Origin of the sequence: Amycolatopsis sp. NBC_01286, assembly GCF_035982555.1 — a bacterium.
Classification (GTDB): Bacteria; Actinomycetota; Actinomycetes; order Mycobacteriales; family Pseudonocardiaceae; genus Amycolatopsis.
Window position 1 is genome coordinate 1588746 of record NZ_CP108428.1, and the last position, 112430, is coordinate 1701175.

General features: G+C 69.5%; 118 protein-coding genes and 4 tRNA genes (2 of these 122 cut by a window edge). 30 read left to right on the top strand and 92 right to left on the bottom strand.

Going from position 1 to position 112430, the window contains the following annotated elements:
* Positions 1-1348, bottom strand: the 5' end (the start) of a protein-coding gene (eccCa, locus tag OG570_RS07515; RefSeq protein WP_326946030.1) for a type VII secretion protein EccCa. 2669 nt of this gene lie to the left of the window's left edge; only the first 1348 of its 4017 coding nucleotides appear in the window; the start codon lies at positions 1346-1348; its stop codon lies beyond the left edge, outside the window.
* A gap of 260 nt (positions 1349-1608) precedes the next feature.
* On the opposite strand from eccCa, the gene OG570_RS07520 reads away from it, so the two are divergent.
* From OG570_RS07520 to OG570_RS07530, 3 genes are all read left to right on the top strand, one after another.
* Complete coding sequence (locus OG570_RS07520; protein ID WP_326956067.1) at positions 1609-2028, top strand: hypothetical protein; 420 nt, start codon at positions 1609-1611, stop codon at positions 2026-2028.
* 143 nt (positions 2029-2171) lie between these two features.
* Positions 2172-3536 carry a type VII secretion integral membrane protein EccD gene (gene eccD, locus OG570_RS07525; protein WP_326946028.1) on the top strand — a complete coding sequence of 455 codons (1365 nt, stop codon included), beginning with the start codon at positions 2172-2174 and terminating at the stop codon, positions 3534-3536.
* A gap of 20 nt (positions 3537-3556) precedes the next feature.
* Positions 3557-5185 carry a S8 family serine peptidase gene (locus OG570_RS07530; protein ID WP_326956068.1) on the top strand — a complete coding sequence of 543 codons (1629 nt, stop codon included), beginning with the start codon at positions 3557-3559 and terminating at the stop codon, positions 5183-5185.
* Between the two features lie 9 nt (positions 5186-5194).
* Here the strand turns inward: OG570_RS07530 and OG570_RS07535 are convergent, their stop codons facing one another.
* The 3 genes from OG570_RS07535 to eccB all read right to left on the bottom strand — a co-directional run bounded on the left by OG570_RS07535 (position 5195) and on the right by eccB (position 8313).
* Positions 5195-6292: a WXG100 family type VII secretion target gene (locus tag OG570_RS07535; protein WP_326959922.1), complete on the bottom strand. Its 1098-nt coding sequence runs from the start codon at positions 6290-6292 to the stop codon at positions 5195-5197.
* Positions 6292-6609, bottom strand: coding sequence for a hypothetical protein (locus tag OG570_RS07540; RefSeq protein WP_326956069.1), 318 nt, complete (start codon positions 6607-6609; stop codon positions 6292-6294). The genes OG570_RS07535 and OG570_RS07540 overlap by 1 nt, the downstream gene beginning before the upstream one ends.
* 66 nt (positions 6610-6675) lie before the next feature.
* Positions 6676-8313 carry a type VII secretion protein EccB gene (eccB, locus tag OG570_RS07545; RefSeq protein ID WP_326956070.1) on the bottom strand — a complete coding sequence of 546 codons (1638 nt, stop codon included), beginning with the start codon at positions 8311-8313 and terminating at the stop codon, positions 6676-6678.
* A 591-nt stretch (positions 8314-8904) separates the two neighbouring features.
* Between eccB and eccE the strand changes: the two genes are divergently transcribed.
* Together eccE and OG570_RS07555 are read left to right on the top strand one after the other, a co-directional pair.
* Positions 8905-10140 (top strand): type VII secretion protein EccE, encoded by a 1236-nt coding sequence (gene eccE, locus OG570_RS07550; RefSeq protein WP_326946024.1) that lies wholly within the window; start codon positions 8905-8907, stop codon positions 10138-10140.
* Positions 10137-10856 carry a hypothetical protein gene (locus OG570_RS07555; RefSeq protein WP_247060552.1) on the top strand — a complete coding sequence of 240 codons (720 nt, stop codon included), beginning with the start codon at positions 10137-10139 and terminating at the stop codon, positions 10854-10856. The genes eccE and OG570_RS07555 overlap by 4 nt, the downstream gene beginning before the upstream one ends.
* A gap of 152 nt (positions 10857-11008) precedes the next feature.
* On the opposite strand, the gene truA is transcribed toward OG570_RS07555, so the two are convergent.
* The 41 genes from truA to OG570_RS07760 all read right to left on the bottom strand — a co-directional run bounded on the left by truA (position 11009) and on the right by OG570_RS07760 (position 36714).
* Positions 11009-11839 (bottom strand): tRNA pseudouridine(38-40) synthase TruA, encoded by an 831-nt coding sequence (truA, locus tag OG570_RS07560; protein ID WP_326959924.1) that lies wholly within the window; start codon positions 11837-11839, stop codon positions 11009-11011.
* A gap of 65 nt (positions 11840-11904) precedes the next feature.
* Positions 11905-12582, bottom strand: a complete 678-nt coding sequence (gene rplQ / locus OG570_RS07565; RefSeq protein WP_442788253.1) for a 50S ribosomal protein L17, sunset domain variant — start codon at positions 12580-12582, stop codon at positions 11905-11907.
* Between the two features lie 44 nt (positions 12583-12626).
* On the bottom strand, positions 12627-13697 hold the full coding sequence (locus OG570_RS07570; RefSeq protein WP_004558887.1) for a DNA-directed RNA polymerase subunit alpha: 1071 nt from the start codon (positions 13695-13697) through the stop codon (positions 12627-12629).
* A gap of 106 nt (positions 13698-13803) precedes the next feature.
* Positions 13804-14409: a 30S ribosomal protein S4 gene (gene rpsD / locus OG570_RS07575; RefSeq protein ID WP_247060548.1), complete on the bottom strand. Its 606-nt coding sequence runs from the start codon at positions 14407-14409 to the stop codon at positions 13804-13806.
* A 23-nt stretch (positions 14410-14432) separates the two neighbouring features.
* Positions 14433-14840: a 30S ribosomal protein S11 gene (gene rpsK, locus OG570_RS07580; protein ID WP_247060546.1), complete on the bottom strand. Its 408-nt coding sequence runs from the start codon at positions 14838-14840 to the stop codon at positions 14433-14435.
* Between the two features lie 18 nt (positions 14841-14858).
* A complete protein-coding gene (locus tag OG570_RS07585) occupies positions 14859-15044 on the bottom strand; it encodes a hypothetical protein (protein WP_020643221.1) in 186 nt (61 codons plus the stop codon).
* Positions 15041-15421, bottom strand: coding sequence for a 30S ribosomal protein S13 (gene rpsM, locus OG570_RS07590; protein WP_004558883.1), 381 nt, complete (start codon positions 15419-15421; stop codon positions 15041-15043). The genes OG570_RS07585 and rpsM overlap by 4 nt, the downstream gene beginning before the upstream one ends.
* 205 nt (positions 15422-15626) lie before the next feature.
* On the bottom strand, positions 15627-15740 hold the full coding sequence (gene rpmJ, locus OG570_RS07595) for a 50S ribosomal protein L36 (protein ID WP_004558882.1): 114 nt from the start codon (positions 15738-15740) through the stop codon (positions 15627-15629).
* A 34-nt stretch (positions 15741-15774) separates the two neighbouring features.
* Positions 15775-15996 (bottom strand): translation initiation factor IF-1, encoded by a 222-nt coding sequence (gene infA, locus OG570_RS07600; protein ID WP_004558881.1) that lies wholly within the window; start codon positions 15994-15996, stop codon positions 15775-15777.
* 267 nt (positions 15997-16263) lie between these two features.
* The gene (gene map / locus OG570_RS07605) at positions 16264-17040 is read right to left on the bottom strand and encodes a type I methionyl aminopeptidase (protein WP_326956071.1); all 777 of its coding nucleotides are present in this window, start codon (positions 17038-17040) and stop codon (positions 16264-16266) included.
* 44 nt (positions 17041-17084) lie between these two features.
* On the bottom strand, positions 17085-17639 hold the full coding sequence (locus OG570_RS07610; RefSeq protein WP_247060543.1) for an adenylate kinase: 555 nt from the start codon (positions 17637-17639) through the stop codon (positions 17085-17087).
* Positions 17636-18943 carry a preprotein translocase subunit SecY gene (gene secY / locus OG570_RS07615; RefSeq protein ID WP_247060542.1) on the bottom strand — a complete coding sequence of 436 codons (1308 nt, stop codon included), beginning with the start codon at positions 18941-18943 and terminating at the stop codon, positions 17636-17638. The genes OG570_RS07610 and secY overlap by 4 nt, the downstream gene beginning before the upstream one ends.
* Before the next feature lie 285 nt (positions 18944-19228).
* Positions 19229-19888, bottom strand: coding sequence for a LysE family translocator (locus OG570_RS07620; RefSeq protein WP_326956072.1), 660 nt, complete (start codon positions 19886-19888; stop codon positions 19229-19231).
* Between the two features lie 21 nt (positions 19889-19909).
* Positions 19910-20704 carry a hypothetical protein gene (locus OG570_RS07625; protein ID WP_326956073.1) on the bottom strand — a complete coding sequence of 265 codons (795 nt, stop codon included), beginning with the start codon at positions 20702-20704 and terminating at the stop codon, positions 19910-19912.
* A gap of 292 nt (positions 20705-20996) precedes the next feature.
* On the bottom strand, positions 20997-21665 hold the full coding sequence (locus OG570_RS07630; RefSeq protein ID WP_326956074.1) for a hypothetical protein: 669 nt from the start codon (positions 21663-21665) through the stop codon (positions 20997-20999).
* 116 nt (positions 21666-21781) lie between these two features.
* Positions 21782-22228, bottom strand: coding sequence for a 50S ribosomal protein L15 (gene rplO, locus OG570_RS07635; RefSeq protein ID WP_326956075.1), 447 nt, complete (start codon positions 22226-22228; stop codon positions 21782-21784).
* Positions 22225-22410: a 50S ribosomal protein L30 gene (rpmD, locus tag OG570_RS07640; protein ID WP_247060536.1), complete on the bottom strand. Its 186-nt coding sequence runs from the start codon at positions 22408-22410 to the stop codon at positions 22225-22227. Before rpmD ends, rplO begins: the two co-directional genes overlap by 4 nt.
* Position 22411: 1 nt before the next feature.
* Positions 22412-23059: a 30S ribosomal protein S5 gene (gene rpsE / locus OG570_RS07645; protein WP_247060534.1), complete on the bottom strand. Its 648-nt coding sequence runs from the start codon at positions 23057-23059 to the stop codon at positions 22412-22414.
* A gap of 37 nt (positions 23060-23096) precedes the next feature.
* Positions 23097-23495: a 50S ribosomal protein L18 gene (gene rplR, locus OG570_RS07650; protein WP_247060532.1), complete on the bottom strand. Its 399-nt coding sequence runs from the start codon at positions 23493-23495 to the stop codon at positions 23097-23099.
* 2 nt (positions 23496-23497) lie between these two features.
* Entirely contained in the window at positions 23498-24037 is a 540-nt protein-coding gene (rplF, locus tag OG570_RS07655; RefSeq protein WP_247060530.1) for a 50S ribosomal protein L6, read from the bottom strand.
* Positions 24038-24053: 16 nt separating this feature from the next.
* Entirely contained in the window at positions 24054-24452 is a 399-nt protein-coding gene (rpsH, locus tag OG570_RS07660) for a 30S ribosomal protein S8 (protein ID WP_247060528.1), read from the bottom strand.
* A gap of 98 nt (positions 24453-24550) precedes the next feature.
* On the bottom strand, positions 24551-24736 hold the full coding sequence (locus OG570_RS07665) for a type Z 30S ribosomal protein S14 (protein WP_020643210.1): 186 nt from the start codon (positions 24734-24736) through the stop codon (positions 24551-24553).
* 4 nt (positions 24737-24740) lie between these two features.
* Positions 24741-25304 carry a 50S ribosomal protein L5 gene (gene rplE / locus OG570_RS07670; protein ID WP_247060525.1) on the bottom strand — a complete coding sequence of 188 codons (564 nt, stop codon included), beginning with the start codon at positions 25302-25304 and terminating at the stop codon, positions 24741-24743.
* Positions 25304-25618: a 50S ribosomal protein L24 gene (rplX, locus tag OG570_RS07675; RefSeq protein WP_326946017.1), complete on the bottom strand. Its 315-nt coding sequence runs from the start codon at positions 25616-25618 to the stop codon at positions 25304-25306. The genes rplE and rplX overlap by 1 nt, the downstream gene beginning before the upstream one ends.
* Before the next feature lie 3 nt (positions 25619-25621).
* On the bottom strand, positions 25622-25990 hold the full coding sequence (gene rplN, locus OG570_RS07680) for a 50S ribosomal protein L14 (protein ID WP_004558867.1): 369 nt from the start codon (positions 25988-25990) through the stop codon (positions 25622-25624).
* 94 nt (positions 25991-26084) lie between these two features.
* Positions 26085-26363, bottom strand: a complete 279-nt coding sequence (gene rpsQ / locus OG570_RS07685; RefSeq protein WP_013222609.1) for a 30S ribosomal protein S17 — start codon at positions 26361-26363, stop codon at positions 26085-26087.
* The gene (rpmC, locus tag OG570_RS07690; RefSeq protein WP_247060522.1) at positions 26360-26608 is read right to left on the bottom strand and encodes a 50S ribosomal protein L29; all 249 of its coding nucleotides are present in this window, start codon (positions 26606-26608) and stop codon (positions 26360-26362) included. Before rpmC ends, rpsQ begins: the two co-directional genes overlap by 4 nt.
* Positions 26608-27027 (bottom strand): 50S ribosomal protein L16, encoded by a 420-nt coding sequence (rplP, locus tag OG570_RS07695; RefSeq protein ID WP_004558864.1) that lies wholly within the window; start codon positions 27025-27027, stop codon positions 26608-26610. Before rplP ends, rpmC begins: the two co-directional genes overlap by 1 nt.
* 3 nt (positions 27028-27030) lie before the next feature.
* Positions 27031-27852, bottom strand: a complete 822-nt coding sequence (gene rpsC, locus OG570_RS07700) for a 30S ribosomal protein S3 (RefSeq protein ID WP_247060521.1) — start codon at positions 27850-27852, stop codon at positions 27031-27033.
* On the bottom strand, positions 27852-28265 hold the full coding sequence (rplV, locus tag OG570_RS07705; protein ID WP_247060520.1) for a 50S ribosomal protein L22: 414 nt from the start codon (positions 28263-28265) through the stop codon (positions 27852-27854). Before rplV ends, rpsC begins: the two co-directional genes overlap by 1 nt.
* Before the next feature lie 28 nt (positions 28266-28293).
* Positions 28294-28575, bottom strand: coding sequence for a 30S ribosomal protein S19 (gene rpsS, locus OG570_RS07710; RefSeq protein ID WP_026468892.1), 282 nt, complete (start codon positions 28573-28575; stop codon positions 28294-28296).
* 18 nt (positions 28576-28593) lie between these two features.
* Positions 28594-29430, bottom strand: coding sequence for a 50S ribosomal protein L2 (gene rplB / locus OG570_RS07715; protein ID WP_247060519.1), 837 nt, complete (start codon positions 29428-29430; stop codon positions 28594-28596).
* A gap of 14 nt (positions 29431-29444) precedes the next feature.
* A complete protein-coding gene (gene rplW / locus OG570_RS07720) occupies positions 29445-29756 on the bottom strand; it encodes a 50S ribosomal protein L23 (protein WP_091618496.1) in 312 nt (103 codons plus the stop codon).
* Positions 29753-30442, bottom strand: coding sequence for a 50S ribosomal protein L4 (rplD, locus tag OG570_RS07725; protein WP_247060518.1), 690 nt, complete (start codon positions 30440-30442; stop codon positions 29753-29755). The genes rplW and rplD overlap by 4 nt, the downstream gene beginning before the upstream one ends.
* Entirely contained in the window at positions 30439-31095 is a 657-nt protein-coding gene (gene rplC, locus OG570_RS07730; protein ID WP_247060517.1) for a 50S ribosomal protein L3, read from the bottom strand. Before rplC ends, rplD begins: the two co-directional genes overlap by 4 nt.
* Positions 31096-31126: 31 nt before the next feature.
* Positions 31127-31432 (bottom strand): 30S ribosomal protein S10, encoded by a 306-nt coding sequence (gene rpsJ, locus OG570_RS07735; RefSeq protein ID WP_003102098.1) that lies wholly within the window; start codon positions 31430-31432, stop codon positions 31127-31129.
* 409 nt (positions 31433-31841) lie between these two features.
* Positions 31842-33035, bottom strand: a complete 1194-nt coding sequence (gene tuf, locus OG570_RS07740) for an elongation factor Tu (protein WP_326946016.1) — start codon at positions 33033-33035, stop codon at positions 31842-31844.
* A 129-nt stretch (positions 33036-33164) separates the two neighbouring features.
* Positions 33165-35264, bottom strand: a complete 2100-nt coding sequence (fusA, locus tag OG570_RS07745) for an elongation factor G (protein WP_326946015.1) — start codon at positions 35262-35264, stop codon at positions 33165-33167.
* A gap of 63 nt (positions 35265-35327) precedes the next feature.
* Positions 35328-35798 carry a 30S ribosomal protein S7 gene (rpsG, locus tag OG570_RS07750; RefSeq protein WP_247060514.1) on the bottom strand — a complete coding sequence of 157 codons (471 nt, stop codon included), beginning with the start codon at positions 35796-35798 and terminating at the stop codon, positions 35328-35330.
* The gene (gene rpsL / locus OG570_RS07755; protein WP_003102113.1) at positions 35798-36172 is read right to left on the bottom strand and encodes a 30S ribosomal protein S12; all 375 of its coding nucleotides are present in this window, start codon (positions 36170-36172) and stop codon (positions 35798-35800) included. The genes rpsG and rpsL overlap by 1 nt, the downstream gene beginning before the upstream one ends.
* 383 nt (positions 36173-36555) lie before the next feature.
* Positions 36556-36714, bottom strand: coding sequence for a hypothetical protein (locus OG570_RS07760; protein ID WP_247060512.1), 159 nt, complete (start codon positions 36712-36714; stop codon positions 36556-36558).
* Positions 36715-36879: 165 nt separating this feature from the next.
* Here OG570_RS07760 and OG570_RS07765 point away from each other — a divergent pair, with 165 nt between their 5' ends.
* Genes OG570_RS07765 through OG570_RS07780 form a run of 4 tightly spaced genes read left to right on the top strand, consistent with a single transcriptional unit; the run spans position 36880 to position 39689 of the window.
* Positions 36880-37434, top strand: coding sequence for a YbaB/EbfC family nucleoid-associated protein (locus OG570_RS07765; RefSeq protein WP_326956076.1), 555 nt, complete (start codon positions 36880-36882; stop codon positions 37432-37434).
* Positions 37434-37775: a hypothetical protein gene (locus OG570_RS07770; protein ID WP_247060508.1), complete on the top strand. Its 342-nt coding sequence runs from the start codon at positions 37434-37436 to the stop codon at positions 37773-37775. The genes OG570_RS07765 and OG570_RS07770 overlap by 1 nt, the downstream gene beginning before the upstream one ends.
* Positions 37776-37785: 10 nt before the next feature.
* Complete coding sequence (locus tag OG570_RS07775; protein ID WP_326956078.1) at positions 37786-39039, top strand: hypothetical protein; 1254 nt, start codon at positions 37786-37788, stop codon at positions 39037-39039.
* Between the two features lie 2 nt (positions 39040-39041).
* Positions 39042-39689, top strand: a complete 648-nt coding sequence (locus OG570_RS07780; RefSeq protein ID WP_326956079.1) for a hypothetical protein — start codon at positions 39042-39044, stop codon at positions 39687-39689.
* 3 nt (positions 39690-39692) lie between these two features.
* Here OG570_RS07780 and OG570_RS07785 read toward each other — a convergent pair whose 3' ends face one another.
* The gene (locus OG570_RS07785) at positions 39693-39917 is read right to left on the bottom strand and encodes a hypothetical protein (protein WP_247060505.1); all 225 of its coding nucleotides are present in this window, start codon (positions 39915-39917) and stop codon (positions 39693-39695) included.
* Between the two features lie 67 nt (positions 39918-39984).
* Here OG570_RS07785 and OG570_RS07790 point away from each other — a divergent pair, with 67 nt between their 5' ends.
* A complete protein-coding gene (locus OG570_RS07790; protein ID WP_326956080.1) occupies positions 39985-40464 on the top strand; it encodes a GNAT family N-acetyltransferase in 480 nt (159 codons plus the stop codon).
* A gap of 248 nt (positions 40465-40712) precedes the next feature.
* Here the strand turns inward: OG570_RS07790 and OG570_RS07795 are convergent, their stop codons facing one another.
* From OG570_RS07795 to OG570_RS07840, 10 genes are all read right to left on the bottom strand, one after another.
* Positions 40713-40946 carry a hypothetical protein gene (locus OG570_RS07795; RefSeq protein WP_326956082.1) on the bottom strand — a complete coding sequence of 78 codons (234 nt, stop codon included), beginning with the start codon at positions 40944-40946 and terminating at the stop codon, positions 40713-40715.
* 25 nt (positions 40947-40971) lie between these two features.
* The gene (locus tag OG570_RS07800; protein WP_326956083.1) at positions 40972-41178 is read right to left on the bottom strand and encodes a hypothetical protein; all 207 of its coding nucleotides are present in this window, start codon (positions 41176-41178) and stop codon (positions 40972-40974) included.
* A gap of 26 nt (positions 41179-41204) precedes the next feature.
* Positions 41205-42890, bottom strand: coding sequence for a hypothetical protein (locus OG570_RS07805; protein ID WP_326956084.1), 1686 nt, complete (start codon positions 42888-42890; stop codon positions 41205-41207).
* Positions 42891-42958: 68 nt separating this feature from the next.
* Positions 42959-44806, bottom strand: coding sequence for a hypothetical protein (locus OG570_RS07810; RefSeq protein WP_326956085.1), 1848 nt, complete (start codon positions 44804-44806; stop codon positions 42959-42961).
* A 365-nt stretch (positions 44807-45171) separates the two neighbouring features.
* Positions 45172-46509, bottom strand: a complete 1338-nt coding sequence (locus tag OG570_RS07815; RefSeq protein WP_326956086.1) for a DUF4407 domain-containing protein — start codon at positions 46507-46509, stop codon at positions 45172-45174.
* Positions 46499-47890 carry a hypothetical protein gene (locus OG570_RS07820; RefSeq protein ID WP_326956087.1) on the bottom strand — a complete coding sequence of 464 codons (1392 nt, stop codon included), beginning with the start codon at positions 47888-47890 and terminating at the stop codon, positions 46499-46501. Before OG570_RS07820 ends, OG570_RS07815 begins: the two co-directional genes overlap by 11 nt.
* Positions 47887-49908: a hypothetical protein gene (locus OG570_RS07825; RefSeq protein ID WP_326956088.1), complete on the bottom strand. Its 2022-nt coding sequence runs from the start codon at positions 49906-49908 to the stop codon at positions 47887-47889. Before OG570_RS07825 ends, OG570_RS07820 begins: the two co-directional genes overlap by 4 nt.
* Complete coding sequence (locus tag OG570_RS07830; protein ID WP_326956089.1) at positions 49908-50600, bottom strand: hypothetical protein; 693 nt, start codon at positions 50598-50600, stop codon at positions 49908-49910. Before OG570_RS07830 ends, OG570_RS07825 begins: the two co-directional genes overlap by 1 nt.
* 139 nt (positions 50601-50739) lie before the next feature.
* Positions 50740-51462: a Crp/Fnr family transcriptional regulator gene (locus OG570_RS07835; protein WP_326956090.1), complete on the bottom strand. Its 723-nt coding sequence runs from the start codon at positions 51460-51462 to the stop codon at positions 50740-50742.
* A gap of 207 nt (positions 51463-51669) precedes the next feature.
* Positions 51670-52311 carry a zinc ribbon domain-containing protein gene (locus OG570_RS07840; RefSeq protein ID WP_247060500.1) on the bottom strand — a complete coding sequence of 214 codons (642 nt, stop codon included), beginning with the start codon at positions 52309-52311 and terminating at the stop codon, positions 51670-51672.
* A 183-nt stretch (positions 52312-52494) separates the two neighbouring features.
* Between OG570_RS07840 and OG570_RS07845 the strand changes: the two genes are divergently transcribed.
* Positions 52495-53280 carry a M15 family metallopeptidase gene (locus OG570_RS07845; RefSeq protein ID WP_326956091.1) on the top strand — a complete coding sequence of 262 codons (786 nt, stop codon included), beginning with the start codon at positions 52495-52497 and terminating at the stop codon, positions 53278-53280.
* 192 nt (positions 53281-53472) lie between these two features.
* Here OG570_RS07845 and OG570_RS07850 read toward each other — a convergent pair whose 3' ends face one another.
* The 16 genes from OG570_RS07850 to rplJ all read right to left on the bottom strand — a co-directional run bounded on the left by OG570_RS07850 (position 53473) and on the right by rplJ (position 75667).
* Positions 53473-57384, bottom strand: coding sequence for a DNA-directed RNA polymerase subunit beta' (locus OG570_RS07850; RefSeq protein WP_326946007.1), 3912 nt, complete (start codon positions 57382-57384; stop codon positions 53473-53475).
* Between the two features lie 89 nt (positions 57385-57473).
* The gene (gene rpoB, locus OG570_RS07855) at positions 57474-60977 is read right to left on the bottom strand and encodes a DNA-directed RNA polymerase subunit beta (RefSeq protein ID WP_247060497.1); all 3504 of its coding nucleotides are present in this window, start codon (positions 60975-60977) and stop codon (positions 57474-57476) included.
* Between the two features lie 850 nt (positions 60978-61827).
* A complete protein-coding gene (locus OG570_RS07860) occupies positions 61828-62694 on the bottom strand; it encodes an ADP-ribosylglycohydrolase family protein (protein ID WP_326946006.1) in 867 nt (288 codons plus the stop codon).
* An 88-nt stretch (positions 62695-62782) separates the two neighbouring features.
* Complete coding sequence (locus OG570_RS07865) at positions 62783-63796, bottom strand: hypothetical protein (protein ID WP_326959926.1); 1014 nt, start codon at positions 63794-63796, stop codon at positions 62783-62785.
* 80 nt (positions 63797-63876) lie between these two features.
* Entirely contained in the window at positions 63877-64476 is a 600-nt protein-coding gene (locus tag OG570_RS07870; protein WP_247060493.1) for a hypothetical protein, read from the bottom strand.
* Between the two features lie 36 nt (positions 64477-64512).
* Positions 64513-65778 (bottom strand): MlaD family protein, encoded by a 1266-nt coding sequence (locus OG570_RS07875; RefSeq protein WP_326946005.1) that lies wholly within the window; start codon positions 65776-65778, stop codon positions 64513-64515.
* Complete coding sequence (locus OG570_RS07880; protein WP_326956092.1) at positions 65778-66962, bottom strand: MCE family protein; 1185 nt, start codon at positions 66960-66962, stop codon at positions 65778-65780. The genes OG570_RS07875 and OG570_RS07880 overlap by 1 nt, the downstream gene beginning before the upstream one ends.
* Positions 66959-68143: an MCE family protein gene (locus OG570_RS07885; RefSeq protein ID WP_326946003.1), complete on the bottom strand. Its 1185-nt coding sequence runs from the start codon at positions 68141-68143 to the stop codon at positions 66959-66961. The genes OG570_RS07880 and OG570_RS07885 overlap by 4 nt, the downstream gene beginning before the upstream one ends.
* On the bottom strand, positions 68140-69126 hold the full coding sequence (locus OG570_RS07890; protein WP_247060485.1) for an MCE family protein: 987 nt from the start codon (positions 69124-69126) through the stop codon (positions 68140-68142). Before OG570_RS07890 ends, OG570_RS07885 begins: the two co-directional genes overlap by 4 nt.
* Positions 69123-70151, bottom strand: a complete 1029-nt coding sequence (locus OG570_RS07895; protein WP_326946001.1) for an MCE family protein — start codon at positions 70149-70151, stop codon at positions 69123-69125. The genes OG570_RS07890 and OG570_RS07895 overlap by 4 nt, the downstream gene beginning before the upstream one ends.
* Positions 70148-71473, bottom strand: a complete 1326-nt coding sequence (locus OG570_RS07900) for an MCE family protein (RefSeq protein ID WP_326956094.1) — start codon at positions 71471-71473, stop codon at positions 70148-70150. The genes OG570_RS07895 and OG570_RS07900 overlap by 4 nt, the downstream gene beginning before the upstream one ends.
* On the bottom strand, positions 71470-72306 hold the full coding sequence (locus OG570_RS07905) for an MlaE family ABC transporter permease (protein ID WP_003060266.1): 837 nt from the start codon (positions 72304-72306) through the stop codon (positions 71470-71472). The genes OG570_RS07900 and OG570_RS07905 overlap by 4 nt, the downstream gene beginning before the upstream one ends.
* Positions 72307-72310: 4 nt before the next feature.
* Positions 72311-73105 carry an MlaE family ABC transporter permease gene (locus tag OG570_RS07910; protein WP_247060481.1) on the bottom strand — a complete coding sequence of 265 codons (795 nt, stop codon included), beginning with the start codon at positions 73103-73105 and terminating at the stop codon, positions 72311-72313.
* Positions 73102-74301 carry an ABC transporter ATP-binding protein gene (locus tag OG570_RS07915; RefSeq protein ID WP_326945999.1) on the bottom strand — a complete coding sequence of 400 codons (1200 nt, stop codon included), beginning with the start codon at positions 74299-74301 and terminating at the stop codon, positions 73102-73104. Before OG570_RS07915 ends, OG570_RS07910 begins: the two co-directional genes overlap by 4 nt.
* Before the next feature lie 376 nt (positions 74302-74677).
* Positions 74678-75058: a 50S ribosomal protein L7/L12 gene (gene rplL / locus OG570_RS07920; protein WP_326945998.1), complete on the bottom strand. Its 381-nt coding sequence runs from the start codon at positions 75056-75058 to the stop codon at positions 74678-74680.
* A 54-nt stretch (positions 75059-75112) separates the two neighbouring features.
* Positions 75113-75667, bottom strand: coding sequence for a 50S ribosomal protein L10 (rplJ, locus tag OG570_RS07925; RefSeq protein WP_247060478.1), 555 nt, complete (start codon positions 75665-75667; stop codon positions 75113-75115).
* A gap of 316 nt (positions 75668-75983) precedes the next feature.
* Between rplJ and OG570_RS07930 the strand changes: the two genes are divergently transcribed.
* Positions 75984-76907 (top strand): hypothetical protein, encoded by a 924-nt coding sequence (locus tag OG570_RS07930; RefSeq protein ID WP_326956096.1) that lies wholly within the window; start codon positions 75984-75986, stop codon positions 76905-76907.
* A gap of 12 nt (positions 76908-76919) precedes the next feature.
* On the opposite strand, the gene OG570_RS07935 is transcribed toward OG570_RS07930, so the two are convergent.
* The 6 genes from OG570_RS07935 to OG570_RS07960 all read right to left on the bottom strand — a co-directional run bounded on the left by OG570_RS07935 (position 76920) and on the right by OG570_RS07960 (position 80646).
* Positions 76920-77693: an alpha/beta fold hydrolase gene (locus OG570_RS07935; RefSeq protein ID WP_326956097.1), complete on the bottom strand. Its 774-nt coding sequence runs from the start codon at positions 77691-77693 to the stop codon at positions 76920-76922.
* A gap of 70 nt (positions 77694-77763) precedes the next feature.
* Positions 77764-78483 (bottom strand): 50S ribosomal protein L1, encoded by a 720-nt coding sequence (gene rplA, locus OG570_RS07940; RefSeq protein WP_326945995.1) that lies wholly within the window; start codon positions 78481-78483, stop codon positions 77764-77766.
* A gap of 192 nt (positions 78484-78675) precedes the next feature.
* Positions 78676-79107, bottom strand: a complete 432-nt coding sequence (gene rplK, locus OG570_RS07945) for a 50S ribosomal protein L11 (RefSeq protein WP_155548843.1) — start codon at positions 79105-79107, stop codon at positions 78676-78678.
* Positions 79108-79180: 73 nt separating this feature from the next.
* Positions 79181-80035 carry a transcription termination/antitermination protein NusG gene (gene nusG, locus OG570_RS07950; RefSeq protein WP_326956098.1) on the bottom strand — a complete coding sequence of 285 codons (855 nt, stop codon included), beginning with the start codon at positions 80033-80035 and terminating at the stop codon, positions 79181-79183.
* 74 nt (positions 80036-80109) lie between these two features.
* A complete protein-coding gene (secE, locus tag OG570_RS07955) occupies positions 80110-80547 on the bottom strand; it encodes a preprotein translocase subunit SecE (protein ID WP_247060469.1) in 438 nt (145 codons plus the stop codon).
* Positions 80548-80573: 26 nt separating this feature from the next.
* Positions 80574-80646 (bottom strand) — tRNA-Trp (locus OG570_RS07960).
* Between the two features lie 207 nt (positions 80647-80853).
* Between OG570_RS07960 and OG570_RS07965 the strand changes: the two genes are divergently transcribed.
* Entirely contained in the window at positions 80854-81777 is a 924-nt protein-coding gene (locus OG570_RS07965; RefSeq protein ID WP_326956099.1) for a TIGR03619 family F420-dependent LLM class oxidoreductase, read from the top strand.
* A 12-nt stretch (positions 81778-81789) separates the two neighbouring features.
* Here OG570_RS07965 and OG570_RS07970 read toward each other — a convergent pair whose 3' ends face one another.
* Positions 81790-82005 carry a hypothetical protein gene (locus OG570_RS07970; RefSeq protein WP_326956101.1) on the bottom strand — a complete coding sequence of 72 codons (216 nt, stop codon included), beginning with the start codon at positions 82003-82005 and terminating at the stop codon, positions 81790-81792.
* A 137-nt stretch (positions 82006-82142) separates the two neighbouring features.
* Between OG570_RS07970 and OG570_RS07975 the strand changes: the two genes are divergently transcribed.
* The 3 genes from OG570_RS07975 to OG570_RS07985 are packed head-to-tail and all read left to right on the top strand — an operon-like array spanning position 82143 to position 84393.
* Positions 82143-82493 carry a GntR family transcriptional regulator gene (locus OG570_RS07975; protein ID WP_326945991.1) on the top strand — a complete coding sequence of 117 codons (351 nt, stop codon included), beginning with the start codon at positions 82143-82145 and terminating at the stop codon, positions 82491-82493.
* Positions 82490-83452 carry a hypothetical protein gene (locus OG570_RS07980; protein WP_326956102.1) on the top strand — a complete coding sequence of 321 codons (963 nt, stop codon included), beginning with the start codon at positions 82490-82492 and terminating at the stop codon, positions 83450-83452. Before OG570_RS07975 ends, OG570_RS07980 begins: the two co-directional genes overlap by 4 nt.
* Before the next feature lie 35 nt (positions 83453-83487).
* Positions 83488-84393, top strand: coding sequence for an SGNH/GDSL hydrolase family protein (locus OG570_RS07985; protein WP_326956103.1), 906 nt, complete (start codon positions 83488-83490; stop codon positions 84391-84393).
* Between the two features lie 3 nt (positions 84394-84396).
* On the opposite strand, the gene OG570_RS07990 is transcribed toward OG570_RS07985, so the two are convergent.
* From OG570_RS07990 to OG570_RS08015, 6 genes are all read right to left on the bottom strand, one after another.
* The gene (locus OG570_RS07990) at positions 84397-84795 is read right to left on the bottom strand and encodes a MaoC family dehydratase (RefSeq protein WP_247060461.1); all 399 of its coding nucleotides are present in this window, start codon (positions 84793-84795) and stop codon (positions 84397-84399) included.
* Entirely contained in the window at positions 84792-85241 is a 450-nt protein-coding gene (locus OG570_RS07995) for a MaoC family dehydratase N-terminal domain-containing protein (protein WP_326945988.1), read from the bottom strand. The genes OG570_RS07990 and OG570_RS07995 overlap by 4 nt, the downstream gene beginning before the upstream one ends.
* Positions 85242-85322: 81 nt before the next feature.
* A complete protein-coding gene (rpmG, locus tag OG570_RS08000) occupies positions 85323-85487 on the bottom strand; it encodes a 50S ribosomal protein L33 (protein ID WP_005152047.1) in 165 nt (54 codons plus the stop codon).
* Positions 85488-85537: 50 nt separating this feature from the next.
* Positions 85538-85610, bottom strand: a tRNA-Met gene (locus tag OG570_RS08005).
* A 49-nt stretch (positions 85611-85659) separates the two neighbouring features.
* Positions 85660-85732 (bottom strand) — tRNA-Thr (locus OG570_RS08010).
* A gap of 80 nt (positions 85733-85812) precedes the next feature.
* Positions 85813-88458, bottom strand: coding sequence for a putative bifunctional diguanylate cyclase/phosphodiesterase (locus OG570_RS08015; RefSeq protein ID WP_326945987.1), 2646 nt, complete (start codon positions 88456-88458; stop codon positions 85813-85815).
* A 240-nt stretch (positions 88459-88698) separates the two neighbouring features.
* Here OG570_RS08015 and OG570_RS08020 point away from each other — a divergent pair, with 240 nt between their 5' ends.
* The 4 genes from OG570_RS08020 (at position 88699) to lon (ending at position 94200) form a co-directional block, all read left to right on the top strand.
* Entirely contained in the window at positions 88699-89637 is a 939-nt protein-coding gene (locus OG570_RS08020; RefSeq protein ID WP_326945986.1) for a GNAT family N-acetyltransferase, read from the top strand.
* 72 nt (positions 89638-89709) lie between these two features.
* Positions 89710-90561: an SAM-dependent methyltransferase gene (locus tag OG570_RS08025; RefSeq protein WP_326956104.1), complete on the top strand. Its 852-nt coding sequence runs from the start codon at positions 89710-89712 to the stop codon at positions 90559-90561.
* A complete protein-coding gene (locus tag OG570_RS08030) occupies positions 90558-91406 on the top strand; it encodes an SAM-dependent methyltransferase (protein ID WP_326956105.1) in 849 nt (282 codons plus the stop codon). Before OG570_RS08025 ends, OG570_RS08030 begins: the two co-directional genes overlap by 4 nt.
* A gap of 391 nt (positions 91407-91797) precedes the next feature.
* Positions 91798-94200 carry an endopeptidase La gene (gene lon, locus OG570_RS08035; RefSeq protein WP_326956106.1) on the top strand — a complete coding sequence of 801 codons (2403 nt, stop codon included), beginning with the start codon at positions 91798-91800 and terminating at the stop codon, positions 94198-94200.
* 61 nt (positions 94201-94261) lie between these two features.
* Here lon and OG570_RS08040 read toward each other — a convergent pair whose 3' ends face one another.
* Entirely contained in the window at positions 94262-95281 is a 1020-nt protein-coding gene (locus OG570_RS08040; protein ID WP_326956107.1) for a LacI family DNA-binding transcriptional regulator, read from the bottom strand.
* 173 nt (positions 95282-95454) lie between these two features.
* Between OG570_RS08040 and OG570_RS08045 the strand changes: the two genes are divergently transcribed.
* The 5 genes from OG570_RS08045 to OG570_RS08065 are packed head-to-tail and all read left to right on the top strand — an operon-like array spanning position 95455 to position 103180.
* Positions 95455-97107: a glycoside hydrolase family 13 protein gene (locus OG570_RS08045; protein WP_326956108.1), complete on the top strand. Its 1653-nt coding sequence runs from the start codon at positions 95455-95457 to the stop codon at positions 97105-97107.
* A gap of 16 nt (positions 97108-97123) precedes the next feature.
* Complete coding sequence (locus OG570_RS08050) at positions 97124-98479, top strand: ABC transporter substrate-binding protein (protein ID WP_326956109.1); 1356 nt, start codon at positions 97124-97126, stop codon at positions 98477-98479.
* Entirely contained in the window at positions 98476-99432 is a 957-nt protein-coding gene (locus OG570_RS08055) for a carbohydrate ABC transporter permease (protein WP_326956110.1), read from the top strand. Before OG570_RS08050 ends, OG570_RS08055 begins: the two co-directional genes overlap by 4 nt.
* A complete protein-coding gene (locus tag OG570_RS08060) occupies positions 99429-100289 on the top strand; it encodes a carbohydrate ABC transporter permease (protein WP_247060447.1) in 861 nt (286 codons plus the stop codon). The genes OG570_RS08055 and OG570_RS08060 overlap by 4 nt, the downstream gene beginning before the upstream one ends.
* A 23-nt stretch (positions 100290-100312) precedes the next feature.
* Complete coding sequence (locus tag OG570_RS08065; RefSeq protein WP_326956111.1) at positions 100313-103180, top strand: carbohydrate-binding protein; 2868 nt, start codon at positions 100313-100315, stop codon at positions 103178-103180.
* A gap of 46 nt (positions 103181-103226) precedes the next feature.
* Here OG570_RS08065 and OG570_RS08070 read toward each other — a convergent pair.
* A tRNA-Tyr gene (locus OG570_RS08070) sits at positions 103227-103309 on the bottom strand.
* A 117-nt stretch (positions 103310-103426) separates the two neighbouring features.
* Between OG570_RS08070 and OG570_RS08075 the strand changes: the two genes are divergently transcribed.
* Positions 103427-103918: a YajQ family cyclic di-GMP-binding protein gene (locus tag OG570_RS08075; protein ID WP_247060445.1), complete on the top strand. Its 492-nt coding sequence runs from the start codon at positions 103427-103429 to the stop codon at positions 103916-103918.
* Between the two features lie 66 nt (positions 103919-103984).
* Here OG570_RS08075 and OG570_RS08080 read toward each other — a convergent pair whose 3' ends face one another.
* Both OG570_RS08080 and OG570_RS08085 read right to left on the bottom strand, forming a co-directional pair.
* Entirely contained in the window at positions 103985-104431 is a 447-nt protein-coding gene (locus OG570_RS08080) for a GNAT family N-acetyltransferase (protein WP_326959928.1), read from the bottom strand.
* 16 nt (positions 104432-104447) lie between these two features.
* Entirely contained in the window at positions 104448-105107 is a 660-nt protein-coding gene (locus tag OG570_RS08085) for a hypothetical protein (protein ID WP_326956112.1), read from the bottom strand.
* A 177-nt stretch (positions 105108-105284) separates the two neighbouring features.
* Between OG570_RS08085 and OG570_RS08090 the strand changes: the two genes are divergently transcribed.
* Both OG570_RS08090 and rfbA read left to right on the top strand, forming a co-directional pair.
* Positions 105285-106421, top strand: a complete 1137-nt coding sequence (locus OG570_RS08090; protein WP_326945974.1) for a sialidase family protein — start codon at positions 105285-105287, stop codon at positions 106419-106421.
* A 76-nt stretch (positions 106422-106497) separates the two neighbouring features.
* The gene (gene rfbA, locus OG570_RS08095) at positions 106498-107379 is read left to right on the top strand and encodes a glucose-1-phosphate thymidylyltransferase RfbA (RefSeq protein ID WP_247060435.1); all 882 of its coding nucleotides are present in this window, start codon (positions 106498-106500) and stop codon (positions 107377-107379) included.
* On the opposite strand, the gene OG570_RS08100 is transcribed toward rfbA, so the two are convergent.
* The 3 genes from OG570_RS08100 to htpX form a co-directional block, all read right to left on the bottom strand.
* Positions 107376-108686, bottom strand: coding sequence for an NtaA/DmoA family FMN-dependent monooxygenase (locus tag OG570_RS08100; protein ID WP_326956113.1), 1311 nt, complete (start codon positions 108684-108686; stop codon positions 107376-107378). The two genes, rfbA and OG570_RS08100, sit on opposite strands and share 4 nt — an antisense overlap.
* Before the next feature lies 1 nt (position 108687).
* On the bottom strand, positions 108688-109782 hold the full coding sequence (locus OG570_RS08105; RefSeq protein ID WP_326956114.1) for an LLM class flavin-dependent oxidoreductase: 1095 nt from the start codon (positions 109780-109782) through the stop codon (positions 108688-108690).
* Positions 109783-109871: 89 nt separating this feature from the next.
* Positions 109872-110732, bottom strand: a complete 861-nt coding sequence (gene htpX, locus OG570_RS08110; RefSeq protein ID WP_326945971.1) for a zinc metalloprotease HtpX — start codon at positions 110730-110732, stop codon at positions 109872-109874.
* A gap of 144 nt (positions 110733-110876) precedes the next feature.
* On the opposite strand from htpX, the gene OG570_RS08115 reads away from it, so the two are divergent.
* On the top strand, positions 110877-111845 hold the full coding sequence (locus OG570_RS08115; RefSeq protein ID WP_247060431.1) for a YncE family protein: 969 nt from the start codon (positions 110877-110879) through the stop codon (positions 111843-111845).
* A gap of 40 nt (positions 111846-111885) precedes the next feature.
* A protein-coding gene (locus OG570_RS08120) for an LLM class F420-dependent oxidoreductase (RefSeq protein WP_326945969.1) crosses the window boundary here: on the top strand, positions 111886-112430 show its 5' portion. It continues 331 nt past the right edge of the window; the window shows 545 of its 876 coding nt (coding positions 1-545); the start codon lies at positions 111886-111888; the stop codon falls past the right edge of the window.

Consider the following 112430-nt stretch of genomic DNA (forward strand, 5'->3'; position numbering starts at 1 on the left):
AGCGGTCGCGGATCGGGCGGGGCCGCCACGCCTGCTGGACGTCGAAGGTCATCGGGTCGCCCGGGATGCCGAGCAGCTCCAGCAGCGACGGGTTGGACAGCAGCGGCTCCTCGTCGCTGACGTCCTGCCCGGCAGCACCGCCGACGCGGTAGGGCGAGATGAGCCGCGCGAGCGACTCCGTCTCGACGACGCTCAGGGTGTCCGGGCGGCCGAACCACTCGACGCCGCCGGCACTGCGCGCGCCGAGGCGGTCGGCCTCCACGACCAGCCGCAGCCCGCGGCGGGCGGCGAGGTTGCCGATGGAGTCGGACAGGTCGATCAGCGTGACGCCGACCAGGCCCTCTTCGAGGATGATCTGCTCTTCGCGGGTCACCTCGGCGTCGTCGACGATGATCACGACGTGCGGCTGGTCCGGCGCCGGGGTGGCGTTGCGGGAGAACCGCTGGCGGTCACGCAGTTCTTCGTCGAGCCAGTTTTCGATCTGGGCCAGCGAGCCGGCCATCATGCGGAGCTGGCCGATGCCGTCGGACATCGTCGGGTGCTGGGCGTGCGGCAGCCACTTCGCCCACTCCCACTCCTCCTTCGCGCGCCCCGCGGTGGCGACCGCGATCAGCACGTCGTCGGGGCTGTGGAAGGTGACCATCTGCGCGAGCATCGCGCGAGTCAGGCCGCGGGTCAGCGCCCGGTCGCCCTGCATGCTCACCGCGGCGAACCCGCGCAGCGTGATCTGGGTGGGCAGGTCCGGCACGATCGAGTGCGCGCGCACGAACCGGCGCAGCGCGAGGGTGGCGATCGGCTCCAGCTCGTCGACCGGCCCGGTCTGCGGCGGGACCAGCCGCGTCGCGAGGCGGTGCGAGCTGCGCCCGACGCGCAGGTGCAGGAAGTCCTGATCGTTCTGGCGGCGCTCCCACATCCGGCGGCTGCCCGCCAGCGGCCACAGGGACTGGGGGTCCGGGTGCACCCACTCGAGCGCGGCCCGCTGGTCGACCATCGCCTCGCGGGCGCGGTCGCGCATCTGGCCGAGGTAACGAAGGTAGTCCTTGCGGTCCTCGTCCATCTCGGCGCGCTTGGCGCCACCGCCCTTGCCGCCACCGCCGGCCATCATCCCGAGCGTGCCGACGACCATCATGCCGCCCATGGCCATCATCATCGGGTTCCGGTTGCTGGCCTGGAACATGAAGACCATCATCCCGAGCGACGCCACGATCATGACGATCGGCAGCGCCTTCATGACGATGTTGCCGGGGATGACACGGGGCACCTCGGGCGGCGGCTCGAGGTGCACCTCACCACCCGGCGGGCGCGGTGCCGCCAGCCGCGGCGACTTCTTGAACTGCAGCGTGCTCATCGAAGGACCCCTCATTCAAACTCGACGATGGCGGCCACCGTTTAGTGCACAAGGTGCGCGGAACAACCTAGCGAACGTCGCGGAGGAATTCCGGCGGATACCGCAACCGCCTCTGTGACCCACGTCGGGCGTCCCTGCCCTCGTCCGGCGAGTGTACGGCCCACGACCGACAGTCATGATCGCTCGGGGAAATCCGCCTTCACACTGTCGGTTACAGCCGGTTCACCCTTGGCGACATGCGTGCTAATCATGATCTGACGATGATCACCACGCGGGGAGGGACCATGAACGGGAACAGCCGCCGACTGGCACTGGCAGGCGTGGCGGCGGCAGCGTTGCTGACCGCAACGGCCGCGTCGGCATCCGGCGCGGGTGTGACCGCCGAATCCACGGCCACCTGTCACGAGACACCTCACGAGATGGTCGGCGGACGCTCGCAGAACCTTTTCTTCTGCGCCGACGTGGTCGGCACCGCCGGCAACTTCCGGCCCGACACCCGCATCTACCTCGACCGGGCCGACTACGGTCCCGACCCGACCCATTGGGCGGGCTGGATCGCCGAAGGCCCGATCGGAACCGGCAGGACGGCGAGCGGGACCGTGGCCGGGGACCACTGGTGGCGAGTCTGCACCCACGAGGCCGGTGGCCCGTTTTACTGCACCCACTGGTACCACCAGTAGCGACCTCGGACCGACCTGCGGCGGGCAGTGATTTTCGGACGTTCGATGATGTCGGCGCCCGGGTCCGGTATAAGTTCCCCCGGGAGCAGTATCAACCGAGCGGGGGCAGTGCAGTGGCTACGGGCACGACAGTTTTCAGCAGGGTGACGGTGGTGGCGCCCTCCACCCGGATCGACGTGGCGCTGCCCGCCGACGTCGCGGTGGCCGATCTCCTCCCGATGCTGCTCGACATGGCCAAGGAGTCGTCGCCCGACGGCGGCGCCCGCCACGGCGGCTGGGCGCTGGCGAAGCTCGGCGACGCCCCGCTCGACCCCAGCCGCACGCTCGCCTCGCTCGGCGTCGTCGACGGCGAGCTGTTGCAGCTGCGCAAGCGCAACGAGAACCCGCCGCCGCCGCTGTACGACGACGTCGTCGACGCGATCGCCGAGTCGTCCCCGGACAGCTTCCGGCCGTGGACCAAGGAAACGGCCAACCGCTTCGGGCACGTCGCGGGCGGGCTGGCGCTGGTCGTCGCCGCCGTCGCACTGTTCTTCAGCGGGTCGTTCTACGGCGGCAGCGCGCTCGGCGCGGCCATCGCCGGCGGCATCGGCGCGATCGCGTGCGTCGCGGTCGGCGCGACGCTCGCCAAGGCGTACCAGGCCGAGTCGACCGGCGTGCTGGTCGCCGCGGCCGGCGGCCTGCCACTGGCCTTCGTCAGCGGCTTCTACACCGTGCCGGGGCTGTCGCTGCGGGCCAACCTGCTGCTCGGCGCGGTCCTCGTGATCATCGTCGCCTCGGTCTGCATCATGGTCATCGGCGCCGGCATCACGACGTTCATCGCCGCCGCCACCGCGGGCACCTTCGGGGCGCTGGCGTTCCTGTTCGGCACGCTCATCGCGCACCCGGCCGCCGGCATCGCGGCCGGCACCATCGCCGTCGCGCTCGCCTGCATCTCGATCCTGCCCCGCGCCACGATCTGGCTCGCGAAGCTGCCGCTGCCGCACGTCCCGGGCAGCGCGGAGGAGCTCAAGGAAGACTCCGGCTTCCCCGACTACCGGGCGATCGAGCGCCGCACGGCCATCGCGCACAACTACATGACCGGCCTGATGATCGGCTGCGGCGCCACGGTCGCGGTGGCCGCGGTCATCGCCTCTTCCGGGCCTGGAGTGTTCGGCATCATCCTCGGCGTCGTCGCGACGCTCGTGCTGCTGCTGCGCGCCCGCGCGTACGCGAACGGCAGCCAGGCCATCGCCCTGCTCACCACGGGCATGGTCTCGGCGACCGGCATCGCGATCGGCTGGCTGACGACGTCGAGCCCGCAGAACCGCCTGCTCATCGTCTTCGGTGTGCTGATCCTGCTGGCCGCGGGCGCGCTCGTGGTCGGCGTGATCTTCCCGAACCAGCGCTTCTCGCCGCCGCTGCGGCGCACGGTGGAGATCATCGAGGCGCTCTGCATCGCGTCGGTGCTCCCGCTCGCCCTGGGTGTGATGGACCTCTACACCACCCTGCGGCACCTGAACTTCAAGTGACCGGATCGGGTGAATCTCGGATGGCTGCAGGACGCCGCTTCGGCGCGACCCGGCGAACGACCACGGCGTTGCTGGCCGGCACCATCGGCGTGCTCGCGCCGCTCGGCGTCGCGCTGCCGGTGTGGGCGCAGACGGCCCCGGCGGACGGCTACTACGCGACCCCGCCGCCGGTCGACGACAGCAAGCTGATCCCGGACGAGCGCAAGCCGGACAAGGCGTACAAGCCGACGAAGGGCTGTGTCCAGCGCGCCGTCCTCGGGCAGAACATCGTGCTCAAGACCCGGCCGTGGGGCCAGGACTACCTGCAGATCGCCAAAGCGCAGGAGATCGTCAAGGCGGCCACCGGCAGCGCCGGAGGCGGCATCCGGGTCGCGGTGATCGACACCGGCGTGACCCGGCACCCGTGGTTCCAGAACCGGCTCGAGTCCGGCGGGGAGTACGTGGCGAAACCGTCGAAGGGACAGCCCGACGGTCTCGAGGATTGCGACGGGCACGGCACGGAGGTCGCCGGGATCATCGCGGGCAAGCCGGACGACCCGGAGGTCGGGTTCGTCGGCGTCGCCCCGGACTCGACGATCGTGTCCTACCGCCAGCTGAGCGAGAACTACGAGCCCGACACGACTCCCCCGTCGTCGACCCCGCCGGCCAGCAGCAGCGGTACCCCGTCGTCGAGCACGAACCCGCCGTCCGGCTCCGAGAGCTCGCTCCCCCCGAGCGGCAACGGAGGTGGCAGCGGCGGCGGCGATGGTGATGGGACCACCCCCGGGCAGACCAACGGTGGCCGCCAGCTGGAGAAGCCCGGCACCGCGGGCACCCTCAAGACGCTGGCCGAGATCATCCACGGGATCGCCCAGCGGCACGAAGCCAGTGTCATCAACATGTCGGTCGACAACTGCCGCACCGCGACGGGGTCGATCACCGAAGGCGAACAGCAGGTTCAGGCGGCCGTGCACTTCGCGGCGTCGCAGAACATCGTCGTCATCGCCGCCGCGGGCAACGCGACGGACACCTGCCTGCAGAACGACCAGGCGGACACCCGCAAGCCCAAGACGATCGTCACGCCGCCGTGGTTCGCCGACGACGTGCTGTCCGTGGGCGCGATCGACGAGACCGGCAGCGTGGCGCCGTTCAGCGTGCACGGACCCTGGGTGGGCGTCGCGGCACCCGGCACGAAGATCATCTCCCTGGACCCCGCCGAGGGGTCGGCGGGACTGGCGAACCTGACGTTCGAAAGCGGCGACAAAGCCAGCGAAATCCAGGGTACGAGCTTTGCGGCACCCTACGTCGCCGGCTTGGCGGCGCTGGTCCGGGCGAAGTACCCCGACCTCGACGCGAAGCAGGTCGTCAACCGGATCAAGGAGACGTCCCAGCACCCGGCCGCCCCCGGCGGGCGCGACACGTTCGTCGGCGCCGGCGTGATCGACCCGGTGGCGGCGCTGACGCAGAGCCTGCCGTCGGAGGTCGGGGTCGTGGCGTCGGACCCGGGCCCGCAGATGGCCCAGCTCCCCCCGGCCAACGACCGCAGCTCGACCCCGATGATCGTGGCCCTGGCCGGTACCGGTGGTGGTCTGGTGGCCCTGCTGATCACGCTCTTCGTGATGCGCACGATCCGCCGCAACCGCCCGGAGCCCACCGGCCCGGTGCGCTGACCGCCGGAGCTACTGCGCGGGCGGCTTGGGCTTCGGCGTCGTCTCGTCCTCGCCGATCACCGGTGGGGCGACCAGGTCCGGCTCGCCGAGCAGCTCCGACGACTTGATCATCGGCCGGTTCTTCGACGGGCGGCGAGCCTGGCCGCCGCCTCCGCCGAAGCCGCCGATGCCCATCATCGGCATCATCGGCATGCCCGACGCGCTGTGGTCCGCGGTGTCCGCCGCGACCGGGGCGACCGGCGCCTGCGGGACGGCCGCGTCCGCGGGCCGGCCGGAGTCGGTGTGCTTGCTGTCCTCCGCCGACGACGCCGTCATGACCTCGTCGGAGTCCGAGCCCGAATCCGAACCGGTCGAACCCGTCGAAGAAACCGCCGTCGCGCCGGATTCCGTGTCCTGCAACCGAAACCGGTCCTGCGGGTACCGGTGGTTGATCTCGACGCTCCGGGTGACGACGTCGGGGTCGTCGACCCCGTCGCACAGCCGGTCGAACGCCTCCAGGACGTCGCGCGCGGTCTCGTACAGCCCCTTCGCCGACTCCTGCGTCTCCCGCAGCTGCGTCCGCGCCCGCCGGGTGCCGCCGCTGGGGAGCGTCATCGACTCCGACACCAGCTCCGCCGCGTCCACCAGCACTTCGACGAGGTCGACGACGACGTGGCGCAGGGTCGTCACCAGGTCGTCGAGGGCGCCGGCGAGGACGGTCAGCGCTTCCTGGAGGTCGCCGCCCGCGGCACCGATCTCGCGGATGTACGCGACGAACGCGTCCGCGTCCCGGCCTTCCCAGCCGCCGTCCAGGCGGCCGAGCCGGTCGTCGAGCCGGGCGGACACCTCGGCCGCCGCGGCGGCCGCCCGGCGCAACCGGCCGGCCTCGGCACCGAGGTCGCCCCAGCGGCCGATCAGCGGGCGGAAGTACGTCTCGACGGGGTCGATCAGCCCGAGCTGCCCCGAAAGGTCGGTGAGGTACGACAGGTACGGCTCGGCCGCGGCGGCGATGTCGTCGCCCGCCGCTTCCGGCCCGAAGGTGATGGCGGGTGCCGCCGCGGGGACGGCCGTCCGCTTGGCCAGGGGGTGCGGGATGGAAGCGGTGGACGCTTCCGGTTCGGCGAACATCATTCGAGCCTCCCGGCGCGCTTGATCAGCTCCGCGGCCTGGGCGTCGTGGTCGCTGTGGCGCACCGTGACGTGCCGCAGCGCCTCCGCGGCCGACCGCAGCGCCTCGGCGCCGTCGGCCAGCTGCTGCCGCAACGCCCCGGCCGCGCGGCCGTACGACGCACCTAGGCCGATCTGCGCCCCCAGGGCGCCGTAGGACTCGTCGGAAACGCCTTCGCCGCCCACCTCGGCCGCCGCCGAATCCAGGTCGGCTGCGGCCTCCTCAGCCGTCTTGGCGTACTCGGCGACGACAACGCCGTCCATCCTCAAGCCGGCCACGGCACCTCCGCTCGCGAAAAGACCATCCGAGCGTGTGTGACGCGCAGAGCGGCCCGATGGTTCCGCTCAGCTGCCCGGCTGCGGGCCGGGCGTCGGGAACGAGCCGGCGTTCGGGTCGATCGGCACGGAGTCGAACTCCCGCAGGACGTCCTGCGTGTTCAGCGAAGCACCGGTCGGCAGCAGGCCGATGATCGACTCCGGCGCCGGTTGCCGGTTGTTCAGGCCGATCGCGTCCGCGGTCGCGGCGTCCGGGACGCTGTAGCGGATGCCGCGGTCGGAGATCAGCTGGATCGAGCCCTTGCCGAAGCTCGCCTTGCCGGTGGCGGACTGGACGACCGCGCCGAACCCGGGCTGCAGGTAGAACCCGTTGACCGGCACGCGGTTCGGGCCGGGCGTGGTGACCTTGATCGTGCTGAACTTGTCGCCGTGGCTGTTCTGGCCCGGCAGCTGGGTGTCGATGTACACCGAGGTGTGGGCGTCGCGGTTGTCGCCTTCGCCGACCACGGACCAGCCGAGGCACGAGACCGCCGAGTTCTTCGTCGCGTCGAGGACCGTCGGGACCGTGCGCGGGAAGTCGTCGACCTTGATGTAGTCCGGGTCGGTGGGCTGCAGGACGCGGACGCCGGACAGCTTGTCGAGGCCGAGGATCTGGATCCGGCTCGCGCTGCCGTGCTTCGCGACGCGGATGACGTCGGCGACCGCGTTCGACACCTGCTGGATGCCGCCCGTGGTGATGGCCCAGTACTGCGGCTGGGCACCGGTCGGCTGCGTGGAGAAGACGTCGCCCGCGGACAGGCCGTCGAAGTCGGCCGGCGCGTTGCCGTCCGCGATCACCGGCGGGGTCAGGCGCGCGACCTCGGGGATGGCGTTCAGCAGCCCCTGCGTGATCTTCCGCGGTTTCTGGTTCAGCTGCAGGGCCGTCGAGACCGCGTTGTGCGAGTCGCCGGTGTCGATCTCGGCGCGCACGGTGTTGGCGTTGGGGCGGTTCTGCGTGCTCGGCAGGCGGTAGATCAGGTACGTCTTGCCGTTGTCCGCCGCCGCGAGCAACGCTTCCTTGTCCCCCAGTTCGGTACCGAGGGCGCTCGGCGCGATTCCGCCGAAGACGTAGGTGTTGGTCTTGTTCACGCTGTCGGGCTGCGGCAGCGAAGGATCGAGCTGAACCTGGTCGCAGACGGCCCAATTCGCGGAAGTCCGCTGCGAATCCCCCGGAATCAGTTGCGGGCCGTCGGGAATTCCGGTCAGTTTTCCGCGCGGGATGTTCTTCAGCTGTTCATCGGAAACGACCGTGGGATTCTTCACAGCGGCCGGGCTCGCCGCGGCCGCCGGCGCCGCCACGCTGTTGCCGCCGGCCGCCCCGGACGACTGCTTCGACTGGGCGAGCAGCAACAACCGCGCGGACGCGAGGTTGAAGGTCGGGACGAGCATCTTCGGGTTGCCCATCACCACGTAGACCGTGCCGGACTGCTCACCGATCACGATGCCGCCGGCCTCGGGCACCGACGGCGCCGGGCTGAGCAGGCCCCAGACGACGAACACGATGGCGCCGAGAGCGCCGAGCACAACACCGACGATCGTGGCCCTCGTGTGGGTGCGCATCGGGTCGTGCAGCATCACGGCATCACGCCGGACCAGTGCCGACTGCATCCGGCGCAGGACGAACTTGTACGCCTGAACCTGAGACTTAGTCGTGGGTGTTGATGGCATTCTCGACCTACAGCTCTCCCCGTCGCGGTACGGTTCCGCAGGATAGCCGTACGGGGACCGTCTGGTGTGGGGTTTCTACCAACTCAAGCTAGTGTCGGACTCCCCGGGACCCGGCTTCCGGGTACGCAGCAAGCACGAGGGGAAGAGAAAGCGCGGATGTCCGTCACCAACCCTCCACGTCCGCCTGGCCCGCCCGGGCCCCCGCCGCCCGGTCAGGGACGCCCCGGCCCGCCGCCTCGTCCGGGCAGACCGACCGGCCCCAACGTCCTTCCCGGTGGCCCTGGCGGACCCGGCGGGGTGCCGGGTGGCCCCGGTGGCGGACCCGGCGGCCCCCAGGGGCCCGGTGGTGGCCCCGGCGGACCCCCTCGCGGCCCCGGCGGACCCGGTCCCGGCCCTGGTGGCCCCGGCGGACCGGGTCGTCCCGGTCCCGGTGGCCCGGGCGGACCCGGTGGACCCGGCGGCCCGGGAGGTCCCGGTGGGCCTGGCGGACCCGGTGGACCAGGTGGACCGGGTGGACCCAGCGGTCCCGGCGGACCCCAGGGGCCCGGTGACTCCGACGGCCCGGCCAGTACCCCGGCCGGCGCGACCCGGATGGCCCCGCCCGCGCGGCGCCGGTCCTCGGGTGTGAACCTCGGCCCGCTCCCCGTGGCGAACCTCGTCGTGCTCGAGGTCGGTCTCGCGGTCGGGCTGGTGCTGCTCGCCATCGACATGTCGTTGAAGTACGTGGGGATCGGCATCCTCGCGGCCGCCCTGATCGTCGCGCTGCTGCGCTGGCGCGGCCGCTGGTTCACCCAGTGGGTCGGCCTGACGATGCGGTACTCCTTCCGGTCCCACGACCGCGTCGCCGAGCCGCTGCCGCCGAGCAGCGTCGAGGCGATGGCGGCCGAGGAGACCGCGGTGACCGGCGCGGACGACGCCCGCGTGAACCTGCTCCGCATCGCCGTCCCGGACCTCGTCGTCGCGCACGGCGTCGACCACGAGCGCCAGCAGGTCGGGCTCGCCTGGCACGACGGTTCTTGGACGGCCGTGCTGCTCGTCGAGCCCACCCCGGCGATGATCACCCAGGCCGGTGACGCGCCGAGCCTGCCGCTCGCGGCGCTCGCCCCGTGCCTGGAGGACCGCGGCGTGGTCCTCGACTCCATCCAGATGATCTGGCACTGCTACCCGGGCAGCGCGGCGCTGCCGTCGGACTCGCCCGCGCTGAGCTCCTACATGGAGGTGCTCGGCCCGCTGCCCGCGGCGGCGCGGCGGACGACGTGGGTCGCGATCCGGCTGGACCCGAAGCGCTGCCCGGCGGCGATCCGGGAGCGCGGCGGCGGCGTCGTCGGCGCCCACCGCGCGCTGATCGGCGCGCTTTCCCGCGTGCGCAACGCCTTGGAGTCCCAAGGCGTCCCGACCCGGCCGCTCGACCCGGACGAACTGCTGCGCGCGAGCATTTCCGCCGCGGAGCTGACGTCGGTCGCCGGCTCGCCGGACAAGGTGATGCTGCAGGAGCGGTGGTCCGGCGTGACCGCGGCCGGCATCGGCCACGCGAGCTACGCGATCACCGGCTGGCCGAAGGGCAAGATCACCGGCAGCCTCAACGCGCTGACGAGCGTCCGCGCGCTGTCGGCGACGGTCGCGATGTCCATCTCACCGGCGTCGGACGAGGGCAAGATCGGCCTGCGCGGAGTGGTCCGGCTCAGCGCGCGCAACCCGCGTGAGCTCGACGCCGCCGACCAGCGGCTGCACGGCCTGTCCGAGCGGCTGGGCGTGGTTCTGACGCCGCTGCGCGGGCTGCAGGTCTCCGCGCTCGCCGCCACGTTGCCGATCGGAGGTACGGCATGACTTCCCGTCTCCGCGACGCCGGGCAGAACACCGGTGTGGCGCCGGAGTTCACCGTGGACCCCGCGATGCTCGACGCGATCAGCCCGTCGGGTGACCGCGGCGGCATCGTGCTCGGCTCGGGCCTCAAGGGCGAGCCGTTGACGATCTCGGCCCTGCGCTCGACGCCGACCCGCATCGTGCTGGTGGGCGGGCTGTACCTGGCCCGCCAGGTGGCGATGCGCGCGATGGCCGTCGGCGCGTGGGTCGTGGTGGCCACGGGCCGTCCGACCGAGTGGCAGGTGCTGTCCCGCGCGGCCGGCAGCCGCGACGGCCGGCCGTCCCCGCTGGTCCAGATCCGCCGGCTGTCCCCGGTCGAGCTGCCCCGCCCGTCGGAGGACGCCCCGCTGCTGGTGGTCACCGACGGCGGCCCGACTCCGCAGGACCTGTTCCCGCCGAGGTCGCCGTGGCAGACGACGATCTACGTCCTCCCGTACCTGCACCCCCAGGCGGGCGCGACGGCGAACGCGGCGGACCTGGTGCTGATGCAGCGCCTCCCCGCCGGCCAGGCCGAGCTGGCGGCCCGCATCTGGCGCCTGCCGCCGCAGATGATGCGCCAGCTGACGACGTTGAAGGACGACCAGGTGGTAGCCCTGGGCCGCAACTTGTGGCGACCGCTGAGGCTGGTGACGACGGGCAAGGAACAGCAGCTCCTGGGCCCAGTCCGCCGCGGCGACTGAGGTTCCGCTCTCAGGAACGCCGTGAGGGGCACCTTCAGGGACTCAGCTTCCCTGAAGGTGCCCCTCACGGCGTTCCTGCACCAAGCGCTATCTGAAAGCCGTGAATGCCACATTGAGGGACTCTGGGTCCCTCAATGTGGCATTCACGGCTTTCAGGGCGAGGTGCGGACGTTGCGCGTTTGCTCGGCTCGGGCGGCCAGTTCGGTGTCCGGCGGATAGTCGACCGCTGTGAGGGTCAGGCCGTGGGCCGGGGCCACCGCGCTGTCGCGGACGCCGCTCGCCAGGACCTCGCCCGGCCAGCTCGGCCCGCGGCGGCCGTCGCCCACCAGGAGGAGGGCTCCGACCAGGCTGCGGACCATCGAGTGGCAGAACGCGTCCGCGGAGACCTCGACCTCCAGCAGGTGCTCGTCCACCCGGCGCCAGACCAGGCGCTGCAGCTCGCGGATCGTCGTGCCCGTGTCGCGCTGCTTGCAGTACGCCGCGAAGTCCTGCAGGCCCAGCAGCGCCGAAGCCGCGGCGTTCATCGCGTCCGTCGACAGTGGACGGTTCCAGGCCAGCGTGTCGTTGCGGCGCAACGGGTCCACGCCCCAGGGGGCGTCCGAGACGCGGTAGCGGTAGTGGCGGCGGACCGCCGAGAACCGGGCGTCGAAACCCACCGGGGCCACGCGGGCGCCCAGGACGCGCACGTCGCCCGGCAGGAGGCGGTTCCAGCGCCCGGCCATCCGCGTCAGGTCCGGGATGCCCGCGGCCGAGACCGGGACCCGGCTCGACGCCGAAGGGGCCAGCGGCACGACGTCGACGTGCACCACCTGGCCGGCCGCGTGCACCCCGGCGTCCGTGCGGCCCGCCACGACCACCGACTTGGGCACCGAGGCGCCCGGCGGCTGGCGCTGCAGGGCCTCCTCCAGCTCCGCCTGGACCGTGCGGCGGCCCGGCTGGCGGGCCCAGCCCGAGAAGTCCGTGCCGTCGTAGGAGACGTCCAGGCGCAGACGAACGAGCCCGCCGTCCCCAGTGGGGATGGCGGGCTCGTTCGGAACGGCTTCCGTCGTCAGGACTCGTCGTCCTGCTGCGACGGCGGCAGCGAGAAGCCCGCGGCTTCCGCGGCTTCGGCGGTGGCGAACCACACCTCGGCCTTGGTCTGCTCGTAGTACGGGCTTTCCTCGGTGTGGTAGTACTTCGACTCGTCGTTGCCCTTGATCGGGAAGCCCTCGGGCTGCGTCCCGTCCTCGAGCGGCGCGTGGCTGCCCTCACCGTAGGGAGCCTCCGAAGCGGCTTCCTCGGCGGCCGGGGCGGCCTCGACAGCGGCGGCCGGCTTCTCGTCCTTGGCGAACTTGGTCTTGCGCGCGCGCTCGGCCTCGCTCGTCACGGTCTTCTCGTTCACCAGCTCGATGACGGCCATCTTGGCGTTGTCGCCCTTGCGGGCCATCGTCTTGGTGATCCGGGTGTAACCACCGGGACGCTCCGCGAAGTGCGGACCGATCTCGGCGAACAGCTTGTGGACGACGTCCTTGTCACGGACGACGCGCTGAACCTGACGGCGGTTGTGCAGGTCGCCCCGCTTCGCCTTCGAGATCAGCTTCTCGGCCAGCGGGCGGACCCGCTTCGCCTTCGCCTCGGTGGTGGTGATCTTGCCGTGCTCGAACAGCTGCGTGGCCAAGTTGGCCAGGATCAGCCGCTCGTGCGCGGCTGATCCGCCGAGCCGGGCTCCCTTGGTAGGGGTGGGCATTGGTTCTCCTACTAGTTCAGCTCGCAGCGTCCAGGCACAGAGCCCTAGAGCTGCTCGGTCTCTGCGTAGTCCTGGCCATCGTCGTGGCCGTCCGAAATCCCGTCGGCGATGCCACCGACACCCTCCGACCAGCCTTCACCGTCGTAGCTGGCGGCAGCCGCGGTCGGGTCGAACCCGGGCGGGCTGTCCTTCAGCGCGAGGCCGAGACCGACGAGCTTCAGCTTGACCTCGTCGATCGACTTGGCGCCGAAGTTGCGGATGTCGAGCAGGTCCGCCTCGGAGCGCGAGACCAGCTCGCCCACCGTGTGGATGCCCTCGCGCTTGAGGCAGTTGTACGACCGGACGGTGAGGTCCAGGTCCTCGATCGGCATCGCGTAGGCGGCGATGGTGTCCGCTTCCTGCGGCGACGGGCCGATCTCGATGCCCTCGGCGTCGACGTTCAGCTCGCGGGCGAGACCGAACAGCTCCACCAGCGTCTTGCCGGCCGACGCGACCGCGTCGCGCGGCGTGATCGACGGCTTGGTCTCGACGTCCAGGATCAGCTTGTCGAAGTCGGTGCGCTGCTCGACACGGGTGGCCTCGACCTTGTAGGTCACCTTCAGCACCGGCGAGTAGATCGAGTCGACCGGGATCCGGCCGATCTCCGCGCCCGCCTGCTTGTTCTGCAGGGCCGGAACGTAACCGCGGCCGCGCTCGACGACGAGCTCGATCTCGAGCTTGCCCTTGCCGTTCAGCGACGCGATGTGCAGGTCCGGGTTGTGCACGGTGACGCCGGCCGGCGGCACGATGTCGGCCGCGGTGACCTCACCGGGGCCCTGCTTGCGCAGGTACATGGTGACCGGCTCGTCCTCTTCCGAGGACACCACGAGCTCCTTGAGGTTCAGGATGATGTCGGTGACGTCTTCCTTCACCCCCGGAACGGTGGTGAACTCGTGCAGCACGCCGTCGATGCGGATGCTCGTCACGGCCGCGCCCGGGATGGACGACAGCAGTGTGCGCCGCAGCGAGTTGCCGAGGGTGTAACCGAAGCCGGGCTCCAGCGGTTCGATGGTGAACCGGGAACGGGTCTCGTTGACCGTCTCTTCGCCGAGAGCCGGCCGCTGGGAAATCAGCATTCTTCCTTGTTCCTTTCCAGACGACGCCCGCCATATGACGTCGAAGGGATGGCGAGGCGGCGGCGCACTGTGGGCGCCGCCGCCCGTAACCGGCCCGGAAGCCGGATTACTTCGAGTAAAGCTCGACGATCAGCTGTTCCTGAACCGGAACGTCGATCTGCGCACGCTCCGGCAGCTGGTGGACCAGCACGCGGAGGTTCGACGAAACGACCTGCAGCCACGCCGGGATCGGGCGGTCGCCGTAGGACTCCTTGGCCACGACCAGGGGCAGCATCGTGAACGACTTCGGCCGCACGTCGATGATGTCCCACTTCGAGACCTGGTAGGACGGGACGTTGACCTTGACGCCGTTGACCAGGAAGTGGCCGTGGCTCACCAGCTGACGCGCCTGACGGCGGGTGCGGGCGATGCCGGCGCGGTAGATCACGTTGTCCAGACGGGACTCGAGGATCTGCAGCAGGTTCTCACCGGTCTTACCCGGACGCCGGACGGCTTCCTTGTAGTACCGGACGAACTGGCGCTCGAGAACGCCGTAGGTGTAGCGAGCCTTCTGCTTCTCCTGCGACTGCAGGAGGTACTCGGACTCCTTGATGCGCCCGCGGCCGTGCTGGCCCGGCGGGTAGGGGCGACGCTCGAAAGCCTGGTCGCCGCCGATGAGGTCAACCTTGAGGCGACGCGAAATACGCGTCGCGGGGCCGGTGTAACGAGCCATTTCTTCTTACTCCTCCCCGTTCCTCAGACCCGGCGCCGCTTGGGCGGGCGGCAGCCGTTGTGAGGCTGCGGGGTCACGTCCTGGATGGTGCCGACCTCGAGGCCGGCCGCCTGCAGCGAGCGGATCGCCGTCTCGCGGCCCGAACCCGGGCCCTTCACGAAGACGTCGACCTTCTTCATGCCGTGCTCAGCAGCCTTGCGGGCGGCGTTCTCGGCGGCCATCTGCGCGGCGAACGGGGTGGACTTGCGCGAGCCCTTGAAGCCCACGTGTCCACTCGACGCCCACGCGATCACGGCACCGGTCGGGTCCGTGATCGAGACGATGGTGTTGTTGAAGGTGCTCTTGATGTGCGCGTGACCGTGCGCGACATTCTTCTTTTCCTTGCGGCGGACCTTCTTGGTCCCCGCCGCGGTACGAGACTTCGGTGGCATGTTCTGAGGGTTCTCCTGTTAGCGCGCGTTCTCTTGGTGAGCGGCGACCGCTTCGGCCTGTCCGCGCCGGATGATCGAACCGGCGTCGGTGTACAGGTTGCGGAGCGCCATCGGGCGGGCGTAGAGCGCCTTGGGCGAGACACAGGCCGAGCCGCGACGCTGAGCGCCGCCCATCTGCACGACCTTCTTGCCCTGGACGCTCACTTCTTGCCAGCCTTCTTCTTGCCGGCGACCGTCTTCTTCGGACCCTTGCGGGTACGGGCGTTGGTCTTCGTGCGCTGACCGCGGACGGGCAGTCCGCGACGCCAGCGAAGGCCCTCGTAGCACCCGATCTCGATCTTCCGACGGATGTCGGCGTTCACCTCGCGGCGAAGGTCACCCTCGACCTTGAAGTTCTCTTCGATGTACGTACGCAGCTTCGCGAGGTCGTCATCGCTGAGGTCCTTGACGCGGGTGTCCGCGTTGAGCTCGGCAGCCTTGATGAGCTGCTTCGAGCGGGTACGGCCGATGCCGTAGATGTAGGTAAGCGCGATCTCCAACCGCTTTTCGCGGGGGAGGTCTACGCCAGCGAGTCGTGCCATTGGCGTTGATGCTCCTTCTTAGAATTCATCCTCAGGTCTGCTCCCCGTCCGGTTCCGGGACCGACTCGCCTGTCGTGCCCTCGGCTCGCGCTTCGGGTGTCCCGGCCCCGGCCTGAAGTCCGGGGGTGAACCGGATCACTCGCGTGACCCGGCAGGTGCGGGGAGGTTGTGTAGCCGTCAATCCACTCTGGTCGAGTGCGGGCGATCAGCCCTGCCGCTGCTTGTGCCGCAGGTTTTCGCAGATCACCATGATCCGGCCGTGACGGCGGATCACCTTGCACTTGTCGCAGATCTTCTTGACGCTCGGCTGGACCTTCACGTCTTCTGCTCTCCTGCTTCTGAGCTGCTCGTGATCACTTGTAGCGGTAGACGATGCGACCACGAGAGAGGTCGTAGGGCGAGAGCTCCACGACAACCCTGTCCTCGGGCAGGATGCGGATGTAGTGCTGCCGCATCTTGCCGCTGATGTGTGCCAGGACCTTGTGACCGTTCTCCAACTCGACGCGGAACATCGCGTTGGGGAGCGGCTCGACTACGCGGCCTTCGACCTCGATGGCCCCGTCTTTCTTCGCCATGTCCTCCGCATTTCCTTGTCAGCATTGCCTGTCGCTACACAGAGTGATCAGATGAGCACGAGTGCCTGTCTGGTGTGCAACGTCGGCACACTCGTGCCCGAGTCCCAGTACCGTGAATTCACGAACGCGCAGGATCCGGGCGCGATAAGTGCGCCGACTTGACAGTGTACGCAACCCGTGTCGCGACCCCCAAACCGGGGGTAACCATGCTAGAAGAAGGCGCAGGTCGCCGTGCGGATGATCAACACCGACGGGTGAACGCGCAGGTCAGGCGTCTTCCGGAGCCGTAAGCACCCACGGGCCGTCTTCGGTGATCGCCACCGTGTGCTCCCAGTGGGCCGCGCGGGAGCCGTCGGCCGTGACGACCGTCCAGCCGTCGTCCAGCTCGCGGGTCTCGCCGCCACCGCCGGTGAGCATCGGCTCGATCGCCAGGGCCATGCCGGGCTTCAGCCGCGGGCCCTTGCCCGGCTTGCCGACGTTCGGCAGGAACGGATCCATGTGCATCTGGCGGCCGATGCCGTGACCGCCGTACTCGACGATCATCCCGTAGTCGATGCCGTCGTCCTTGGCCGCGCGCTCGGCGGCCGACTGGACGGCGTAGGAGATGTCAGTGAGCCGGCCGCCGGCGTTGACCGCCTCGATCCCGGCCCACATCGCCGCTTCGGTCGCCGCGGACAGCGCCAGGTCGGCCTTCGCGACTTCCCCGATGGCCAGCGTGACGGCGGAGTCGCCGTGCCAGCCGTCGAGGATCGCGCCGCAGTCGACCGAGATCAGGTCACCGTCGGCGAGGACCTGGGTCTTCGCCGGGATGCCGTGGACGATCTGCTCGTTCACCGACGCGCAGATCGACGCCGGGAAACCGTGGTAGCCCTTGAACGACGGCACCGCGCCGGCGTCCCGGATGGTCTGCTCGGCGAGCTCGTCGAGCTCGGCGGTGCTGACCCCCGGGACCGCGGCGGCGCGGACGGCGGCGAGCGTACGAGCGACGACGAGCCCCGCGGCCCGCATCGACTGCAGCTCGCCCGGGGTCTTGACCTCGATCATGCGCCCACGCCGGAGCACTTGCAGAACACGCAATCCTCCGAGATTCACGTGCGGTCGCGCAGCGCTTTCAGCACGCGGTCCGAGATCTCCTCGACACTGCCGACGCCGTCGACGGTCACCAGGATGCCGGCGTAGTACTCGAGCAGCGGCGCGGTGTCCGACACGTAGATCTGCTGACGGCGGCGGATGACGTCTTCGGTGTCGTCCGCGCGGCCCCGCGACATGAGGCGGCCGACGACGACGTCCTCCGGCACCTGCAGCTGGATCACCGCGGTGAGGGAAGCGTCCGCCTCGCCGAGGATCTCGCCGAGGACCTCGGCCTGCTTGGTGTTGCGGGGGAAGCCGTCGAGCAGGAAGCCGGCCTTCGCGTCCGGCTCCGCGAGCCGCTCGCGGACCATCTCGTTCGTCACCGAGTCGGGCACGAGCTCGCCCGAGTCCAGGTAGCGCTTGGCTTCCTGGCCGAGCGGGGTCTCCTGGCCGACGTGGGCGCGGAACAGGTCGCCGGTCGAGATGTGCGGGATCCGCAACTGCTCGGACAGCGCCACCGCCTGCGTACCTTTGCCCGCGCCGGGCGGACCCACGAGAACCAGCCGCGTCACTTCAAGAACCCTTCGTAGTTGCGCTGCATCAGCTGGCTTTCGATCTGCTTCACGGTGTCGAGCCCGACACCGACCATGATCAGCACAGCCGTGCCACCGAACGGGAAGTTCTGGTTGTTCCCGCTACCGGTCAACGACAGGAAGAAGTTCGGGAGGATCGCGATGATACCGAGGTACAGCGAGCCCGGCAGGGTGATCCGGCCGAGCACGTAGCTCAGGTACTCCGCGGTCGGCCGGCCCGGGCGGATGCCCGGGATGAACCCGCCGAACTTCTTCATCTCATCCGCACGCTCGTCCACGTTGAACGTGATCGTGATGTAGAAGTACGTGAAGAAGATGATCAGGGCGAAGTACAGCGCGATGTGCACCCAGCTGGACTGGTTCACGATGTAGTTCTTGATGAAGACCTGCCAGCCGGAGTTGGCGTTCTGGTCGCCGACGAGGCGGCTGATCAGGTCCGGCAGGTACAGCAGGGAAGACGCGAAGATGACCGGGATGACGCCGGCCTGGTTCACCTTGATCGGCAGGTAGGTCGACGTGCCGCCGTACATCCGGCGGCCGATCATGCGCTTGGCGTACTGCACCGGGATCCGGCGCTGCCCCTGCTCGACGAAGATGACGCTGGCGATGATCACCAAGCCGAAGACGCAGACGATCGTCAGGCCGAGACCACCCGCGTTGCTGAGGATGTTGCCGCCCTCGACCGGGATGCGCGCGGCGATGTTCAGGAAGATCAGGACGGACATGCCGTTGCCGACACCGCGTTCGGTGATCAGCTCACCCAGCCACATCATGACGGCGGTGCCCGCGGTCATGGTGATGACGATGATCGCCAGCGAGTAGACGCTGTTGTCCGGGATGATCGGCGAGTCGCAGTCCGGGAAGAGCTGCTTGCGGTCCGCGAGCGCGACCACACCCGTGGCCTGCAGGATCGCCAGCGCGACCGTCAGGTACCGGGTGTACTGGGTCAGCTTGCCCTGGCCGGACTGCCCTTCCTTCTTCAGCTCCTCGAACCGAGGGATGACGACGGTCAGCAGCTGGATGATGATGCTCGCCGTGATGTACGGCATGATGCCGGTCGAGAAGAGCGACAACTGCAGCAGCGCACCACCGCTGAACAGGTTCAGCAGCTGGTAGACGCCCTCCTGCTGCGCCTGGGAGCTGCACGCCTGAACGGCTCCGTACGAGATCCCGGGGGCCGGAATGGTCGCACCGATTCGGTAGACCGCGACGATGGCTAGCGTGAACAGGATCTTCTTGCGTAGATCCGGCGTCGCGAGAGCCGAGCGGAAGGCGCTGAGCACGCGGGGGACCTCCTCGGCGTCGTCGGCTGTCCTAACCGACGATCGGCTTGGCCGGCACGGGTGGCCGGCGGGAACACAGCACTACTGGCACGCAAGCCAGGAACGCTTCGGGGCACACTCGTCCCGAAGCGTGTCGCCGACTCTAACAGCTTCACAGGGCGTGTCCGCAGTGCGTGTGCGTTTTCCGTACCAAGGTTGCTCCGGCGGGTTGATCCACTTCGGCGACTTGGCTGTATTCCTTGACACACCGGGCCGTGATCATGGTGGATCCGGGCCCTTTCCGGCTCAGGAACCGGCCGTCGCGAGGACGCCGGCGAGGCCGACCAGGACCACTCCGGTGCCGCGGTCCACGTTGCGCCGCGCGCGCGGCGACGGCTTGATCGACTTCACCGCGGCGCCGACGCCGACGTAGGCCGAGCCGGCCAGGAACTCGGCCAGCAGGTACACCCCGCCCAGCAGCGCGATCTGCGCCGGAAAGGGCCCGTGAGCTGGCTCGATGAACTGCGGGACGAAGGCGGTGAAGATGAGGATGGCCTTCGGGTTCGTGATCGCGACGCCGAACTCCTTGCGCGCGACCCGCCACGCGGACATCGGCACGGCGGGCTGCTCGGCCGCTTCGGCGTCGTCGCCGGCGTCGTCACGACGGCGGATCGTGGACCACAGCAGGCGCGATCCGAGCCACAGCAGGTAGGCGGCCCCGGCCCACTTGATGATCGTGAGCGCGGTTTCGGAGGCGGCGAGCAGCTGCCCGAGCCCGGCCGCCACGGCCGTGATCAACAGCGTGAACGCGACCAGCCTGCCGACCAGTCCGGCGAGCCCGCGGCGAACACCGTGCGTCATGCCGTGGTGCAGACCGAGCAGGTTGTTCGCCCCTGGCGTAAGCGCGACGAGCACCGACGCGCCGAAGAAGACCAGTACCTGCACGACGACCACCTCCACGTCCACCGTAACGACGGCGGCGAGCGGTTAACGGCGCTCAGGATCCTCCGGCGGCAGCACGGTGATGGCGATGCCGGAGGGCGGGGTGGGCGTGTCCGCGTAGGCGGCGCCGGGGTCCGCCCAGGCCGGGCTCGGCTCGGCGGGCGTCAGGTGGCCCAGCACCGCGGACGCGGCGGCGAGGACGACACCGATGATCAGCGACCACAGACCGAGGCCGAGGCTGACGTCCAGGCCTTCGTCGCCGAGACCGGAGGAGAACCCGAAGGCGCTCATCCCGATGGTGGCGGCGACGCCGGCGGCGAAGCTCGCCCCGATCACGGTGAGCCGGGCACCAAGCCGGCCGGACCGTCTCGTGAAGCTGAAGACCGCCGCGGCCGCCAGCACCGCGACCGCGATCACGATCGGGATCCCGACGGGCGCCGCGGGCTGGTCGATCGAGTAGTTGCCCTCCGCGGAGACCTGGCTGCTCCAGGCGGACTGGGTGAAGACCAGCTTGGGGGTGAAGAAGGTCTGCTGGGGTGTCACGTGCTGCTCGATCCGGAGCAGCGGCAGGAAGCTCGCGCCGAGGACCAGCAACGTCCCGAGCACCACGAGGAGCGGCGCGAGCACCCGCGGCGGTCCGGTGGCCGGTTTCGGGGACTCCGGAGCGGGCGTCTCGGCCGGTGCCGAGGGCGCGGCCGGCGGCGAGCCGGGCAGGATCGCGACCGGGACCGGCTCGGTGGGCGGGCTTTGGCTGTCGGACAGCGAAAGCTGCGGTTGCGGCGCTCCGACCGGGAAGGCGCCGGCCGGTTCGGGCCGGGGCGCCTCGACGGGGAACGCCAAGGGCGACCCCTCCGCCGCCGGTCGCTCTGCCGGGGGCTTCACCGCCTCGGGATCGGCCGGGCCGAACAAGTCCCCCGTCGCGGACCCCGACGTCTCCACCGGGAAGGCCAGCGGCGACGCGGGGGCGTCCGGCTCCGCAGGCCGCGGTGACCCGGGACGCGCCGGTTCCGGCGTTCCGGACGGCTCCGCAGGCCGCGGCCCGTCGGACGGGTCTGGCGGGTTCGGGTCCTGCGGCGATCTGTCCACTCTGCGATCTTCCGCGCCGGATCCGGTATCGGCAAGAAACTCCGGTTCAGCGCCCCGGTCGCTCGGGCGGCGCTTCCGGCGGGAGGACCGTGATCGAGACCCCGTCGAGCGCCTGGACCGCCGGCATCGCGAACCCCGACGGCGGGGTGTCCGTGTCGGCGTAGGCCACCGCCGGGTCGGCCCAGTCCGCGCCGCGGTGGCCGGCCGCGCGGTGGGTCAGCACCGCCGCGGCCGCGGCCACCAGCGTGCCGCCGATGAGGAGCCACATGCCCGGCTCGGTGGTCAGGTCGATGCTGCCGTAGTCCGCACGCGCCCCCTGGCCGAGGCCGACCACCTCGATGGTGAGGACGACGCCGGCGGCGAAGACCACGCCCACCTGGCCCAGCCACCCGCCCAGGCGCCGGCGGGCCAGGAGGAGGCTCGTCGCGGCGGCGAGCAGCACCACCATCACGATGATCGGGAAGCCGAAGGGCGCGCTGGGCCGGGCGAGGGACTCCTGCGCGGTGAACTCGATCCGGGTCCCCCACGCCGACGTCGTGATGACGGCCATGGCGCCGGCCTGCAGCTGGGAAAGCGGGTACACGGCGCGGAAGAGCGGCAGGAACAGCCCGCCGGCCATGAGCACGGTGGCCAGCGCGTAGAGCCCAGGTGCGAGGAGAGCCCGCTTCCGCCGCGGCGTCGTGGCGGGCGGCGGGGGCTGCTGAGGGGTGTCCACTCGCCGATCTTCCAGGCGAAATGCCCGGTGGGCAAGGCTGCCGCACGCGGGCGCGGAAACGCCGAAGGCCCGCCTGGCTGGGCCAGGCGGGCCTTCGGTCAGTACTGCGAACGAGCTCAGTTGGTGGTGACGGAGCCACCGGCCGCTTCGAGCTTCTCCTTGGCGGAGCCGGAGAAACCGTCGGCGGTCACGTCGAGCTTGACGCCGTCGACGTCACCGTTGCCGAGCACCTTGACGAGCTTGCCCTTGCGGACGAGACCCTTGGAGACGAGCTCCTCGGCGCCGACCTTGCCACCGTCCGGGAAGACGCGGGCGATGTCGCCCACGTTCACCGGCTGGTACTCGGTGCGGAAGCGGTTCTTGAAGCCGCGAAGCTTCGGGAGCCGCATGTGGATGGGCATCTGCCCACCCTCGAAGCCGGCGGGCACGTTCTTCCGGGCCTTGGTGCCCTTGGTACCGCGACCGGCGGTCTTGCCCTTCGAACCCTCACCACGACCGACGCGCATCTTCTCGCGCTTGGCGCCCGGAGCCGGACGCAGGTGGTGGATCTTGATGGCCGTCATGCCTGGACCTCCTCGACCTCCACCAGGTGGCGGACGGTGTGGATCAGGCCGCGCACCTGGGGGGTGTCATCACGCACGACGCTCTGGCGGATCTTGCGCAGCCCGAGGGTGCGCAGCGACTCGCGGTGAGCGTGCTTCGTGCCGATCTTGCTCTTGATCTGGGTGACTTTGAGCTGAGTCATGTCAGGACCCCTGACCCGCGCGCTGGCGCAGCATCCGGGCCGGAGCGACGTCCTCGAGCGGGAGACCGCGGCGGGCCGCGACCTCTTCGGGACGCTGCAGACCCTTCAGGGCCGCCACAGTCGCGTGCACGATGTTGATCGCGTTGTCGGAGCCGAGCGACTTCGACAGCACGTCGTGAACGCCCGCGCACTCCAGCACCGCGCGCACCGGGCCACCGGCGATGACGCCGGTACCGGCGGAAGCCGGACGGAGCAGCACGACACCGGCGGCTTCCTCACCCGTGATCGGGTGGGGAATGGTGCCACCGACGCGGGGGACGCGGAAGAAGTTCTTCTTCGCTTCCTCGACGCCCTTGGCGATCGCCGCGGGAACTTCCTTGGCCTTGCCGTAGCCGACGCCGACCTGACCGTCACCGTCACCGACGACGACGAGGGCGGTGAAGCTGAAGCGACGACCACCCTTGACGACCTTGGCGACGCGGTTGATCGTCACGACCTTCTCGAGGTGCGGGGTCTTGTCCTGGCCGGCCCCGCCACGGCCGCTGTCGCGCCGGTCCCGGCCGCCACCGCGACGGTCATTGCGGTCGTTGCCGCCCTGCCCGCCGGGTCCGCCCTGTCCGCCGCCGAATTGCCGTGTACGTCCCGGCATCAGGCTGTCCCTTCTTGCTTCTGCAACTGCATGGTCGTCAGAACTCCAACCCCGCCTCACGGGCGGCGTCGGCGAGCGCGGCGATGCGGCCGTGGTAGGCGTTGCCCCCACGGTCGAACACCACAGCCGAGATCCCGGCGTTCTTGGCCCGGGCCGCGACGAGTTCCCCGACCTTGGCGGCCTTGGCCTTCTTGTCGCCGTCCAGCGCCCGCACGTCCGCCTCGAGGGTGGACGCCGACGCCAGCGTGTGGCCGGCGAGGTCGTCGATGACCTGCACGGCGATGTGCCGCGAAGACCGCTTGACGACCAGGCGCGGACGCTGTTCGGTGCCCGCGACCTTCTTGCGGAGCCGGAAGTGCCGACGGGTCTTCGCAACGCGGCGGCGGGTCGAGATGTCCTTGCCCACCGGCTTGCGCTTCGTAGTCGTGTCGCTCATGATCACTTACCCGTCTTTCCGACCTTGCGGCGGATCTTCTCACCCTCGTACCGCAGGCCCTTGCCCTTGTACGGGTCCGGGCGCCGCAGCTTGCGGATGACGGCCGAGATCTGGCCGACCTTCTGCTTGTCGATACCGGAGACCGAGAACCGGGTCGGGGTCTCCACCTTGAAGGTGATGCCTTCCGGGGCTTCGATCTTCACCGGGTGCGAGTAGCCCAGGGCGAACTCGAGGTCCGAGCCCTTGGCCTGCACGCGGTAACCGACACCGTGGATCTCGAGCTTCTTCTCGTAGCCGGCGGTGACGCCCACCACGAGGTTGTTCACGAGCGTGCGGGTGAGGCCGTGCATGGCCTTGCTGTAGCGCTCGTCGTCCGGGCGCTTGATCAGCAGGGTGCCTGCCTCGTCGCGCTCGACCGTGATCGGCTCGGCGATGATGTGTTCCAGGGTCCCCTTGGGGCCCTTGACGCTGATGCGCTGACCGTCGATGGTCACCTCGACCCCGGAGGGGACGGCGACCGGCAGCTTTCCGATGCGTGACATGTCTGTGCCCCCTTCCTTACCAGACGTAGGCGAGGACTTCGCCGCCCACGCTGTTTCGCTTGGCCTGACGGTCCGTCTGCAGCCCCGAAGACGTCGAGAGGATCGCGACGCCGAGGCCACCCAGAACGGACGGCAGTTCGGTCGATTTTGCGTAGACCCGCAGGCCGGGCTTGGACACGCGCCGGAGGCCGGCGATGCTGCGCTCACGGTTGGGGCCGTACTTGAGCTCGACGATCAGGTTCTTGTGCTTCTCGCCCGGCTCGTCGCGGTAGCTCGCGATGTAACCCTCGCGCTTGAGGATCTCCGCGATGTTCGCCTTGAGCTTCGAGTGGGGAAGCACGACCTCGTCGTGGTACGCCGAGTTCGCGTTACGCAGACGGGTCAAGAAGTCTGCGATCGGGTCGGTCATCGTCATGGTGACCTGTCAACCTTTCTCGCCTGGTTCCCCGCCACCCGGGAGTTCCGGGCAGCGGGGCCTGTGGCGAAGTGGGAGTTAAAGATAAAGAAACGCTTCTACCAGCTGGACTTGCGGACCCCGGGCAGCTCGCCCGCGTGCGCCATCTCGCGAAGGCAGATCCGGCAGAGCCCGAACTTGCGGAACACCGCGTGCGGGCGGCCGCACCGCTGGCAACGGGTGTAGCCGCGCACGGCGAACTTCGGCTTCTTCGAGGCCTTGTGGACCAGTGCTTTCTTGGCCATCGGCTCAGTTCTCCTTGAACGGGAAGCCGAGCTTGCGCAGCAGCGCCCGGCCCTCGTCGTCGTTCGTGGCGGTCGTGACGACGGTGACGTCCATGCCGCGCGGGCGGTCGATGGAGTCAGGGTCGATCTCGTGGAACATCGACTGCTCGTTGAGACCGAACGTGTAGTTACCGTGGCCGTCGAACTGCTTCGGCGAAAGCCCGCGGAAGTCGCGGATACGCGGCAGCGCGATGGTCAGCAACCGGTCGAGGAACTCCCACATCCGGTCGCCGCGCAGCGTGACGCGCGCACCGATCGGCTGACCCTCGCGCAGCTTGAACTGCGCGATGGACTTGCGAGCCTTCCGGACCTCGGGCTTCTGGCCGGTGATCAGGGCGAGGTCCTTGACCGCACCGTCGATCAGCTTGCTGTCGCGAGCGGCGTCACCGACGCCCATGTTCACGACGACCTTCACGACGCCCGGGATCTGGTGGACGTTGACGAAGGAGAACTCCGCCTGCAGCTGGCCCTTGATCTCTTCGCGGTAGCGCACCTTGAGGCGCGGCGCGACCTTCTCTGCGGTGGTCATCAGATGTCCTTACCGTTCCGGCGCGAGATCCGGACCTTCTTGCCGTCCTCGCCGATGCGGTAACCCACCCGGGTCGGCTTGCCGTCCGCGTCGACCACCATCACGTTCGAGATGTGGATGGCGGCCTCCTGGGTGACGATGCCACCGGACTGCGCGCCGCGCTGGGTCTGGCTGATCCGCGTGTGCTTCTTGATCCGGTTCACGCCCTCGACCAGCACTCGGTCGCGCTCGGGGTAAGCCTGGATGACCTTGCCCTTGGCGCCCTTGTCCTTGCCGGCGATGACGACGACCGTGTCGCCCTTCTTCACCTTCATGACTTACAACACCTCCGGCGCGAGCGAAATGATCTTCATGAACTTTCGGTCACGCAGCTCGCGGCCCACCGGGCCGAAGATGCGGGTGCCGCGGGGCTCGTTGTCGTTCTTGATGAGCACGGCGGCGTTCTCGTCGAACCGGATGTAGGAACCGTCCGGACGACGACGCTCCTTGACCGTGCGGACGATGACCGCCTTGACGACGTCGCCCTTCTTCACCCCGGCAGCCGGGATGGCGTCCTTCACGGTGGCGACGATGATGTCGCCGATGCCGGCGTAGCGCCGCCCGGAGCCACCGAGAACCCGGATGCAGAGGATTTCCTTCGCACCCGTGTTGTCGGCTACCCGAAGCCGCGACTCCTGCTGGATCACGTCAACTCCTGTATGTCGCGCCGGTTCTCGCCAGCTCGTGAAAGGTCACAGTGAGCGAGCCTTGCGGAACTAAGGACTCTCGAGAGAGCCCTGCTTACTTGGCCTTCTCCACGATCTGCACCAGGCGCCACCGCTTCGTCGCCGACAGCGGGCGGGTCTCCATCAGGGTGACCCGGTCGCCCACGCCCGCCTCGTTGTTCTCGTCGTGCACCTTGACCTTGGTGGTGCTGCGAACGACCTTCGAGTAACGGGGGTGCTTCTTGCGGTCTTCGAGCTCGACCACGATCGTCTTGTTCATCTTGTCCGAAACCACGTAGCCCTCGCGGACCTTGCGGTCGTTCCGGGCCGGCGTCTCGGTGGTGGGCTCGCTCATGCGGCACCTTCACTCTCGGCGTCGGGGGCCACGGACAAGCCGAGTTCGCGCTCGCGCATGACCGTGTAGATCCGCGCGATGTCCGTGCGGACGGTGCGCAGACGGCGGTTGTTGTCGAGCTGCCCGGTCGCCATCTGGAAGCGGAGGTTGAAGAGCTCCTCCTTGTATTCCTTCAGACGCAGGACGAGCTCTTCCGCGGTGAGCTCACGCAGCTCCGATGCCAGAGCGGCACCTGCCTTCGCCATCAGAACTCACCACCTTCACGGGTCACGATGCGGCACTTCATGGGCAGCTTGTGGATCGCGCGACGGAGCGCCTCGCGGGCGGTCTCCTCGTTCGGGAAGCTGATCTCGAACATCACGCGACCCGGCTTCACGTTGGCGATCCACCACTCGGGCGAACCCTTACCGGAACCCATGCGGGTTTCGGCCGGCTTCTTCGTCAGCGGGCGGTCCGGGTAGATGGTCGTCCACACCTTGCCACCACGCTTGATGTGACGGGTCATGGCGATACGAGCGGACTCGATCTGCCGGTTCGTCACGTAGCTGTGCTCAAGCGCCTGGATGCCGTACTCGCCGAAGCTGACCTTCGTGCCACCCTTGGCGGCGCCGTGGCGCTTCGGGGAGTGCTGCTTCCGGTGCTTGACCCTGCGCGGGATGAGCACGTCTCAGCCCTCCGTCTTTTCTGCGGTCTCGGTGGCCGGGGCCGCCTCGGTCGTGGCGGCAGCGGCGGCGCGACCGGCTTCGGTCGAGGTGGCGGTCGTGCCCGACGCGCCGGAACGACGCGGACGGGCCGGCCGGTCACTGCGCTCGCGACGCGGCGCGCGCTCGGCGGCGTCACGGGCTTCGCGGGCCTTCAGGCCACCGACGAGCTCACCCTTGTAGATCCACACCTTGACGCCGATGCGACCGAACGTCGTCTTGGCCTCGAAGAAGCCGTAGTCGATGTCGGCGCGCAGCGTGTGCAGCGGGACACGGCCGTCGCGGTAGTGCTCGGAGCGGGACATCTCGGCACCGCCGAGACGACCGCCGCACTGCACGCGAATGCCCTTGACCTGCGGCGAACGCATGGAGGTCTGGATCGCCTTCCGCATCGCGCGGCGGAACGCCACACGGTTGGAGAGCTGCTCCGCGACCGCCTGGGCGACCAGCTGGGCGTCGGCCTCGGGGTTCTTGACCTCGAGGATGTTCAGCTGGACCTGCTTCTTGGTCAGCTTCTCCAGCGCGCCGCGGATCCGGTCGGCCTCCGCGCCGCGGCGGCCGATGACGATGCCCGGCCGGGCGGTGTGGATGTCGACGCGGACGCGGTCACGGGTGCGCTCGATCTCGACCTTGGAGATGCCGGCGCGCTCCATGCCCGTCGCCAGCAGCTTCCGGATCTTGACGTCCTCGGCCACGTACTCGGCGTACTGCTTGTCGGCGTACCAGCGCGACTTCCAGTCCGTGGTGATACCCAGGCGGAAACCGTGCGGGTTGATTTTCTGGCCCACTACCGGCCACCTGCCTTCTTCTTGCTCTGAGCCTTCTGCGCGGCGGCCGGACGCGACTCCACCTCGACGGTGATGTGGCTGGTCCGCTTGCGGATCCGGTACGCGCGCCCCTGGGCCCGCGGGCGGATGCGCTTGAGGGTCGGGCCCTCGTCGGCGTACGCGTTCTTGACCCAGAGCGTCTCCGGGTCCAGCTGAAGGTTGTTCTCGGCGTTGGCCACGGCGCTCGCGAGCACCTTCGCGACCGGCTCGCTCGCCGCCTGGGGGGCGAAGCGGAGCACGGCCAAGGCGTCGGCGGCGCTACGTCCCTTGATGAGCTCGATGACCCGGCGCACCTTGGTAGGCGAATCCCGGACAAAGCGAGCCCGCGCGTAAGCCACAGGCAGAGCCTCGGCTACGTCGTTCTGGGCGTTCATCGCTAGTTCCTTGATCTCTCGTGCCCGCTCAGCGGCGGCGCGACTTCCGGTCGTCCTTGATGTGACCCTTGAAGGTCCGAGTCGGGGCGAACTCCCCCAGCTTGTGACCCACCATTGCCTCGGTGACGAACACCGGGACGTGCTTGCGGCCGTCGTGCACCGCGATCGTGTGACCCAGGAAGTCCGGGATGATCGTGGACCGACGCGACCAGGTCTTGATGACGGTCTTCTTGCCCGACTCGTTGAGAACGTCCACCTTCTTGAGCAGGTGGTCGTCCACGAAGGGGCCCTTTTTGAGGCTACGTGGCATGTTCTTCTACCTCCCTGCTCAGCGCTTGTTCTTGCCGGTACGGCGACGGCGGACGATCATCGCGTCGGATGCCTTGCGGCGACGCGTGCGACCTTCGGGCTTACCGTTCGGGTTGACGGGGTGACGACCACCGGACGTCTTGCCCTCGCCACCACCGTGCGGGTGGTCGACCGGGTTCATGACGACACCACGGACCGTGGGGCGCTTGCCGCGCCAGCGGTTGCGGCCGGCCTTGCCCCAGTTGATGTTGGCGTGCTCGGAGTTGCCGACCTCGCCGATGGTGGCGCGGTTGCGCACGTCCACGTTGCGGATCTCACCCGAGGGGAGACGCAGCTGGGCGTACGGACCGTCCTTGGCGACGAGCTGCACCTTCGCGCCCGCGGACCGCGCCATCTTCGCGCCGCCACCGGGGCGGAGCTCGATCGCGTGGATCACGGTACCGACCGGGATGTTGCGCAGCGGCAGGTTGTTGCCCGGCTTGATGTCGGCGCGGGGGCCGTTCTCAACCGTGTCACCCTGGCGAAGCTTCTCCGGTGCGATGATGTAGCGCTTCTCACCGTCGGCGTAGTGCAGCAGCGCGATGCGAGCGGACCGGTTGGGGTCGTACTCGATGTGCGCGACCTTGGCGGGAACGCCGTCCTTGTCGTTCCGGCGGAAGTCGATCAGCCGGTACGCACGCTTGTGGCCACCACCCTTGTGCCGGGTGGTGATCTTGCCGGACGAGTTGCGACCGCCCGTGCCGCTCAGCGGACGCAGCAGCGACTTCTCGGGAGTCGAGCGGGTGATCTCGGCGAAATCCGAGACGCTCGAACCGCGACGACCCGGGGTCGTCGGCTTGTACTTGCGGATGCCCATGTCAGCTCAGTCCTTTACGCGGTGGGTCCGCCGAAGATCTCGATCGCCTTGCTCTCAGGCGAAAGAGTCACGATGGCGCGCTTCGTGTCCTTGCGCTTGCCGAAGCCTGCGCGAGTCCGCTTCCGCTTGCCCTGGCGGTTGGCCGTGTTGACGCTGACCACCTTGACGCCGAACACCTTTTCGACCGCGATCTTGATCTGGGTCTTGTTGGCGTCCGGACGAACGATGAACGTGTACTTGTGGTCCTCGAGCAGTCCGTAGGACTTCTCGGAGATCACCGGCGCGAGCAAGATGTCGCGGGGATCGGCAATGGCGACCGAACTCACTGCTCGTCACTCCCTTCCGAAACCTCGCTCGACCGCGCGGAAGCCTTCGCGCTCTTGCCCCGGGCGGGGCCGGCGACGAAGCCGTCGTAAGCGGCCTTGGTGAACACGACGTCGTCGTTGACCAGCACGTCGTAGGTGTTGAGCTGGTCGAACCAGATCAGGTGAACCTCGGGGAGGTTCCGCAGGGAAACCCAGCTGTACTCGTCGTCCCGGTGCAGCACCACGAGCACGCGCGTCGCCTGCGTCACCGCGGCGAGAACGGCCTTGGCGGCCTTCGTGGACGGCTTCTCACCCGTCACCAGTTCGGTGACGATGTGCAGCTGGCCGGCGCGAGCCCGGTCCGAGAGGGCGCCACGCAGAGCGGCGGCCTTCATCTTCTTCGGGGTGCGCTGGGAGTAGTCACGCGGCGTGGGGCCGTGGACGACGCCACCGCCGACGAACTGCGGCGCACGGGTCGAACCCTGGCGGGCACGGCCGGTGCCCTTCTGGCGGTACGGCTTCTTGCCGCCACCGCGAACCTCGCCACGGGTCTTCGTGTCGTGCGTGCCCTGGCGGCCGGCGGCCTGCTGGGCCACCACCACCTGGTGCATCAGCGCGACATTGGCCTGCACGTCGAAGATCTCCTCGGGGAGGTCCACGGTGCCGTCGGCTTTACCGGCCGGGGTCTTCAGCTCGACGCTTGTCATTCGGAGTTACCACCCTTCGCGGCGCTGCGCACGAACAGCAGGCCGCCCTTGGGACCGGGCACGGCGCCCTTGATCAGCAGCAGGCCGTCCTCGGCACGCACCGCGTGCACGGTCAGGTTCTGCGTGGTGACGCGGTCGGAACCCATCCGACCGGCCATGCGCACGCCCTTGAAGACGCGGCCCGGGGTGGCACAGCCACCGATCGAGCCCGGCCGACGGTGCACGGCCTGCGCACCGTGGCTCGCGCCCTGGCCCTTGAAGCCGTGGCGCTTCATGACGCCCGCGTAGCCCTTGCCCTTGCTGGTACCGGTGACGTCGACCTCGACGCCGGCGGCGAACACCTCGGCGGTGATCTCCTGGCCGACCTCATAGGTCTCGGCGTCGGTGGTGCGCAGCTCGGCAAGGAAGCGGCGCGGCGTCACGCCCGCCTTGTCGTAGTGGCCGGTGCGCGGCTTGTTCACCCTGCGCGGGTCGACCGCGCCGAACGCCAGCTGCACGGCCGTGTAGCCGTCCTTGTCCTGGGTCCGAACCTGGGTCACCACGTTCGGACCGGCCTTGACGACCGTGACCGGGACGACCCGGTTCAGTTCGTCGAAGACCTGGGTCATGCCGAGCTTGGTGCCCAGGATGCCCTTCATTTGCCTGTCAGACATGAGTCTCTTATCTCCGCCGCTCGCCCAACGCTTACTGGATGTTGACGTCGACGCTCGCCGGCAGGTCGATGCGCATGAGCGCGTCGACCGTCTTCGGCGTCGGGTCGAGGATGTCGATCAGACGCTTGTGCGTGCGCATCTCGAAGTGCTCGCGCGAGTCCTTGTACTTGTGCGGCGAGCGGATGACGCAGTAAACGTTCTTCTCAGTGGGCAGCGGCACCGGCCCGACAACACGGGCGCCGGTGCGCGTGACCGTCTCCACGATCTTGCGCGCCGAGGTGTCGATCGCCTCGTGGTCGTAGGCCTTGAGCCGGATGCGGATCTTCTGTCCCGCCATGGTGGCTGCTCGTTCCTTGTCGTCTCGTGCCGCTATCTCACAAAACCCGCCCCGGATGTTGCCATCCGGTCCCGAGTTTCCGCAGTTCAACGGCCCTGTCCCCGGTCCACGCGGTCGGGCGTGTCGCGCCCGACGCACAGACGGATCCCGCGGGATCGTCGTCTTGCCTGGTCTTCCTCAACGTGAGGAGGCTATGTGCCGACACGCTTTTGCAAGCACTGCCGGCTCACCGCCTTTGCCCGCTCGCCTCACCCGAAGGAAAGTGCTCCGCGGACCGTGGCCACTCGCACCGAGGCGGCCGGATCCCCGAAGGGATCGGCCGCCCCAGGACGAGCAACCTGAATAGTGTCGCACACGTGATTTGACGCCCCGGACCCGGGGGTGTATCAGCCCCGGGCGGGGCGCCGAATCACTTGATGATCTTGGTGACCTGACCCGCACCGACGGTGCGGCCACCCTCGCGGATGGCGAAGCGCAGGTTCACGTCCATGGCGATCGGCTGGATCAGCGCCACCGAGATGTCGGTGTTGTCGCCCGGCATGACCATTTCGGTGCCCTCGGGGAGGGTCACGACGCCGGTCACGTCCGTGGTGCGGAAGTAGAACTGCGGGCGGTAGTTGTTGAAGAAGGGGGTGTGACGGCCACCCTCGTCCTTCGACAGGATGTAGACCCGGCCCTCGAAGTCGGTGTGCGGGGTGGTGGTACCCGGCTTCACGACGACCTGGCCGCGCTCGACGTCCTCACGCTTGATACCGCGGACGAGGAGGCCGACGTTGTCGCCCGCCTGGCCCTGGTCCAGCAGCTTGCGGAACATCTCGACACCGGTGACAGTCGTCTTGGTCGACTTCTCCTTGATGCCGACGATCTCGACCTCTTCGTTCACGTTGACCACGCCACGCTCGACGCGGCCGGTGACGACAGTGCCGCGACCGGTGATCGTGAAGACGTCCTCGATCGGCATGAGGAACGGCTTGTCGAGCTCGCGCACCGGGTCCGGCACGTTGTCGTCGACAGCGTTCATCAGCTCGAGAACGGCTTCGCCCCACTTCTCGTCGCCCTCAAGGGCCTTGAGGCCCGAGACGCGCACGACCGGAGCGTCGTCGCCCGGGAACTCCTGCGAGGACAGCAGCTCACGGACCTCCAGCTCGACGAGCTCGAGGATCTCCTCGTCGTCGACCATGTCGGCCTTGTTCAGCGCGACCACGATGTAGGGCACGCCGACCTGGCGGGCGAGCAGCACGTGCTCACGGGTCTGCGGCATCGGGCCGTCGGTCGCCGCGACCACGAGGATCGCGCCGTCCATCTGAGCGGCACCGGTGATCATGTTCTTGATGTAGTCAGCGTGACCGGGGGCGTCGACGTGCGCGTAGTGACGCTTCTCGGTCTGGTACTCGACGTGCGAGATGTTGATCGTGATACCGCGCTGACGCTCTTCGGGCGCGTTGTCGATCTGGTCGAACGCACGCGACTCGTTGAGCGCCGGGTACTTGTCGTGCAGAACCTTGGTGATCGCCGCGGTCAGCGTGGTCTTGCCGTGGTCGACGTGACCGATGGTCCCGATGTTGACGTGCGGCTTGCTCCGCTCGAACTTCGCCTTCGCCACTGGAATGTCCTCCTGGACTGATTTCGCTTTGTGCTCGGGGGCCGGCGTGGCTGCCGACCCCCGAATGTTCCTTCGTCGGTGCTGCGGACGTTCAGGAGTTCCCTTAATGCCCGCGCGCGGTGGGGGGAGTTACTCCCCCGTCGCCTTCGCGATGATTTCCTTCGCGACGTTCGCGGGAACCTCGGCGTAGGAGTCGAACAACATGGAGTAGTTCGCCCGGCCCTGGGTGCGGGACCGAAGGTCGCCGACGTAGCCGAACATCTCCGACAGCGGGACCAGCGCCTTCACGACGCGGATGCCCGCCCGCTCCTCCATGGCCTGGATCTGGCCACGGCGGGAGTTGAGGTCACCGATGACATCGCCCATGTAGTCCTCGGGCGTGGTCACCTCGACCGCCATCATCGGCTCCAGGATCACCGGGCCGGCCTTCTTCGCGGCTTCCTTCATCGCCATGGAACCGGCGATCTTGAACGCCATCTCCGAAGAGTCGACCTCGTGGTAAGCACCGTCCAGCAAGGTGAACTTCAACCCGACGAGCGGGTAGCCGGCCAGGACGCCGTACTGCATCGCGTCCTGCGCGCCCGCGTCGACCGACGGGATGTACTCCCGCGGCACGCGGCCACCGGACACCTTGTTGACGAACTCGTAGAGCGCGCCATCGGTGCGCTCGAGCGGCTCCAGCTTCACGATGACCTTCGCGAACTGGCCGGAACCACCGGTCTGCTTCTTGTGGACGAAGTCGAGCTTCTCCACCGTCTTCTTGATCGTCTCGCGGTAAGCGACCTGCGGCTTGCCGATGTTCGCCTCGACCTTGTAGTCGGACTTCATCCGGTTCACCAGCACCTCGAGGTGCAGCTCGCCCATACCCGCGATGATCGTCTGGCCGGTGTCCTCGTCCAGCTTGACCTGGAACGTCGGGTCCTCTTCGGCCAGCTTCTGGATCGCCAGGGACAGCTTCTCCTGGTCGGCCTTCGTCTTCGGTTCGATCGCGACCCGGATGACCGGCTCGGGGAACGTCATCGACTCGAGCACGATCGGGTTCTGCGGGTCCGCCAGGGTGTCACCCGTGGTGGTGTCCTTCAGCCCGATGACCGCGTAGATGTGGCCGACCTGGGCGTCATTGACCGGGTTCTCCTTGTTGGAGTGCATCTGGAAGATCTTCCCGATGCGCTCCTTCCGGTCCTTGGTCGCGTTGACGACCTGGGCGCCGGCGGCGACCTTGCCCGAGTACACCCGGATGTAGGTCAGCTTGCCGAAGAACGGGTGCGCGGCGATCTTGAACGCGAGCGCGGCGAACGGCTCGTCGACCGACGCCTTGCGGGACGCGACGGTCTCGCCGTCGGGCAGCAGGCCCTCGACGGCCGGGACGTCCAGCGGGGTCGGCAGGTAGTCGATGACCGCGTCGAGCATGGGCTGCACGCCCTTGTTCTTGAACGCGGAACCGGCCAGCACCGGGAAGACCTGGCTGGTGATGGTGAGCTTGCGGATGCCGGACTTGATCTCGGCCTCCGTCAGCTCCTCACCCTCGAGGAACTTCTCCATCAGCGTGTCGTCCGCCTCGGAGACGGTCTCGATCAGCTTCTCGCGGTACTCCGCGGCCAGCTCGGCCAGCTCGGCCGGGATGTCCTCGACGGAGTAGTCCTCGCCCTTCTGGACCTCGCCACGCCAGGTCAGCGCCTTCATGCGGACCAGGTCGACAACGCCTTCGAAGTCGTTCTCGGCACCGATCGGCAGCTGGATGACCAGCGGCCGGACGCCGAGACGATCGATGATCGTCTTGACCGTGTAGTAGAAGTCCGCGCCGAGCTTGTCCATCTTGTTGACGAAGCAGATGCGCGGGACGTCGTACTTGTCCGCCTGCCGCCAGACCTGCTCGGACTGCGGCTCGACGCCTTCCTTGCCGTCGAAGACCGCGACCGCGCCATCGAGCACCCGGAGGTTGCGCTCCACCTCGACGGTGAAGTCGACGTGGCCCGGGGTGTCGATGATGTTGATCTGGTGGTCGTCCCAGAAGGTGGTGGTGGCAGCCGAGGTGATGGTGATACCCCGCTTCTGCTCCTCCTCCATCCAGTCCATGGTGGCGGCGCCGTCGTGGACTTCACCGATCTTGTAGTTGACCCCGGTGTAGAACAGGATCCGCTCGGTGGTCGTCGTCTTGCCGGCGTCGATGTGGGCCATGATGCCGATGTTGCGGACCTTGTTCAGGTCGGTCAGCACGTCACGTGCCACGAGAGTGTTCCCCTGTTCTCAAGCTTGGGGCCCGGCATGGCTTGATCGACAGCCGGGCGATCATCACCAGCGGTAGTGCGCGAAGGCCCGGTTGGACTCGGCCATCTTGTGCGTGTCCTCGCGGCGCTTCACGCTGGCACCGAGGCCGTTGGAAGCGTCGAGGAGCTCGTTCTGCAGGCGCTCGATCATCGTCTTCTCGCGACGAGCCTGCGAGAAGGAGACCAGCCAGCGCAGCGCCAGGGTCGTGGAGCGACCCGGCTTGACCTCGATCGGCACCTGGTAGGTGGCGCCACCGACGCGGCGGCTCTTCACCTCGATGGTGGGCTTCACGTTGTCGAGAGCGCGCTTCAGCGTGACGACCGGGTCGGTGCCGGACTTCTCGCGAGCGCCTTCGAGCGCGCCGTACACGATGCGCTCGGCGAGGGAGCGCTTCCCGTCCTTCAGCACCTTGTTCACCAGCTGGGTGACCAGCGGGGAGGCGTAGACGGGGTCGGAGATCAGCGGCCGCTTGGGGGCCGGACCCTTGCGGGGCATTAGCTCTTCTCCTTCTTCGCGCCGTAGCGGCTGCGCGCCTGCTTGCGGTTCTTCACACCCTGGGTGTCGAGAGAACCACGGATGATCTTGTAGCGGACACCCGGAAGGTCCTTCACACGACCACCGCGCACGAGCACCATCGAGTGCTCCTGCAGGTTGTGGCCCTCACCGGGGATGTAGGCGGTGACCTCGATGCCGCTGGTCAGCTTCACACGCGCGACCTTGCGCAGCGCCGAGTTCGGCTTCTTGGGGGTCGTGGTGTACACGCGAGTGCACACGCCACGCCGCTGCGGGCTCCCCTTGAGGGCCGCGGTCTTCTGCTTGGCAGCCTTGTCCTGGCGGCCCTTGCGGACCAGCTGCTGGATCGTGGGCAATGGACCAGCTTCCTGTCGTGATCTTGCTTCTACGTGTCTTCACCGGCCCCCGCGGTCGGGCGTGTCGGCCCGCGTCACGGTCTCTCGACCGGTAACTTCCCGTAGGGATTTTCCGTCGCAACCCCGACCTGCCGAAGCCGGTGACCGGGTGCCTGAGCACCCCGCCCATGCCGCACGGCACGCGGAGCGGCCCGACGCCTGCCGGGCACGGTCTCCAAAGATACCCGCCCATCTACCGGACGGGCGAAGCGGGGGGTCTGAAGGTCGACGAACCCTCAGCCTACCTCTCAACACGGGCGGAGCGCCGGACATTCCGCAGGGTGGCGCGGCCGGGCCCGACAGGGCCGGGAACGCCGCCACGGCCCCGTTTCGCGCCCCGCCGCTCAGTCCTCTTCGGGCTTCGCGTGGTCCGGCTTGCCCGGGTTCGGGTCACGCGAGAGATCGATCAGCGGGTGCACACCGGCCCCCTCGGGCGCCGCGTGGCTGCCGCTCTGCTTGCGGTCTTCCTCTTCGGACCGTCCGGCCCCTTCGGTGCTGCTCATCACACACTCCTAGCGCTTGTCCCCTGCTTCCCCTTGCGGCCGAAACCTACCCATTTCCCGATCGGGTGACGCAGTGGGATCGGATCCGCCGTTTCCCGCGTCACACCGTCGCCGAGGGGCCACGATGGGTGGACCACGTACCGGGCGTTCGGGAGGAAGCAGGACATGTCGGCGGAGTTCGACCAGCTGGTCGCCGAGTTCCAGCGGTTCGAGGCGGGTGTCCGGGACGCCGACGAGCGGTTCGCCGGGCTGGACGCGATGCGGCAGGAGCTGACCGGGCTGCGGGCGACCGCGGCGTCGCCGGACGGCGGGGTCACGGTGGTCACCGGGCCGGGTGGCGCGGTCCTCGACGTCACGTTCACCGACGCGGCGCTCGCGAAGGGGCCGCAGGCGCTGTCGGCGGCCCTGATGGCGACGCTGCGGGAAGCCGTCGGCGCGGCCGCCCGGCGGCAGGCCGTCATCGTCCAGGAGCACGTGGGCGACGACGGGCTCGTCGAGCAGGTCCTCGAAACGCAGGCCGAGGCGTTCGGAACCAGCGTCGAAGAACTGCGGTCGAAGCTGGCGGAAGAGACCGCGCCGCCGATCGCAGCTCCCGAGGACTTCTCCGAAGACCGGGTCCTGCGGAAGGCCGACGCCCCGGATCCGCCGGCGGCCCCGCCCGCGAGCGGCGGGTCCGCGGGCGACAGCTTCCTGCGCAACCTGTTCGAGGAGGAGGACTGATGCCCGACGGTGCCGGTGGTTACCAGGTCCGGGTGGACGCGCTGCACAGCTACGCCGGCGTGCTCGGCAAGTACCGCGAGCAGGGCGCGAAGTTCACCGAGAAGGTCGGCCAAGCCGACGTCGGGGACAAGTCCTGGGGCGTGGTGGGCTTGTTCACCAAGCACGGGTACGACGAGACGCTGCGCGAGCTGCGTGACCTGCTGGGGTCGATGGCCGACGGCCTGACCTCGGCGCAGGAGAAGTTCACCGACGCGGCGCGCGTCTACCAGGGCACCGAGGACGACCACAAAGCCTTCTTCGGGCAGGTCGAGGTCCTGCTCGACGGGCCGAAGAAGCCGTAGGGGGACGACGATGGCGGAGTTCCAGGACGTCGCGAGCGGCGTCACGGTCAAGCCGGACGACCCGGCCACCGTGCTCGGGGTGAACGCCGGCAACGCGGTCAAGGCGACGCCGTTCGCGGGCAGCGCGGTGACCGTCGGCCAAGACGCCGTCTCGGTGGTCAAGGCCGTCGCCGCGCCGCACCCCGACGGCGCGGACATCACGCTCGGGCTCACCTCGATCGCCACCGACACGGCGGGTTTCATCCAGTCGAGCTCCAGCACGATCACCGACATCGCCACCGACCCGCTCGGCTGGCTCGTCGGCCAGGGGCTGAACTTCCTGCTCAGCGCCGTCCAGCCGATCCAGGACGCGATCCACTTCGTCAGCGGCGACGGCCCGGCGCTCGGCGTCGCGGCGGAGAACTTCACCGCGATCGCCACCGGTCTGGACCAGCTGGCGAAGAACTTCGCCGAGGTCGCCGACTCTTCGCTCGCGCAGTGGCAGGGCGACGCGGGTGACGCGGCCCGCCGGTCGCTCGGCGAGTTCGCGCACGGCATCGGCGGCGTCTCCGCGAAGTCCGGCGATCTGGCGCAGATGCTGCAGCTGAGCAGCATGCTGATGAGCTTCGTCGAGGACCTGATCAAGGCGATCCTGACCGAGCTGATCACCTGGCTGATCATGATCTGGGTGCCGGCGCTGGCCGCCGCGGTGCCGACCTGCGGGGCGTCGGTGGCCACCGCGGGGACGGCGTCCGAGGTCAAGCTCGGCACCACCACGGCGAAGACGACGCAGAAGGTGTCGAAGGTCCGCGAGCTGCTGCAGAAGATCCTCGCCTGGCTGGAGAAGATGAAGGCCGAGCTGGCCGCGTCGAAGCTCGGCCGGGTGTTCGCCGGCTCCGACACGGGCAAGGCGCTCGCGAAGATCACCAAGGGCAACGAAGGCCGGACGCTGCTCGAGAAGGCCATGGGTGAGAACGGGATGCTCGGCAAGCGCTGGGCCAAGGCCTGGGAGAACCCGGTCAAGGACGCGGCGGGCAACATCCAGTACACGCCGACGATCCTGAAGACCGGCGCCACCGAGGTCCTGAAGAAGGGCGGCGAGGCCGCGGTCAAGGGCGTGCTCGGGTTCGACCCGGCCAACCCCGGCGACAACCCGGCCAAGACGGTCAACGACCACCTCGGCAAGCTCAACAGCCACGTCAAGAACGCCAAGAAGGCGAGCGACTACGGCGAAACGGGCCGGGACCAGCCGGACGACGAGACCCGCGCGGACCTGGACTTCTGACGATGCACCTCGCCGATGGTGGCGGTACCGGAGCGGTGATCCTCGGGATCGCGCTCGTCGTGGTGGTGGTCGCGGCCGTCGTCGGGCTCTGGTGGCGGTCGCAGACGAAGTCCTCGGAGAACCGGAAAGAGCACTGGTTCAAGGCCTTCGCGGCCGAGTGCGGGGGCACGTTCCACAGTGGCGTCCCGGGCGAGGAGGGCGCGGCGCCGACGTTCGGCGTCGTCCACCCGACCGGCCGGCCGCTGGCGGACCACCCGCGGGAGACCTGGGTCGAGTTCCGCCACCGCGACCGGCCGGTGATCGGGATCGACGACCAGGAGCCGTACCGCAACTTCGACGACCACACCCACCTGCGCGACACCCACGTCACCCAGGTGCGGGTGCCGGAGTGCCCGGAGCTGCGGATCGTCGCCGGCCGGGCGATGACCATGCCGACGCTGCCGCCGGACTCGCGCCTCGAGGGCGAGCTCGCCCGCTGGCTGGCCGCGAACCCGCGGTTCGTGCAGCGGGACGTCGTCGTCGAGCACGGGTCGGCGCGGACCTGGGGCCCGGGCTGCGCGACGCGGCAGAACCTCGTGGCCGAGGCCGACTACCTGGCCGACCTGGCCGGGAACCTGCCCGCGGCGCTGTGGGAGCACTCGCCGCGGTAGCCGTCAGCGGCGGCGGGACGTCAGGTGCGTGAGGCCGGCCGACAAGGCGAACACCACGCCCAGGCCCACGACGTACGGCCCGGCGAGCAGGGCGAATCCGGCGCCGATGTTGGCGTCCGGCTCGTCGGAGGTGGCCCGGAAACCGATCGCGCCCACCGACAGCAGGACCGCACCCGCCGTGATCAGCAGGACGGCCACGATCGTGAGGCGCTTCGTGACAGGCGTCATGCCTTCATGGTGCCCGGGGTCGGGCGCCGCCGCTGAATTCGGTGGACAGCTTCCCCAGGATGGGGACGTGGAGTGGAACATCACCGAGGTCCCCGTCAGTCACCCGGACGCCGTCGCGATCATGCGCGAGTACATGGAGGAAGTCGCTTCGCGGTACTACGGCCGTCCGGTCACCGACGCGGAGATGGCGATCGCGCTGGCCGACGAGCCGGGCACCGACCTGGTCGCCCCGACCGGGGCGTTCCTGCTGGGATCGTGGGACGGTGTGCTCGCCGGCTGTGTCGGCACCCGCCTCCTCGAGCCGGGGGTCGGCGAGCTGACGAAGATGTACGTCAAGCCCGCCCACCGCGGCTCGGGAGCGGCCCCGCGGCTGGTCGCGGCGGCCGAGGACGCCGCCCGCCGGCTCGGCGCGCGGCACATGCGGCTCGACACCCGCCACGACCTCGTCGAGGCCCGGGCGCTCTACGCACGGACCGGGTACGCCGAGGTCGAGCCCTTCAACGACGACCAGTACGCCGAGCACTGGTTCGCGAAAAGTCTGGCCTAGCAACGGTCTTCCCGAGTGGCTCGTCGCCGACGCCGCGAGGCCACGGCTCCCGCAGGTGGCGGCGCTCGTCGGACTTCGCCCCCCAGTCGTAGACGACCGTCGCGGTGCCCGTGCCCGCCAGCTCGTACGTCACCTGCCGGCCCGAGGGCGCCGGCGGTGTCGACGTCGAGGTCGCCGTCGCCGTGATCGTGCGCGGGACTCCCGGAGAGAGTGGCGGCCCCCGGCCGGAGCGGGGGCCGCCGGGTGGGTCAGAAGGAGGGCAGGATCTTGCCCGGCACTCCGTTGATCGACTGGAGCAGGCCGAGTGCCGGGACGCCGAGCGGGGCGAACGTCCAGATGTTGTTCAGGCCGCTGGTGTCCGGCTCGTCGACCACGGTGACGCCGCCCGGGGCGTCGGCCGCCAGTGCCGGCGCGGCCGCGCCGAACAGGACCGCTCCGGCGAGCACCGCGGCACCGGCCGCGCGCGCGAGTGTCTTCTTCATCGTTCCCAACCTTTCTGTTCTGTACTCAGGAAATCGCGGTGATGAGCCCGAACACCGGCGCGAGCAGGCCGACCGGCTGGCCGATCGGCGCGAGCACGCCGCCGAGGTCGAGGCCGGGCGCGACCCAGACCGAGCCGTCGGTCGGGTCGGCACCGGCGACGCCATCGGCCAGGCCGGTGAGCACGGTCGCCGCGGCGAGCGGCAGCAGCACGCGGGCAGCGAGACGCTTCATGAGAACTTCCTTTCGGGACAAGGGGTTCAGCGGAGAACCGACGTGATCGGCACGATGGTTCCGTCGGGCACCCACTGGCCCGCGTAGTCGCGGTCCATCACCATTCCGGTGGCGTGGGGTTCGGTGGGGTACATCGGCATGGCGTTGACCTGGGCGGCCGCGAAGATCTGGACGTCACCCGCCGGGCTGCCGGCGCCGAGCCAGCTGCGAAAACCGCCGGCCGACGGGCTTTCGCCGCCGAAGCGATCGCCGACCGCGACGGCGTACCCGACCGCGGTCGCTTCCCGCGGGTCGAACCGCAGCGGCAGCGACGCGCTCGCCACCGCGTTGACGATCGGGCCGTTGAGCAGCCACGGCGCCAGGTAGAGCCCGTACTGGTGGGTCGGCTCCAGGCGTTGCGACTCGGCGGCGCGCGTCATCGCCAGGTACGCCGGGGCCCAGCCGGCGACGACGACGAGCGCGGTGTCCGGCCCGGCGTCCGGCTGCACGGCCAACCCGGTGCGCGCCGCCGTCTCGCGCACCAGCTTCGCCGCCGCGACGCCGCGGGGTGAGTCGTCCTCGACCAGCGTGATCGCCGACGGCTTGCGCCCCGCGAGGAACTCGACGAGCTTGACCAGCGCCCCGCTGTCCGCCGGCGTCAGCGCGCCGGACGGGCACGCGGTCAGCACGTCGGACCGGCCGGCGACCAGGCCGCCGAGCGCCGCCGCCGCGCACTCCGGCGCGTCGGCGTCGGTGATCGACGGGCCCGGCGTCTCCCCCGCGTCGACCTCGACGACCGTCGTCGTGTCGCCGCGGTGGATCTCCAGGTCACTGCGCCCGGCCGGCAGGTCGACGTCGGCCCAGGTGCCCTCGGCCCCGGCCCGCACCACGGCCTTGGTGAGCACTCCCCCGCGCACGCCGGCCGACAGGTCCTCGCCCGCGCTCGCCGGGAAGTGGACGAGGTTGCGGCCCGGCCGCTGCGGGCTGACCAGCACCGGGAAGCCCGCCTGGTCGGCCAGCAGCGGCACCCCCGGCACGGGCAGCGGCGGCGGCGCCGGAATCGCGCCGAGCGCACTCCACGCGACGAACCCGAGCGCGACGCCGACCGCGCCGAACCGGTAGGCGCGCCCGTGCAGGACCGCCGCGAGCCCGGTCACCACCAGCGGGAGGACCACGACGGCGAGCACCGCGATCCCGAAGACCGTGCTGTGGAGCCGCCGGTCGAAGCCGACGCCGGACACCCCGAACCGCACCGTGCCGGCGAGGACCAAGAGCCCGCCGAGGGTGAGGGCCAGGGGGCCGGGCCGGACTGACGACGTCGGGACGGGCCCATTCACCGCGAAGCCGAACCAGACGGCGGCCCCGGCGACGAACACCGAGTCGAGCGCGAACCCGACGCCGGAACCGCCCGACGACGTCTCCAGCACGACCAGGACCAGCAGTGCGACCGAAGCCCAGCGGCCGGCCTTCGGCCACCGGACGAGGATCGGCACCGCGACCGCGAGCACGACGTGGACCGCGAGGGCGACGACGTTGACGTCGACCGCGAACTCCGAGGCCACGGCGAGCGAGGCGGAGGTCCCGCCCAGGACGTACAGCGTGCGGCGCGCCGGCCCCGGCACCAGCCCGCCACCGGCGAGGAACGCCGTCGAAAGCAGCAGCGCCAGCCGCAGCACCAGCGCCAGGACGTCCACTGTGGACGAACCGGTCGGCGCGGCGTGGTCGTGATCCATCAGGACTCCCAGGTCGGGGGTCGTGAGTGCGTAACAGTGTTAGAACACTGTTACGCACTCACGACGGGCTACTTGACGTTCGCGTCCGCGACCACGAACAGCTCGGAGTGCGGCTTGGCGTTGCCGAAGTCCCCGTGCGGCCACGACTTGCGGTTGAAGTTGATGCCGACCTGCCCGGTGAACTCGTCCCGGAAGCCAGGGTCGACGGCGATCTTCCCGTCCGGCCCGATGTCCAGCAGGTTGACCTTGTGGTCACCGTCCAAACCGGACCGTGCGACGAAGTAGTTCGACACCGCGAGGTGCTGCGGCGTGTCCGTTTCGTGGTAGAAACCGTCGCTGCCGAGCGCCAGGTTGTCGTAGGCGCCCCAGTGCGGGCCCGCGCCCGGCGTGCCGGGGTTGATCGGGGCCGCGCCGACGACGGTCGGCAGGTCGCCACCCCCGCCCTGCTGCGCCTTCGCCTTGGTGTCGACCCGGCCCTGGATGTCCTCGATCCGGTCACCGGCGGCGAGCAGCTTCCGGATGTCGAGGACGTAGACGCCGCCGGTGGTGCCGGGGTCGTCCGCCGAGAGCGTGCCCTTCTGCCGCCCGACGATCGCGCGGTAGAGGTACTTGTCGTCCGGGCTCGTCTGGATCCAGCCGCCGTTGGAGCTGGCGCCGTTCGAGTCGTTGTTCGGGTAGATCGCCTTGTTCGCGGTGCCGTCGTCGAACACCTCGATCCAGTGCGGCTCGGCCGCGGTGATGTCCGGCGTGTAGAACACCGCGCCGCCCTGCATGGTCTGGGCGAACGCGCCCTTGTGTCCGGGCAGGTTCGTCACGGTCGTCTCCATGACCGCGCGGCTCTCGGCGTGCAGCGGGTCGGCCGGATCGGCACGCGGGCCGTCCTGCAGGTACGACACCGACTTCAGCTTCGGGTGGTTGCGGTCGGCGATGTCCCAGGTCCGCACGGTCGGCCGGCGCAGGTACGGCGACGGCTGCTTCACCGGGTCGAGGATGATGTTGCGCGGCTCGGCGTAGTCGCTGGTGACGAGCGTGTTGAGGTCCTCGCGGGCCTGGATGCCGTGCGGGTTGGCGCACGTCGGCTTGCCCAGCTGCGGCAGGTTGTCGCAGAGCTTCCGGTTGTCGCCCTGCGGGGTCGCCGCCGGAGACTCCGAGAGCACCTGCGCGTTCTGTCCGAAGTGGACGACCTCGCCGGGGCTGCCCGCGAAGCCGTTGCCGATCTGGGTCGAGCCGTCGGCGTAGCTGTGCGGGCCGGGCACGACCGGGCCGCCCATGTACGTGCCGTACGCGGTGCCGTCCTTGAGCACCCAGTAGGCGTCGGGGACGCTGCCGCCGAGGGTGTTGGTCGGCAGGCTGACGCCCTTGAGCTTGAGCTGCGGCAGCGCGCTGACGTCGAAGGCGTACGTCGCGGCGGCGAACAGCGCGCCGGCGTAGACGGTGTCGCCCTTGTGCCACACGTACTGCATGTGGTGCGGCTCGTTCTCGACCAGCGGGCCGACGGTCGCGGTGTTGACGACCTTGCCGTAGGTCGGCGACCCCTGCGTCGCGTCGATCACGGCGAGGAAGTCCGGGCCGGGCAAGGCGTTCTTGATCTTGTTGAGCCCGCCGCCGAGGGTGCCCGGCAGGTTCTTGACGTCCTTGACGAGGGTGTCGGCGATGTTCTCGTCACCGGCCCAGACCAGCAGCCACTTCTTCGGCGTGCCCTCGGCGCGCGCCGCGAGATCCTTCGTCACCAGGTGGTTCTGCACCCAGTACTGCTTGCCGTCGGACGCCGTCTTCGCGTCCGTGATGGTCTGGACGTCGGCGTAGGCGCCGGTGGCCGACCCGGTGTACGTGACCGCGCCGACGGCGAGGGCGAGCGCCGCGGCGCCGGTCACCACCTTTCGCCACCGGCCGGGACGCAACGGTTTCGATCGCATTCGTCTCCCTGTTCTCATTTCCCGGGCGGAAAAGGGCGCGCCGAACCACCGATTCGCCGGGGATCGTTGGGGCACAACGGAAAGTGTCACCAGCCGGGACCGGCGGACACCGGCGGAATATTCGCGCCAAGCGGGCAAAGCGTCCAGCCGTGATCAAAGAATGAGAAACGACCCGAGCGGGTGAATGTCCCACGACTCGGACCGAGTTGCACGCCACCATTGCGCCGAAAGGGTGAGCGCCGCGGTTGGGCAACCGTTGGACCACCCGGCGGCGTCACGGTTGGCCACAATGGCGCAGCCCCGACGCCTGAACGTCGAGGCTGCTCGTTACCTAATCGTTATGGATTCCCGGGAACTCGTGCTGACTACTGGCTGCGCAGTTTCGCGGCCAACTTGTCGATCTCGGCGTCCAGGTCCGACTCACGCCGGGCCCGGGCGGACCGGTCGGCCTCCTCGATGCTGTCGATCCTCGTCCGAAGGTTGTACTCGGTGCGCTGCAACCAGACGTCGTTGTCGGCTGTGTCCTGCCGCTCCCGCAGCGTGACGTGCTTGTCGTGCAGCCGCCGGGCGACCTCGACCTGCCTCGAGACGAGCACGTCGTAGGCCGTCGACCCGCTCATCAGCTTCGTCAGCACCGGGAGGCAGTCGATCGCGATGAGGAGCAGCCGCACGAGCCATTGCGCCGCGAACACGAACCCGCTGCGGTCGGCCAGCCGCTCGAGCGCGGCGGATTCATCGAGGATGCCGATCGTGCCCTGGTGTTCGCGCATCGCCGTGACCTTCGCGGTGATGGCCGCGCTGACCTGCTGGCCGGCGGTCTGCTGGGCACTTCCCAGTTTCTTGGTCAGCTCGTCGATCCGACCGTTCGCGGCGGTCAGGTCGGCCTGGCGCTTGTCCAACTGGTTGTCGGTGCGGAAACGGTCCGCCACCGTCCGGTTCCGGTCGCATTCGGGGCCGTCACCCGCGACGCCCGTGAGCCCGTCACCCCGAGCGCCACTGCATTCCCCACGCGCCAGCTTTTCTAGTGCGTCCCACTGGCCGTAAAGGCCGTCGTACTCCTTCTTCGCCGCGTCGCGGTTCTTGACGGCCTTGTCCAGCTCCTCCTTCGCCGCCTCAGGCGAGTCCTTGATCGTCAACTGGTAGTTGGCGCAGTCATCCGTCTTCAGCGCCGGCGCGCCTTCGGGGTTGCAACTCCGGTACTGGCTTTCGTAGACCGATAGCTCGTGCTCCCGCCCGTCCAGAACCTCCTTGTGGATGGCGGGCGAGAAGATCCACAGCACCAACGGTTCCGCGATCACCGCGCCCATGAGCAGCGAGATCACGAGCCGGGGCACGAATACCTTGGCCTTGCCCCCGCCGAGCATCCCGTGCGTGCTGGCGATCAGCCAGCCGTCGAAGCTGATGATGACGTAGGCCCACAACGCCCCGGCCGGCACCAGGAAGATCCACGGCACAGTCGACAGGCTGGAGAGCGCCACCAGCAGCGACACTCCGGCGAGCAGGCCGGTGTTGAAGACGATGGCACCGAGGCGCGTGTACCGCGGCCGCTCCTCCGGCACCCAGTCCAGGATCTCCTCGCGGATCCCAGCCAGGGCCCGCAGCCGCCGCCCGAGCCCGCGGTGCGGGTCCACCGGCCGGTACGTCCCGAGCGGGACGTCCGGCGGCAAGGCGCCCCGCGCAGGCGCCTCGGTGTCAACTGACATCCTCTTCCCTCACCCCGGTGTCGTCGTCTTCTACGCCGTCTTCAGCGGCGGGCGCCGCCTCGGCGCGCTCGCCGGTAGCCAGCTCCTCCGGCTTGCGGCCCTGATCGAGCCGATCGGGGGGCTTGGTCCCGGTGAGCTTGGTGATCAGCAGGTTCGGGTCAAGGTTCGTCATGTCGAGGTAGCCGTGCTTGCCGAGCTCCCGGATGACCTCGAGGGTGATCTCCTCCTTGCGCCGGGTTTCGGCCCTGACCAGGCCGTGGTCCTCCCGCCGCCACTTGCGGTCTTCCCGGGTCTGGTCCCGCTCCCACCGGCGTTGCTCGTTCCGCTGCTCGATCTCGTAGAGCCGCTCTTCGTGCTTCCGGTCGAACTCGGCCTGCCGGTCGGTGCGCTCGATCTCGGTGCGGTAGCGGTTCTCGGTCAGGAGTCGCTCGGCCAGGTCGGCCGCGTCCAGCGAGCCGGTGACGTACGCGTTGGCCAGCGCACTGTCCGGGTTGTCGCGGATGATCTCGGCCAGCGCCGTGATCTCCGCGCGGTCGTGCCCGCGCTGGTCCCGGTCAAACGCCTTCCGGTCGGCCAGCCGGTCGAGCTCGTATCCCTGCCGTTCGGCCCCGACGGTTCCTTCGTGGTGGACGCGTTCCCGATCCAGCCGCTGCTCGTGAACCAGCCGTTCGCTGCCGAGCAGCTGGTCGTGCCCGGTCTGGTCACGTTCGAGATGATGGCCGTTGTGCTGGCGCTCGGTGGTCAGCGTGTGGTCCAAGCGCTGCTGCGTCGTGTCCAGCTCGTACTGGTATTCGATGCTCCGGCGGTTGCCCATGAGCTTCTGGTACTCGACCGGCGTCAGCACCTCGACGCTGCGCAACTCCACGGCGATCCCGGAGATCACCGGCGGCTTGAGCGTCGTGAAGGCCTTCACCTGGGCATTGACGTCCCGGCGGACCTCGTTGACCTGGTCGAGCCGGTACTCGAGACCGAGTTCGAAGATCCGGTGGTGGCTCTTGAGGTAGGCGCGTAGGAGCGTCTGCGCGTCACCACGTCCTTCACGCACGACGCTGATGGGATTGGTCACGGTGCAGACGAACGTGACGCGCATGGTGAAGTCGTCGGCCTCGGCGCACGGGATGGCCAGCTCGACGAGCACCTCGGCGTCGCGAGTCAGGTCCACCAGGCTGACGTGCGTGGCGTTGACGACCTGTTCCTCGTCCAGGCGCCGCTGGGCGCTGTCGAGGATGTACTCGCCGTCCACGCGGTAGACGAACACATGGTGCGCGTTCGGCCTGGGCAGCTCGCCGTGGTCGCGGAACTCCTTGCGCCAGAGCCACTTCCCCTTCACCCGCGCGGGGTCCAGGGAGCGCTGCTCGACGATCGGGTAGGGATGGGTCATGGCAGGGCGGTGGCCTCTCGGTGCAGGTGGGCGATCGCGGCGAGCAGGTGCTCGACCAGCGGTGAACTGTCTTTGTGAGTGCGGGCTTCGAGTGCTGCAAAGTCCGTGCGGAGCAGGTCGGCTTCACCGGCTGGCAAGGCGTCCGAAATGGCCGCGCCCAGCGCGGTCGCGACGGCGACCGGGTCCTCACAGAGGTGCTTGAGGTCGTCGAGGGACGCCCGCAACACGGTGAGCGCCCGTTTGCGGGTCGGCCGGTTGCAAAGCGCGGCGGCCCACAGCCGGCCTTCGACGGGCGCGGCACGGTCCAGCGCGGCGCAAAGGTGCTCGATTGCGGCGTGCCGGCCGGCGATCCGGTCTCGCGCGGAGAGCACGCTGAGGATCGCCCGCGTGGTCGCACGGATGTACCCGGGCGTGGCCCCCGGCTTCGCCAGCCGTCGCAGCTTCCCGTCGAGCAACGTCAGCACGACCCCGGCGTCCTCGGTGCGCTTGGTGAGGGTGACGAACAGGCCGGCGAGCGCAACGTGCGCATCCCCTGTGACGGTGTGGCTCTGCAGGATGAGCTGCCACAGGCGGTTGGCGGCCTCGTGCGGGTACCGGGCGCCGAGCTCCCCGCTCAGCGCGACCGCCCCGGTCCACCGTTCTGCCGGGCTGCCGCGGCCCGCCCAGTGTGCGGCCAGTTGGAGCGCCTCCGGGGCGAGCGCCTCGTCGTAGCTCAGCAACCACAGCACGTGCGTCGCAGTGGTCTGGCCTGGCCAGCCCTGGCGCCCGTCGGCCCAGGGCGCCAAGATGTCGTCGACCTCGTCGAAGGCGGACCTCGCCAGCTCGGCGAGGCCGGCGGCGACGCGTAGCCCTTCCTTCGGCATGACTTCGTCCAGCCACGCGGAGACGCCGTCCCAGAACGGCGCTTCCTCGCGAGCCCACAATTCCGCCAGGACGAACCCGCGGTACCTCGGCTCCTTGAACCGGGGGCAGTGCCGCGCGACGCCGTCCGTGCCGACCCGCTCGATCTTGATCAAGCTGTCGTGCGCGTAGAGCTTCAGGCGGTGCTGCCGGAGCAGCTCGGGTTGCGTGCGTTCGAGGGCGTCCGGCTCCCCGCCGGCGACCGTCTCGGCGAGCTTGCCTTCGAGCTGGGTGAGCGCGGACTCGAACGTGCGCTGGCGAGCCCCGTCGAGGAAGGCCAGCGCGGTGACGGCCAGGTAGTCCCGCTCGTCCCGCTCTTCGTCGAACCAGATCCGGACCTGGTCCTGCAGCGACGCGTCCAGTTTCGGGAGCGCCTCGGCGACCGCCGTTCCGTCGGCGATGTCGGCCGCGACGCCGACGAGGTCGTGCAACTGCCCACCGTCCGGCCAAGCCCGCAGGACCTGCTCGATCACGTCCTCGCGGTCCGCCCGGCCGGCGAGCCGGGCGCGCAGCACCGTCCGCAGGTCGGGCGGCTCCCAACGCACCTGGGCCACGGAGTCGACTTCGCCCTGCTCGGTCGGCGTGGTCGTCGTGACTACCAGATAGGCCTCCTGGTCGCGAACGCGGTCGCGCACCGTGCGCCAGGTGAAGTCGACGTCGGCGGTTTTCCGCTCCGCGATCCGATCCGCGATGATGTAGCCGCTCCCGGCCGCGTACTCGCGCTCGGCCAAGCTCTTCAGCCGGTTCATCGGGGACAGCACGTACAGCGGGCCGCCGGTGACCTCGCGCAGCAGAGCGGTCGCCCCGGCCCGCTTCCCGGTTCCCCGGCTCCCGTGCAGGCCGACGACGTGGTCCTTGCCCAGCGCGGTGAGCGCGGTGTCGTAGCAGCCGGGAGGTACGTAGCCGCGCAGTTCGGCCACGACGTCGGCGTCGTCGAGCATGCCGGCGGCCGCCTTGACCCGTTCCGGCCGCCGCGGGCCGATGCCGAACTGGGCGCCGTCGGCGTAGATCGGCCCGTTGAATTGGTTCACCGCACGGGTGAGCTGTTCGGTGTAGTCGTCGCCGAGCGCCGGATCCGGCGCCTCGGCCGGCGTCTCCGCCGGTTCTTCCTCGCTCATCAGCCGCGCTTGATCCCGAAGACCGCGTCGCGCGCGTCGACACTTCCGTTGAGCACGGTGATCGCCTCGGCGCGGTACTGCTGACCGGCCGGGGCGACCACCGCGGCGGGCGGCTGCTCCGGCGGATCCGCGGCGAGGGTGGCCCCGTGTACGTCGTAGCCCGGCACCCGGAGCCATGCGACGTCGGTGTATTCCTTCTGGCGCACCACGACTTCCCGGAACTCGGCCGGTTTCAGAGAGGTGTGCCGCTGGGCCACGACGTCGGTGTAGATCTGCCGCGAGACGACCACGGCCAGGTCGGCTTCCGGGAACGCATTCAGGGCGGCGCGAAGAGGCGCACTGTCGACAAGGCGGCTGACGCCGACGACGCCCTGCCCCGTCCAGCCGTTCGCGCCGGGCATCGCCACCCCGTGGTGGATCGCGATCCGGATTCGCATCCGGGCTTCGGGTGCCAGGTCGTGGTTGTGGTCGGCGAGTCCGGCGACCAGCTCGCGGACGTAGTCGTCCGTGACGGCCGGTTCGGGCACGGCACCGGGCAGGATCGCCAGTTCGCCGTCGCCGGCGCCCTGCCGGTGCCAGGCCGACCGGTCCAGGCCACACCGGGTGGCGGCGGTGTTCGCCACGCTGAGCAAGCCGGACTGGATCGCGGCGTGCTGCTGGTCGTCCCGGCTGCCGTAACCCTGCACGTCCATGGAAACGAGAAGATGGCGAGTGAAATCGCTGGCACGAGCCAAGGTCATTGTCCTTTTCGGATCTGGTGGGAGTGAGCGCAGAGTCTGCCTCCACTCCGTGACCAAGACTCCGGAAAATTCCGTGATCTGCACCTGTTCGTTAGTCAGGATCAGCGAAGGTCGCTAGCCCGTTCAGGTCAAGAATGGTTACTGTCCGGTATCTGTACCCGATATAGTCCAGTTCCTTCAATTGGCGGACAGCCAATTGGGTCGAGTCACGGCCGGCTCCGATGAGCTTGCCGAATTCCGACTGGGAAAGCTCGATTCCCAGCCGGATCCCGCCCCCGCCCGGGGTGCCGTGGTGCGCGGCGAGCTCGACCAGCACCCGGGCGAGCCGCACCGCCGTGTCGTACCCGGCGAAGTCGAGGCGACGGCGGTTGGCCCAGTCGAGCCGATCGGCGATCATGTGGCACACCACCCGCCAGGCTTCTTCCCTGCGCCGCAGGAAGACCCGGAAGCTCTCGATCGGGATCCGGTGCACCGTCATCGCCCGGCACGTCGTCACCGTGGCCGACCGCGGCCCCTCTCGCAGCACACCCATCTCGCCGACCAGATCGCCGCTGATCCTGATACCCAGCAGGCTCTCGGTGCCGTTCCTGGCGGCCACCGTCACCTTGACGCACGCCAAGCGGGGTTGTTTCCCGTGCCCCAGGAGGAAAACGTGCGTACTGGGCTCACCCTGGTGCAGCAAAACCGTGCCGGCCCGGCACGGTTTCGGCACCCCCAGCCCCAGCAACTCATCGGTGAGCGCGCCCGGCAAGCGCGACAACACCGTGCCGCCCGGCCATTCCGTTTCGTTTCCGCCCGGCCCGTCGGTACTCACGCCGCACCCTCCTCCACGAGTTCCGGAACGGCCGTCCGATCCGGTTCCGTGCCACGAGCCCCCTCGCGCACCCCTGACAAATACCCGCAGCGCGGGCCATTGTCGATGCTCGAGAAAGCTCGCTACCCGCCGAAGCGGGCCGCACAGTGAGAACCTGACGGATTTCGTGGAAACTCGCGGAGAAACGCCGGTTTCAGTGGGGAATGGTCAGAATCGGTTGCCGCAGTCCGAGCAGAACATCGCGCCGGCCTTGTTGCTCTCGCTGCCGCAGCCGCCGCAGCGCACCTTCATCGCCAGCGCGGTGCCGCACGACTGGCAGAACTTGCCGCCTTCGGCCTTGAGGCCACAGCCCGGGCAGGACACCTTCGCGCGGGTGTCGATGTCGAGACCGGACGTCCAGTCCCGCTCGCGGGCCTTGTCCCAGATCTGGTCGCGCTGCGCGGAAGCCTGCGCGCGCGAGATCTCCTCGGCGACGCTCGGCGAGCAGCGCAGGCACTGGCCGATCTCCTCGTTCCAGCACTGGTCGTGGCACATCCAGTCGCCGCAGCCGCGGCACTGCCGGAAGCTCGGGGTGATCTCCTTGACGGCCGCGGCCAGCGCGCGGTCCTTGGCGGGCGAGTTCGTCGCGCGGTCGTAGCGCCACTGGTCGGCCGAGTTGCTCAGGTCCCGCAGCGTCCCGCCGAAGAACGAGCCGACGGTGCGAAGCACGCTTCGCCCGGTTTCCATGTTGTCGCGCTGGAACGCGGAACGGAAACCGTTCCCACAGCGTTCACAGCGGAACTCGAACTGGTACCCCTGCGTGTTGGAGAGGTCCGAGAAGTTGTCCGTGAAGGGCACAGAGTCAGCCACAGCCCATCTTCCCCAGCCGACCGCGGTCACGGTGACGGAAGATTTGCCGACAACGGCTCGGCTACCGGACGTCACGACCCCGCGCGCGAAAACCGTTACACCGCACGCAAATCGACCAAAAGCCGTCAAGTCTCCCCCTGAGCGGCGGCTGATCGCGAGACGATTTCCTGCTAGACGTGCGGTATGCCGATTTCCACCCGGATACGCACCCTCGCCGTCACTCTCGCGGCCCTGTCCACCTTCGCCGTCCCCGGCCCGGCCGAGGCGACCACCACGTCGCACGAGTTCGTCGCCCTGTCCGATGTCGCGCCGTCGATCCTGCAGGACATCCGCTACGCCACCCCGCACAACTTCGTCGGCCGGCGCGTCGACGGGTACCTCGAGCCCACCTGCGTCCTGACCCGGCAGGCCGCCGAGGGCCTGCGCACCGCCCAGGCGCAGCTGCGAAAGCTGGGCTACACGCTCAAGGTCTACGACTGCTACCGGCCGCAACGCGCGGTCGACCACTTCGTGCGGTGGGCGAAGGACCTCGCCGACGAGAAGATGAAGGCCGAGTTCTACCCGAACGTCGCCAAGGACCGGCTCTTCGAGGACGGCTACATCGCCGAGAAGTCCGGGCACAGCCGCGGCAGCACCATGGACCTCACGCTCGTCAGGATCCCGCCGCGGCCGCAGCGGCCCTACTTCCCTGGCGAACCGCTGAGGCCGTGCTTCGCACCGCAGGGCAGCCGCTTCCCCGACAACATGGTCGACATGGGCACGGGCTACGACTGCTTCGACCCGCTCGCCCACACCGACAACCCGGCGATCACGGGCATCGCGCGGCAGCACCGCGACCTGCTCCGGACCACCCTGATCGCGGCGGGCTTCCACAACCTGCCCGAGGAGTGGTGGCACTACACCCTGGACAACGAGCCGTTCCCGGACACGTACTTCGACTTCCCGGTGAGCCGCCACGGCCTCCCGTGAACGACGGTGCCCCCGGTCCACTGTGGACCGGGAGCACTTGCCCGCTCAGCTCTGTCACCGCAGCCCGGCGGCAGGTGAGCAAGCCAGTCAGCGCTACGGCCGCGGCGAAAGAGCCGTCACCGCGGGCACGCCGGAAACGGGAAGGGCCCCCGCCGGAAACCCGGCGGGGGCCCTTCTCGTGGATCAGCTTCGTCAGCGGAAGTCGCGGCCGAAGTCGTAGTCGTCCAGCGGGACCGCGGCACCGGTGCCCGTACCGAACACGTCCGGGGTGTAGTAGCCGTCGTCGTAGGACGGGATCGCGTACGCGGCGACCCGGGCCTCTTCCGTCGGCTGCACCTGGATGTTGCGGTACTTGTTGATGCCCGTACCGGCCGGGATCAGCTTACCGATGATCACGTTCTCCTTGAGGCCCACGAGCCGGTCCGAGCGGCCGTTGATGGCCGCGTCGGTCAGGACGCGCGTGGTCTCCTGGAACGACGCCGCCGACAGCCACGAGTCCGTGGTGAGCGACGCCTTCGTGATCCCCATCAGCACCGGACGGCCCGAAGCCGGCTCGCCGCCTTCGGAGACCGTCGAGCGGTTGCGTGCCTCGAACTTGGTCCGCTCGGGCAGCTCGCCCGGCAGGAAGTCCGTGCCACCCGAGTCGATGACCGTCACCCGGCGCAGCATCTGCCGGACGATGACCTCGATGTGCTTGTCGTGGATCGACACACCCTGGGCCCGGTACACCTTCTGGACCTCGTCGGTGAGGTGCATCTGCGCCTCACGCGGGCCCATCACGCGCAGGACCTCGTGCGGGTCCGGGGTGCCCTCGAGCAGCTGCTGCCCGACGTTGACGTGGTCACCGTCGCCCAGCGGGCCGTTCGGGGTGTTGGCGAGCCGCTGACGCTTGGACAGCTTGTCGAAGACGATCTCTTCGCCGCCGTCGTCCGGGATCAGCGTGATCTTCCAGAACCGCTCGCTCTCCTCGATGCGCACACGGCCATCGACGTCGGCGATCGGCGCCTTGCCCTTCGGGACCCGGGCCTCGAACAGCTCCTGGACACGGGGCAGACCGGTCGTGATGTCGTCACCGGCGACACCACCCTGGTGGAACGTACGCATCGTCAGCTGCGTACCCGGCTCACCGATCGACTGGGCCGCGACGATACCCACGGCCTCGCCGACGTCGACGAGCAGACCGGTCGCCATCGAGCGGCCGTAGCAGGTCGCGCAGATGCCGACGGCCGACTCGCAGGTCAGCACCGAGCGGACCTTGACCTTCGAGATGCCACTGGAGATCAGCTTGTCGATGGCCGGGTCGCCGATGTCGTCCGCGGCGTTCAGCACGACGTTGCCCTTGGCGTCCACCGCGTCCGTCGCGAGGTTCCGCGCGTACACGCTGGTCTCGACGTGCTGGTCACGCAGCACCTTGCCGTCGCCGATGTCCTCGCCGATCGGCATCATGATGCCGCGCGTGGTGCCGCAGTCGACCTCGCGGACGATGACGTCCTGCGAGACGTCCACCAGACGACGGGTCAGGTAACCCGAGTCGGCGGTACGCAGCGCCGTGTCCGCCAGTCCCTTGCGGGCACCGTGCGTCGCGATGAAGTACTCCGCCACCGACAGGCCTTCACGGAAGTTGGCCTTGATCGGACGCGGGATGTACTCACCCTTCGGGTTCGACACCAGGCCACGCATGCCGGCCAGCGACCGGACCTGCGTCATGTTGCCCGCCGCGCCCGACTTCACGATCATGGCGATCGGGTTGTCGTCCGGCAGCGCCGTCTCCATGATCTTGTGGACCTCTTCGGTGGCCTGCGTCCACACCTTGACGAGCTCGTTGTTGCGCTCGGTGTGCGACAGCTGACCACGCTGGTAGCGCTTCTCCACCTGGGAGGCCTTGCCCTCGTACTCGTCGAGGATGGCCTTCTTGCCCACGGGCACCAGGACGTCGGAGATCGCCACGGTGACACCCGACCGGGTCGCCCAGTAGAAACCGGCGTCCTTCAGCCGGTCCAGGGTCTGCGCGACCTGGGTCATCGAGTACCGCTCGGCGAGGTCGTTCACGATCGCGGCCTGCCGCTTCTTCGGCATCGGCTCGTTGATGAACGGGTAGTCCGCCGGCAGCAGCTCGTTGAACAGCACGCGGCCCAGGGTCGTCTCGGCCAGCCAGGTCTTGCCCGGCTCCCAGCCCTTTTCCGCGAGCCGGGCCTCGTCGGCCTTCGCCGGCTGACGGTCCTTGACGCGGATCTTGATCGGGGCGTGCAGGCTCAGCGCCTTGCGGTCGTAGGCCATGATGGCCTCGGCCGGCGAGGAGTACGCGCCGCCCGCGCCGTCGGCCTTCTCGTTGAGCCGGGTCAGGTGGAACAGGCCCGTCACCATGTCCAGTCGCGGCATGGCGAGCGGACGGCCCGACGCCGGCGACAGGATGTTGTTCGCCGACAGCATCAGGATCCGGGCCTCGGCCTGCGCCTCGGCCGACAGCGGCAGGTGCACCGCCATCTGGTCACCGTCGAAGTCCGCGTTGAACGCTTCGCAGACCAGCGGGTGCAGCTGGATGGCCTTGCCCTCGACCAGCTGCGGCTCGAAGGCCTGGATGCCGAGGCGGTGCAGGGTCGGCGCGCGGTTCAGCATCACCGGGTGACCGGTGATGACCTCTTCGAGCACGTCCCACACCTGCGGCCGCGAGCGCTCCACCATCCGCTTGGCGGACTTGATGTTCTGCGCGTGGTTCAGGTCGACCAGCCGCTTCATGACGAACGGCTTGAACAGCTCGAGCGCCATGTCCTTCGGCAGACCGCACTGGTGCAGCTTCAGCTGCGGCCCGACGATGATGACCGAACGGCCCGAGTAGTCGACGCGCTTGCCGAGCAGGTTCTGGCGGAACCGGCCCTGCTTGCCCTTGAGCAGGTCGGACAGCGACTTCAGCGGCCGGTTGCCCGGGCCGGTGACCGGACGGCCGCGGCGGCCGTTGTCGAACAGCGCGTCGACGGCCTCCTGCAGCATTCGCTTCTCGTTGTTGACGATGATCTCGGGCGCGCCGAGGTCGATCAGCCGCTTGAGGCGGTTGTTGCGGTTGATCACGCGGCGGTACAGGTCGTTCAGGTCCGACGTCGCGAACCGGCCACCGTCGAGCTGCACCATCGGGCGCAGGTCCGGCGGGATGACCGGGACGGCGTCGAGCACCATGCCGCGGGGGTCGTTGCCGGTGGCCTGGAAGGCCGCGACGACCTTGAGCCGCTTCAGCGCGCGGAGCTTCTTCTGCCCCTTGCCGTTGCGGATGGTGTCGCGCAGGTTGTCGGCTTCGGCCGCGACGTCGAACTCGGTGGCCAGCTTCTGGATGGCCTCCGCGCCCATGCCGCCGGTGAAGTACTCGCCGTAGCGGTCGACGAGCTCGCGGTAGAGCAGCTCGTCGGCGATCAGCTGACGGGTGTCGAGCTTCGTGAAGGTCGTCCAGACCTCTTCGAGGCGGTCCAGCTCGCGACCGGCGCGGTCACGCAGCTGACGCATCTCGCGCTCGCCGCCTTCCTTGACCTTGCGGCGGACGTCGGACTTGGCGCCCTCCGCCTCCAGCTCGGCCAGGTCGGCTTCCAGCTTCTGGGCGCGGGACTCGATGTCCGCGTCACGCTTGGTCTCGAGGTTCTTGCGCTCGACGCCGATCTCGTTCTCGAGGGTCGGCAGGTCGTTGTGGCGCAGCTCCGTGTTCACGCCGGTGATGACGTAAGCAGCGAAGTAGATGATCTTCTCGAGGTCCTTCGGCGCCAGGTCCAGCAGGTAGCCGAGGCGGGACGGAACGCCCTTGAAGTACCAGATGTGGGTGACCGGAGCGGCCAGCTCGATGTGGCCCATCCGCTCACGGCGCACCTTGGCGCGGGTCACCTCGACGCCGCAGCGCTCACAGATGATGCCCTTGAAGCGGACGCGCTTGTACTTGCCGCAGTAGCACTCCCAGTCCCGGGTCGGGCCGAAGATCTTCTCGCAGAAGAGGCCGTCCTTCTCGGGCTTGAGCGTGCGGTAGTTGATGGTCTCCGGCTTCTTCACCTCACCGAAGGACCACTGGCGGATGTCGTCAGCGGTGGCAAGGCCGATGCGGAGCTCATCGAAGAAATTGACGTCCAGCACGTCTTTGCATCCCCTTGGGGTTGATTCGACTAGAGGGGTTGGCGGGCGAGCTGGGACCCGCGGGAGGCAGGTCCCAGCTCAGCTCGCGATCAGTGCACGACGTCGTCCACCGAGGGCGACTCGTTGCGGGACAGGTTGATGCCGAGGTTCGCCGCCGCGCGCTCGAGGTCCTCGTCGTCGGAGTCGCGCATCTCGATGGCCGCACCGTCGCTGGAGAGCACCTCGACGTTCAGGCACAGCGACTGGAGCTCCTTGAGGAGCACCTTGAACGACTCCGGGATACCCGGCTCGGGGATGTTCTCCCCCTTGACGATGGCCTCGTACACCTTGACGCGGCCGACCACGTCGTCCGACTTGATCGTCAGCAGCTCCTGCAGCGTGTAGGCAGCGCCGTACGCCTGCATCGCCCAGCACTCCATCTCACCGAAGCGCTGGCCACCGAACTGCGCCTTACCACCCAGCGGCTGCTGCGTGATCATCGAGTACGGACCGGTGGAGCGGGCGTGGATCTTGTCGTCGACCAGGTGGTGCAGCTTCAGGATGTACATGTAGCCGACGGCGACCGGGTACGGGTACGGCTCGCCGGAGCGGCCGTCGAGCAGCGTGGCCTTGCCGTTCTCCTTGACCATGCGCTCGCCGTCGCGGTTCGGCTTGGTCGCCCCGAGCAGCCCGGTGAGCTCCTCTTCCTTCGCGCCGTCGAACACCGGGGTCGCGGTGTTCGTGCCGGGCGCGACGTCGTAGAGCTCCTCGTTGAGGTTCTTCGCCCAGTCGGGGTTGCCCTTGATCTCCCAGCCCTGCGAGGCCAGCCAGCCCAGGTGCAGCTCGAGGATCTGGCCGATGTTCATCCGTCGCGGCACACCGTGCGTGTTCAGGATGATGTCGACGGGCGTGCCGTCCTCCATGAACGGCATGTCCTCGGCCGGCAGGATCTTGCCGATGACGCCCTTGTTGCCGTGGCGCCCGGCGAGCTTGTCGCCCGGCTGGATCTTGCGCTTCTGGGCCACGTAGACGCGGACCAGCTCGTTGACGCCCGGGGGCAGCTCGTCGTCGTCCTCGCGCGAGAACACGCGGATGCCGATGACCTTGCCGGTCTCGCCGTGCGGCACCTTCAGCGAGGTGTCGCGGACTTCGCGGGCCTTCTCGCCGAAGATCGCGCGGAGCAGACGCTCTTCCGGCGTCAGCTCGGTCTCGCCCTTCGGCGTGACCTTGCCGACGAGGATGTCGCCGTCGCGGACCTCGGCACCGATCCGGATGATGCCGCGCTCGTCGAGGTCCGCGAGGACCTCTTCGGAGACGTTCGGGATGTCCCGGGTGATCTCCTCGGCGCCCAGCTTGGTGTCGCGGGCGTCGATCTCGTGCTCCTCGATGTGGATCGACGTGAGCACGTCGTCCTGCACCAGGCGCTCCGAGAGGATGATCGCGTCCTCGTAGTTGTGGCCCTCCCACGGCATGACCGCGACGAGCAGGTTCTTGCCGAGCGCCATCTCACCGTTTTCGGTGGACGGGCCGTCGGCGATGACCTGACCCTGCTCGACCCGGTCGCCCTCGTTGACGATCGGGCGGTGGTTGAAGCAGGTGCCGTGGTTCGAGCGGCGGAACTTGTACAGTCCGTAGCTCTTCCGCGTGCCGTCGTCGTGCATGATCGTGATCAGGTCCGCCGAGAGCTCCTCGATGACACCCGACTGCTCGGCGACGAGCACGTCACCGGCGTCGACCGCGGCACGCAGCTCCACCCCGGTGCCGACGTACGGCGCCTGGTTGCGGAGCAGCGGCACGGCCTGGCGCTGCATGTTCGCACCCATCAGGGCGCGGTTCGCGTCGTCGTGCTCGAGGAACGGGATCATCGCCGTCGCGACCGAGACCATCTGCCGCGGCGAGACGTCCATGTAGTCGATGTCGAGCGGGTCGATCAGCTCGACCTCGCCGCCCTTGCGGCGGGCCATGACCCGGTCTTCGACGTAGGTGCCGTCGTCGGTGATCGGTGCGTTGGCCTGCGCCTTGACGTACCGGTCCTCCTCGTCCGCGGTCAGGTAGTCGACCTGGTCGGTGACCCGGCCCTCGACGACCTTGCGGTACGGCGTCTCGATGAAGCCGAACGGGTTGACCCGCGCGTAGGAGCAGAGCGAGCCGATCAGGCCGATGTTCGGGCCTTCCGGCGTCTCGATCGGGCACATCCGGCCGTAGTGCGACGGGTGGACGTCCCGGACCTCCATGCCGGCGCGCTCACGGGACAGACCACCCGGGCCGAGGGCCGACAGACGACGCTTGTGCGTCAGGCCCGACAGCGGGTTGTTCTGGTCCATGAACTGCGACAGCTGCGAGGTGCCGAAGAACTCCTTGATCGCCGCGCCGATCGGGCGGATGTTGATCAGGGTCTGCGGGGTGATCGCCTCGACGTCCTGCGTGGTCATGCGCTCACGCACGACTCGCTCGGTGCGCGACAGGCCGACCCGGATCTGGTTCTGGATCAGCTCGCCGACGGTGCGCAGGCGACGGTTGCCGAAGTGGTCGATGTCGTCGGTCTCGACCGGGATCTCGGTGCCGTTGTCGGCGTCCATCCGGTCCTCGCCGGCGTGCAGCCGGACCAGGTACTCGATGGTGGTGACGATGTCCTCTTCGGTCAGCGTCCCCGTGTCGTACGGCGTCGACAGGCCGAGCTTCTTGTTGACCTTGTACCGGCCGACCTTGGCCAGGTCGTAGCGCTTCGCCTTGAAGAACAGGTTCTCCAGCAGGGTCTGCGCGCTCTCCTTCGTGGGCGGCTCGCCCGGGCGCAGCTTGCGGTAGATGTCGAGCAGGGCCTCGTCGGTGCCGGCCGTGTGGTCCTTCTCGAGGGTCGCCAGCAGCGTCTCCGAGAAGGAGAAGCGCTCGCGGATCGCCTCGGTGGTCCAGCCGAGCGCCTTCAGCAGCACGGTGACCGGCTGGCGGCGCTTGCGGTCGATCCGGACGCCGACGGTGTCGCGCTTGTCGACGTCGAACTCGAGCCACGCGCCGCGGCTCGGGATCACGCGGACGCTGAAGACGTCCTTGTCGGTCGTCTTGTCGACGTCCTTCGAGTAGTAGACGCCCGGCGAGCGGACCAGCTGGGACACGACGACACGCTCGGTGCCGTTGATGATGAAGGTGCCCTTGTCGGTCATCACCGGGAAGTCGCCCAGGAAGACCGTCTGGCTCTTGATCTCGCCCGTGTTGTTGTTGACGAACTCCGCCGTGACGAACAGCGGGGCCGCGTACGTCATGTCCTTGTCCTTGCACTCCTCGATCGAGGCCTTGACCTCGTCGAAGCGCGGAGCGGAGAAGGACAGTGACATCGAGCCGGAGAAGTCCTCGATCGGGGAGATCTCGTTGAGGACCTCTTCGAGGCCGCCGACCGGGTTTTCTTCACCTTCTTCGACACGGCGTTCGAACCACGCTTCGTCCCCGGTGAACCACTGGAACGACTGGATCTGGACGTCGAGCAGGTTGGGGGTGTTGAGCGGTTCGCGAATCTTTGCGAAGGAAACCCGCTTGGGCGCGCCGGGGATTCCCGTGGACTCCGAGCGAGATTCAGCCGAGGTGGTCGCAGCAGTGGCCTGGTTCGCGGGAGAGACTGCCAAGATGCGTCCTTCCGGGGACATGAGCGGTGACGGCCGCCATAGCAACAGCTATGAGCGACTGTCAAGGGTGCCGTGTGCCCACTATCCTAACTACCGGCTCCGGGCAGCCTGAAAGAGGGCAGCGCAAAGAGGCAGTCTAGCCCGAACGGCGCGGTCTGTCCAGGGGGCGCTCCCGATGGGGCCCAGCCTGCTTCGCGACGTCTTCAGGTATGCCTCCAGGCGACCCGGTTGTCCCTCCCGCAAGGGCTGCCGGTTTCGCCGTCGGGAGTAAGCGTGAACCCACCGGGCGCGAGAGTCAAGATGCCACACGGGGGTCCCGCCGGTTGGCGCAGCGTGGAAGTAGGTCTGCGGAGCGTGAGCGGCCGAATATCCTCCCAGCTACCGGCCAGTAGCGCCACCACTGTCCGCTGGACCTGCGGGTTTGCGGAGTTCTCGTGCCGTGCGGCCGGCGTTCCGGACCACTTCGGACGGCCCCGGGTTCCGCCATCGGTGGCGTGTCGCGGCGGTTTGCGTGAGCGGTTGACGCCCCGCGGGGGCGACGTCACACCCGCACCAGGAGTCCCGCGCGCCCCGGCCCGTCCGGGCTCTTCCCGGGGCTTCCCGGCGCCTCCACGGGGGTCGGTGGTCCGGTCGGCCGCCGTCGTCGGTGACGGGGGCGCTGGAGGTCGCCGAGGGCCGCCGAGACGGGTCCGGCGGGGCGAGCGGAGTGACTCGGGCGGGTCACAGCTCGCCCACCGGTCCTCCGGGGCCGTCGACCGGTCGTGCCGGGGCGCTCGGACCCGGCCGGTGAGCCGGACCCGCGTCGGCTCGTTGGGGCGCCGAGTGCCGTCAGCCGGGCGTGTCGGGCTGCTCAGGTGCGGCCGGTGAGGCCGACCCACTCCGGCAGTGGCTCGCACGCCTCCAGCCACTGGTCCGGGATCGGCGTGCCGTCCGCGGCCAGGACGCCGCCCACGATGGCGGACACCGTGTCGACGTCCTCGGCCACCTGGGCCGCCGTCCAGAGGGCGTCGGTGAAGTTGTCGCCGAAGCGGGCCGCGATCCACAGGGCCAGCGGGACCGTGTCGTGCGCGGCCGTCTCGCGGCCCGTGCCCAGCTTGGCGGCCGCCTCGCGGGCGTCGGAGAACTTCAGGGCCCACGTCAGCCCGTCGCGCACCCGGCCGGGCGGGACCAGCGGGATCACCTCGTCCAGCAGGTCCGCGCCGGCCAGTCCGGGCGACGCGGCCCGCAGCGCGGCCGCCGCCGCGACGGCCACCGCGCCCGCGACGCCTTCGAAGTGCGAGTGCGTCACCACCGCGGACAGCTCGGCCTGGCGCAGCGCCTGCGGCAGCTGGTCGCAGAACCACGCGCCCAGCGGGGCCACGCGCATCGCGCCGCCGTTGCCCCAGGAGCCGCGGCCGTCGCGCTCGGCGACCTCCGGCCACGGCTGCCCGGCCTTGATCCGGGTCAGGCGCCACTCCGCGCCGGGGCCGTAGCCGCGGCCGGGGTCGAAGTGCTCGGCGAACGAGGCGGCGAGGGCGTCCTGGTCGAGGTGGCCGTGCCGCGCCAGGACGGCGACGATCGAACACGCCATCTCGGTGTCGTCGGTCCAGGTCCACGGCGCGGCCGGCAGTCGCCGGCCGGCGACGTCCGGGTGGTCGCCGGGCAGGAGTATCTGCGCACCGAAGGCGTCACCGACCGCTAGGCCGACGAGGCTGGCGTGCGCCTGCTCGAATCCCATCGGCCCACCGTAGCGGCGGGACTACCGCCCGCTGCGCACCGCCGGCGCCCCGGGATCGACGAGCGGCAGCGCCCGTCGCCCGGCGGCTTTACTTCGTCGGAGACGGCGAAGCCGGGGCCGACGACGACGGAACCGCGGTCGCGGCCGGGACCTTGGGCGCGTTGTACGTGTCCATGTCCGTGATCTTCCACTTGTCGCCCTGGAGCTGGGCGTTCAGGTGGAGCTGGGCGGTGCCGGCGGTCGTCTTCTTGGTGTCCGTGCGGGTCGAGGTCTGGTCGACGAAGACCATCACCTTCGCCAGGTCGTCGTTGAGCATGATCACCGCGGCCCGGGTGACCTTGCACGTCACGATCATCTTCTGGGCCGGCGCGAGCCGCTTCACCTCGCCCATGAGCGAGTTGTACTTGTTGCGGACGTCGTCGTTGGCGAGCAGGTCGTTCGCCGCGTCCTCGGTCTTCTTGATGTTGTTGAAGTCGTAGGAGAACAGGGACTCGGCCGCCTTCGAGACGGCGTCCTTCACCTGCGCGGTCTTCGCGACGTCCAGCAGCGCGGTGTTGCTGGTCGCGTTCGAGACCTGGACCTCTTCCATCTTGAAGAAGAACGCCAGCCCGCCCAGGACCAGCGCGACGAGCACCAGCGCGCCGGCCACGAGGTACGGCCGCTGCGCGCGGGACGTCGCGAGCCCCGCCGGCTTGTCGGCGGACTCCTCGGGGACCTCGTCGACCTCGGTCGGCTTCGCGATCCCGGTGTCGCGCTTCTTCCGCCGCGGCGCCGGGCGGACCGGCTCGGCCTCGACGTCGGCGTCCACGTCCGCGGGGGCCGCCGGCTCGCCCGTTAGCGCGTCGACCTTCGGGTCCTCGTCGGTGCCGATCGCGGCGAACACGGCGGTGTCCTCGGCGGGCGCCGTGGCGAAGCCGCCGGCCGTTTCGAACGGCTCCTCGGCCGGCGGCTTCGCCACGGGCCGGGGCACCGGCCGCGGTGCCGGGCGCGGCCGCGGCTTGCGCGTCTCGGCCGGCGGCGAAGCGGACTCGGGCACGGCGGGAAGCTGGCCGGTCCGCTCGGCGGGCGACTCGTCCGTCGAGGGCTTGCGCAGCCCGGCCACGCGGGGCCGGCGCACCGGCGGGGTGCTGCGGGGCGGCTGGCGGCGGGAGGGGGGCACTACAGCTCCTTCTGGGTGACGCTCTACTGGCCGGCCGCGACGAGGGGGACGCTGTCGATGCCGGACAGCTTCCAGTCGTCGCCCACGCGGGTCATCGACACTTCGAGGCGCAGCGGCTTCGCGCTGCTCTTGTCCCCCTGCGTGACGGTCGTGGCGATCGCGGCGAGGAAGCTGGCCTTGCCTTCGTGGTCGTCGAGCTCCTCGACGGCGATGTCCTGGACGTCGGTGGTGACCTTGGTCTTGGCGTCCGAGAGGGCCTTGCGGAACGTCGGCGCAGACTGGTCGATCTGCTGCGACATCGTGGCGTCCGAGACGGACTTCTGCCGGGCGAAGAAGCCGTCCAGGTCCTGGTAGTCGACCTCGGTGTAGGCCTTCAGCGCGTTGGTACCCGCCTTGACGACGGCTTCGCGCGAGGCGGCCAGCCCGGCGTTGGAGTCGGACGCGGCCGCCCACCACTGGATCCCGAAGAGCGCGGCGGCGATCAGCGCGGCCAAGGCCAGCGCCGCGGCCCCGAGCACCAGGATCCGCGAGGAGGACTCGTTCGGCGACGACGCCGCCGAAGACGCCCCGGCTTCCTCTTCGGGCTCCGCCACCGCGACGGCGGCCCGCTCGTCCGAACTCATAACACTCCAGGGTAGGTAACGGTCATCAAGTCCGCGTCAGGCGAGCCCGAGCAGCGAACCCAGGCTGTTGAGGCTGACGCCGGGGCTGCCGATGATGCCGGGCACGCCCCGCGTGTTCCGCTCCTCGGCCAGCTCGTCGGCCGGCCGGTTCGCGTTCGCCGCGACGTCGCTGTTGCTCGGCGCCACCGGCACCCCGTTGTACGGGGCGTTCTGCGCGCCGCGCACGTTGATCGGGCTGCCCTTCGGTTCGGCACAGTACGCGTCTTCCTTCGCCGGCTTCGCCGAAAGGTCGGCCCCCGTCCGGTACTGCTGGTACGGGATGTAGCCCTTGGTGCAGGCCGGCGGGTTGAAGAGGTTGAGCACCAGCCCGAGGTGCGCGGTGCCGTCACCCGGCGCCACGCTGCTGGCCGCGCCGGCCAGCGCCGGGTAGGTCACCAGGCCCTGCTCGATGCCGTCCAGCCGGGTCACGGTCAGGTTGGCCGTGGTGAGCAGGTTCGCCGTCAGCGCGCCCAGGCCCGGGCCGGACTCGGCCAGCACCTGGCTGATCTGCGACGCCACCTGCGGCGTGATGCCGATGAGCTTGCGCAGGTCACCGTCGGAGTTCTTCAGCGTGCCGGTGAGCTCGTTGAGGCTCTTGCTGAACGACGCGAAGTTCTGCGCCTCGTCGTTCTGCGTGTCGAGCACCTGGCCGCCGGCGTCGAGCAGCTGGATCGTCTGCGGCAGGTACTGCTGCGCCGTCGTGGTGAAGCTGCGCGCGGTGTCGAGCAGCTTCTGCAGGTCGCCGCCGGTGCCCTGGAAGGCGTCGTAGGACTCGTCGACGACGGTGCGCAGCGAGTCGACCGGGACCGACGCCGCGAGCGAGTCGAGGTCGCCGATCAGCCGGTCGGTGCTGACCGGGGTGGTCGTCTTGTTCGCCGGGATGACCGAGCCCGCCGCGAGGTACGGACCCTTGTCGCCCTTGGGCCGCAGGTCGACGTACTGCTCACCGACGGCCGAGCGGTTGGCGACGACGGCGTCGAGGTCCGCGGGGACCTGCGGCGCCGACGGGTCGATGTCGAGGTCCGCCTCCAGGCCGGTCTGGGTGAGCCGCAGCTCCCCCACCCGGCCGACGTTGAAGCCGCGGTAGGTGACCTCGGCGTTGGTGAAGATGCCGCCCGACTCGTTGAGCTCGAGCTTCACCGTGTAACCGCTGTTGCCGAACACCGTGCCGAGCCCGGCGAACCGGATCAGCGCGTACACGATGGCGGCGATCGAGATGATCGCGAACGCGACCAGCTGGAACCTCGTCCTGCGCACCAGCATCAGCCGTTACCTCCCGACAGGAGACCGAAGAGCCCGGACAGGCCGGACGACTTCCCGGGTTGACCCGTCTGACCGCTGTCACCGGGGATCGGCAGCGGCGGCGGCTGGTTGGCGGGCGTGCCCTCGACGCCACCGGTCAGGCCCGGGAGCGGGAGCTGCCCGTTCAGGATGTTCTGCCGGCTGTTGCCCAGGTTGCTGACGATGTTCTGCAGGTTCAGGTCGACCTTGGCGTACAGGTTGAAGTAGTCGCCCTTGACGCCGTTGACGGCCTGGTCGCTGAACGGGAACGTCAGCAGGATCTGCAGCGCCTTCGGCAGGTCGTTGCCCGCCTCGCCGAGCTTCTGCAGCGTCGGCGTCAGCGCCTTCAGGTCGGCGACGAGGTCCTTCTGCGACGCGTTCACCGTCTCGGTGGCCACGCCGGAGAGGTTGTTCAGCGCGTTGAGCATCGTGACGAGCTGGCCGCGCTGCGACTCGAGCACGCCGAGGCCGGGCCCGAGGTTGTCGACCGCGCCGACCAGCTTGTCCTTCTGGTCGTTGAGCGTCGAGGAGAGCCGGTTGAGCCCGTCGAGGGCGCGGGTGATGTTCTTCGACTGGTTGTCCAGGTTGGTGACCAGCAGGTTCGCGTTGTCCAGCAGCGCCTTGATGTCCGGCTCGCGGCCCGACGTGGCGTTGTTGAGCTCCTTGGTGATGGTGTTGAGCTGGTCGACACCACCGCCGTTGAGCAGCAGGGACAGCGCGCCGAGCAGCTCTTCGACCTCGACGCTGCGGTTCGTCCGGGCCAGCGGGATCGTCGCGTTGTCGGCGAGCTTGCCCTGGGCCTGGTCGTCACCGGGCGAAGCCAGCTCGACGTACTTCTCGCCGAGCAGGCTGGACTGCTTCACGTTGGCCAGCGCGTTGGCCGGCAGCTTGACGTCGCCGTTGACCTTGAGGGTCACCAGCGCGTGCCAGCCGTCCTTGGTGAGGCCGACGTTCTCGACCTGCCCGATCGGCACCTCGTTGACCTTCACGCCCGCCTTCGGCGTCAGGTCGAGGACGTCCCGGAACTCGACGTTCACCGTGTACGGGTGGTCGCCGAGGTCGGCGCCGCCGGGCAGCGGCAGGTCGTAGATGCCCTTGAACGAGCAGCCGGTGAGCACCAGCGCGGACGCCGTCACCAGCGCTCCGACGGTCAGCAGCTTCCTCACTGGCCACCTCCGAAGAGCTGCCCGGCGATGGGCAGCGGCAAGGGCGGCAGCTGACCGGACTGCAGGGCCTGCAGGGTCTGCGCCAGGGACGGCAGCGGGATCACCTTGTCGACCACGCCGGCGATGTTCTCGCAGGCGTTGCCGAGCACGTCCGGGATGCTGTTGGTGCCGACCTGCTTGAGCAGCCGGCAGATCATCACCAGCGGCGGCTGGGTCAGCTCGTTGAGGTTCGGCCGGGCGTCGAGCGTGCCGGCCGCGCCGTTGTAGGTGTTGACCAGGTTGCTCAGGCCGACCGGCGCGACGTCGAGGATCTCGGCGAGCGAGCTGCGCTGGTCGACGAGCACGTTGGTGATGCCGGCCAGCTTGTCCACATTGGACTTGAGCCGGTCGTGGTTCTGGTCGATGAACGCCTGCACCGAGGTGAGCGTGGTGCCCAGCTGCTGCACGGTCGCGGCCAGGTTGTCCTTTTCGGACGCCAGGTAGCCGCTGACGTCGGCGAGCTGGCCCTCGAAGGTGCGGACCTGGCTGTCGGAGTCGGCCAGCGACTGCGAGAACTTGCCGAGGTTCTCGACCGTGGAGAACAGGTCGTCCTTGTTGCCGGCCAGCGTGCCGGCCGCCTGGCCGAGCTTGGTGATCGTGTCGTGCAGGGCCTGGCCGTTGCCGTCGACGTTGGCCGCCGCGGTGTTCAGCAGGTTCGACAGCGACCCCTGCTTGTTGACGCCGTTGGGGCCGAGGGTCTCGCTGACCTTGGCCAGGCTGGCGGCGAGCTGGTCGACCTCGAGGGGCACCTCGGTGCGGTCGAGGCCGATGACGGCGCCGTCGGAGATCCGCGGGCCGCCGGTGTAGGCCGGGGCCAGCTGGACGTAGCGGTCCGACACCAGCGACGGCGCCACGATCAGCGCCTTGGCGTCGGCCGGGACGGCGACCGAGCGGTCGTACTCGAAGTCGACCTTCACCTGGTTGCCCATGGGCTGGATCTTGGTGACCGTGCCCATGTCGACGCCGAGCATCCGCACGCTGTTGCCCTCGTACAGGCCGACGGTGCCGGCGAAGTACGCGGTCAGGTGGTTGCGGCCGGCGTCCTTGAGCGTCCACCAGATCCCGCCGGCGACGACGAGCGCGAGGACGATCGCGATGGTGAAGCCCCGGGTCAGGGACTGGCCGAAGCGGGTGTCACTCATTTCGTGTAGCACCCCTCTTCGTTGAGCGGACCGAACGACGGCAGGACCAGGCCGCAGATGTAGTTGTCGAACCAGCGGCCGTTGCCGATGGTGTTGGTGAAGACGCGGATGAACGGCGCGAACTTCGCGATGCCCTGGCCCAGCGCGTCCTGGTTGCGCTGCAGCATCGACGTCAGCTGGTCGAGCTGGGTGAGCACCGGGTCCAGCTGCTTGCCGTTGTCGTCGATCAGGCCCTGCAGCTGCGTCGCCAGCTCGCGGGAGCCGTTGAGCAGCGACGTGATCGCGTCCTCGCGCTTGGCCAGCTCGCCGAGCAGCGCGTTGCCGTCGGTGAGCAGCTTCTGCACCTCGGCGTCGCGGTCGACGAGCGTCTGCGACACCTCGCGGGTGTTGGCCAGCAGGTTCGACAGCTGGCTGTCGCGCGAGGCGATCGTGTCGGACAGCTTCGACAGCCCCGACAGCGCGCCCTTCACGTCCTGCGGCGTGTTGGCGAAGGTCCCCGAGATGGTGTCGAAGCTCTGCGCCAGCTGCTTGGTGTCGATGTCGTCGACGGTCTGCGAGAGGCCGCGGAACGCGTCGAGGACGTCGTAGGGGGCCATCGTGCGGTCCCGCGGGATGGCCGCGCCCGGGTTGAGCGCGCCCTCACCCTGCGGGTCCAGCGACAGGTACTTCTGCCCGAGCAGCGTCTTGATCTTGATCGCGGCGCTCGTCCGGTCGCCCAGCCAGGCGTCCTTGACCTTGAACGACACCTTCACCGACGCGCCGTCGAGCTCGATGTCGCTGATCTTGCCGACCTTGACGCCGGCGATCCGGACGTCGTTGTCGGTCTGCAGCCCGGACGCCTCGCTGAACTCGGCGGTGTAGGTCGTGCCGCCGCCGATCACCGGCAGGTCCTCGGAGTTCAGCGCGGCGATGAACGCCAGCGCGAGGACGGCGATGCCGACCAGCGCGATCGGGACGGGGTTGCGCTTCTGGAAGGACTTCATCCCGTGCACCTCTCCCGGTTGAGGGGCACCAGCGGGATCGCGACGTTGTTGATCAGTGGCGGCAAGCTGACGCTCCCGGAGAACTCGCAGGCGTAGAAGTTGAACCAGGAGCCGTAGTCCGCGGTGCGGGTCAGCGTGCTGACCTTCTCCGGCAGGAACTGGATGAAGTGCTCCAGCTCCGGCTCGTTCTTGTTGAGCTTGTCGGTCAGCGTGCCCAGCGCGCTGATGTCGTTCTTCAGCGGTTCGCGGGCCTCGCCGAGCAGGCCGGACGTCGTCTGGGCCAGGTTGCCGAGGCTCTCGATCGCGTCGCCGATCGGCTTGCGGTCCGCGGCCAGCCCGGACACCAGCTGCTGCAGCTTCACGATCAGGTCGTTGAGCTGCGGGGTGTGCGCGTTGACCGTGTCGAGCACCGAGTTGAGGTTGTCGATGACCTGGCCGATGACCTGGTCCTTGTCGGCGATCGTGGTGGCCAGCGACGCGGTGTGCGACAGCAGGCTCTCCACGGTGCCGCCCTCGCCCTGCAGGACCTGGATGACCTCGTAGGACAGCTTGTTGACGTCGTCCGGGTTGAGCGCGGTGAACAGCGGCTTGAAGCCGTTGAACAGCTCGGTCAGGTCCAGCGCCGGCTGGGTCCGGTCCAGCGGGATGGTGCCGCCGGGGCCGAGCGTCTTGCCGGAGGTGTCGGCCCCCTCGCCGAGCGAGACGTAGCGCTGGCCGACCAGGTTGCGGAACTTGATCTGCGCGGTCACCCCGGCCGGCAGCTGCCGGCCGGCGTCGACCTCGAACTCGACCTCGGCCTGGCGCTTGTCGACGATCTTGACGTCCTTGACCTGCCCGACCCGGACGCCGGCGATGCGGACGTCGTCGTTGGGCAGCAGGAGCGTCGCGTCGGTGAAGCGCGCCTTGTAGGCGTTGGTGCTGGTCGTGTTGATGTTGGCGATGCTGATCCCGAGGATCGTCGTGAACAGCACGGTGACGACCACGAAGACGCCGAGCTTGATCAGCGGTGCGAGCAGGCCCCTCACTTGACCGTCACCTCCGCGCCCCGGTACAGCGGGCCGACGAGCAGCGCGCTCCAGCTGGGGACGTCCGCGGCGTTCATGCCGAGCTGCGGGCCGAGCAGGTCGGCCAGGAAGCCCTGCTCCGCCGTGGAGTAGGCCAGGTTGCCGCCGGAGCCGTTGCTGCCGGTGGCGTCGGCCTTGAAGTTGGCCGGGTTGAGGCCTTCACCGACGGTCTTCGGCGCGGTCTGGTGCTTCGTGCCGTCCTTGAAGGCGCCGTCCGGGGGCTCCGAGGGGAACGGGTTCGGCAGCTTGTCCGAGTCGTAGCACCGCGGGCCGCGCTTGTCGTCGAACCGCGGCTCTTCCTTGCCCGCTTCGTAGGGCGCGCGCGGCACGACGACCTCGATCGTCGCGTGCAGGCCGGGCTGGTCGGTGCCCTTGCCCAGCGCCTGATCGATCAGCGGGACGTTCTTGGCCATCTGGGAGATCACGCAGGGGTACTCCGGCGCGTACTTCGCCAGCAGCTCGGCCGTCGGCCGGGCGGTGGAGGCGAGGGAGATGATGTTGTCCTTGTTGTTCTGCAGGAACGTCTGCAGGTCCACGGAAGCCTGGGTCAGAGTGCCGTAGAGGTTCGACAGGTTCTGCTGCTGGTCGACCACGGTGCGGGTCGTCGTGCTCAGGTTGTCGAGGCTCTGCACCAGGTCCGGCGCCGAGTCCTTGAGGTGGTCGGAGAACTCCGCGAGCGCCTTGAGGTTGTGCTGCAGCTCCGGCTCGTGCGGGTTCAGCTCACCGATGTAGCTGCCCAGCTGGGTGAGCGTGTCACCGAGCTGGTCGCCGCGGCCGGACAGCGCGGTCGAGATCGCGGTGAGCGTCGCCGACAGCTTCTGCGGCTGGACCGCCTGCAGCACCGGCAGCAGGTGCGAGAACGCCTGCTCCAGCTCGACCGCGCTCGACGTCCGGTCCTGCGGGATCACGTCGCCGTTGGCCAGCGTCTTCGCCGACGGCTTGGCGGGGATCTCCAGCGACACGAAGCGCTCACCGAAGAGCGTCTTCGGCAGGAACCGCGCCGAGACGTTCTCCGGGATCAGCTTCGCCGACTCCGGGTTCAGCGCGAGCGTCAGCTCCGCGCCGTCGCCGGTGGCCGAGATGTCCTTCACCGAGCCGACGATGAGCCCGCGGACCTTGACGTCGGACTGCTGGATCAGCTGGTTGCCGATCTTGTCGGCCCGCAGCTTCACCGTGACGAACGAGGTGAAGGCCTTGTCGTAGAGCGCGATGGAGAGCGCCACGCCGCCGACCATCACGGCGACCAGCAGCAGGCCCAGCAGCCTGCGTCGCAACGTGGTCATCCCGCGATCCTTACCGTGACGTCGGTTCCCCAGATGGCGAAGCCGATGAAGAAGTTCATGATCGAGACCGTGACGATCGAGAGCCGGACCGCCTTGCCCACCGCCACGCCGACACCGGCCGGGCCACCGGTCGCCCGGTACCCGAAGTAGCAGTGCGACAGGATGATCAGGACGCTGAAGAGCAGCACCTTGATGAACGAATAGAGCACGTCCTGCGGTGGCAGGAACAAGTCGAAGTAGTGGTCGTAGGTACCGGCCGACTGGTTGTAGATGTAGATCACGACCAGTCTCGACGCGAGGTACGAGCTCAGCAGGCCGATGATGTAGAGCGGGATGACCGCGACGAAGCCGGCGATGATCCGGGTCGTCACCAGGTACGGCAGGCTCGGCACGCCCATCACCTCGAGCGCGTCGATCTCCTCGGAGATCCGCATCGCGCCGAGCTGCGCGGTGAACCCGGCGCCGACCGTCGCGCTCAAGGCCAGGCCGGCGACCAGCGGCGCGATCTCGCGGGTGTTGAAGAACGCCGTCAGGAAGCCGGTGAAGGCCGACGTCCCGATCGAGTTCAGCGCCGAGTAGCCCTGGAGGCCGACGAGGACACCGGTGAACAGCGTCAGGCCGACCATCACGCCGACCGTGCCGCCGATGACCGCCAGCGAGCCGGAACCGAAGCTCACCTCGGCCAGCAGCCGGAGGACTTCCTTGGTGTAGCGGCGCAGGGTCCGCGGCGTCCACAGCAGCGCGCGGCCGTAGAACGACATCTGGTCACCGAGGGTGTCCAGCGTCTGGAGCGGTCGGTTGGCGACGCGTTTCGCGCCCTGGAGGAACGTCATGGCGCTAGTCCAGCTTTCCGGGCACGATCTGCAGGTAGATCAGGGTGATCACGAAGTTCACGACGAACAGCATGAGGAACGTGATGACCACCGACTGGTTCACCGCGTCCCCGACGCCCTTGGGGCCGCCGGTGGGGTTGAGACCCCGGTAGGACGCGACGACGGCGGCGATGAACCCGAAGATCAGCGCCTTCAGTTCACCGACCCACAGGTCGGGCAGCTGGGCCAGGGCCGAGAAGCTCGCCAGGTACGCACCCGGCGTCCCGCCCTGCAGCACGACGTTGAAGAAGTAGCCGCCCAGCACGCCGATGACGCTGACCATGCCGTTGAGCAGCAGCGCGACGAGCATCATCGCGAGGGTGCGCGGGACGATCAGCCGCTGCACCGCGGAGACGCCCAGCACCTCCATCGCGGCGATCTCTTCGCGGATGGTCCGGGCGCCGATGTCGGCGCAGACGGCCGAGCCGCCCGCGCCCGCCACCAGCAGCGCGGTGACCAGCGGGCTGGCCTGCTGCACGGTGGCGAGCACGGAGCCCGCGCCGGTGTAGGACTGCGCGCCCAGCTGGCGGGCGAGCGAACCGAACTGCAGCGAGATGACCGCGCCGAAGGGGATGGCCACGAGAGCCGTCGGCAGGATCGTCACGCTCGCGATGAACCAGGCCTGCTGGATGAACTCCCGCAGCTGGAACGGGCGCTGGAAGATGCCACGAACGATGTCGAGGCCGAGGGCGAACAGGTTCCCGGTTTCGCGGAGGATGCCGATCCCGGGGATCTTCGCCTGTGAAGCGGGAGAGCTCACCTGCCACCTGGCCCGTTGTTCGGCGGCGGGGGCATCCGGTGCGAGCCACCGGGTCTCGGCTGCTGGCCGCCGGGAATCCGGGCGACCTGGTCGGCGGGCAGCTGGCCGTGGTGCTGGTTCGGGACGCCGTCACCCTGGCGCGCGCCGGCCGGGACCTGCTGCTGTTGCTGCTGGGCCTGCGCCACCTGCCGCGGGCTGACGCCGTAGTGGCGCTGCTCCTCGGGGCTCAGCGAGGCGATGATGCTCTGCTGCGCGGCGTCCGGCAGCCGGTGCATGATCTCCATGACCCGGTCCTTGCGGCGGACCGCGCCCATCCGGGTCGGCACCCCCGGCGTCGTCTGCATCTGCGGCGGCACGCCGGTGACGTCCTCGACGCCGCCCGCGTGGTGCCCGGCGTCGAACATCGCCTGCTCCGCGGCCATCTGCGCGGAGTCCTTCTCCTCGGACATGCCGATCGGACCCTGCATCTTGCCGTTGAGGAACTGCTTGACGACCGGCTCCTCGCTGGTCAGCAGCACCTCGCGCGGGCCGAACATGACCAGTTCCTTGCGGAAGAGCATGCCGAGGTTGTCCGGCACGGTCCGGGCCAGGTTGATGTTGTGCGTGACGATCAGGAACGTCGCGTCGATCTGCGCGTTGACGTCGAGGAACAGCTGCGAGATGTAGGTGGTGCGGACCGGGTCGAGGCCGGAGTCCGGCTCGTCGACCAGGATGATCTCGGGGTCCAGCACGAGCGCACGGGCCAGGCCGGCGCGCTTGCGCATCCCGCCGGAGATCTCGCCCGGCAGCTTCTTGTCGGCGCCGGCGAGACCGGTCATCTCGAGCTTCTCGCGGACGATCTGCCGGATCTCGGTCTCGGACTTCTTCGTGTGCTCCCGCAGCGGGAACGCGACGTTGTCGTAGAGGTTCATCGAGCCGAACAGCGCGCCGTCCTGGAAGAGGACGCCGAAGAGCTTCCGGATCTCGTAGAGCTTGTGCTCGGAGCAGGTGACGATGTCCACCCCGTTGATCACGCAGCGGCCGCGATCCGGCTTGAGCAGCCCGATCATCGACTTGAGGAACACCGACTTACCGGTTCCCGACGGGCCGAGCATCGCCGACACCTCGCCCGGAGGCAGCGTCAACGTGACGTCCCGCCAGATGGCCTGCTTACCGAAGGACTTCGTCAGACCTTCGATGACCACCTCGGCACCCATCGCACCTCCAGGAGCTGTTCCGCGTCATTGCGCCCGCTGCCACACCCATGCCACCCCACGTCGGCGGCGGATGTGGGCCTCCGGGCCCCGAGAACCCGCGTCAACCAGGTGCAACGAGCTGAGTGCGAACAGGTTACTCACGAGTTTTCTTTTCTGGCCAGCCCCGACGGCATCGTCACCCCGCCGTGATCGGCAACTAGCGGCAACTTAGTCGACGGAATGCGTGGTCGCAGGGCAACCGAGCCCCGAACCCACGATTTAGGGACCCCGGGGCCGACCGGACACCGCTCCTAGGGGATCGCACAGCGAAGGGGCGGGCACCCGGTGGGTGCCCGCCCCTTCACGAGGTGGTGCGTAGGCGCTTACGCGCCCGAGATCACTTGATGGAGATCTTGGCGCCCGCAGCCTCGAGCTTCTCCTTGGCGGCCTCGGCGGCCTCCTTGTCGACCTTCTCCAGGAGGGCCTTGGGAGCGGCCTCGACCAGCTCCTTGGCCTCCTTCAGGCCCAGACCCGAGACGACCTCGCGGACGACCTTGATGACCTGGATCTTCTTGTCGCCCGCGCCCTCGAGGACGACGTCGAACTCGTCCTGCTCCTCGACCGGGGCGGCAGCGGCGGCGACCGGCGCGGCGGCAGCGGCCGGGGCAGCGGCGGTGACGTCGAAGGTCTCCTCGAACTCCTTCACGAACTCGGACAGCTCGAGGAGGGTGAGCTCCTTGAAGGCGTCGATCAGCTCGGCGGTGCTCAGCTTCGCCATGATGGCTTCCTCTCAGAAAAACGAACTAAGAAAACGTTCGGGATGGGGGGTGGATCAGCTCTCGGCGGGTGCTTCGGCTGCTTCGGTACCGGTGGCGTTGCGCTGCTTCTCCTCCAGCGCGGCAGCCAGGCGGGCGACCTGGGACGCCGGCGCCTGGAACAGCGCGGCGGCCTGGGACAGCTTCGCCTTGAACGCGCCCGCCGCCTTGGCGAGCAGGACCTCACGGCTGTCGAGATCGGCGATCTTGTTGATCTCGTCCACGGACAGCGCTTTGCCGTCCATGTAGCCGCCCTTGATCACAAGCGCGTTGTTGTCCTTCGCGAAGTCGCGAAGCGCCTTGGCGGCGTCGACCGCTTCACCCTCGACGAAGGCGATGGCGGTCGCGCCGACGAACAGGTCTTCGAGCCCCGTGACGCCGGCGTCCTCGGCGGCCCGCTTGACGAGGGTGTTCTTCGCGACCCGGTACTTGGCACTGGTGCCGAGAGCGCGGCGCAGCTGGGACAGCTGGGACACGGAGAGGCCGGTGTACTGGGTAACGACGGTGGCCGAGCTGCTGCGGAAGCTCTCCGCGATCTCGGCGACGGCCGCCACCTTGTCGGGCTTCGCCATGGTCGCCTCCTCTCTTGGCTAGTGTTTCCACTGGCCCGAAGAGCCCCCGAAACGACAAAACGCCCTCGCGCAACAGGCGCGGGGCGTTGATGGGCACACGAGTGTGTCCGGCCTCGTTCCTCCTGCGCGGGCCGCCCGGCGATGCGGGGCCTTCGTTCCTCGTGTCCGTGGGGGCACTCGGATAACCAGCGGTCTTCGGTAGAACTGTCGGTAACTATAGCTGGTCGGTTTGACGGGCTTCGTTCGCCCCCTCCGCTGACCTGCGTTTAGGGCGGCTGGGGGTTCCTTCGCGTGCTCCGGAGGGCATCATGGTCACGTGGCGGAGCAGCGTGATGACGGAAAGCCGGGCGCGGAAGTCGAACCGGCGGGCTCGAACACGCCCGCTACGCCGCCTTCTCCAACGCCGGTCGATCCGGCGGAGCTGGAGCAGTTCCGCCAGTTCCAGCAGTTCCAGGACTACCTGAGGTTCACCCAGACCCAGCAGGGCAACCAGCCGGCGCCACAACCTGGAGCGGGGCAGGTCCAGGCGCCCCAGGGCTACCCGGCCACGCAGTACTCAGGCGGCGGTCAGCCCCCGCTCCCGCCGGGCCCGTCACACGAACTCGTCCCGGCGGAGCGCCGCCGACGTCCAGCGCCGAAGTGGCTGACGTGGCTGGGCAAGAAGATCATCGCGTGGGTGCTGGCGTTCGTGGTCCTGGTGGTGGCGGGCACGTGGTTGTACAACCACTACTTCCCCAGTGACGCAGGGAAGTCGTCGGCCGAACTGGCCCAAGAGGGCGGCGGGACCTACCACACGAACCACATCTACTCGACGAACCCGTACGAGGCCGTGCGGTTCGTCTACCACAACATCGCCCAGGGCCGGGTGGACGACGCGTGCGGCCGCTTCCAGAACGAGGGACAGCACGACATCCAGACCCAGTTCGCCCAGGACATCGCCCAGACCTTCCGGCAGAACGCCGCCCAGACCGACTGCAAGAAGGCCGTCGAGTTCCTCTCGTCTCAGGTGACGAACAAGAACGACTACGCCGAGTCGTTGCCGTCGTACATCTCGGAACCCCTGCCGGGCAACACCGTCACCATCGATTCCTGCACCTTCGACATCAAGGCCGGGCCCGCGCTGGGGGTCTTCACGGTCACGAAGGTCGAGAAGGACCAGTGGCTGATCACCGGCCACGCCATCGGCCCCGCGAAGTGCAGTGGGGTCCCGACCACGCCCACGACCTCGCCCACCGGCTGAGGCCGGGCCGCCTCAGCGCGGGTGCGGGGCCGACAGGAACGACACCAAGGCCTCCGAGAACGCCGGGGCCATGACCGCCGTCATGTGGTCGCCCGGGATTCGGACCAGGCGCGCTCCGGCGATCGCCGCCGCCAGGCGTTCGGGTTCTGCTGCCAAGACGTCCTGGTCGCCTGCCAGTACCAGTGTCGGGACGCCGATGGCCGACAGGTCCACCACTCCCTCGCGCGACGCCAGTGCCACCGCCGCCAGGGCCTGGCGGTCGCCGCCAACGGCGTCGGCCAGTAGGCGGAAGGGGACTCCGGATGGTGGGACCGTTGTCGGGTCCTCCGCCAGCAGAGCCGAGGCGATGTCGGCCGGCTTGACGACGCGGAGGTCTACCCCGCCGAAGTCGACGATGCCTGAGCCCACTCCGCCCGTCGCGAGGCGGCGGATGCGCTTGTCCGCCGCCGTTGCTGCCAGGGCGATGATCGCGCCCATCGAGTAGCCGACCATCGAGACCTCGTCCAGGGCCAGCTCGTCCAGCAACGCTGAGACGTCGCGGGCCATCGTCGTCTCGGTGTAGCGGGACTCGTCGTGGGGCTTCTCTGAGCGGCCGTGGCCACGGGCGTCCAGGGAGATGACCGTGAGGCCGGCCTTGCGCAGGGCGGCGACGACGCCGGTGGCGATCCAGTTCGCGTTCGTGTCGGCGGCGAAACCGTGCTGCAGCAGCACCGGGCGGGCGGTGCCGTCGCCCTCCCACACGGTGTAGTTCAGCTGGAGCCCGTCGAACGACGCGAAAGTCGGCATGACGTCCATGAGACACGAAGAAAGGGCGCCCCCGCAGCAAGCGGGAGCGCCCTTTCCGGTGATGTCCGACTCAGACGTTCGCGTCCTCGGAGAGGAGGTTGCGAGTCCGCAGCGGGTCGACCGGGATGCCCGGGCCCATCGTCGTGGCGAAGGTGACCTTCTTCAGGTAACGGCCCTTCGCGGACGACGGCTTGGCGCGGAGGATCTCGTCCAGCGCCGCCGCGTAGTTCTCGACCAGCTTCTCGGTGTCGAAGGAAGCCTTGCCGATCACCAAGTGCAGGTTGGCCTGCTTGTCGACGCGGAAGTTGATCTTTCCGCCCTTGATGTCCTGGACCGCCTTGGTGACCGCGGGGGTCACGGTGCCGGTCTTCGGGTTCGGCATCAGGCCACGCGGGCCGAGGATGCGGGCGATGCGGCCCACCTTGGCCATCTGGTCCGGCGTCGCGATCGCGGCGTCGAAGTCGAGCCAGCCACCCTGGATGCGCTCGATCAGCTCGTCGGTGCCGACCGCGTCGGCGCCGGCGGCTTCGGCCTCGGCGGCCTTGTCGCCGACCGCGAAGACGATGACGCGGGCGGTCTTACCGGTGCCGTGCGGCAGGTTCACGGTGCCGCGGACCATCTGGTCGGCCTTGCGCGGGTCCACACCGAGACGCATCGCGACCTCGACGGTCGCGTCCATCTTGGTCTTGGAGGTTTCCTTCGCCAGCTTCGCGGCGTCGAGGGGCGCGTACAGCCGCGCCTTGTCGATCAGCTCCGCAGCCTGGCGGTAAGCCTTGCTGTGCTTGGTCATGCTTCTGTCCTTAACTTCTCAAAACGGATCAGTGTGGTGACGAGCCGCACTGGGCTCTCCCACTGTTGCAGCGCAAAATCGCGCCGATTTCTGGACTGAGCGATTCGATCGGCCCCTCGGGCCGAGCGGATCGGGAGGGAAGAAATCGGCTTTGGGCGATTTCGCCGCCTCGACGGAGTCGAGGCAGAAGACTCAGACGACCGTGATGCCCATGGAGCGGGCGGTGCCGGCGATGATCTTCGCCGCCTGGTCGATGTCGTGCGCGTTGAGGTCGGACTCCTTGGTCTTCGCGATCTCGCGGACCTGGTCCCAAGTGACCTTGGCGACCTTGGTCTTGTGCGGCTCGCCGGAGCCCTTCTCGACACCAGCGGCCTTGAGCAGCAGGCGTGCGGCCGGCGGCGTCTTCAGCTTGAAGTCGAACGACCGGTCCTCGTACACGGAGATCTCGACCGGGACGACGTCCCCACGCTGCGACTCGGTCGCGGCGTTGTAGGCCTTGCAGAACTCCATGATGTTGACGCCGTGCTGGCCCAGAGCCGGGCCGACCGGCGGAGCGGGGTTGGCCGCGCCCGCCTTGATCTGCAGCTTGATGATCGCCGCAAGCTTCTTCTTCTTGGGTGGCATTTCTTTTCCTGTCCTGTACTACGTTCCCCGCGTACCTGCCGTGGACGTGGGGACTGCGACCGCGCGGCGGCCGTCAGATCTTGGAGACCTGCGTGAACGACAGCTCGACCGGGGTCTCCCGGCCGAAGATCGACACCAGGACCTTCAGCTTCTGCCCGTCGACGTTGACCTCGGAGATCGTCGCCGGCAGGGTCGCGAACGGGCCGTCCATGACCGTGACCGACTCGCCGATCTCGAAGTCGACCTCGACGGCCGGGCCACCGAGCGGGGCCGAGGCCGAGCCGGACTCGCCCTTGCCCTTGGCCGGGGCTTCGTTCTCGACCTTCGGGGCGAGGAACTTCAGCACCTCGTCCACGGTCAGCGGAGACGGCCGCGAGGTGGCGCCGACGAACCCGGTGACACCCGGCGTGTTGCGCACCGCGCTCCACGAGGCGTCGTTCAGATCCATCCGGACCAGGATGTAGCCGGGCAGCACCTTGCGCTGCACCTGCTTGCGCTGGCCGTTCTTGATCTCGGTGACCTCTTCGGTCGGGACCTCGATCTGGAAGATGTAGTCCTCGACGTCCAGCGTCGTGGTGCGGGTCTCGAGGTTGGTCTTCACCTTGTTCTCGTACCCGGCGTAGGAGTGCACGACGTACCACTCGCCCGGCGCGGCCACCAGCTCGGCGCGCAGCGTGGCGACCGGGTCGTCGTCCGCCGCGGCGGGCTCGGCTTCGGCGCTCTCGGCGTCGGCGTCGTCCGCCACCTCGGCGGTTTCGGCCTCTGCGGAGTCGGCTTCCTCGGAGGCGGCTTCGTCGACCTCTTCGGCTTCGGGCACGTCGACGGGTTCCAGGTGCTCGGACTCCTCGTCACCGAGTGCCGCGTGCACCTGCTCGTCGGAAAGCTCGGTCAGCTCCTGACCGGCTGCTGTGCCGTTGTCGGAGGTCACGTTCCGTCCTCTCAGTTGATCATTGCCGGGGTCAGGCCGGGACCTGAAGCCCCATCGGCGCGCGCCGGGGCGCGTCAGCCGAATACGTGGCCGATGCCCCACTTGAACAGCAGGTCCAGGCCACTCACCAGGGCCACCATGAACACCACGAAGACCAGCACGACCGCGGTGTAGGTGACCATCTGCTTGCGGTTCGGCCAGATGACCTTGCGCAGTTCCGCCCACACCTCGCGGACGAAGCGCACCAGCCGCGCGAACACGGAGGCCTTCTTCGGCTTCTGGTCCCGCTTCGGGGTCGGAGCGCCCTTCGCGTCGGCGGACTTCTCCCCCGACTTCCCGGCCGGCCGCGCCTTGTCGTCCGCACGTGCCGCGGACTTGCCCGCCGGACGAGCGGTCGCGCGGCGTTCACGCCTGGCAGCGGCTGTGACCGGGCGGGACTGGCTCTCGGGCTTCGACCCGGTGCCGTCCTGCTCCTGCTCGCCGCCGCTGGCGTCGCTGTCGCTCACGACCACTCCTTCGCTCCACCAGTTCCGTTACGCAGGGGTGACAGGACTTGAACCTGCAACCTGCGGTTTTGGAGACCGCTGCTCTGCCAATTGAGCTACACCCCTGTGAGGTCCCGATCGCTCGGGGCCCCCGTGGACGCCTTCCAGCATCCCCACCATCCAGGCGGGGATGACCGTAGTGCTTTCCAAGTCCCGAAGTCTACGGCAACCCCCGGGAGAGTCCGCAACCGCGCCCCCCGAGCGACCGCCGAACCCCGGTCGGCCTGCGGGAAACCTCCCCGCCGACCTGGTGATCATGCCAGGATGTCCGCCATGACGAGCAACCCGGAGTCCCGCTCACCGGTGAGCGAGACGCGACTCGGGCTCGCCCTGCCCCAGTACGGCGCCCTCGCCGATCCCGCCGCCGTCGCGCGCTTCGCCGTCGCCGCGGAGGAACTCGGCTTCGGCTCGCTGTGGGTCGGCGACCGGATCCTGACGCCGCTCGAGCCGTCCGATCTCTACCCGGGCGGCGGAACGCCGGAGCACCCGTACCCGGAGGAGTTCAAGACCTTCGCCGACCCGTTCACGACGCTGGCGACGGCGGCAGCGGTGACGGACACGGTCCGCTTGGGCATGAGCGCCCTGACCGGCCCGGTCTATTCCCCCGTCCTGCTCGCCAGGGCGCTGACCTCGCTCGACCTCGCCAGCGCGGGACGGCTGGACGTCGGCTTCGGGCTCGGTTGGCTGCGCGAGGAGTACTTCGCGACGGGCGTGCCGTGGGCGGGCCGGGGCGAGCGGCTCGACGCGGTGCTCGACGCGCTCGACGCGATCTGGACCGGTGACCCGGTGGCGCACGAGGGCCCGCAATGGCGGATCGCGCCGTCGACGGTCGGCCTGCGCCCGGCGCAGGATCCGCGGCCACCGGTGCTGCTCGGTGGCTTCGCGCCACCGGCGCTGGCCCGTATCGGCCGCCGCGCGGACGGCTGGCTGGCCGGCTGGATGCCCAGGCAGTACCTCAAAGCCCTCTGGACGGTGGCGCTCGAAACGGCCGAAAAAGCCGGCCGGGACCCCGGCACCCTGCGGCGGGTACTGCGGATCAACCCGCGCGCGGGCACCGGGGTCGAGTCGGTCGCGGACGTCCTGCCGTGCCTGGACGTGGCCCGCGAAGAGGGCATCACGGAGGTGCTGGTCGACCTGCACTACGTCGCGAAGGACGTCGACCACGCACTGGAGCTGGCCGGCGAACTGGCCGGCTGAGCCTCAGACCGCTCAGGACTCGCTGTCGGCGAGCGTGGCGAGCGCCTGCGCCTTGGCCGCGAACTTCCAGTTGGCGAGGTCGCGGATCGTCTTGATCTTCAGCTCGGCGAGCAGCTCGTCGTGCTTCGGCGTGAGCCCCTCGAGCGCGGACGGCGGGGCGTCCAGCAGCTCCTTGATCGACTTGTCCTCGTAAGCCTTGTCGACGAGCTTGTTCAGGTTCAGGGCCACAGCGCTTGCCTGCCTTTCCTCGGTTCGACTTGTTCAGCGGGGCCCACCCTCGCTGTGATCCTCGTCGCACGCAAGTGTCGATCCCTCGTTCAGGTTCACCCACCCAAAGGCCAGTTAGTTCTAGTACAGTTAGAACTATGCTCGTACGGATCGATCCGAGTTCGACCGTCCCGCTCTTCGAACAGGTGGCGGGTTCCCTCCGCCGCGCCCTCGCCGCGGGCAGCCCGGCGCAGGGCGACCAGCTGCCGCCGGCCCGCGAGCTGGCGACGTCGCTCGAGATCAACGTCCACACCGTGCTGCGGGCGTACGCGCTGCTGCGCGACGAAGGCCTCATCGACCTGCGAAGACGGCGTGGTGCCGTCGTGCTCGGCGGCGCGCCGTCGCGGGCCCGGCTCACCGAGCTGGTCGCGGCCGTGGTCGACGAGGCGAAGCGTGCGGGCGTCGGCCTGGACGAGCTCACCGGGGTGATCAAGGAGAAGTACTCATGACCAAGCTGATCCGGGTCCTGATCGCGACGGCCGTGCTGCCGGGCGCGGTCCTGGCCGTCGTCGCCGTGCTCGCGAACGCGTGGGCGGACCGGCTGCCCGACCCCATCGCGACGCACTGGAACGACGGGCCGGACAACGCGAGCTCCCTCGGGCTGTTCGTCACCGTGTGCCTGGCGCTCGGCGCGGTCGTGACCACGGTCGTGGTGGTGATCGCCGTCGTCGCGCTGCGCAACGGCCGCCCGCTGCCTCGCCTGGCCGTCGGGATGGGCGCCGGGCTCGCCGCGATGCCGTCCGCCGTCCTGGTGTCGACGCTCCTGCTGAACCTCGACGCGCCGGACTGGCACGCGGCACGAGGGGGCGCTCTGGTCCTGCTCTTCCTGCTGGGCGTGGCCGCGCTCGGCGTGGTGGCCGGGTTCATCGGCGGCCTGCCCACGCCGGCCCGCGAGCACCGGACCGGGGCGAACCGGCCGAGCGTCGGGCTCCGGCCGGGGCAGCGGGCGTTCTGGTCGGGCCGGGCGGCCAACCCGGCGATGCTCTGGGCGCTGCTGGCGATCCCCGGTGCGATCGCGTTCCTGCCCGCCGGGCTCCCGTGGCCGACGGCCGTCTGGATCGGCTTCGTCGGCGCGGTGGTCGCGGCGTTGACCTACCGGCTGCGGGCGAAGGTGGACGGCACGGGCGTGACGATCCGCTTCGGCCTCCTCGGCTTCCCGTGGCGGCACCTCGAGCTGAGCGACATCCGCGAGGCCACCGTGCGCGAGCTGACGACGTTCGGCGACGGCGGGCTCGGCCTGCGCTTCAACGCGGTCACCGGCACGACGGCGTACAAGGTGCGCGGCGGCCCGGCGCTGGAGCTGACCTTGGCGAACGGCCGGACCGTGCTGGTGAGCGTCGACGACCCGGAGACCGGCGCCGGCCTGGTGAACGACCTGATCGCCCAGGGCGTCACCCGGATTGACTAGGTGCACCGGCGACGGCGGCCGGTAAAAACGGACGAGTGGCGAAAAAGAGCGGTGGGGGCGGCTGCCTCGTGGTCGTGCTCGTGGTCGGGTTGCTGATCTTCGGGTACTACAAGTGGCAGCACGGCTCGTCCGCGGCGCCGCCGGACGGCGCGGACACCGGCGGCGGCAGCGGCCGCTACGTGGCCCTGGGGGACTCGTACACGTCTTCGCCGCGCACCGGCGGCCAAGCGGGCCAGCCGGCGGGCTGCGAGCGCACGGACGACAACTACCCGCACCTCGTGACGGCCAAGGTGAAGCCGGCCGAGTTCGCCGACGTCAGCTGCGGCGGCGCGACGACCGCGAGCCTGAGCAGCACGCAGAAGACGTCGAACGGCTCGAACCCGCCCCAGCTGGACGCCGTCAACGGGAAGACCACGCTGGTGACGCTCGGCATCGGCGGCAACGACGTCGGTTTCCTGGGGATCGCGCCGTCCTGCGCGACGGCGCACCCGTCGGCGTCACCCTGCAAGGACAAGCTGACCGCGGGCGGGCACGACCAGATCGCCGAGCGGATCGCGAGCACCGCGCCCAAGGTGGGCGCGGTGCTCGACAAGATCCACGCGAAGGCGCCGCAGGCGAAGGTGATCGTGGTCGGCTACCCCACGGTCCTCCCGGACGGCGACGGCTGCTGGCCCGTGCTGCCGTTCGGCTCGGGCGACGTCGCGTACTTCCGCGACGGGCTCGCCGACCTGAACTCGATGCTCGAGGACCAGGCGAAGTCCCATCGCGCGGGCTTCGCCGACACCGCGACGCCCGGCAAGGGCCACGACGTGTGCGCCGACTCGGACAAGCGCTGGGTGGAGGGCCTGCTGCCGGCGTCGCCCGCCGCGCCGATGCACCCCAACGCGCGCGGCGAGCAGGGCATGGCCGACGTCGTGGTGACCTTGCTGAAGCTGCCTTAGCGGTCAGACGCGCACGAGGACCTGCGGCTTGCCCAGCACGGTCTTGCCGTCGGACTTCACCACGAGGTCGATGCGGGCGATGCCGTCGTCCTGCAGCGCGCCGACCTTGCCGGTGATCTCGACGAGCGCGCCTTCCGGGGTGTTCGGGACGACCACCGGGCGTGTGAAGCGGGCGCTGAAGTCGACCAGGCGGCCCGGGTCGCCGAGCCAGTCCGTCACCACGCGGCCGGACACGGCCATCGTGAGCATGCCGTGCGCGATGACGTCGGGGAGGCCGACGTCCTTCGCGAACGCCTCGTTCCAGTGGATCGGGTTGAAGTCGAGCGCCGCGCCGGCGTAGCGGACCAGCTGGTCGCGGGTGATCCGGACCTCGAGGGCGGGCAGTTCGTCGCCGACGTTCACGCGGCCTCCCCCCGCACCACGAGCTGCGCGCGCGTGGTGGCGATGTGCGCGCCGGCGCTGTCGGTGATCTCGGCGCGCAGGTTGATGAAGTCGTTGCCGGCCCGGGCCATGATCCGGTCGATGTGCGTCGTCAGCAGCAGCGTGTCCCCGGCGTGCGCCGGGCGGCTGTAGGAGAACTGCTGGTCGCCGTGCACCATCCGCGAGTAGTCGAGGCCGAGCTCGGGGTCGGTGACGATCGAGTTGATCGAGGCGAGGTTGATGATCGTGAGGAACGTCGGGGGCGCGATGACGTCCGGGTGGCCGGCGGCGCGCGCGGCCTCCGGGTCCCGGTAGACCGGGTTCTGGTCGCCGATCGCGTCGGCGAACTCCCGGATCTTCTCCCGGCTCACTTCGTAGCTGGTCTGCGGCGGGTAAACCCGTCCGGTGAACGACTCGTCCAAGGGCACGCCGACGAGGCTACCAACAGCAAAGAGCCGCCCCAGTGGTCCAGGGCGGCTCTTCGAAGCTGGTGCGAACGCGCTACGCGGTCAGCGGGTTTCCTTGTGCGTCCGGTGCGTACCGCAGTTCGGGCAGAACTTCTTCATCTCCAGGCGATCCGGGTTGTTGCGCCGGTTCTTCTTGGTGATGTAGTTGCGGTGCTTGCACTCTTCGCACGCCAGCGTGATCTTGGGTCGCACGTCGGTGGCAGCCACAGCGTTTCCTTCTCTCTCAGGTCCCGGGGCGAGCCCCAGTCGTTACCGCGTAGCGGTGGCCGGACTTGAACCGGCGACACAGCGATTATGAGCCGCTTGCTCTGCCAGCTGAGCTACACCGCCCTACATGACCCAAGCCGCGACACGCAGGCGTGACGCGGCTGAGGTCGTGAGCCCCTTTACGGAATCGAACCGTAGACCTTCTCCTTACCATGGAGACGCTCTGCCGACTGAGCTAAAGGGGCCTGGCCTCTCGCGAGGACTTGGAAAGATTACCAAGTCCCGTCACCCGGCTGTGCAACCGGGGTCCCGAAAGAGCAAAACCTCAGGTCAGCAGGGTCAAGACGGTCTCGGAGTGGCGGCCGGGAGACCGCGCCGTGCGGGCCTGCAGCCACGCCTCCAGGCGGTCCTCCGGCAGCGGCCGCGAGATGAGGTAGCCCTGGGCGACGTCGCAGCCCATCGCCTCGAGCTGGTCGCGCGCGACGTCCTCTTCGACGCCTTCCGCGACCACCGTCAGGCCCAGCGAGTGGCCCAGCTCGACGATCGAGCGCACCACGGCCAGGTCGCCGAGATCGGTGCCCATACCGAGGACGAAGCTCTTGTCGATCTTGACCTGGTCCACCGGCAGCTGCCGCAGGTAGGCCAGCGACGAGTAGCCGGTGCCGAAGTCGTCCACCGCGAGCGTGATGCCCAGCGAGTGCAGCTCGCGCAGGATCGGCAGCGCCTTCTGCGGGTCGGACATCACGCCGGACTCGGTCAGCTCGAACGTCAGCAGCTCGGGCGGGATGCCGACGCGGTCCAGCTCGCGGGCCACCTTGTTCGGGAAGTCCTCGTCGGCCAGGTTGCGCACCGACAGGTTGACCGCCACCGAGATCCGCAGGCCCTCGTCGAGCCACTTGCGGCAGCGCTTCAGCGCCTCGCCGAGCACGAACGACGTCAGCACGCCGATCAGGCCGGCCGCCTCGATGGCCGGGACGAACTCGTCCGGGCCGAGCCTGCCGAACTCCGGGTGCACCCAGCGGACCAGCGCCTCGACGCCGGCCACCTGCCGGTTCGGCAGGGTGATCTTCGGCTGGTAGTGGACGCTGACCTGGCCGTCTTCGAGGGACTGCCGGAACTGCGTGACCATCTGGAAGCGGCGCAGGAAGATCTGGCCCATGCTCGGCACGTAACCGCGGACCTCCTCACCGCCCTTGGTAGCGCGAACAGCGACGTCGGCGCGCTGCAGCAGGCCTTCGATGTCGACGGCGTCGCCGGTTTCCTCCGCGGACGTCGTCGCGTAGCCGATCATCGCGTTGGCCTCGACCGAAAGCCGGTCCACCGGGTACGGCGCGGACAACTCTTCGCGCAGCCGCTCGGCCGCCTGGTGGGCGTCCTCCGGCGGGGTACCGACGAGCAGCGCCGCGAACGACGCGCCTTCGAGCCGGGCCAGCGGGACGTCGGGGCCGAGCGCGTCGCGGATGCGGCGGCCGGCGGCGATGACCATCCGGTCGGCCCAGGCGTAGCCCAGCGCGTCGGAGACGGTCGAGAAGACGTCGAGGTCGATCCGCAGCACAACGGCGTTCGCGAAGTCCCGCAACGGTTCCTTCGCCACCTGCCGGAAGCCCGGCCGGTTGAGGTGCCCGGTGAGCGGGTCGTGGTAGGCGTCGTGGCGCAGGGTCGCGAGCAGCCGCCGGTTGTCCAGCGACGTCGCGAGGTGGCTGGCCATCGTGCCGAGCAGCTGGACGTCGTACTTGCCGAAACCACGCCAGCGGGACAGCCGGTCGTGCGCCTCGACGACGCCGAGCAGCTGGTTCGCGCTGCGCAGCGGGACGACGAGCGCCTCCTGCGCGCCACGGTCGAGCAGCGCCGCGCGGACGTCGGGGTTGGCCTCGGTGATCCGGAAGTGCCGGACGTGCGCGCCGGGCAGGCGCAGCAGCGGGTCGTCGGCGCCCGGGTCGGCGGCCGGCAGGTCGTCGCCCGCGACGACCACGCGCATGGTGTCCTTCGGCTCCAGCCGCAGCCGCAGCACGACGCGGCCGGCGGCGAGCTGGTCCTTGATGCGCTCGGCGATCGTCGCCCACTCGCGGACGTCGACGCCGCCGACGAGCTCGTCCGCGCGGCTGGCCGGGCGCGCCGCGGCCTGCTGACCAGAGCGGGCGACCATCAGGCTGACGTCCGAGAGCGCCTCCATGTCCCGCTGCTCGCGCAGCAGGTCGGAGTAGGCCCAGTAGAGCGCGGTGAGGCCGAGGAAGACGGCGAGCACCAGCGGCCACGCCTTGGGCGTGTTCGAGATGACGAGGTAACCGGAGAGGCCGACCGACGCGTTGACGAACCCGACGACCAGGATCCGCGCGGTGAGCCGGACGGCGGTGCTGACGCGCATCCGGCGGCGCAGCACGCGCACCGCGGCCAGCGCGAGCAGCGTGCTGACGAGCGGCGCGGTCAGCGTGCCGGCGAGCGCGGCGACCCACGGGATCTCGCTGCCCGCACCGGCGCCGACGGCGACCTTCACCAGGCCGGCGACCGCGAAGGCGCCGGTGATCTCGAGCAGGAACGCGCCCGCGTTGTAGAGGACGCGGCCGGCGACCTTCCGCGCGAGCAGCGTGCCGATGCCCGCGACCAGGTGCGCGGCCAGCACGACCTCGAACGGCGCGATGAAGAAGCCGATGACGAGCGGGATCTCGGTGAAGGAGATGGTCCACGAGATGCCGCTGCGGACGTCGACGTTGATGCCGAGCTGCTCGGCGAGCAGGAACGCGACCGCGAGGACCGGGCCGATCCACAGCAGCTTGCTGTCCCAGTGGAACGGCAGCCACGAGCCGACCGCGAACGCGGCGACGAGTCCCAGGCTCAGGACCGCGAAGGTGTAGGCGCGGAACCGGCGTTCGTCGGTCCGTGCCTCGGCGGAGGCCACGGGGAGCGGCGCGGTCGCGGGACCGCCCGGCCCGGGCTGCGCCACGGCGTCGCCGTGCGCGTTGGTCTCCGGCATCCGTTCTTCCCTCCCGGATTGCCCACCGGTCCTGATCCGTGACGTCAGGTGTGGACAAGGGCCATACCGTACCCCGTAGGGCGTACTCATGTCCCTTTCGAGACAGTAGGAGATCACCCCAGGGTTAACAATGCCTCGATAGCGCTGACCTGCGTGGACCAAGGGGTGAAACATCAGGTATCCCCTATCCCCGAGGCACCCTCTACGCATTCCGGGCCGGTTAGCGCTTCAATGTGCCCCATGCACAGCGATGTGATTGCCACCGAGCACGCGACGCGGCTCGCGGCGGTGGACCCCCTCCTCCCCGGCTCCTCCCCCTTCGAGAGCACCGAAAACGCGGTGGTGCTGGACGTCGACCTCGGCGACTCGGCCGCCACCGGGCGCGCGTCCCGCGTCCAGGTGGACCGCGACGCCCCCAACGCGCCGTGGCGCGCGCTCACCGAGCACCGCCTCGACCTCCAGCTGGCGGGCCCGCAGCCGGCCGCCGCGCTCGACGCACTCCTCACCCGATGGGATGAACATCTGCGCGCGGTCGCCGAACCGGGCGACACCGAGACCGCCGCGGTCCTCCCGCGGGCCAGCCGGGACGCCGCCGGCACGCGCGAAATGCTGCACCACGGCTTCGCGCCGCTGCGCGTGGTCGCGGTCCGCCCGGCCGACCGGATGATCCCGGAGGGCCCGCGCGGCACCCCGGGCGTCAAGATCCGCCGGGCCGAGCCGGGCGACCTCGACACCGCGGTGGCGCTGGGGATGGAGCTGCACTCCTTCGACGCCCAGTACGGCACGGTGAACCTGCGCTCGGGCGTCGAGGACATCCTGGCCAAGGACCTCGCCGAGCAGCTCAACCGGCCGGAACCGCCGTTGTGGATCGCCGAGCTGTACGGCCGCGCGCTCGGCATGGTGAACGTCCAGCACCCGGGCGAGACCGGCTGGATCAGCGACCGCGTCAAGGCCGAGCGCGTCGGCTACCTGTCGTCCTTGGCCGTCGCCGAGGCGGCGCGGTCCTCCGGTGTCGGCACCGCGCTGTCGGCCCACGCCCACCAGGTGCTCGACGAGGAGGGCACCGACGTCGTCCTGCTGCACCACGCCGCGGCGAACCCGCTTTCGACGCCGTTCTGGTACGCCCAGGGCTACCGGCCGCTGTGGACGTATTGGCAGCGTCGCCCAGCCGTTCGGTGAACTACTGGCGGATTACCGGTCGCACTCCGTCCTTATAGGCTGGCGCCAGGACTCGAGGGATGGGGAGCCGAAGTGAACGAGCGGGACGCCGCGCCCAGAGCACCCGAGGGCGTCGACACGGAGAAGCCGTCCGCGGCCCGGATCTACGACTGGTACCTCGGCGGTACCCAGAACTGGGCCGTGGACCGCGAGTTCGGGCGGCGCGTCGAACAGCAGTGGCCGCTCGTGCGCCCCGGCTCCAAGCAGAACCGCGAGTTCATGAACCGCGCCGTGCGCGCGGCGCTCAAGGCCGGGATCCGCCAGTTCGTCGACCTCGGCTCCGGTGTCCCGACGGCCGGCAACGTCCACGAGGTCGTCGAGGCCGAGCTGCCGGACGAGCACGACGCGACGGTCGTCTACGTCGACTACGAGCCGGTCGCCGTCGCCCACGCGACGCTCATCCTCGAAGAGGAGGCGGCGACCGACTGGGCCGGCATCGTCCAGGCCGACATGCGCGACGCCAAGGCCGTGCTGCGCGCGGAAGAGACGAAGCGGCTCATCGACTTCTCGAAGCCGGTCTGCGTGATGATGATGGCGGTGCTGCACTTCGTCGGCCCGGACGACGACCCGCACGGCCTGCTCAAGGCCTACCGCGACGCGCTCGCGCCGGGCAGCTGGCTGGCGATCTCGCAGATGAGCGAGGGTGACGGCGAAGGCGAGTCGCTGGCCGGTCTGCGGTGGTTCGTCGAGCAGTACCGGAAGACGAGCAACCCGGTGTGGCTGCGCACCCGCGAGGAGATCGTGCCGCTGTTCGGCGACTGGCCGATCCTGGAACCCGGCGTCGTGCACCTGCCGGACTGGCGGCCCGACCGGAAGCTGAACGTCCTGGAAGCCGAGGCCCGCCCGTACGCGTGGTGCGGCATCGCGGAGAAGCCGCTCGGATGAGCGAAAACGCGCCGACCGCACCCGCCGGGGTGGACACGGAGAAGCCGTCCGCCGCGCGTGTCTACGACTGGTACCTCGGCGGCAACCACCACTGGGCGGTCGACCGCGAGTTCGGCCGCCGCGTGGAGAAGGTGTGGCCGCTGATCCGGCCGATCTCGCGGCAGAACCGGGCGTTCATGAACCGCGTCGTCGCGGCGGCGATGGACGCCGGCGTCCGCCAGTTCGTCGACCTCGGCTCCGGCGTGCCGACCGCGGGCAACGTGCACGAGATCGTCCGGGAGCTGCTGCCCGACGGCGAACGCGCGTCGGTGGTCTACGTCGACTACGAGCCGGTGGCGGCCGCGCATTCCCGGCTGATCCTGGAGAAGGAAGACGCGACGGACTGGGCGGGCCTGGTCGAGCGCGACATCCGGCGGCCCGCGGAGATCTTCGCGGACGACGTCGTGTCGGACCTGATCGACTGGTCGCGGCCGGTGTGCCTGCTGATGATCACGGTGATGCACTTCGTCGGCCCGTCGGACGACCCCGACGGCCTGATGGCGACGTACCGGGCGAAGCTGGCGCCGGGCAGCTGGCTGGCGCTGACGCACGGCACCTGCCGCGACGACGCCCCACCGGCCCGCGCGGCCGAGGTGAAACGATTCATCGACGCCTACCGCGCCACGACGAACCCCGCGTGGCTGCGCACGGCGGAAGAACTGCTCCCCTGGTTCGGCGGCTGGCCGCTCTTGCCGCCGGGGATGACATCGTTGCCGGACTGGCGCCCCGACGAGCGTCCGACAGTGCTGGATCTGGAGACGCGGCCCTTCGCCTGGTGCGCGGTCGCACGCCGCCCGAGTCTCTGACCTGCGCTTTCCCTGCCGCCGGACACGGCTCGGACTCGACGAGGCGCACACACGCCTGCTCTGACGACCTCTCTTCGCCGCGACGTGCCGCGACCTGCGCCGGGCGAGCCCAGACCCTCGATCCGCCCTGGTCGTCTCGGCACCGGACATGACCTCCCCCGCTCACGTAAGGGCGGCTCGCGCACGTCGGCGGGAGCGGTCTCGCCGCACCCGTCCGCGACCCACGATCTCCGGCGGGCAGCCCGGTCCACGCGACCGGTCACCGTCCTTGATCGCCGCCCGAGTCTCTGACCTGCGCTTTCCCTGATCGCTGTGGGCGAACGCACCATCGGAAACAAACACACCCATCGGAGAGTTGAGCAAGGCAGACTCAACTACCCGAGGAGTGCACATGTCCGACACCCGCCTCCTGCCCGTGCTCCCGCTCGATGACGACGTCGTGCTGCCGGGCATGGTCGTCCCGCTCGACCTCACCGACACCGAGACGCGGGCCGCGGTGGAGTCCGCCCAGGCCGGCACGCCCAGCCAGGCGTCCTTCCCCGGCATCCGGTCGACCGGCTCCGCGAAGGCCGAAGTCCTGATCGTGCCGCGCGTCCACGGTGAGTACGCCGAGTACGGCACCGTCGCGACCGTCGAGCGCATCGGGCGCGTGCCCGGTGGCAAGGCCGCCGTCCTGCTGCGCGGCACCGCCCGCGCGCTCGTCGGCCGGATGGCCGACGGTCCCGGCGCCGCCCGCTGGGTGCACGCCGAGGACGCCCCCGAAATCACCGGCGACCAGACCGCGAAGCTCGCGGCCGACTACAAGGCCGTCGTCATCTCGATCCTCCAGCAGCGCGGCGGCTGGCAGCTGATCGACGCCGTCCAGCAGGTCGAGGACCCGTCCGCGGTCGCCGACCTGTCCGGCAACGCGCCGTACCTCGACACCGACCAGAAGGTCGAGCTGCTCACCACGCTCGACGTCACCGCCCGCCTGGAGAAGGCGCTCGAGTGGAGCAAGGAGCACCTGGCCGAGCTCGAGGTCACCGACACGATCCGCAAGGACGTCTCCGAAGGCATGGAGAAGCAGCAGAAGGAGTTCCTGCTGCGCCGCCAGCTCGAAGCGATCCGCAAGGAGCTGGGTGAGCTCGACGGCAGCACCGACGACACGGACTACCGCGCCCGCGTCGAAGGCGCCGAGCTGCCCGACGCCGTGAAGAAGGCCGCGCTGGCCGAGGTGGACAAGCTGGACCGGACGTCCGAGCAGTCCCCCGAGGGCGGTTGGATCCGCACCTGGCTGGACACCGTCCTGGAGCTGCCGTGGAACGAGCGCACCGAGGACGTCTACGACATCGCGGCCGCGCGGGCGGTGCTGGACGCCGACCACGCGGGCCTGGACGACGTCAAGGAACGCATCATCGAGTACCTGGCCGTCCGGAAGCGTCGCGCCGAATCGGGTCTCGGCCCGGTCGGTGGCCGTCGTTCCGGCGCGGTGCTCGCCCTCGCGGGCCCTCCCGGGGTCGGCAAGACGTCGCTGGGTGAGTCCGTCGCGAAGGCCATGGGCCGCAAGTTCGTCCGGGTCGCCCTCGGCGGCATCCGCGACGAGGCGGAGATCCGCGGCCACCGCCGCACCTACGTCGGCGCGCTGCCCGGCCGGATCGTCCGCGCCATCAAGGAAGCCGGCTCGATGAACCCGGTCGTGCTGCTCGACGAGATCGACAAGATCGGCGCCGACTACCGCGGCGACCCGACGGCGGCGCTGCTCGAAGTGCTGGACCCGGAACAGAACCACACGTTCCGCGACCACTACCTCGAGGTCGAGCTGGACCTGTCCGACGTCGTGTTCCTGGCGACGGCCAACGCCCTGGAGACCATCCCCGGCCCGCTGCTGGACCGGATGGAACTGGTGACGCTGGACGGCTACACCGAGCACGAGAAGGTCACCATCGCCCGCGACCACCTGCTCCCCCGCGAGCTGGAGCGCGCCGGCCTGAGCACGGACGACGTCGCGCTGACGGACGCCGCGTTCAGCCGGATCGCCGCCGAGTACACCCGCGAGGCGGGCGTGCGCGCCGCGAACCGCACGATCGCGAAGGTGCTGCGCAAGATCGCGACGAAGGTGGCGCTCGACCAGGCCACCCTGCCGCTCACGATCGACGATGCCGACCTCCCGGACTACCTCGGCCGGCCGCGCCACCTGCCGGAGTCGTCGCTGCCCGCGTCGACCCAGCGGACCGCGACCCCGGGTGTGGCCACGGGCCTGGCGGTGACGGGTGCCGGCGGTGACGTCCTCTACATCGAGGCGTCGCTGGCGGACCAGGAGTCCGGCGCGTCCGGGCTGCAGCTGACCGGCCAGCTCGGCGACGTGATGAAGGAGTCCGTCCAGATCGCGCTGTCCTACCTGCGCTCGCACGGCGCGGAGCTGGAACTGCCGGTCGGCGACCTGAAGAACCGCGGCATCCACGTCCACGTGCCGGCCGGCGCGGTCCCGAAGGACGGGCCGAGCGCGGGCGTCACGATGACGACGGCGCTGGCGTCGCTGCTCTCGGGCCGCGTGGTGAAGGCGGACGTCGCGATGACCGGCGAGGTGTCCCTGACCGGCCGCGTCCTCCCGATCGGCGGCGTCAAGCAGAAGCTGCTGGCGGCCCACCGGGCCGGGATGAAGACGGTGATCATCCCGCAGCGCAACGAGCCGGACCTGGACGACGTCCCGGCCGAGGTGCTGTCCCAGCTGGACGTCCACGCGGTGGCGAACGTCCGCGAGGTCCTGGACCTCGCCCTGACCCCGGCTTCGACGCCGGTTGCCCAGGCGGCGTAACCCCGAACGCCGCCACCCGAACGGCCGGTTTCCCTGTCCCCCAAGGGAAACCGGCCGTTTCCTATGTCCGGACCGGGGCGGTCGACTCGCGTTCGACCAGCGAGACGTCGATCGTCACCGGGTGCTTCGGGCGTTCACTCTTCTCGATCGAGTCCATCAGGATGGACACCGCCGTCGATGCCTTGCGGGCGATGTCCTGCGACACCGTCGTCAGCTTCGGTGTGACGTAGTTGCAGAGGTCGAGGTCGTCGAAGCCGACCACCGAGATGTCCTCCGGGACGCGCGCGCCCGCCTCGGTCAGGCCGTGGACGATGCCGACCGCGAGGATGTCCGCCGTCGCGAACAGCGCCGTCATGCCGGGGTGGCGGTCAGTCAAACCCAGGCCCAGCTCGTGGCCTTCGGCGTACGTCGTGTTGACCGTCTCCACCAGGTCCGGCCGGGCGACGCCGGCGTCCGCGAACGCCTGGCAGAAGCCCTCGAAGCGTTCGTGGACCACGCCTACGCCGCTGAACGCCGGGCCGGCGAACAAGATCCGGCGGTGACCGAGGTCCAGGAGGTGCCGGGCCGCGAGGCGGGCGCCCGCGAAGTCGTCCGAGCGCGTGCCCGTCGTGAGGCGGTTCGCCGAGTAGCTGTCGATCGCGACGACGTGGACCGCGCCGATCGTCTTCTTCGTCAGGTTGCCGACCTCCTCGTCGAGGAAACCCAGCAGGATCGCGCCGTCGAGGCTCCACGACCGCAGCGCCTCGGCGACCTCGTCCGGGTGGGCGACGCCGCGCAGCAGCAGGTGGTAGCCGTACTTGCGCAGCTCGCGCTCGATCAGGCCGACGATCGCCATGGTGTGCGGGCTGATCATCAGGCTGTCCTCGTCGGCGGCCGGCACCAGCAGGCCGACCAGCCGCGACGCCTTCGTCGCGAGGCTGCGGGCCGACGCGCTCGGGACGTAGCCGAGCTCGGCCGCGATGCGCTGGACCTTCTCGATGGTCCCGGGTGAGACGCGCGCGCGGTTGCCGTTCATCACGTTCGACACGGTCATCATGCTCACGCCCGCCTGCTCGGCGACCTCCCGCAGCGTGACGCGCACCCTCGGACTCCTCTCGCTCACCCCGGGCCCCAAGGTTACGGGACCGGCCGTTGACAAGCGGCCGGGGACGACATTACCGTCTATCGAGGTATAGCGCTAAACCTAATCGCCGCGGGCCTGGGTCCGCACCCTTCGCCGCGCTCCGGAAACCGTTGAGCCAGAACGGGAGTCCCGTGACCACCGACCTCTCGACCAGCCCGCTGACCACACCCGCCGAGCAGGCGGCACCGTGGTGGCGCGGTGCCGTCATCTACCAGATCTACCCCCGCAGTTTCGCCGACGGGAACGGCGACGGCACCGGTGACCTCGCCGGCGTCCGCGCCCGCCTGCCCCACCTCAAACGCCTCGGCGTGGACGCCATCTGGTTCACGCCCTGGTACTCCTCGCCGCTGGCCGACGGCGGTTACGACGTCGCCGACTACCGCGTCATCGACCCGGCGTTCGGCACCCTCGACGAGGCCGAACAGCTGATCGCCGAAGCCGCCGGGCTGGGCATCAAGACCATTGTGGACATCGTCCCCAACCACGTCTCGGACCAGCACGAGTGGTTCCGGGCCGCACTGGCCGCCGGGCCGGGATCGCCGGAGCGCCAACGGTTCTGGTTCCGCCCGGGCCGCGGCGAGCACGGCGAGCTGCCGCCGACGGACTGGGAGTCCAGCTTCTCCGGCGGCACCTGGACCCGCACCACGAACCCGGACGGCACGCCCGGCGACTGGTACCTGCACCTGTTCGCGCCCGAGCAGCCGGACCTCAACTGGAACCACCCGGACGTCCGCGCCGAGCACGAGCGCGTGCTGCGCTTCTGGTTCGACCGGGGTGTCGCGGGCATCCGCATCGACTCCGCGACCATGCCGGTCAAGGACCCGGCGCTGCCCAACGAGGTGACACCGGACGCGCACCCGTTCGTCGACCGCGACGAGATCCACGACATCTACCGCGGCTGGCGGGCCGTCGCCGACTCCTACGCCGAGCCGCGGGTGCTGGTCGGCGAGGTCTGGCTGGCCGACCCGCACCGCTTCGCCCGCTACCTGCGGCCGGACGAGATGCACACGGCGTTCAACTTCGACTTCATGATGCGCCCGTGGGACGCCGGCGAGCTGCGCACCGCCATCGTGTCCACTTTGGACGCCCACGGCCCGGTCGGCGCGCCGCCGACGTGGGTGCTGTCCAACCACGACGTCACCCGCGCGGCCACCCGCTACGGCCGCGAGGACAGCTCGTTCGGCTTCGTGGGCCGCGCCTTCGGCATCCCCACCGACCTCGCGAAGGCGCAGCGCCGGGCCCGCGCGGCCGCGCTCCTGTCGGCGGCCCTGCCCGGCTCGCTGTACGTCTACCAGGGTGACGAGCTGGGCCTGCCCGAGGTCGAGGACCTGCCCCTGGACGTCCTGCAGGACCCGATGCACTTCCGCTCCGGCGGCACCGACCCCGGCCGCGACGGCTGCCGCGTCCCGCTGCCCTGGACGTCCGACGCGGACAGCGCGTTCGGGTTCGGTGCCGGAACCCCGTGGCTCCCCCAGCCGGCGAACTGGGGTGACTACTCGGTCGAGCGGCAGGACGGCGATCCGCGGTCGATGCTGACGCTCTACCGCACCATGATCGCGTCGCGCCGGGCCGAACCGGCGTTGCGTGGGGAGGAGTTCGCCTGGGCGGGCGAAGACGGCGACGACGTCCTCGCCTTCCGCCGTGGCGACGACCTGCTCTGCCTGGTCAACTTCGGCGAAACCCCGATCGACCTGCCGTCCCACCTCGAAGTCCTGCTCGCCAGCGGCGAGCTGGCCGGCTCCCAGTTGCCCACCGACACAGCCGTCTGGCTGCGAGTCCAGTAACCCGCCAGGAGTGACGATGAAGTCCTCGAAGATCGCCGCGGTGTGCCTGTGCGCCGCCGCCGCGCTGACCGCCTGTTCCGGTGGCGACGCCACCACCACCGCCGACGGCAAGACCGTCGTCAAGGTGTCCATCGAACCGGGCCTCGACCAGGGCGCGGTCGCCGCGTTCAACACCCGGGTGACCCAGTTCGAAGCCGCGAACCCGAAGATCGACCTGGTCCCGCAGGAGTTCAAGTGGGACGCGACGACGTTCACCGCGCAGCTGGCGGGCGGCACGCTCCCCGACGTCCTGACCATGCCGTTCACCGACGGCCGCGGCCTGATCGAACGCCGTCAGCTCGCCGACATCAGCGGCCTGGTCGACCAGCTGCCGTACGCGAAGAAGTTCAACCCCGAGGTCGCGAAGGCGGGCTCGGCCGACGACGGCAAGATGTGGGCCGTCCCGATCGCCGCCCACGGCCAGGCGCTGCACTACAACCGGACGCTGTTCAAGCAGGCCGGCCTCGACCCGGACAAGCCACCGTCCACTTGGGACGAGATCCGCGCGGACGCGAAGCAGATCGCCGGGAAGACCGGCCAGGCCGGGTACGCCCAGCTGACCACGGACAACACCGGCGGCTGGATCCTCGCCACGCTCGACTACGCCTTCGGCGGCCGCACCGAGCAGCTGACCGGCGACAAGGCGACGGCCACGCTGAACACGCCGCAGATGGCCCGCGCGCTGCAGACCATCCACACCATGCGCTGGGACGACAACAGCATGGGCGCCAACTTCCTCTACGACTGGAACGGCATCAACCAGGACTTCGCCGCCGGCCGGATCGGGATGTACGTCTCCGGCGGCGGCAACTACGGCTCGCTGAAGGCGCAGAACGCGATCAAGGCGGACGACTACGGCGTCACGGCCCTCCCGCTCGACGGCTCGAACGCCGGTGTCCTCGGCGGCGGCACGCTCGCCGGCGTCAAAGCCAAGGCGAACGACGCCGTCAAGGCCGCGGCGGTGAAGTGGATCGACTTCTACTACCTGAGCAAGCAGGCCGACCAGGCCGCGGCCGTCGCCGACGCGAAGGCGACCGCGGACTCCGGTGAAGCCGTCGGCTCCCCCGAGCTGCCGGTGTTCGACAAGGCGACCTTCGACCAGCGGATGGGCTGGATCGCGCAGTACGTCAACGTGCCGGTGAAGCAGATGACGCCGTACACGGACAAGATGTCCGGCCAGCCGCTGATCCCGGAGCCGACGCGCTCCACCCAGCAGGTCTACGGCCTGCTCGACCCGGTGGCGCAGAAGGTCCTGACCGACCGCGGCGCGGACATCCCCGCCCTGCTGGCCGACGCGCAGACGCAGGCCCAGGCGTTGCTGGACAAGCCGTGACGCTCACGGCGGCCCGGCCGGCGGCGGTGACCCCGCGCCCGGCCCGGGCCCGCCGCCGTCGCACCCCGATGACGTGGGTGCGCGGCGGCGGCCTCGGCACGATCCTGTTCCTGCTGCCGATGCTGGTCGTGTTCGGGCTGTTCTCGTGGCGGCCGATCGGCCAGGCCGTCGTGATGAGCTTCCAGCAGACGAACCTCGTGTCCGACCCGGTGTTCGTCGGGCTCGACAACTATCGCGCTGTCCTCAGCGACCCGCAGCTGTGGAACGCCGTCGGCAACACGCTGTGGTTCGCCGTGCTCGCGCTGCTGCTCGGCTACCCGATCCCGCTCGTCGCCGCGGTGCTGATGAGCGAGGTCCGCCGGGCGAAGGGCCTCTACAGCGCGCTGGCCTACCTGCCGGTGGTGATCCCGCCGGTCGTGGCCGTGCTGCTGTGGAAGTTCTTCTACGACGCGAGCCCGAACGGCGTGTTCAACACCGTGCTGGGCGCCGTCGGGATCAGCCCGGCGCCGTGGCTGCAGTCGGCGTCGACGGCGATGTTCTCGTTGGTCGCGGAGGCGACGTGGGCGGCGGCGGGCGCCACGATCATCATCTACCTCGCCGCGCTGACCAGCGTCCCGCCCGAGCAGTACGAGGCGGCCGAGATCGACGGCGCGTCGGTCTGGGGCAAGGTCTGGCACGTCACGCTGCCGCACCTGCGCGGGGTCCTGCTGATCACGTTCATCCTGCAGATCGTCGGCACCGCGCAGGTGTTCCTCGAGCCGTTCCTGTTCACCGGCGGCGGCCCGGCGCGGTCGACGACCACGATCCTGCTGCTCGTCTACGACTACGCCTTCGCCGACAGCCTCGGCGGCGACTACGGCGCCGCGACCGCGTTGAGCGTCCTGCTCGCCCTGGTCCTGGGCTTGTTCTCCGCGGTGTACTTCCGCCTCACCCGCTCCTGGAGCAAGTCATGACGCGCGCCCTGCTCTCGCCGTCGGACTGGCGGCGGCCCGCCGTCCGCCGCACCACCCGCACGCTGCACGCTTTGTTGCTCGCGGCCCTGTTCCTGGCCGGCCTGGGCCCGATGCTGTGGCTGGCGAAGGCGGCGGTCACGCCGACGCAGGACACGCTGCGCGACCCGCTGGCCTTGTGGCCGCACGGGATCGACTTCGCCAACCTCTCGACGGCGTGGACGCGCGTGCAGATCGACAAGTACTTCCTCAACACCGTGTGGGTCGCCGCCGGGTCGTGGCTGGTGCAGCTGATCGTCGCGACGACGGCCGGGTTCGCGTTGTCGGTACTGCGGCCGCGCTACCGGCGCGTGCTCACCGGCGTCGTCCTGACGACGTTGTTCGTGCCGGCCGTCGTGCTGCTGGTGCCGCTGTACCTGTCGATGGTCGACTTCTCGCTGATCAACTCGTTCTGGGCGGTCTGGCTGCCTTCGGGCGCCAGCGCGTTCAACATCCTTCTGGTGCAGCGGTTCTTCGACAACCTCCCGCGTGAGGTGTTCGAAGCCGCTCGCGTCGACGGTGCGGGCCCGCTGAGGTTGTTCTGGTCGGTCGTGCTGCCGATGTCACGCCCGATCCTCGGCGTCGTCTCGGTGTTCGCGATCGTGGCCGCCTGGAAGGACTTCCTGTGGCCGATGCTGGTGCTGCCCGACCCGGCGGTCCAGCCGCTCTCGGTCCGGCTGCCGGCGCTGCAGAAGTTCGTCGAGCTGGACGTCTTCCTCGCCGCTTTGGCTATTTCGACGGTGATCCCCGTCGTTTTGTTCCTCGTGTTCCAGCGGATGTTCCTGCGCGGCAACGCCTTGAGCGGGGCCGTCAAGGGCTGACTCTCTTTGTTGGGAGAAAACAGATGCGCAGATCTCCTGTTCTGGCCGTCGCGGTGCTCACTTTCACCGCTCTCTTGTCCACGGTCCCGGCGCACGCCGCGACCACCCGTCTCGAAGCCGAATCCGCTGCTCTTTCGGGCGGCGCTGTGGTCGAAACCGACCATCCCGGCTACAGCGGTTCCGGCTTCGTCGGCGGTTTCACCGACGGCCACCGCGGCACCGCGCGGACGACGTTCGCCGTCAGCGCGGCCTCGGCCGGTTCGTACACCCTCGCGCTCGGCTACGCCAACGGCACCGGCTCTTCCCGGACCCTCTCGCTGAGCGTCGACTCCTCTGCCGCACAACAGGTTTCGTTGCCCGCGACGGCTTCCTGGGACAGCTGGGGCTCGGCGAGCGTCGCCGTCACCCTCGGCGCCGGCACGCACAGCGTGTCCTACACATTCGGCTCGGGTGACAGCGGAAACGTCAACCTGGACCGCCTCGACGTGACGCCGTCCGCCACCGGGCAGGCGGGTCCGCTGTTCGAGGCCGAGAACGCGACGCTCACCGGCGGTGCGGTCGTCTCGACCGAGCACCCCGGCTACAGCGGGAGCGGGTTCGTCGGCGGCTACACCGACGGCAACAAGGGCAACGCCCGGACGTCGTTCGCGGTCAAGGTGACCACCGCGGGGGCGCAGTCGCTCGCGCTGCGGTACGCGAACGGCACCGGTGCCGCCATGACGCTTTCGCTCTATGTCGACAGCGTCCGCCAGCGCCAGGTGTCGCTGCCCGCGTCGGCGAACTGGGACACCTGGACCAGCGCGACCGAGTCCGTGACGCTGACCGCGGGCGACCACACGGTGGCGTACGCGTTCGACAGCACCGACTCCGGCAACGTGAACCTCGACAGCCTGACCGTGACGCCGTCGGTGCCTTCGCAACCCGCTGGTCCTGGCGAGGCGGAGGCGGCGTTCCTGTCCGGCGGCGCGACCGTCGGCACGGCGACCACGGGCTTCACCGGGCCGGGTTACGTGACCGGCTTCGGGACCGCGGGCGCGCGTCTGGTGCGCACGTTCGCGATGGCGTCGGCGGGCACGGCGACCGCGACGATCCGGTTCGCCAACGCGGGCACCCTCGCGGTGGCGGCGAACGGCCGTGACGCCGGGACGGCGACCCTGCCGTCGGGCACCGGCTGGCGGACGGCCACGGTCACGGTGCCGGTCCGCGCCGGCGTCAACACGCTGCAGCTGGCCGGCACCGGCAGCGACGTCCTGGTCGACAGCGTCGTCGTCGCGAACGAGACGGCGTTGGCCGCGCGGGGCGCGACGACGCCGTACACCGAGTACGAGGCCGAAGCCGGGAGCACCACCGGGACCGTGCTCGCCGCGGACCGGACGTTCCACACGGTCCAGGCCGAGTCGAGCGGCCGCCGCGCGGTGCGGCTCGGCGCGACCGGGCAGTCGGTGAGCGTCACGCTGACCAAGCCCGCGAACGCCGTCACCCTGCGGTTCTCGATCCCGGACAGCGCGGACGGCGCCGGGCAGACCGCGCCGCTGGCGCTCTACGCGAACGGGACGAAGATCCGCGACCTGTCGCTGACGTCGAACTACAGCTGGGTCTACGGCGTGTACCCGTACACGAACGTGCCGTCGCAGGGCAGCCCGCACCGGTACTACGACGAGACACGCGCTTCGATCGGTGACTGGCCCGCGGGCACGGTCCTGAAGCTGCAGAAGGACGCGTCGAGCACGGCCGCGTACTACGACGTCGACCTGCTGGACGCCGAGCAGGCACCGACTGCGGCGACCGCCCCGGCGGGTGCGCTGTCCATCACGTCGTACGGCGCGGTGCCGGACAACGGCTCGGACGCGACATCGGCGATCAACGCCGCGATCGCCGCGGGCGCGGCCCAGCACAAGCCGGTGTGGATCCCGGCGGGGACGTTCCGGATCACGTCGAAGATCAACGTCGCGAACGTGCGCGTTTTCGGCGCGGGGCCGTGGTCGTCGGTGATCCAGGGCACCGGTCCGCGCGGTGGCTTCTTCGGCACGGGCAGCAACGTGACGCTGGCCGACTTCGCGATCTTCGGTGACGTCCGGATCCGCGACGACAACGGCTCGGACGGCGCGCTGGACGGCAACTTCGGCACCGGGTCGCTGATCCAGAACCTGTGGATCGAGCACACCAAGGTCGGGTTGTGGGCCGACTCGGGCACGAACGGCCTGTACGTCGTCGGCACGCGGATCCGCGACACGTTCGCGGACGGCGTCAACATCCACGCCAAGGACGCCGGCACGAGCAACGTGCGCGTGGACCAGTCGATGGTCCGCAACACGGGCGACGACGGGCTGGCGATGTTCTCCGAAGGCAACACGGTGGCCGGGAGCGCGTACACGTTCAACACGGTCCAGTCGCCGGCGCTGGCCAACGGCATCGGTGTCTTCGGCGGGTCCGGCAACCGCGTCGAGGACAACGTCGTCGCGGACAACGTCACGGCGGGCTCGGGCATCACGGTCGGCACCCGCTTCAACCCGGTCCCGCTGTCGGGCACGACGTCGATCCGCCGCAACACGCTCGTGAGGACGGGCAGCTTCGAGTACAACTGGAACTCGGCGATCGGCGGCCTCTGGATCTACGCGGATTCGGCACCCATCGCGGCCCCGATCGTCGTCGAGGACCTGACGCTGACCGACAGCGGTTACCAGGGCGTGCTGCTGAGCTTCCAGAAGTCGATCACGCAGCTGAGCTTCGACCGCGTGACGATCGCCGGAGCGGGCACGTACGGCATCGAGACGAACGCGACGGGCAGCGCATCGATCGCGCATACAACGGTGACGGGCGCCACGTCGGGAGGGCTGCTCAACGACGGCGGCTACACGCTGGTGAGGGGAGCCGGGAACTCGGGCTTTTAACGCAAGCGGCCCCGGTGACCTGCGAGGTCACCGGGGCCGCTGGGCGTGGCGGGTGAGGGATTCGAACCCCCGTAGGCGTAAGCCAACTGGTTTACAGCCAGTCCCCTTTGGCCACTCGGGTAACCCGCCCAAGCCGGTTGTACCGGCCGGGGAGAAGCTTACCCAAGCACTCCCGGCGGGGGTCAACCGGGATACCCGGGACTAGGCTGGGTGCCCCTGACTAGCGAGTACGAGGTGTGAGGACACGTGGCGGATCCCTCTTTCGACGTCGTGAGCAAGGTCGACCACCAGGAGGTGGACAACGCGCTGAACCAGGCGAGCAAGGAGCTGGGCACGCGCTTCGACTTCCGCGGCACGGGCACGACGATCAACTGGTCCGGCGAGGAGGCGATCGCGATCGAGTCCGAGACCGAGGAGCGCGCCCTGGCCGCGGTCGAGGTCTTCAAGGAGAAGCTGATCAAGCGCAGCATCTCGTTGAAGGCGTTCGAAGCGGACGAGCCGGCCTTGTCGGGCAAGATCTACAAGCTCAGCGGCAAGATCATCCAGGGCATCGCCTCGGACAAGGCGAAGCAGATCGCCAAGTTCATCCGCGACGAGGGCCCGAAGGGCGTGCAGGCGCAGATCCAGGGCGACCAGCTGCGGGTGTCGGGCAAGAAGAAGGACCAGCTGCAGGACGTGATCGCGTTGCTCAAGGGCAAGGACTTCGAGATCGCGCTGCAGTTCACGAACTACCGCTGACGCACCCTCGTTGACCTGCGGGTATCCCCTACCGGGTGCCCGTGGGTACAACGTCGGCGAGTGCCCTCAGCTCCGGTCCGCGTCGCGGCGGTAGCTGTAGTGGATCAAGCCCTCGTGGTACTTGCCCACCCTGTCGTACAGCGCGCGAGCCGGGGCGTCCGCCAGCGTGTTCCAGTACAGGCCCGGGAAACCCTGCTCCTTCGCGTCCCTCGCCACCCAGTCGATCATCGCCGTCGCGATGCCCCGCCGGCGGGCTTCCGGGGCCACGAACAGGTCCGCCAAGTAGCACTTCGCGGCGTACCAGATGCTCGCGTGGAACAGGTAGTGCGCTGCGCCCACCACCTCGCCGTCCAGGCGGGCGGCGATTCCGCGGGTCCGGTCGTCGTCCAGCAGGCGGCGCCAGGTGCGTTCGTAGGCTTCGTCGGCTCGCTCCACCTCGAAGTGCGCGTCCTTGCCGCGGGCCAGGACTTCCCAGCGGGCGCGGTCGGATTCGGTCAGGAAGCTGATCTCCACCAACGAATGCCTCCGCTCAGGACGGCGTGATCGTCCAGCTCGTCTCGTAGCCGTCCACCCTCAGGTACGCCGGGCCTCGAACGTCCCGGTCCACCTCGACGTCGCCGATCTCGTTGACCAGCAGGTCGCCGGTCTCCTCGGACTGCACCCACAGGGCTATGTTGCCGCGGGTCTTCGCTTTGAGGTGGACGCGTGTGATGCCCGCCGGGACGCGCAGGACCGCGTCGCCCTTGCCGGTTGACGGCTTGGCGGCGCTCGCCTCCGGGAGGCTTCGGTAGTCCGCGATCGTCGCCGTCCAAGGGGCGTCCGCCAGGACCGTCACCTTCCTCGTGGGGCGGTCCGGTTCCGTGTTCAGCCAGGTCGTGCCCTTGTACGCGCCGATCGCGTTGACCAGGCCGAACTCGCCGCCGTCGGTGCTGATGATCACGTTGCCCGCGCACTTCGGGCAGTCGAACGTGAAGAAGCCCAGCTGGTCCGCCGGCCACGTCACCGCGAACTGGCCTTCGCCCTTGCCCGTGTGCGTCTCCGGCGGCACGTCCCGCGGCGCGGCCGGCGCAGCCGTGGAAGGAGGCGAAGAAGCAGAGGAACCAGCCGCCACAATCACGCCGTACCCGGTACCCGACGCGCACCCCGACGCCAGCACCACGGCCGCCAGCGCGCACACCAATTTCCTCATCAGATCCCCCTCAGTGATCTTTCGGCCGGCTTTGCCCCGGCGTTACCGTCGCCTTGTGTGATCGATCACCCAATCGGGCACAGGCAAACCCCGAACGTGCGAACGCCGCGCGACCGTCCACAGCAGACCGCCTGCAGCGTGTTGTAATCGCGCGGTCACCGTGTGGAGAGGGTCAGGATGCGCCGTTTGCTCGTCTTCGTGCTTCCGCTGGTCCTCGTCACCGCCCTGCTGACACCCGCGAGCGCCGCCGAGCGCCGGCAGCTCGTTCCCGGCTACGGCTCCTACGCCCGGCTCGTGCGGCTCGAGCACTCCGCCTTCGGACGCGGGCGCATCATCGCCGCGCTCACCAGCGAAGACGCCGGGGGCAAGTTCACCCCCGTCATGGAGAGCACGGACGAAGGCGCGTCGTTCCACGAGATCGCCGAGATCCACGACCCCGACGGCCGCTACGGCATGTGCTGCGGCACCCTCTACGAACTCCCGCAGCGCGTCGGCCGGCTCCGCGCGGGCACCCTGCTCTGGGCCGCGTCCTACCGGCAGGACGCCGGGGCGCAACGCCGCGTCGGGATCAAGATCTGGGCCAGCAAGGACGGCGGCCGCTCCTGGGGGTTCCTGGCCGAAGCCGCCCGCTCGCACAACATCGACGGCATCTGGGAGCCGGAGTTCACCGTCGACGCCGGGGGCACGCTCTGGCTGCACTTCGCCGACGAGACGCAGGCCCCGAAGTACGCGCAGGTGCTCAACCGCGTCGCCTCGACCGACGGCGTGAACTGGGGCACCAAGCAGCTCACCCTGGCCATCCCGCCGGACCGCGTCCGCCCCGGCATGCCGATCATCCGGCGGCTGCCCGACGGCCGGTACTACTTCGCCTACGAGATCTGCAACTTCCGCGACCGCTACTGCGACCCGTACTTCAAGATCTCGCCCGACGGCGCCAACTGGGGCAGCCCGACCGACCCCGGCACCCGCGTCAACACCGCGAACGGCAACTACTTCCAGCACGCGCAGACGATCACGCTGTTCCCCGGCGGGCCGAACGGCGTCCGGATCGTCATGGTCGGGCAGATCTACACCGACGCCAAGGGCAAACCGCAGCCCGGCAACGGCCAGGTCCTGCTCGCGAACGACAACTTCGGCAGCGGCAACTGGTACGAGCTGCCCGCGCCGGTGCACATCACCGGCATCTACAACAACTTCTGCCCCAACTACTCCTCGACGCTGCTGCCGGTCGACGACGGCAAGAACGTCCTGGAGATCGCCACCGAGTACAACCTCGGCTGCAAGGCCTACTTCGGCAAGGGGCCGGCCTTCTAGCGCTTCCCCATCACGGCTCCACCCGTTGCCCCGTAGGGTGGGCCGCGGCGGTGGACCGAGCAGAGGGAGGCAGCGAATGAAGGGCATCGTGCTGGCCGGAGGCAGCGGGACACGCTTGCACCCGATCACCCAGGCGGTGTCGAAGCAGCTGCTCCCCGTCTACGACAAGCCGATGGTCTACTACCCGATCTCGGTGCTGATGCTGGCCGGGATCCGCGAGATCCTCATCATCTCCACCCCCGCTGACCTGCCGATGTTCCGCAAGCTGCTGGGCAACGGCGACCAGTTCGGCCTCGCGTTCACCTACGCCGAGCAGGCCAGTCCCAACGGGCTGGCCGAGGCGTTCGTGATCGGCGCGGACTTCATCGGCGACGACGACGTCGCGCTGGTGCTCGGCGACAACATCTTCTACGGCCAGGGCTTCTCCAGCCGGCTGCAGGCCGCGGTCCGGGACCTCGACGGCTGCGTCCTGTTCGGCTACCCGGTCAAGGATCCCGAGCGCTACGGCGTCGGCGAGGTCGGCGCGGACGGCAAGCTGGTCTCCATCGAGGAGAAGCCGGCCAAGCCGCGCTCGAACAAGGCGATCACCGGGCTGTACTTCTACGACAACCAGGTCGTCGAGATCGCGCGGGCGCTCAAGCCGTCGCCGCGTGGCGAGCTGGAGATCACCGACGTCAACCTCACCTACGTGCGCCAGGACCGCGCGACGCTGATCGAGCTGAGCCGCGGGTTCGCCTGGCTCGACACCGGCACGCACGATTCGCTGCTCGAGGCCGGGCAGTTCGTGCAGGTGCTGGAGCACCGGACCGGCGTGCGCATCGCCTGCCTCGAGGAGATCGCGCTGCGGATGGGCTTCATCGACGCCGACGAGTGCTACGCGCTGGGCTCGAAGCTCGCGAAGTCCGGCTACGGCGACTACGTCAAGGCCGTCGCCGTGGCGGCGGGAGCCGCGGCCTAGAACAGCTGGTCACGCAGCGTCGGCCCGGCGTACTCGGTCCGGAAGACGCCGCGTTCCTGCAGGTGGGGGACGACTTTCTCGACGAACTCGTCGAGCCCGCCCGGGGTGAGGTGCGGGGCGAGGACGAAGCCGTCGGCCGCGTCGGACTGGACGTACTCGTCGATCGTCCCGGCCACGGTCGCCGGCGAGCCGACGAACTGCTGGCGCGCGGTGGCCTCGATCACCAGCTCGCGGATCGACAGCTTCTTCTCCTCGGCGAGGGCCCGCCACTTCGCGGCCAGCGCGGCCGGGTCCTTCTCGTGCCGGACGCGGCCCCAGGTCAGCGGCGCGGCGTCCGGGTCAGGGTCGATGTCGGGCAGCGGCCCGTCGACGTCGTAGGCCGACAGGTCGCGGCTCCACACCTGCTCGAGGAACTGGATCGCGGTGGCCGGACGGACCTGCTGGTACCGGATCTCCCGCGCGCGCTCCGCGGCTTCGGCGTCGGTGTCGCCGAGGACGAACGCCGCGGCCGGCATGATCAGCAGCTCGCCGGGCTCGCGGCCGTAGGTGCTCAGACGCCGCTTGACGTCGTGGAAGAACGCCTGGCCGTCTTCGAGCGTGCCGTGCCGGCTGAAGATGACGTCGGCGGCCTTCGCGGCGAACTCACGGCCTTCGTCGGAGTCGCCGGCCTGGATGACGACCGGCTGCCCCTGCGGTGTGCGCGGCAGCGTGAACTCGCCGTGGATGTCGAACTGCGGTCCACTGTGGATGAACTTGCCGGGGTCGCGCGCGAAGACGCCGTTCTCCTTGTCCCCCACCAGGGTTCCGGGCTGCCAGCTGTCCCACAGCTCGCGCACGGTGGCCAGGAACTCCTCGGCGCGCGCGTACCGGTCCTCGCGCTTGAGGAAGCCGCCGCGCCGGAAGTTCCGGCCGGTCCAGGCGTCCGGCGACGTCACGACGTTCCACGCCGCGCGCCCGCCGGAGAGGTGGTCGATGCTCGCGACCTGGCGCGCCACCTCGTACGGCTCGTTGAACGTCGACGACAGCGTCCCGGCCAGGCCGAGGTGGGTGGTGACGGCCGACAGCGCGGCCAGCACGGCGGTCGTGTTGGGCCGGCCGACGACGTCGGTGTCGAGGATCTTGCCCGCGTGCTCGCGCAGCCGCAGGCCTTCGGCGAGGAACAGGAAGTCGAGCTTGCCGCGTTCGGCCGTGCGGGAGAGGTGCTCGAACGACGCGAAGTCGATCTGGCTGCCCGCCGCCGGATCGCTCCACACCGTGGTGTTGTTGACGCCGGGGAAGTACGCGGCGAGCTTGATCTGCTTGGTCATCTCAGGCTCCCGGGGTGACGGCGTACTGGTTGACCGCGCGGCCGAGCCCGAGGTGCTCGCGCAACGTCGAGCCGCGGTAGCCGGGCCGGAACGCGCCGGCCGCGCGCAGGGCCGGGACGACCTCGCCGGTCAGCAGGTCGAGGTCGTCGGGCAGCACCGCCGGTCGCAGGTGGAAGCCGGCGACGCCGGACTCGGCGGCCCAGCGCGGCAGCTCGGCGGCCAGCTGCGCGGGCGTGCCGACGAAGGACAGGCCGACGGGCTCGAACGGCGTCAGCGCGTCCAGCTCCCGCCGCCGGTCCCGGGCGGTCTGCGCGGTCTCGGCGAGCACGATCGAGACGGTCGCGAGCACCTTCGCGCCGGGGAACCGCGCGGCCGCGGCGCGCACGGCGTCGAGGTGGTCCGCCCTGGTGATGACCAGGTCGGCGGCGACGGCGTGCGGGGAATCGCCGTAGACGGCGGTCACCGGGTGGCCTTGCGGCGGCCGCGGCGTGATCGACGGGCCCTTCACGCTGAAGAAGCCGCCCTCGAAGTCGACGTAGTGCAGCTTCTCCCGGTCGATGAACCGGCCGGTGGCCGCGTCGCGGATGATCGCGCCGTCCTCCCAGCTGTCCCATAGCCGGGTGACGACGTCGACGACCTCGGCGTTCTCCGCCTCCGCGGCGGCCTCGGCGGGCGCCGGGCGCCGGCCGAAGTGCGCGGCCTCGGCGTCGGTGCGCGACGGCACGGCGAGCACGCCGGCGCGGCCGCGGCTGGCGTAGTCCAGCGTCGCGACCGACGTCGAGACGTGGAACGGCTCGGTGTGCGTGGTGGTGACCGTCGGCACCAGGCCGATCCCGCTGGTCGCCGGCGCGATCGCGGACAGCGTGAGCAGCGCGTCGAGGCGGCCGCAGACGACCTGTTCGCCGCCGGACTGCAGCGCCAGCGAGTCGTCGAGGGTGACGAAGTCGAGCGAAGCCGCTTCGGCGAGCTTCGCGTACTTCAGGTAGTGGCCCGAGGTGAACAGCGCGGCGGGCTCGGCCGCGGACACGCGCCACGCGGCCGGGTGGTACCCGGCCCCGTCGATGGCGACGCCCAGGTGCAGCTCTGCGGAGACCATGCCTGCGCAACTCCGCGCACCCGACGTGGATTCCCCGTCCCACCATGTGGAAGAAACGCAGCTTTCCCCGTGAAAGTGACGCCTGGGGGTCAGAGGCCGCCGGGGGCGCGGCGGGCCATCTCCTCCAGCCGCGCGATGCGGTCGGCGATCGGCGGGTGCGTCGAGAACAGCTTGCTCATGCCCTCGCCCGGGCGGAACGGGTTCGCGATCATCAGGTGCGACTGCGACACCAGCTGCGGCTCCGCGACCAGCGGCCGCGCCCGCGTGCCCGCGTCCAGCTTGCGCAACGCCGAGGCCAGGCCCAGCGGGTCGCCGGTCAGCTCGGCGCCGGACGCGTCGGCCTGGTACTCCCGCGACCGGCTCACGCCCATCCGGATGACGGCGGCCGCGATCGGCCCGACGAAGAGCAGCAGCAGGCCGACCAGGGGGTTCCCGTCACGGTTGTTGCCGCCGAAGAAGAACGCGATGTTCGCGAGCACGCTGATCAGGCTGGCCAGGGCCCCGGCGACGCAGGAAATCAGGATGTCGCGGTTGTAGACGTGGGACAGCTCGTGGCCGAGCACGGCCCGCAGCTCGCGCTCGTCGAGGATGTCGAGGATGCCGGTGGTGCAGCAGACCGCGGCGTGACGCGGGCTGCGGCCGGTGGCGAACGCGTTCGGCGCGGCCGTCGGGCTGAGGTACAGCGCCGGCATCGGCTGCCGGGCGACCGTCGCGAGCTCGCGCACGATCCGGTACATCGCGGGCTGCTCGGCCTCGGACACCGGCTGCGCGTGCATCGCGCGCAACGCCAGCTTGTCCGAGTTGAAGTAGGCGAAGGCGTTCATCCCCAGCGCGATGACCAGGCCGATGACCAGGGCACCGCGGCCGAAGAGCCCGCTGATCGCGACGATGATCGCCGACAGCAGGCCGAGCAGCAACGCCGTCTTCAACCCGTTCTGGTGCCCGTGCACGCGCGCTCGCCTCCGTCCGCTCTTTCCCGCTCTTCTGGTGGGTTACCCACTGGAAACAACGCGATCGGGGGACCCGAAGTTCCTTCGCGTGATCATCGCGCGGGTTACGCTCGGGAGGCGAATCGATCACGAGCGGAGGCGCCGATGCGAGGCCGCCGGATACGTCGGAGGACCCTGTTCGCCCTGGTCACCGCGGGCGCGGGGGCGGTGTTCCTGCCCGGGGTCGCGCGCGCGGAGAACGTCCGGTCGATCGAGCTGGGCGGCGCCCCGACCGGGATCGCGGTGAATCCGGTCACCGGCCTCGGTTACGTCACGGATCCCCAGGCCGGGACCGTTTCCGTCGTGGACCCGCAGAGCGCGACGATCGGCGCGGTGGTCCGCGTCGGCGGCGCGCCCGGCGACATCGCGGTCGACTCGGTCGCCAACCGGATCTACGTCGCCAACCCGCCGGCCGGCACCGTCGTGGTGCTGGACGGCCGCACCCACGACCTGGTGAGCGTCATCGGCGCGGGCGCCGGCGCGGCCACCCTGGCGGTCGACGAGCAGGCCAACCGCGTCTACGCGGCCAGCGGCGGCACCGGCATGCTCGCCGTGCTCGACGGCGTCAGCTGCTCGCTCGCGGCCCTCGTGCCCGGCCCGAAGCCGAGCCTGGGCGGCATCGCCGTCGACCCCGGCCGCAAGCTGGCCTACTGCGCCAGCACCGACACCGACTCGGTGGAGGTGTTCGACATCGACGCCGGGGAGTTCGTCGCGAGCGTGCACGTCGGGGCGAAGCCGACGGCGGTCGCGGTGCACGCCGCGAGCGGCACGGTGTACGTCGCGAACTCCGGCATCCACCACATGTCCATTGTGGACTCCTCGACGCGCACCGAGCGCAAGACCGTGTTGCTGCGCAGCGAATCCTCCGCGCTCGCCGTGCACCAGGGCACGAACACGGTCTACACCAACGGCGGCCAGAACGGGATCGGCCGGATCGACGGCGCCACGGGCACGCTGACCGGCGACCTGTCGCTGGGCGTCAACCCCGGCGACGTCGCCGTCGACCAGCGGACGCACACGGTGTTCGTCACGGATCCCTTGCACGGCAGGGTTTCCCTCATCGGGGATTTCTGAGCACGCACCTGGGGTAACTCCAGGTATACGGTCGAGGACTATGAAACTCGGACTGCAGATCCCCGACTTCACCTGGCCGAACGGGGCGTCCGCGCTGGGCGCCGACCTGGCCTCCGTCGTCCGCACCGCCGACCAAGCGGGCTTCGACTCCATCGCCGTGATGGACCACTTCTTCCAGATCGGCGGGGTCGGCCCCGTCGAAAACGACATGCTCGAGGCGTACACCACCCTCGGCTTCATCGCGGCGCACACCGAGCGCGCCAAGCTGCTGACCGTCGTCACCGGTGTCCTCTACCGCCACCCGGGCCTGCTGGCCAAGGCGATCACGACGCTGGACGTGCTCTCCGGCGGCCGCGCGATCCTCGGCGTCGGCGCGGGCTGGAACGAGGAGGAGTCGAAGGGCCTCGGCTTCCCCTTCCCGCCCCTGAAGGAGCGTTTCGAGCTGCTGGAGGAGAACCTCCAGTACATCCTGCAGATGTGGGCGGAGGGCGACGCGCCGTTCAAGAGCGCGCACTTCGACGCGTCACGGCTCCTGAACGTCCCGCAGGTGCTTTCGAGCCCGCGGCCGCCGATCATGATCGGGGG

Coding starts and splice junctions, on each gene's coding strand:
- rpsH (WP_247060528.1), bottom strand. CDS start 24,452: ATGACGATGACCGACCCGATCGCAGACTTCTTGACCCGTCTGCGTAAC.
- OG570_RS07665 (WP_020643210.1), bottom strand. CDS start 24,736: ATGGCCAAGAAAGCACTGGTCCACAAGGCCTCGAAGAAGCCGAAGTTC.
- OG570_RS07570 (WP_004558887.1), bottom strand. CDS start 13,697: ATGCTGATTTCCCAGCGGCCGGCTCTCGGCGAAGAGACGGTCAACGAG.
- lon (WP_326956106.1), top strand. CDS start 91,798: ATGTCCGACACCCGCCTCCTGCCCGTGCTCCCGCTCGATGACGACGTC.
- rplA (WP_326945995.1), bottom strand. CDS start 78,483: ATGACCAAGCACAGCAAGGCTTACCGCCAGGCTGCGGAGCTGATCGAC.
- rplJ (WP_247060478.1), bottom strand. CDS start 75,667: ATGGCGAAGCCCGACAAGGTGGCGGCCGTCGCCGAGATCGCGGAGAGC.
- OG570_RS07870 (WP_247060493.1), bottom strand. CDS start 64,476: ATGAGTTCGGACGAGCGGGCCGCCGTCGCGGTGGCGGAGCCCGAAGAG.
- rpsJ (WP_003102098.1), bottom strand. CDS start 31,432: ATGGCGGGACAGAAGATCCGCATCCGGCTCAAGGCCTACGACCACGAG.
- OG570_RS07890 (WP_247060485.1), bottom strand. CDS start 69,126: ATGAAGTCCTTCCAGAAGCGCAACCCCGTCCCGATCGCGCTGGTCGGC.
- rplC (WP_247060517.1), bottom strand. CDS start 31,095: ATGTCTGACAGGCAAATGAAGGGCATCCTGGGCACCAAGCTCGGCATG.
- OG570_RS07905 (WP_003060266.1), bottom strand. CDS start 72,306: ATGACGTTCCTCCAGGGCGCGAAACGCGTCGCCAACCGACCGCTCCAG.
- OG570_RS08085 (WP_326956112.1), bottom strand. CDS start 105,107: ATGAGGAAATTGGTGTGCGCGCTGGCGGCCGTGGTGCTGGCGTCGGGG.
- OG570_RS07530 (WP_326956068.1), top strand. CDS start 3,557: ATGGCTGCAGGACGCCGCTTCGGCGCGACCCGGCGAACGACCACGGCG.
- rpmC (WP_247060522.1), bottom strand. CDS start 26,608: ATGGCGAAGGCAGGTGCCGCTCTGGCATCGGAGCTGCGTGAGCTCACC.
- OG570_RS07765 (WP_326956076.1), top strand. CDS start 36,880: ATGTCGGCGGAGTTCGACCAGCTGGTCGCCGAGTTCCAGCGGTTCGAG.
- rpsM (WP_004558883.1), bottom strand. CDS start 15,421: ATGGCACGACTCGCTGGCGTAGACCTCCCCCGCGAAAAGCGGTTGGAG.
- OG570_RS08050 (WP_326956109.1), top strand. CDS start 97,124: ATGAAGTCCTCGAAGATCGCCGCGGTGTGCCTGTGCGCCGCCGCCGCG.
- rplK (WP_155548843.1), bottom strand. CDS start 79,107: ATGCCACCCAAGAAGAAGAAGCTTGCGGCGATCATCAAGCTGCAGATC.
- infA (WP_004558881.1), bottom strand. CDS start 15,996: ATGGCGAAGAAAGACGGGGCCATCGAGGTCGAAGGCCGCGTAGTCGAG.
- OG570_RS07935 (WP_326956097.1), bottom strand. CDS start 77,693: ATGCCGACTTTCGCGTCGTTCGACGGGCTCCAGCTGAACTACACCGTG.
- map (WP_326956071.1), bottom strand. CDS start 17,040: ATGATCGAGGTCAAGACCCCGGGCGAGCTGCAGTCGATGCGGGCCGCG.
- rfbA (WP_247060435.1), top strand. CDS start 106,498: ATGAAGGGCATCGTGCTGGCCGGAGGCAGCGGGACACGCTTGCACCCG.
- OG570_RS07760 (WP_247060512.1), bottom strand. CDS start 36,714: ATGAGCAGCACCGAAGGGGCCGGACGGTCCGAAGAGGAAGACCGCAAG.
- OG570_RS07795 (WP_326956082.1), bottom strand. CDS start 40,946: ATGAAGAAGACACTCGCGCGCGCGGCCGGTGCCGCGGTGCTCGCCGGA.
- OG570_RS07875 (WP_326946005.1), bottom strand. CDS start 65,778: ATGCTGGTGCGCAGGACGAGGTTCCAGCTGGTCGCGTTCGCGATCATC.
- OG570_RS07885 (WP_326946003.1), bottom strand. CDS start 68,143: ATGAGTGACACCCGCTTCGGCCAGTCCCTGACCCGGGGCTTCACCATC.
- OG570_RS07820 (WP_326956087.1), bottom strand. CDS start 47,890: ATGACCCATCCCTACCCGATCGTCGAGCAGCGCTCCCTGGACCCCGCG.
- OG570_RS07980 (WP_326956102.1), top strand. CDS start 82,490: ATGACCAAGCTGATCCGGGTCCTGATCGCGACGGCCGTGCTGCCGGGC.
- OG570_RS08020 (WP_326945986.1), top strand. CDS start 88,699: ATGCACAGCGATGTGATTGCCACCGAGCACGCGACGCGGCTCGCGGCG.
- rplB (WP_247060519.1), bottom strand. CDS start 29,430: ATGGGCATCCGCAAGTACAAGCCGACGACCCCGGGTCGTCGCGGTTCG.
- rplX (WP_326946017.1), bottom strand. CDS start 25,618: ATGAAGGTGAAGAAGGGCGACACGGTCGTCGTCATCGCCGGCAAGGAC.
- rplR (WP_247060532.1), bottom strand. CDS start 23,495: ATGAGCGACACGACTACGAAGCGCAAGCCGGTGGGCAAGGACATCTCG.
- rplE (WP_247060525.1), bottom strand. CDS start 25,304: ATGACCACCGCAGAGAAGGTCGCGCCGCGCCTCAAGGTGCGCTACCGC.
- OG570_RS07860 (WP_326946006.1), bottom strand. CDS start 62,694: ATGGGATTCGAGCAGGCGCACGCCAGCCTCGTCGGCCTAGCGGTCGGT.
- rplD (WP_247060518.1), bottom strand. CDS start 30,442: ATGACAAGCGTCGAGCTGAAGACCCCGGCCGGTAAAGCCGACGGCACC.
- OG570_RS07825 (WP_326956088.1), bottom strand. CDS start 49,908: ATGAGCGAGGAAGAACCGGCGGAGACGCCGGCCGAGGCGCCGGATCCG.
- OG570_RS07780 (WP_326956079.1), top strand. CDS start 39,042: ATGCACCTCGCCGATGGTGGCGGTACCGGAGCGGTGATCCTCGGGATC.
- OG570_RS07975 (WP_326945991.1), top strand. CDS start 82,143: ATGCTCGTACGGATCGATCCGAGTTCGACCGTCCCGCTCTTCGAACAG.
- OG570_RS07775 (WP_326956078.1), top strand. CDS start 37,786: ATGGCGGAGTTCCAGGACGTCGCGAGCGGCGTCACGGTCAAGCCGGAC.
- rplV (WP_247060520.1), bottom strand. CDS start 28,265: ATGAACGCCCAGAACGACGTAGCCGAGGCTCTGCCTGTGGCTTACGCG.
- OG570_RS07915 (WP_326945999.1), bottom strand. CDS start 74,301: ATGGGTGCCGAGGTGGTCATCGAAGGTCTGACGAAGTCCTTCGGTAAG.
- OG570_RS07770 (WP_247060508.1), top strand. CDS start 37,434: ATGCCCGACGGTGCCGGTGGTTACCAGGTCCGGGTGGACGCGCTGCAC.
- rpsQ (WP_013222609.1), bottom strand. CDS start 26,363: ATGAGCGAGCCCACCACCGAGACGCCGGCCCGGAACGACCGCAAGGTC.
- rplQ (WP_442788253.1), bottom strand. CDS start 12,582: ATGCCCACCCCTACCAAGGGAGCCCGGCTCGGCGGATCAGCCGCGCAC.
- rplO (WP_326956075.1), bottom strand. CDS start 22,228: ATGACGGCCATCAAGATCCACCACCTGCGTCCGGCTCCGGGCGCCAAG.
- OG570_RS08015 (WP_326945987.1), bottom strand. CDS start 88,458: ATGCCGGAGACCAACGCGCACGGCGACGCCGTGGCGCAGCCCGGGCCG.
- OG570_RS08115 (WP_247060431.1), top strand. CDS start 110,877: ATGCGAGGCCGCCGGATACGTCGGAGGACCCTGTTCGCCCTGGTCACC.
- rplL (WP_326945998.1), bottom strand. CDS start 75,058: ATGGCGAAGCTGAGCACCGCCGAGCTGATCGACGCCTTCAAGGAGCTC.
- rpsE (WP_247060534.1), bottom strand. CDS start 23,059: ATGCCGGGACGTACACGGCAATTCGGCGGCGGACAGGGCGGACCCGGC.
- OG570_RS08090 (WP_326945974.1), top strand. CDS start 105,285: ATGCGCCGTTTGCTCGTCTTCGTGCTTCCGCTGGTCCTCGTCACCGCC.
- OG570_RS07555 (WP_247060552.1), top strand. CDS start 10,137: ATGACTTCCCGTCTCCGCGACGCCGGGCAGAACACCGGTGTGGCGCCG.
- OG570_RS07535 (WP_326959922.1), bottom strand. CDS start 6,292: ATGTTCGCCGAACCGGAAGCGTCCACCGCTTCCATCCCGCACCCCCTG.
- OG570_RS08100 (WP_326956113.1), bottom strand. CDS start 108,686: ATGACCAAGCAGATCAAGCTCGCCGCGTACTTCCCCGGCGTCAACAAC.
- eccE (WP_326946024.1), top strand. CDS start 8,905: ATGGCCCCGCCCGCGCGGCGCCGGTCCTCGGGTGTGAACCTCGGCCCG.
- OG570_RS07810 (WP_326956085.1), bottom strand. CDS start 44,806: ATGCGATCGAAACCGTTGCGTCCCGGCCGGTGGCGAAAGGTGGTGACC.
- rpsK (WP_247060546.1), bottom strand. CDS start 14,840: ATGCCACCGAAGTCTCGTACCGCGGCGGGGACCAAGAAGGTCCGCCGC.
- OG570_RS07845 (WP_326956091.1), top strand. CDS start 52,495: ATGCCGATTTCCACCCGGATACGCACCCTCGCCGTCACTCTCGCGGCC.
- rplF (WP_247060530.1), bottom strand. CDS start 24,037: ATGTCACGCATCGGAAAGCTGCCGGTCGCCGTCCCCTCCGGGGTCGAG.
- OG570_RS07520 (WP_326956067.1), top strand. CDS start 1,609: ATGATCACCACGCGGGGAGGGACCATGAACGGGAACAGCCGCCGACTG.
- OG570_RS07800 (WP_326956083.1), bottom strand. CDS start 41,178: ATGAAGCGTCTCGCTGCCCGCGTGCTGCTGCCGCTCGCCGCGGCGACC.
- OG570_RS08060 (WP_247060447.1), top strand. CDS start 99,429: ATGACGCGCGCCCTGCTCTCGCCGTCGGACTGGCGGCGGCCCGCCGTC.
- OG570_RS07785 (WP_247060505.1), bottom strand. CDS start 39,917: ATGACGCCTGTCACGAAGCGCCTCACGATCGTGGCCGTCCTGCTGATC.
- OG570_RS07900 (WP_326956094.1), bottom strand. CDS start 71,473: ATGACCACGTTGCGACGCAGGCTGCTGGGCCTGCTGCTGGTCGCCGTG.
- rpsS (WP_026468892.1), bottom strand. CDS start 28,575: ATGCCACGTAGCCTCAAAAAGGGCCCCTTCGTGGACGACCACCTGCTC.
- OG570_RS08065 (WP_326956111.1), top strand. CDS start 100,313: ATGCGCAGATCTCCTGTTCTGGCCGTCGCGGTGCTCACTTTCACCGCT.
- OG570_RS07830 (WP_326956089.1), bottom strand. CDS start 50,600: ATGGACGTGCAGGGTTACGGCAGCCGGGACGACCAGCAGCACGCCGCG.
- rpsG (WP_247060514.1), bottom strand. CDS start 35,798: ATGCCCCGCAAGGGTCCGGCCCCCAAGCGGCCGCTGATCTCCGACCCC.
- rpmD (WP_247060536.1), bottom strand. CDS start 22,410: ATGACTCAGCTCAAAGTCACCCAGATCAAGAGCAAGATCGGCACGAAG.
- OG570_RS07805 (WP_326956084.1), bottom strand. CDS start 42,890: ATGGATCACGACCACGCCGCGCCGACCGGTTCGTCCACAGTGGACGTC.
- OG570_RS08105 (WP_326956114.1), bottom strand. CDS start 109,782: ATGGTCTCCGCAGAGCTGCACCTGGGCGTCGCCATCGACGGGGCCGGG.
- OG570_RS08030 (WP_326956105.1), top strand. CDS start 90,558: ATGAGCGAAAACGCGCCGACCGCACCCGCCGGGGTGGACACGGAGAAG.
- OG570_RS07965 (WP_326956099.1), top strand. CDS start 80,854: ATGACGAGCAACCCGGAGTCCCGCTCACCGGTGAGCGAGACGCGACTC.
- eccB (WP_326956070.1), bottom strand. CDS start 8,313: ATGCCATCAACACCCACGACTAAGTCTCAGGTTCAGGCGTACAAGTTC.
- rpsD (WP_247060548.1), bottom strand. CDS start 14,409: ATGGCTCGTTACACCGGCCCCGCGACGCGTATTTCGCGTCGCCTCAAG.
- OG570_RS07815 (WP_326956086.1), bottom strand. CDS start 46,509: ATGTCAGTTGACACCGAGGCGCCTGCGCGGGGCGCCTTGCCGCCGGAC.